The organism is Candidatus Nitrosotenuis chungbukensis, from assembly GCF_000685395.1.
In the GTDB taxonomy this organism is placed as follows: domain Archaea; phylum Thermoproteota; class Nitrososphaeria; order Nitrososphaerales; family Nitrosopumilaceae; genus Nitrosotenuis; species Nitrosotenuis chungbukensis.
Window position 1 is genome coordinate 113,148 of the sequence record NZ_AVSQ01000015.1, and the last position, 91,294, is coordinate 204,441.

A 91,294-nucleotide genomic window follows, 5' to 3' on the forward strand; every position below is an offset into this window, starting at 1 on the left:
ATTGGGACTGGATCTGAACTGCGGCCAAGCGGTGAGCCGAGCCTTGATGCGTTTCCTGTGGACGTGGCGCCTTCTTTGTATGCGTTATGCAAGTCGGAGTATGTTTTTTCAAAAATCCCGTTTCTTATGTAGTGCGTTTTCTTTGTAGGCACTCCCTCATCATCAAACGGTTTGCTTCCAAGACCGTTTGGCATGTGTGGATCGTCGATGAGCTCAAAATTTTCCACCGCAATGCTTTTTCCAATTTTTTCTGAAAAACAACTTCTGTTCTCAGAATATGTTTTCAGAGAAAAGTTTGACGCAAAAACAAACGCAAGTAATTCGCCCACTGCAAGAGGGTCAAAGACTATGCTTGTTGTTCCAGAATCAGCAGTATGTGGGTTTATTGAATTGGCACACATTTCAGACGCGTCTGTGCCAATCTTTTCCGGGTAAAAATCTGACAGCATTCTTGAGCTTGCCTGCCCTATGCCGCTTACAGGAAAACTACCAATGTCAGAGTCTGCATTTATTATTCCGGAGACATATGTTGCGACGTCTGCTCTCTGCAGCCCGCTCGTGTTTGCAATCTCGAATTCCTCGCAAACGACATTTAACGAGCCTGAAATGTTTGTTATTTTTCGATTTTGCGCAGAATTGATCATCTCTTGCGCAATGTCTGATATGTCAACCGTAGTCGCCTTCCAAATCTTTGGATCATTTACCTTTTCAAGAGCAACACATGCAGAATCGCCTGGCAGTGTTTTCCAAAACTTTCTCTCTGTGGTGTTCTTGGCAGACTTGAGGGCACTGTCTACAATTTTGCCTGGTTCAAGCGTTGTTGTCTGGGCACAAGATATCCTTTTTTTGTGTATCATGCGTATGCCAAGTGATTTTTCATGGCTTTCCTTTGTCTCGGCAATTTCAGAATCTGTTATTCTAATCGTGATGATTCTTTTTGAACAAAGAATGGACTCGCATTCATCGGCATCTGCTTTTTTTGCATAGGATATGACCTCGCTGCAAACTGACAAGATTAGCTTGACCTTGGGTTCTTGTATCTGAATTTGTCGATTTTCACAAGTTCAAAATATGAGCCAAACCTCGCAGTGTCCTCCACTTTGTCCAGCTCGTCTTCAGAGGATTCAGAGTCGTATTTTTTGATGATATCATACGTGGTGGTTCTCTGCGCTGGGATCCTGCCTATCTCTCTGACGAGGCGACGGATTTCTTTTGGCCTTAGAATCTGGCCGTACTGCGCGCCAGCTGACGTTGAGATGCTTTCGTTGATCAGCGTGCCGCCAAAGTCGTTTGCGCCCCACATTAGCAAAAGCTGCGACATTTTCTGGCCTTCCTTTACCCACGACATCTGGATGTTGTCGATATGGTTGTTGAGCATTATTCTTGCAATGGCGTGTGTCAGCATCACGTCATTTGCGCTAGCGCCGCTTTTGATTCCGTCATGTAGCCCGTGTGTGTACATTGGTGCCTCAGTGTGGATAAAGTTCAGGGGGACAAACTCTGTAAATCCCCCTGTTTCCTTTTGGATGTCTCTTATCTTTGCAATGTGTCTTACCCTGTCTTCTGTGGATTCCACATGGCCAAACATTATGGTGGATGTGGAATTGATTCCCATCCTGTGCGCAGTCTTGATTATCTCAGTCCAGTCAGAAACGCTGATTCTTCCAGGCGATATCTTGTCGCGGATTTTCTGATCTAGTATTTCTGCGGCGGTGCCTGGGATGGTATTGATTCCTGCGTCCTTTAGCCTTGAGAGGTATTCTTTTATCGAAACGTTTGATCTAGTTGCGCCATACAGGACCTCCTCTGGGGAAAATCCATGTATGTGAATGTCTGGAATGTCTGCTTTTATGGCAGCGCATATTTTCTCGTAGAACCCGCCATCCATGTCTGGAGGAAGGCCTGCCTGAATGCAGACTTCGGTCGCCCCAAGACTGTGTGCCTCTTTTGCACGCCTTACTATCTCCTCTATTGGCAAAAAGTATCCTTCCTCCTCTCTAAAGTCCCTGCTGAATGCGCAAAAGCCGCACTGTTTTATGCACACGTTTGTAAAGTTGATGTTTCGATTTACTACAAATGTGACAATGTCTCCGACTCGCCTCTTTCTGAGCTCGTCTGCAACCATGCCGACTAGGTGAAAGTCAATGCCCCTTGCATCATAAAGACGAGTTGCCTCTTTTACAGAAATTTCTTTTTCAGATAGTGCGCTATTTAGCGAATCTGCAACTAGCGGGTCTGCGTTTTTTAGCAGCGAATCAATATTCAAAGTCATTTCCAGTATGCCTCTCTCACCCATCCGTCCTCGTCCATGATTTCTGACATCTTGTCGTGAAGATCAGAATTTACCATGTGCATGAATTCTGGATACACTGGAAATCGTGCCTTTAATTCGTAGCCCGCATTTTCCGTGTTTTCTGCAACGTATTCTATTTTGGGCCAGCTAAATTCGGGGTTGACATAGTCTGGCGTAAGCGGCGATATTCCGCCCCAGTCGTTTATCCCGACCTGAAGAAAGCTTTGATATGAATCCGGTGAGAGGTTTGGCGGAATCTGGATGTTCATTTGCGGCATTATCACTCTTGTTAGCGCCACGATTATTTTGAAATAGTTTTCCTCGGCAGACGCAAAGTCTCCCATCTTGGTGTCGTGCTTTGGTTGGAAGTTTTGCAAAATGACTTCTTGTATGTGCCCGTACCTCTGGTGCAGTTTTTTTATCTCAAATATGGAGTCGATTACCTCGTTTGGGGTCTCTCCTATTCCGACAAGCAGTCCTGTAGTCATTGGCATATTGAGGTCGCCTGCATTTTCCAAGACCTGAAGTCGTGCCCTCGGATTCTTGCTTGGAGCAAGATGGTGCGGCATGTTTTCTTTAGTGAGACGGTCGCTCGAATTCTCAAGCATCAGACCCATACTCACGTTGGTTCTTTTGAGATCGTTTATCTCTGATTTTGTAAGGTTGCCTGCATTTGTATGTGGGAAAAGTCCTTCTGACAGTGCAATTTCTGATGCATGGGTAAGATATTCGGCAGTACTTGAGAATCCATTCTCTTTGAGCCATTCTCTTGCCTCTTGGTATTTCTGCTCTGGCCTTTCACCTGTGACAAAAAGCGCTTCGGTACATCTGTATTTTTTTGCAAGCCTTGCCAAATCTCTGACGTTCTCTTTGCTCATCATTGATGTCTTCTGCTGGTTTGGCTCTGATTTGTACGTGCAGTAATCGCATGTGTCCCTGCAAAGGTTTACGAGATTAAAGAATGATTTTTTTGAAAATGTGGCCGTTCTTTGTTTGTGCGTATTGCGAAGCCTTGTCGCGGTGCTAAATAATTCGGCAGGTTCGTTTTTTGCAATTTCAAAAATCTCACATGCATCTGCTTTTGTGACCTCCTTTCCATCTATTGCATGATTTAGTAATTCACAATCAAACACAAGGTTATTCAACGTAAAAGATAATCTTGAATTCTAGTATTTATTTTTGTGTCGAATTGGTTGTTGTATTGTTTACCAGCACGCTTGCGTTTGGTCTTTCCTCAAGGGTCAGTACTAAGCTGGTGACTCTTCCGTCGCGAAGAATCTGAAGTGCCATTTCGTCCCCGACTGTCTTGTCGCGCTGGAGGTGAATCAAAATATCGTCGATCTTTCTAACTGTAATCCCGTCAACTGCCAGCACTATGTCTCCCCCTACCTGATATGTGACTCCGTCTATCGTGGTTGAATTGGTGGTTCCTCGTAGCCCCGCCTTTTCTGCAGGACTGTCCTTTAGTACATTGATTATCAAAAAGCCGCGGGTATCTTCGATTTTGAGTATCTCTGCAAGGTCAGGATCGATGTCCCTTCCAGAGATTCCGACCCAAGGATGGTGGTATGTGTTTTTCTCAATAAGCGTTGGGATGATCTTTTGCACTGTTCTTGAAGGGATGGCAAACCCTACTCCTGCAAAGTCTCCCGTCTCTGACTGGATTGCCGTGTTTATGCCGACCACTTCGCCTCTCATGTTCAAAAGGGGCCCGCCTGAGTTTCCGGGGTTTATTGCAGCGTCTGTCTGAACTATGTCTGGAATTTGAAACCCTCTGTCCTGCGATGGAAGCAGTCTGCCAATCTGACTTACAATTCCCGAAGTCATGGAGCCTGACAATCCAAATGGATTTCCAATTGCCGCAATCTGTTCTCCGACCTTTAGTTTAGACGAGTTTCCAAGTGTGAGTGGATACAGTGCGTCCTCACTTGCATTTACTTTGAGCACTGCAAGATCTGTGTAAAGATCTTTTCCAACTAGATTTGCTTTAAATGATCTTCCGTCCAAAAATGTAACTGTTATTTTTTCAGCGTTTTCAATGACATGGTCGTTTGTTATTATGTGGCCTTCCCTGTCGTACACAAAGCCTGAGCCCAGCCCGTTTCCTCTCTGATCATTTGGCCTTTTGACGTTTATCTTGACTACTCCCGATTCCGTCTTTTCAAAAATTTCAGTCAGCGTCAAATCCTGCGATGTTTGATCACCTACGACTGTCTTTGTTGCCTTACCGATATCCTCAACTGTTGGCGTTTTCTGTGGGGGATTTAGAATTATGCTGTATGCAACAAGTATTATTACTACGCCTAGCAGGCCGGAAATAATCGCATTTGATCTGTTCACTGATTGGCAGCTGTCTGGGTTGCTCTATAATCTTTACTTAGACGCTGATTGAATTTTGCATATGATCTTTCATGGAATATGCTCTGCCTCTCCACGATACTGACCCGCTTCTCTTAGCTTGTAAAATTCCACTTAGGAATCCGCTCACGATTATCAAACTGCCAAGTGGACTGCACAGTGCGTGCCAAAATCTGATGTGCAACTCTCGTGCGTCAAGCATGCCTGCTGCATAAATCAGGCCTGATGAAACAATCGACACTATGAAAAGGGCAGGAAACGACTCTGAATGCCCTAAGAATACCGACGAATATGCAAGCAGTGGAAAAGGCATGAAAAGCAGGAACAGCACTGCAAAAAATATCCCGACTGCGATTCTGGCGTTTTGTAAGTAAAGCGGTATCATGAGTCGCTTTAACGCGTTCCAGAGTGTGGACCTGTCTCTTGCCCAAACTGCGTTGATCAGGTGATCTCCTCTTACCATCTTCATTTTGAATCCTGATTCCTTTACCTTCTTCCCAAGTGCGCCGTCTTCGATTATCTCCTGTCGCACTCCTTGATGCATCCCTACTTTCTCGTATGTGTTTTTTTTAATTATGAAGAAGCTCCCGAAAAAATACCCTGTCTTTTTTGAAGGATCGTTTACTCTGAGTGCGGAAAACCGCGTGTGCAAAAACGTTGATAGCATTGGCAGTGTGATCCTAGTCCAGTTGTCAAGGCAGACCATTTTTGGAATTGCTGTTAACGCGTCAAGATCATACGACAAAAGATGGGCAACGGCAAGCGAAATTACATTTCTTGAATGTGTTGTGTCAGAATCTGTAAATAACAAAATCTCACCAGTTGCCGCCGCATATCCTTCCATGCATGCCCAGTTCTTTCCCATCCATCCGTCGGGCTTTGGCCTTGCACTAACGTGAATCACTCTGGAATCTTTTGTTGCATAGTTTCTGATTATGCTACCAGTTGAATCTGTAGACGAATCATCAATTGCAATTATCTCGTAGTTTGCATAGTCTTGGTCTAACAGTGAATCAAGACATTTTTCAATAAACCCTTCTTCATTTCTTGCCGGTAGGATGACTGATACTTTGGGTGTTTTGTGATCTTTTTGAGGAAATTTGTCCAAGTACGGCGTGTTTCTAAATGACGATAACATTGATTTTATCAGAAACACCCATGCGCCAGATACGCCAATTAATATTGCGATAAACGCGTAATTTACGATGTCCAGAAAATCCATCTTACTTCTCGATTTCTTGCTTTATTGATTCAAGCGCCTGCTCGGTGCCGCTTTTTACGTGCTTTTTGATCATGCCTGTGAACATTCCCATCATGCCTGAAAGCTTGATGTCCCATGTGGCATCAATCCTGGTGCCTCCCTCGTGAGGCACAAGTCGTATTGTCTTTGTCCCAATTAGAATTCCTTCTGTAAATTCTGCAATGATTTTTTCTTTTGGATAAAATGTCACAGTTTGCATGCACTTTGAATCCTTGAATGCGATTGTGACCTCTCTTGTTACCTTGTTGCCTTCCTTTGAAATATTGCGTACTTGTTTTGTCCCCTTCCAATATTTTGGCTCACTGTCTATGTCTGAAACAAAATCCCAGACTTTGTCAACTGGGGCATTTATCGTAGTGGATGCCTCGATTGTTGCCATACTGCCAAATCATTTAAGCCAAAATATTAGTCTTAATGACTCGACTGACTGTTGGTTTGAGAGCGTCTCGTCTAAGGCGCTTCGTTTGGGTTAAAATCAAAAACCGTTTTCTCAGTTTTCCCGTCTGCAGATGACACTACTGTGTATTTTCCAGCTTTTTCCCATCCGTTTCCGCCTGCAATGACCAAAGTTGAAAACTTGCCGTCTGCCTTTACTTTGACTATCTCAGTCCATACTTTTTGCCCGTCTGGATCATTTATCATAAGTTCTGTGATTGTGGATTCTGCATTTCCTGAAATTGATATGATGTCTCCTTTTGCGTACGATGTCTGATCTGTCTCTATCGCTTTGGCGCTTGGCCCAATTATTGCAATGTTGTCCTGATTCATAGCCACTACGCTGATTATCAAAACGGCAAAAACAACCGAGGCGACGCTGATTACGATGTTTTTTGTCTTTTTCCCGCCCGCTATCCTCTCAATTGGTTTTTCAACTATTACCTTTTGATATTTTGCCTCAGGCACATTGACTGGCGGGGGCGGTGGGGGAACAATGCGTTTTTCAGGAATTTTTACAATTCTCTCTGGTTTTTCATCTTGTGTGGCCGGTTGCAAATATCTGGCAATTAGCCCCTCTACGTATCTCCTGTCGTCTATTGTAACGAGTTTTTTTGTCTCAAAGTCCGCCTTGATCCGTGATAGGCGTCCATAATCACCATGGCCTGATTTTAACAAGGCATCAATATCGTCTGTAAAAAACTGCCCCATACGGCTTTTTCATAGTGTTTTTACATAAATTAATTGTGTTGTTTTGCTATCGTAATATACAAATAATATTTCACAACAGGGTAAGTGATGGTGCAAGATTCTGACTATTTCCTCTTTAGCGTGACTGCAGTCCACAGCCCCGAATCCTGTCCTCTAAACAACAACGATAGCAAGCAGATCTTTTTACATCTGGACTCGAAAATAAAAAAAAATCTGAAAACATTTGACATTAAAAGATTAGTTGAGTTTTACGTCTCAGTCTTGGAGCACCAATGGACACTAATCTTTGAGGCAAAGAATGCTCACGACATAGAAAAACTGTGCATCGAGATAGGCATGTCAAAATATAACACGATCAAAATCGTGCCGCTCAGCAGATTTGACCTTGTGATCAAGAAAATCAGAGCCGAACAAAAACGAGCACTTGCAAGTTAATTCTGGTTCTATGAAAAGGGATTTGACATGACAATAACATATGATGATTTTGCAAAGCTGGAGATACAAGTTGCCAAAATTATCTCAACTGAGAGAATTCCTGGCAAGACAAAGATAATCAAAGGAACCATTGACCTTGGAGGGGAAACACGCAGTTTGATAATAGGGGGCGCGCAGTTTTTTACGCCAGAAGAACTAGTTGGCAAAACGGTGATCGCGATAACGAATCTTGAATCGAAGACTGTTGGCGGTGTTGAGTCAAACGCAATGCTTCTTGCAGCAGACAGCAATGAAAAACCGTTCTGGCTTACCGTTGACGAATCCGTTCCGCTTGGCACAAAAATAAAGTAGCTATCCTATTCCCGGGGCTTCCTTTTTTATCTCAATTGGCTGCTCGGTAATTTTCTGTTCTAGTTCGTCCGTGTTTATCTCAAGTCTCAAAAGTTTTCCAATTGTATTTACAATGTTTTTTGCCGCCTTGTGCTGTGGCAGTTCGGCATCATATATCTCGCCAAAAAGACCAATTCCGTTGATGCCCTTGTTTTTTGCAATTCCAAGAACAAGTCCATTAAACCACGTGATGCTCTTTACATCGTCTCCGAGTAATTTGACATTGTGCGTCTTTAACAATTCTAATGATTCCTGATTGTTGGCAACTCCAAACACATCATTCCCATATCCTTTTTGCAGTGGTATGTATCCGCCAGATGAAATTACGGTCTTGATATTTCCCCATTTTTGTACCATTTCGATTACAAAGTTTACCAATTCAAATACCGTGGCTGGTTCTTGGGGCTGGTTTTCTCCTGTGAAAATAACAAGCGAGTTCTTCTCATCTACTAACAGCTTGTACTCGTCATGCGGCAGTTCGACCAAACCGTCTTTGTGATTTACCCACGGCTTGTCTGCCAAAATTATCTTTGCGGCAACCCTTGCGCCTATCTTTTCTGCAATGTGGTGTGTTACCAAACCTCCCACCTTGCCCATGTCTGGCAGCGACGAAATCAAAGTGATGTTTTTTAGCTTAAAATTTTCGATAGTTTCGACTTGCATTAGATAAATATGGTGTGATAGTATATGCACTTTACTTCTAAATTGTGACCCTGTCTAATCGTAAATCATTAGATCTTTTTCTTCTAGTAGCGAATGTAGGTTGTTTACGGATCTGTACACGTCAGGCTCTTTTTTTGCTCCTGTGCAGACTAGCTTTCCTGATGAGAAAAGCAAGATCACTGTCTTTGGGTCAAGCATTCTGTGAATTAATCCTGGAAACTGTTCTGGCTCGTACATGCTTCTTGGGAGGGTTCTTGCTGCCTGCTCTAGGTGAATCTTGCCTCCCAGGTTAATCGACGCAACTATGTTTTGGATGTCGACTACTGCGTCCTTTTTCACTTTGATTCCTCCCTTTCTTAGCTTTTGGACAACTGATTTTACTGCACTTCTTGCCATTTCTTCTGATTTGGCACCAGTGCATACCATCTTGCCTGATGTGAAAATCAAAGTAGCTGTCTTTGGACTTTTTAGACGAAATACTAATCCTGGAAACTGATCCGGATGATATTCTACATCCGGAAAATTACGGGTAATCTCATTTAGATCCATTTTCTGATCCACCGATGCAGAAGCAACCACATTTTCAATACTTACAATCGGCTTTGTTTGTGGCATACGTTACCACTTGAATTAGCTTGGCTATATAAAGAGCACTTTCTAATTATTTACCCGCCAGACAATTTCTTTGAAATTTTGCTGATTATTACTTTATCATACAAATCATTTAATTTGGTAAATTGGATCGTTTGATTGAATTGAATTTTACTGACATTGATCCTGACAAGCTGTTTAGCTCAACAGACAACTCCAATCCAATAATGTGGCTTGTGTGGATAGTCCCGATTGTAGTTTTCATGTTTTATGGGCAGCGAATTCAACTTCAAATCACATCTGGGGAAATTAGCAAAAACATCGCAAAACTTGTAAAATACAAAGAAGAGTCGAAAAAAGAACTACTTGACTACCTTCAAACAAATCTAAAAGCTACACCTGATGCTGCAAAAAAGATAGACGGGTTCTTGGAATACTTTACCATAATGCCAGTTGATTTTGATCCAAACGGAATAATTCCAAAAATAAAACATCTCCTCAGATCAAGGGAGGACTATACAAGGCAACAAGTAAAATCGCTTTCCCCGAACATGGATGCTCTTGAGGTAAGCAAAGTACAAAACCTGCTTGAGGTGACCACATCACTTCATCTCCTGCATAAGCTAGTCAGACATCTCTTCCTCACTGCAAAAAAGCAGAATAATTTTCCGCTGATCTTGCCGCTCCAAATGATGATCCCGTTTATCATGGAACAGGCAAGCGCCCTGAGGGATGCAGTGTCTGCATTAAAGCAAGGACAGCCAATTGGCGACGGAATAGGCCCCATGGTTGTTGGAAAAATGATGCTCGGGACGGAGAAAAAAACGATTACCTTTGAAACAGTATGCGCAGAAAAAGAATTCGAGCAGCGAAAGCTGTACCTGTTGAAGGCAGAGGGCCCAACTGCGACCGTTGGAAGGCCAGGGGACGCAGTGGAGCTTCTGGTTTTGAAAAACAAGCCTGACATAATTGTGATGATTGACGCTGCGTTGAAGCTTGAGGGCGAGGACTCGGGTTCTGTGGCGCAAGGATTTGGGGCTGCAATTGGAGGAATTGGAACCGATAGATTCCAAATCGAAGAAATTGCAACAAAAAATAACATTCCGATTTATGCAGTTGTAATAAAACAATCCGTCAAAGAGGCAATCACGCTAATGACAAAGCAAATATCTGACAAGGCAGAGTCTGTAGAATCTCAGGTATTTCAGATTATACTTGAAAACACAAAGCCGAATCAAAGCGCTCTAATTGTGGGTGTTGGAAACACCCTGGGAGTGCCACAATGATATTCTCAAAAAAAGAAAAGAAAATAGTTGCATACACTGTGGAAAAGTGTCCGTCGTGCAAAAAAGAATCAAAAAGAAAATTTAAGCAGGGTGACTGCCTTTTTGTTGAATCGTCAAAGTGTCCGTCGTGCAACGTTCCAATGAACATTGCAAAAATTTTTGGCGAACCTACAGCGTAGTTACGATTGCGCCTGTCGGTGTTGGGATGAATGTGTGTTCTGCCTGCGCAACGCGTTGCTCGTTTGCCTCAATTAGCACTGGGTATGCGCGAACAACTTTGTTTTTGATAAGATCCTCAAGCAGTAATCTTGCTTCCTTTTCATCCATCTCCTTTGTAATCCATCTGAGTGCAAATGGGAGCATGTTGAAATTTTCCCAGATGTAATCCAGTAATTTGTTTGCCTTTTCGTTTTTAGTTTTTTTCTTTGACACTAGGCCGAAGATGTTTCTTGTCTTGCCCTCTCTGACAAAGCCTAGGCCCTTTGCCGTTGTAACGAACGGTTCGCAGGCATACGTTTCTTTTACAGATAGGGAAAATGAGCCAATTGACCAAATGTTTGGAATCGATTTTCCAGCATGAATGGTATACTGTTCAAGAGAGTGTCCGCTTAGGTTTGCAATTGGGATTAGTCCGTTTTGTTTTACTGTCTTTTCAATCATCCTTCCGATGTCACTTGACCTTACCCCTTCCTTTACCATCGACATTGCGTTCTTCAGGGATTCCTCTGCAGTTCTCACCAGCATGTCAAACTCTGAATCATAGGAGATGCTTACTGCAGTGTCTGCAATGTATCCGTTTATTTGCACACCCAGATCAATCTTGATGAGGTCTGTGTCTGTTAGGACTTTGGGATCATTTGGCTCTGCGGTGTAATGTGCCGCAAGTTCGTTTAGACTTGTGTTTACTGGAAAAGCGCACTTGCCTCCGCGGGATCTGATTTCGTTTTCTACTGACTCGCAGATTTCGTAGAGTGTCTTTCCTACCCAGTTTTTGGTCCTCGCAAACTCTCTTACCTCTGACGCTATTTTTCCTGCCTTGATATAATCATCAATTTGCAATGGCTGGACTGATTTTGCATATTATTTAAAATCATGTGAAGCTTAAATTGGGGAGAAAAAGCTGCACACACAGCGGGATCGTGGTCTAGCTTGGTATGATTCGGGTTTTGGGTACCTGAGGTCGTCGGTTCAAATCCGGCCGATCCCATTTTATTATTCCAGCATTAACACATGATTTTTTAATCAACACGTCTCAGACAGCCTGATTGGCTTACGATAAACGCGAACTGCTTCTGATTGTGGGTGTCATGTTCTTTATGATAGGACTGCTTGGGGCTGGACTGCCGCTAATTTACTCTGTAATAATAGCAGTCGCAATTTATGTTGGAATCAAGGTATATGTGGGAAAACGAAAGCAATCCATTGCAACGCAACTGGGGCAGGGAATGTGTGCCGACTGTGGCTCAAAAATCGAAGGCGGCAAGTGTCCTAACTGTGATACAAACTGGCGTAATGATAACTGATACGCACCATTTTTTAACCAAAATGACCATTCTAATACAGATGCATCTCACATTAACAACTAGCTCAACTTTTGCTCAAATAAGATCTAAAATGATAATAAAATGGACAGAAAAAGTGTAGGTAAACAAAAAAATGAAGACATTATCAATATTGGCAATATTTCTGATTTTCGCATTTTCAGGAATTGTATATGCGTACGCTCAAGAAACCTCAAACGTTGTAATCAACGAAGTTGATACAAACCCTCCAAACGATGATGCAAAAACCATCTCCGAATGGGTTGAACTGTACAACCCGACAGATCAAAATGTCGACATCGGGGGATGGAAAATCGCATCGACTACTGCAACAAAAAAGACACTAACAATCCCGGCCGGCTCTGTAATAAAACCTGGGCAGTTTCTAGTTTATTCTTATACGAACTTGTGGTTCGTTGATGTCTCAGAAAAAGTTCAGCTAAAGAACAAGTCTGGAGAAATAATTGATGAAACTCTGGTGATGACTGATCAAAAAAATGACTTCTCATCATGGCAGAGAAAATATGACGGACTTGATACTAACACGTCAAACGATTGGATATTCAGAATGTCTTCTGTGGGATCCTCAAATGGATCTCCTGAAACAACATCTGCTGGTAATGGGGATGCGATAGTCTTTGTAAATGTCGACAAGCGCTCATATGTTTTTGACGAAACTGCAATCATAACTGGGAATGTCTCAAAGCGCATATCCCAAGAAAAGCCGTTTTTTTCACAGCAACAGCTGATAATCACAATCGATGGACCGGGCAGCTTTCACAAAACTATTACGATGTATCCTGATCTTAATCTTAAATTCAAAACCTCAATCAAACTGGACAAAGCTCTGGGAGTGACTGAAGGAACCTATGATGTTACAGTATCCTATGGCGCTGGATCTAGCTCTGTACTGTTATCTGTCGGTGACGAAATAGCTGCAAATCCAAATGCCGATATTTCTGAGCTGTCGATAATGGCTGACAAATCTGCATACATTCCAGGTCAGACCGTATTACTTTCAGCGTCAACTACCAAAATATTCTCCTTTGAGGGGCTCAAACTATCTGTGTATGATCCAAAAGGAAACCAAATTTACGCTGGAAGTCTGTACCCAACCGAAGGAAAATTCTTAGCAAACGTGTTCATGACTACCGTAAACCCTGTCTTTGGAACATATCATGTCGTTGCAGACTATGGGACACAGCACTCTGAAACCTCGTTTGAGCTTCTGCAGACTGTGACAAGTACAGAACCAATCGTACTTGTAACTGACAAAAAATACTATGGGCTTGGAGAGCCTGTTGTCATATCTGGACGAAGCAGCAAGCATGTTGTGGCGCTGGACTTGGAGGTGTTGCAAACCGGTGCATCGTCTGGCAAAGAAACAAAGAATGCTTTCAAAATGACTGGACAAATATCACTTAAAGGCGATGACACGTTCGAATTCAAAATTTCCTCGCCTACTATGACCCTTGGCGATTACCGCGTGACAGTTTCAAAAGAATTTGGCAAGTCTGTTGCATACTTTAACATTGTAGAGGATCCGACTGCATACTCTGAAACTGAAAATAAGAACTTTGTATCTACTGAACAGGCAACTTATGATATTGGAGATAAGCTAGTCATTGTGGGACACGTGATCCCAAAAACAAGAAGCAGCTATGAGGCAATTCCTGTCTATGTCACGATATCAACTGAAAATGGCAAACCGCTCACCTTTATCGGGCAAGGCAAAACCGCAGGAAAGCCAAGTACCGATCCGCAAATAAAGTCATACTCGTTTTCGGCAGTGCCTGACATAGCTGGCAATTACAAAATAGACGCGACTGTTACCAAATCCGTATTCTTACCTGGAAACTATGTCATAACTGCGACATACGATGGAAAAGAAACATCGACAATGTTTGCCGTGATAGATTCGCTTGACATAGGCAACAAAAAACTCATCGCCAAGACTGACAAGAGTGTCTACGGGCTGGGAGAAATAGTAAAACTTGATGGGTCGATTACAACCGGACAATCTTCGGTTCAAATCGTACTTACAAAACCCGGTGGCAAAACCGTGAGCGGGGGCAGCAAAGTTGAGAACAACAGGTTCTCTTGGACTTGGCAAATCCCGCAAAAAGAGCTAGACCTTATCACTGATCCGAACTATAGGGGGGAGAGGCCGACTATTTTTGGGACATACAAGATTTCAGTAAAAACCCCGTCTGAAACGTTTGACGTGTTTTTCAAAGTATCAAAAGATCCTGAAAATGACACGCTGAGCATAATTCCACTCGAAGTAACCACTGACAAGCCCGTGTATCGTGCCGGCGAGAAACTTGTCATAAGTGGAAGCGCGATAAAAAGACAACTGACTACCGGTAGTGAAGGCATCACCCTTGACCGCGTAAACGTGAAGGTGAAGACATCTGCCAACAAGCTCATCTATAATTCCGAACTTTACTTTGACACTGGCGGAAACTTCAAGACCACATATGACCTCCCTCTTACGGTATTCAAAGACGGCACTTACAAAGTAACTGCAATATATCAAAGACTGATAATGCAGACAACATTTGAGGTGAAAAATAACACTCCGATAAACACTGACGAAAAATTAACTCTCTCCCTGAACATCGATAAGGAAGAGTACTTGCCTGGCGACACGGTCCACATATCTGGAAGTCTCAATAAGGTGATATTTTTGGATCAACTAAACCTTGTAGTTTTACTTGAGGATGAAAATAAAATTAATTGTGGAACTTTGTACTGCGGATTGGGAGGAAAGCAAATCGACCTGTCCAAGTACTATGATTCGGGTGCGTACAAATATGATTACGTGATCCCACAATCTGCCTCTCTTGGCAACTATGTTGTAAAAGTAGATGCGCAGTTTGGCACCTTTACAAAAGCTTTCAAGGTGGTAGAAAAGAAAATCACACCAATAGAAACCCAACCTAAAAAAATATCAGAGAAGTTCAATAGGATAACTGATTTAAGCATCCAAATACCTCTGGTGGAAAAGACAATACAAGACCAAACTGTGTCTCCTAAGGTGCTCCAAGGATCACTTGTTGTCAAACGTGACGAGGTATCCAAAGTCAACATACGTCTCTTAACCGAAGGTGGCCAATGTATCATAGGCCAGACATCTGACTGCCTTGTATCAAAATCAACTAGGACTTTGGATTCTGATTACAGTATTGTACAAATTGACGGCACTGGCTTTAAAGTGCAGTATTCCGGACCTGGCCCAATATTGGAAAAATTCACAATTATGCCTGAATCTGATTTGAATACAATCCAAGATTCCGTTTGGACAGTAGACCTGGTAAAGGAACAAGACCAGTACTCCAAATTTTATTATACAATAACGTACGTTTCAGCACAATAGAAAAATATTCGATAAAAACACCAACTCGTTGTAATGAACATCCAAGTATTCATGCTAAAGCAAGATGACCCAAAAAAGTGCACTGCGGCAAAGCTGGTGAAATTTGGACTGGCAAGGGGGGTTTCAAAAACGCAAAGCAATACGATAATTTTGGACCCATTTGCACCAAAGACAATCCTCAGACAGGATGCCGCCATCGCAAAATCCATAACTGGAATTGACTGTTCATGGAACTTGGCAGAAAGCGCTTTCACAAGAAGATTTTCTGGAATCCCACGCAAACTTCCGCCGTTATTTGCGGGAAACCCCGTTAACTACTCAAAACTAAACAAATTGACCACCGTCGAGGCGATTGCGGGGGCCGCTTTTATTCTGGGCTATGCGCAACTTGCAATTGACTTGCTTGACAAATTCAATTGGGGTCACACGTTTTACGAACTAAATGAGGATTTGCTAAAAGACTACTCTGAGATCAAGTCGGAAAGAGAAATTGAGCCATTATTGGTTGAATATGGGCTTGTTGATAAGAAATATTGACCGATTTACAAATATCTAGTTTAGCGTAAGGATTTATGCAAATCCCATTTTCAGACGGTAGGTAACATGGCTTCAGAAAGTTCAGACACTGGTTTTGCAAGAAATCTGACATTGCTGGATGTGGTAATGGTTGGAGTCGCGGCAATGATCGGTGGCGCAATATTTGTGCTTGTGGGACCTGGCATGGCAGAAGCGGGGCCTGCCCTTATGATTGCCTTTCTGATAAATGGCGTCATTACACTGTTTACCGCGCTGACCTATGCTGAACTAAGCTCAGTCTTGCCTGACACTGGTGGTGGATATCGCTGGGTACGAGAAGGCCTTCCGCGACCAAACTCGTTTCTAAGCGGGTGGATGTCGTGGTTTGCACATACCATTGCCGGAAGTCTTTATGCTGTTGCATTTGCGGCGTTTTTTGCGCACCTGCTAACTACCACTAATTTGATTCAGCCCTCGCCATTATTTGAAAAGGGACTAGCTGCACTTGCCATCGTGATTTTTACGTTTATCAATGTCAGGGGAACCTCCCCTACTAGCAAAGTTGGAAATGTCATCACAATTACCCAAATCACGATAATTGGCGTGTTAATAGTTGCAGCACTTGTAGCAATGGTCTTTACAAATCCTTCTTGGCCTGATAACTTTACGAATTTCTTCCCAAAGGGAATGTCTGGACTTGTAATAGCGATGGGCTTGACGTTTATTGCGTTTGAAGGATATGAGGTAATTGCACAGACTGGAAACGAACTAAAAAATCCGAAAAAGAACATTCCTCGAGCAATACTGATTTCGCTCTGCGTAGTAATCGCAATTTACATTCTCTTTACCTTCTCTTTCATTGGGGGGCTGTCGTCTGAAACGTATGATCAGCCATCATGGCAATTCATTGGAAGCCATGGCGAAATTGGAATCATTGAGGCTGCAAAAGACTTTCTGCCTTTTGGCGCGTTAATTGTTATTGCGGGAGGGTTGGTATCAACGCTTGCGGCCCTGAACGCAACTACCTATTCCTCAAGCCGAGTCTCATATGCCATGGGGACTCATTACAATCTGCCGCACCTTTTTGGCAGGATACACTCAAAATACAAAACTCCTGCAATCTCGACAATTGCCTCTGGTCTGATTATGTTGTTTATGGCAATAACCCTTGACCTTACAGAGATTGCTTTTGCCGCAAGTGTGATGTTCCTGTTTCTGTTTGCCCAAGTAAACTATGCTGCAATCACAATACGCAGACTGTATGGGAAAAAACTAGACTATAGCTTCAAAACTCCATTCTTCCCACTAATTCCTATACTTGGAGCCCTTTCTGCCGTGGGCCTTTCAGTGTATTTGTTATTTACCCAGCCCCAAAGCTGGGTAATTGCAATTATCTGGATAGTGATTGGCTTTGCAATCTACAAGTTTTACACCTCAAAAAAAGAAATTGAACACTATGCGCCTTTGATCTATAATCAGGGGCCACAAGAAAGAAAAGGCTACCGAATTCTCGTAATTTATCATCCAAAGCACGTTGCAAATCTCTTCAAAATCGCAAGCGCGATAGCCCAAGAAAAGGAAGGAGAAATATCGTTTCTTAACGTTACCCACATTCCGGTTCACCTGCCGCTTGCAGTATCAAACAAATTTGCCGAATCTGAAATCGAGTCCTTTATCAGTCTCAAAAAATCAATACCGCAATCAATACGCCATAGGTATCTTGTGCGCATATCCCATGATGTTACGGAGGCCATTTTGGCAACCGTTGAGGAGCAAGGGATCAACATCGTGCTAGTAGATTTTGCGTTTCTGAGAAACAACCGAAAGCTACTGTCCCTGTCCACCTGTGATTTTGTCGGGGTGCGATTTGGGAAAAACTTTGAGGAAGATCTTGCAAATGTGGTGGTTTCGTATGACAAGTCAAGGCATTCTGATCTGGGCTTGAGAGTCGCAAACGCGATGTCGATTGCATATCATAGCAAAGTTAGGGTCGTGCGAGGTGTAGTCGAGTCGCCACAAACTGAACTTGAAATAATGAATAGAATAAACGAGATGATGTTTGATCTGGAAATGAAAAAAGTTCCATTTGAAAAAGTCTATCCTAAAACGAAGAATGTGTCAATTGGCTTGTTGGAAAACTTTGATAAAATAGAATCCGAAATTATCATACTTGGGGCTGGAAATCAAGCAGACCAAGCCTTTAGCCCAAAAACCCTTGAGATAGTAGACAAGTCTAAAAAATCACTATTCATTGTGCGAGACCATAGGTTCTCAGAATTTCACGCAAGAACATTTTGGAGAATCATGTCGTCACGATTAAAGGAAAATAGGCACGTCTACCGGTTCTATGTGGACTTAGTGCACATTGGGCACCGATTACAGTCAAGACACACCAAGGACAAGTACGACGAGGAATACTTTCACTCCAAGCTTAAGTAATGTTCAAATTAAATTAAAACTGTATAATTTTGCGGGCTGGTGAACGAAACGCTGCGAAAGCAGAGGAAACTCCTCCCTCCATGCAGAAACATGATCTAGAGATAGATAGTCAGAAATGATTGGCAACGGAATAGAAACTATCCTACCTGGAGTACCGTGATGGCAAAACCTGAGATTTCCAGTTAAAGGAATGAAAAATCTGCCCCATGTGGAGCAAAGCCAAACAGAACAAATAGGATCTGCACCTTGTTCAGGTAGGCTGCAAAGCGGAATATCGTGAAAACAGAAGGAGGGTTACGGCCAGCACGCAATTTTTTAGCTTGTAAAAATTATCGCAGTCCTATCCTGATATTCGTCTTTAGAATCTCGGAGGTTCTTGACGGTGAGGTGGTGTCTGTAAATCTTAACTGTGCATCTGCACCGATTTTGAGGCGCTCTCCGTCTATCTCTTTTGGCATCTTTACTGTTACTATGAAGGTGTTTGTGTTCTTGCCTGTTTCTCTCAGTGATGTGGTCCTGGCCTCAAATGCCTCGTTGTTAAGAGTAGCTCTAATTCCGTTTTCTGTACGAAACTCTATCAGTTTTGTCGGTATACTATCGACATTTCTTGAGTCTAAATTAAAGTCCGGATCATAAATTCTCACTTGAAACGTTTGCCCTATTCTGATATTTTTTGCAGATGTGGAAAAATGCGTGTTGTGTTTTGCAACCGCAATTGATTTTGAAACAGTTGTTGGATTCCCAGAATAGTCTGACTCGTCGCTGTATGTTATGACAAGCGTGTCTCCTTGTTGCAGCGGTCTGCCATTTATCGTACTTGGTATGTTGAGGCGACCGACAAAAATTCCAGAATCTTGGCTTGTTTCAGTTATGATTGATGGGCCCTGTATTGGGATGCCGTTTATCGTAAACTCTAACAGCCCAGATGTTGAAACCTGGTTAATTCCGCGGTGACTGGTGTTTAGATCATCGTCATAAACGTAAAAACTCAAAATTCCGCCCGGATTCATGGCTGCGCCAGCTGGAAACGCAATTACAAGGGCAATTCCTAAGAGTGGCAGCATTTTTTCTCATCCATTTAGTATGTCTTGAATACTTTTTCTCAGATCTGGCTTTTCAATATTGCGCATGATAAACTCCAAGTCTGACCTGTTGTCCACATCCCACATTATTCTGCTTATTAGAACAAACGACGTCGAAATCCTGCGGGACTTGCCAGTTGTTAGGTGTATTTTGTAGCTGTCCTCATCGTAATGAGTCTCGATTACGTCTACCGGAGTTCTTACTAACGCATTTGTTCCGTCAAATTTCCTTGATGGTACTACGAGCAACGATGTTTTCATGGTTTGAAATTTTATCAGATTGGTAATGTCTTGTGGCTGCATGAGTGGAATATCTTGTGGAAATACAACCGATGCATCAAACCCGTTTTTTGCAAGATGCCTGTCTGCAAGGGAAACAGCATGGTTTACACCCATTTCACTGTCTTCGAAGATTTGAACCGCGCCAAATCTCTTGCCGATTTGAAATGCACTCTCGTCTTTTGACACCAAAATGGACTTGGTTATTATCTTGGACTGTGATATTGATTCTAAAACCTGCTCTAGCATTATCTTGCACAACTGCGTAGTTTTTTCTTGTGATAACCCAAGTCTTGATTTGGCGTTTGAAAACGTCTTGACAGGAATTATTGCTGCTACTTGCAATCTACACGCGCGCGTTCTTTAGAACAAAAGATGCAAGCGCATCTTCGGAGATTTTGTTTGTCATTTTGATGCTAGTGTCGTATACTTTCATATCGAGATTTTGAATTTTCTTTGTAAGCAGCCTGTCCTTAGAATCAATCACGATGCTTCCGCAAACATCTGAGTACATCTGGGCTATTCCGTAAGGGGATACATCGATTCCTGCAGCTTGCATGTATTCTGCAGCTGGACCGCTAAACGCCTTGGTTCCAAGAATTGGACTCACCGCAACGACCTTTCTTCTGTTTTTTGCCAACTCTTTTCGTATTCCTTTGATTTGTAGCATGGGGCCAATGCTAGTCAGGGGGTTGCCCGGTGCAATTACCACCATCTCAGAATCGTGAATTGCGTTTACTGCCTCTGGATTTGGGCGAGCCTTGTCAGCACCAATGTATTGAATGCCTTCGACTTTGTCCTTTCCTTTGTACTTGACCCAGAATTCTTGAAGGTGCATTTCTCCTTTGTTTGTGGTGATTCGAGTTTCTATCGTGTTATCTGTAACTGGCATTACTTTTGCCTCCACTGCAAATTTTTCACACATCCACTTGGTGATGTCTGCAAGATTTTTTCCGTTCTTTAGCATGTTGGTTCTAATCAAATGCGTTGCCGCGTCCCTGTCGCCTATCCTAAACCATGTTTCTTCGCCAAAAATCTCCATCTGTCTTAGGAATCCAAACGTGTCTTTTCTGATGCCCCATCCTTTCTCATAGTCCAATATGTCTGCAAGACCGTAGATTATGGTGTCAATATCTGGGCAAACATACAAGCCGTACAGCCAGTAGTTATCGCCAACATTACATATTACATTTACATCCCTTGTCTGAGAAATAAGTCCTCTGACGAGTTTTACAGAACCGGTTCCACCAGCTAGTATTGTTATCATAAAAATCTGAAAACTCCTTTTTGATTACATCCCTTGATCAATATTACCTTTTCAATACTGAACCTTTTTTAGTTAGATTTATTAGCGCGTTGGTGACATCGCCCCTCGTGAAAGCCGGCACATTTTTTGCATTAGCAACTTTGGGCATTCTAGTTATCGGAAGCATTTCTCCTGTTTGGGCAGCTCAACTAAATTGGGATGCAAAGACTTTTGATTCTGCAACACAACCGTCATTCAAATTTCAAAGAACCATTTTCATAGAATATCCTAATGGTGGAGAAATAGCCGATGCTCTGAGGGGCAAAACTGACACTATCTATTTTGTTGCAGATTCTAGTACGCCCGGAATTCAGGCAATAATTGACAAAATCAATGAACAATTACAAAGTAAGCAAAGTACCGTTCGGGTAACTGATCTTAAAGTAGAATATGACGCTGAACTTACTGGAAGGGGAGATAATGCGTCTGTAGATTACAAACTGGTTATAACTCCGACAATAAACGGGTTTTTGATTCGTGAATACATGCCAGCTGCTGGCTCGTCTGCTGCATCTCCTGCACTGTTTGATGCCATGTGGAGAGGAATCAAAGTAGACGGTGCGTTCCAAATTACAACTGAGGATTACGGCAATGTGGACATTAATTTGCCAATTTCATTTTTCAAAAAAGAGTTTCCTGATGTTGCTGCCGCAATGGCAGGATCAGAGGCAGAAAATATCTTGTCTATGAGTCTCATTGATGCTTCTGGCATTGGTAGCCAACCCCTTGGAAATTGGCACTTTTTGTTTGACCCAACTGGCATATCTGCTGAGACGAGCAAATTTGGATTCTCTGGCGCAAGAGTTGTCGTATCTTCGTTTACTATGGGTGAAAGCAGCATAAGGGAGGGCCAACAAAGAGAAAAAGAATTCAATGGCCCATTTACCGCTGACGTCACTTACAATGTGAGATCTGTGCAAGCCGCAGACAATGCAAACATCTTCCTTGCAGGATATGCTTCTCCGGATATCTTTGAAGGCCGTGAGGTGTTTGGAGTAAGCGCAACAGCTCCAACTGGTGCAGCCCAAACGTCGACTGGCTCGTTCCCAATTTTCATAATCTATGGAATGGCTGGAATGGCAGCTGCCGGCGCAGTTGGATTCTTTGCTTGGAGTAACAAAAAGGCAAAGAAAGAATCTGAATACATCCAAACTGGAATTGATCCAAAATATCTGAGAGGTGTAACAACAAGTGAGGCATCTGGAGGTTATCACACCAATAGAGGAGAAGCTGAACTTGCAACTGATGATACATCTCACAAGCAACATGAGAGTGTCTATGAGCAGTCTTCGAGAGGATCACTGCCAAAAGGACACGAGCAACCAAAAGAAGAACCAAAGTCCAATCCGTCTAAAGGCTCAATGCCAAAAGGCTGGAAACCATCTTAATCTTATTTCATAAAAACAGGCTTTTTCTGTTCGTAGCATATCGACAAGTTTATTAGAATCTTTAGAGAAAACGTTAAATACGAGAAAAAGGGGGTTTTGTAAAAATGGTAAAAAATAGTAAAAAGGATCGCTGCCCGCGATGTGCTCAGGGCTCAGTTGTCACCGATACAAACACTGGAGAAAATTTTTGCGGAAAATGTGGCTATGTACTCAATGAAGAAAACGTAGAGTCTGGGCCTGAGTGGCGTTCATTTTCAAAAGAGGAGGGAGAAAACCGCACAAGGACTGGGACTCCAACCTCACTGGCAATGCATGACATGGGGCTTGCAACTATAATCGGTCAGGCAGACAAGGATGCCACTGGTAAGCCACTGTCTTCGTCTATGCGAAGCACGATTGAGCGACTCAGAACTTGGGATAGCCGAAGCCAGGTACATGAGCCTGTGGATAGAAATTTTAGACAAGCATTTTCAGAACTGGATAGATTAAAGGATAAACTTGCAGTGGGTGATGCTGTTGTGGAAAAGGCAGCGTACATTTACCGCAAAGCACTTGAAAAAGGTCTGGTCCGAGGACGCTCAATTTCTGCCCTTATTGCATCTGCATTATATGCTGCATGCCGAGACACCGAAACCCCAAGAACGTTAAAGGACATCGGAAGTGCAAGTAATATCAAAAGAAAAGACATTGCACGTTGTTATCGACTGCTACTGAGAGAGTTGGGTTTGAAGATGCCAGTAGTTGATCCGATAAAATGTGTTGCAAGAATAGCAAGCAAGGCAGAGCTGTCTGAAAAGACAAAACGAGAAGCGGCAAAAATTCTCAAGACTGCAGAAGAAAATAAAATTTCTGCAGGGAAGGATCCAATGGGGCTTGCAGCAGCCGCACTTTATGTTGCGTGTGTAACTAATGGTGAAAACAAAACACAGCGCGACGTTGCAGAAGCAGCCGGTGTGACTGAGGTGACAATCAGAAACCGTTACAAGGGACTCAAACTGGCGTTAAACCTCTAACTTTTTCTGCCTGTACTCCATTAACAGCATGAAAATTGATATCGTGCCTGTGATTACGAACAAAATCTCGATTGTTCCAAGTAGCGAATGCGAAAACGCCGTAGACACCGGAATTTCATTGACACTTGATACCAAATACCCGTATGAGTAAATCAGATAGTTTGTGGCCCAATGAATCAGAGTTGACGCCACAAAACCATGCTTGTAGTAAACCCATCCCAATATGATTCCACTAATTGCAGCCTGTGCAAATTTTCCATTACTCCATGACTGATCTGAAACTATGTGGGACAGTCCGAAAAACACCCCTACGAACGCGATGAGAATTATTGCTTTTTTTGGATTCTCTATTGCCAGATTGTTTGGATTCCATAGCGATTTGGCAAATAGTCTAACCGTGCCTTTTTTTGAATACCACAAAAATAGGGGAACCCCAATTAAGATCAGGCGAAATACTGTTTCTTCTAAAATGGGAGCTAGCGTAATCCCCAAGAACTGCAACAAGTCATTCTCAAAAGGCGGTGGCGTGGTCTTTACCCCAAAGCTCTGTTGTGTGAAGTCTATTATCCAAGACAAGACGATCAGCACGGAAAACCACTTGATTGCATGGACCAAATAATTCCCGTTTTGGATTCTGTAGGAGCCTGTCATGATTGTAGATAACACTTTTAGAAAGTTCTTTTTTGGGCCAAGAACTGATATTGTAAATATTATCACAAAAAACACCCATGCTACGATGAACAGATCCGCAATCTCAAAACCTCCGAACTCTCCGAAATCCTTGATGGACTCAAAACCTGGCCACGGATAGCCGTAATCGATGTCTTTGCCTATCTGAGAATTAAAAAAAAGATACGCGCCTATTGGAAATGAAAAAACCATGAGGCCAAAAATTACCGATATTAGCGCAGAATAAGGAATTGCTATGCTTTGTAAAATTTTGTGAGTTTCCAAACTCTAATGGACTTCGATACTCGATTCGGCAAATCCAAGCTTTACCAACGTTTCCTTCATTGTATCGCGATGATCACCTTGTAGAAAGATATAGTCGTCTTTTGCCGTGCCGCCACATGCATACTTTCTTTTCAATTCGCTTAGTGTCCCATGCATGTCGTTAAGCTTTGAATTCAAACCCTCAATCATGGTTCCCTTTTTCTTAAATCGTCTTTCTTCCAGTCTGATAATTATCTTAGTACTTTCTTTGTTGAGATCACCGCAGGCACACAAATCTTCAGGAAGTCCACACGTGTTACAAATTATCGCCATTGGTTACTAAACGTCTTGTCTTCATCGGGACTATTAAGCCTTATTGACTTTAAAAAACTAGGTTTTTACAAAAGGCTTTGCAATACAAATCATGTCTGCAGAGCTAAGGAAAAAGGCTGCAGAAATGTTGCTCAAAGGAGCTACACTTCTTGCAGAACCTTGCCCATATTGTAACGGCGTTAGAATAATGAAGGATGGAAATGCTTTGTGCGTCAACTGTGGAAAAGAACCAGACGCGAGCAAAACCGATCAGGAAATCGTCTCTGAAAACCAGGCCTCTAAAAAACACCCGGCGGTTTTGATCTCACTGAAAAACAAGCTTGAGGAATTGACAACAGAACTGACCTCAGAAAAAGACTCTGAAAAACAGCAACAAATACTAAAATCAATAAATTCCTTGATTGAGACCATAGACAAGCTCGAAAAATGATACAAAAGTTTTTATTTTAATGTCATAGTTTTTTGAATTATGAGCAGTAAGAAAAAAGGCGCACCATTGCCTGCATCGAGCGCCGGCCTTTTGCGTTTCTTTGAGGATGACACCAAAGGATATCGCCTAGATCCAAAAATCGTAGTCTCTATACCTGTTGGATTGATCGTACTGTCCTGGGCACTTGACCTGCTTCTCATAAAATGACCGAATCGTACGACGACGTATCGAAGATCCACAAGCGTTATTCCCTTACTCTAGTTAATCCGTCATCATACTATCATTCACTGATCTTCTCAAATGTATCTGCGGTGATTCTGTCTGCAATCGTAGTCTTTGTCTTTCTTGCCAGGGCAGACGAGGCAGTATTTCGCTTGCCTGCTGTAGTTGCTATATTGCTTCTAACTCAGTATGTGGATTCACGATTCATCAAAAATAAAGAATACTCCAAGTCTTTGCACATGTCTCTGTTTGGGAATCTGGCCTGGATTGGAGTGGTAATTGGAGGTATTATAGCATCCGTTGTTCTCTCAAAAGATCTTTCTGTATTTTACATTGTGGAAGGCATGTTTATTTTTGCAAGCTTTAGGATTGGGATTCTTACTACGACTCTTGGCACGACACTTCGACGAGCATGGCTGCTTTGTTTTCTCCAACCCGTGGCGATGTACCTGGTACTCATTCCGTCATCGATGTGGATACCGTCAATCTTTGATCCTCTGACACTAGCTGTGGGTGGAGTGTTTTTAGTGACCGCAAGCATATGGTCAGTTGTAACTGACAGGGCAGGAAGGCCTGCAATTCACAGCACTCACAAGATGGTACAGGCGTATCTTGCATCGCTGTCAAAAAATAATCCATCCGAAGTTGAATCCATACTTGAATCAATATCGAAGGATACCACCGTTCTTACCACGCAAATACGATTGCAAAACAAGGAAAAAAATAACGATTTCAGATTGGTCCTTCCGGAAATTCATCCAGGACCGTTCCACCCGGTAGGCGGAAGCAATATTCCATATCAGATTTACAAAACCATGAATTCTTCAGCAATGGTCATGCACAGCGTATCTGATCATTCGCTGAACCTTCCGTCAAGAAAAGAAGTTGAAAACTATCTCAATAGTTTATCTGCTAATGTGGTCTCTAATCACGGCCTTGTGTGCACTGAGCCGATTACGGTACAGGTCAACAAATCGCGAGTGGTAGGGTTCCTGTTTGAGAAATCCGCAATCTTGTTCTTGTCCTTGTCTCCTCATGGGATGGAAGACATTCCGATCTATGTGAAAACAGAGATTGAGCAATTTGCAAAGAATCGAAACTTTGAGCGAATTCTAATTGTGGACTGTCATAATGCCATGGGCGAAGAAATCTCAGAGCCTGATTCTGGCGACATGCTAAAGGCAGCCAAGTCTGCGCTTGATACTCTTATTACAAAGGAAAAATATCCTCTGGAGTTTGGATACGGGAATTCTGACCACATGAACTTGAACTCCCCCGACCTTGGGTTGGGAGGTGTTGGGGTGTTGTGCCTTAAAATCAATGGCACGAAATATTTTCTTGGTTGGGCCGATTCTAACAACATGGAAAACGGCGTAAGAGAATACATTGTAAACTATTTTGCAAAAAACAGCCTCAATCTTTTAGAAATCTGCACCTCTGATACCCATTATAGTGCAACCAAGGTTCGAACTCGTCAGGGATACTACCAGTTTGGCAAGATTGCAAAGTCTCAGGATATTGCAGAATGGTACCTAAAAGTTGCGCACGATGCAGAAAAAAACCTGGCTCCCGGCTCATTTGAAATATTGGAGCACAAAGCGGATGTCAAAATAATGGGCTCGACCGTATATGAGGACTATTCTAGGGCAGTTGATAATTCGTTAAAGATAACAAAAGGATTTGCCATTGGCAGCTTTGTCTTTTTTATCGCTACTCTGTTCTTATAGTTTCAATGTCTTCCAAGTTGCCATAAAACTCGTCTACAAATGATGCAAATTGGAATATTGGAACTATTGGAACGTTGTTGATAAAGCTGACCTTGTCCTGGTACAGCGTGACAATGGCGGGAGCTGCAATGGCACCCTTGGTTTTTGCAACATATTGCTTTGTGCGCTCAACTTGTTTTAGTACTGCCTTTTCTAGTGCAGACTGACTGTGGCGTTTCCAGTGCTTGCAGTCAATTAGCATTGCAACTCCGAACTTTATCCCAATAACGTCGATTTCCATGCGGGGGTTTGTAAGAATGAGGTTTCTAATTATTGCAAAATCCTTTATGTCCAAAATCTGCGCTGTCAGACCCTCAAAGTCCTTCCAGTCCAGATGCTCTGCTGCCTCGTCTACTGGGATTCCTTTCTCCAAAGCAAACATTACTGCTTTGATCTTATCGCCATCATCAAACTCCATGACTTCGCCATCAAATCTGCCTATGTGGTTGCGGGCCAGTTCTTCTAGGATCTTTCTTGCAGTGTTTTTGTCAGCGTTTATCACTTTGGAAAAATCCGTTGTTGATACCCCGCCAGGTATTATCCCGTCTAGCCCGTCAAGCCATAATTTTTGATTCAACAGAATTGTTATGATGATTTAGAATTTTAAGTGTTACATACAATTGATATTAATTCCAAGTAAGCTTGGAATAAACCCGACAACAAACCTTAGGAGATTTAAATTAGATTGGTTCCTAAACGACACGTGAAAGTTTTACTGGTTTTGTTTTTGGCGTTTTCGTTTGGAGTCATTTATGCAGAAAAAGGCACACACATAAACGAAATCCAATTCGTCCAGTATCTTGATGAAAGTAATGCGCTAGAAGAAGTAAAAAACGGCAACTTGGACATGTATTATTCTCGAATCCCATCGGAATTATTGGAAACTCCAGAATCCCGTCAAAACCTAGACGTGTTTTATGTTACTGGCGGCTCGTACAGCATTCTTGCAAATCCTGCTGAAGGTGACAAGATAAATCCGTTTTCAAGCCGTGAAGTCCGATTCGCGCTAAACTACCTAGTTGATCGGAGACTCGTGGTGGACGAACTGATGGGGGGATACGGAATTCCAATGGCGTCAAGCTATGGTCCGTACGATCCTGACTATCTGTCCATTCTATCTGAAATGGAAAAATTTCATTTTCGATATAATCCTGAGCATGCAAATGACGTCATAACAAAAGTCCTGGCAGAAAAGGGCGCACAAAAAACTGAGGGAAAATGGTACTATGATGGCAAGCCGATAGAAATCATAATTTTTATTCGAAACGACGATCCCGTGAGAAAGTCGATTGGGGAAATCTTGTCATCTGAGATGGAAAAAATCGGCTTTGTAGTGCGCAAGGATTTTGGAGACTTGAACAAGGCCTACGTTACAGTATATGGCTCAAACCCGTCTGATCTAAAGTGGAACCTGTACACCGAAGGCTGGGCTGGGCGATCTGCATTCGTAAAATATGACTCCCTTGGGCCTGCGCAAATGTATGCACCGTGGTTTTCAAACATGCCTGGGTTTAACAATCCCTCCTACTGGAATTACAAAAATCCTCATCTTGACTATGTGACACAAAAAATCTATTCTGGCAATTTCACTTCCGTGGTGGAAAGAGAAAACCTGATTCGTGACGCCGTTTCGGAAGGAGTCACAGAATCTGTCCGAGTTTTTCTTGCAAGTAAAATAGATCCGTTTGTCACAAACAAACGAGTCAGCGGAGTCATAAACGATTTTGGGGGAGGCATAACAAACCGGCTCACTCCAATCAATGCAAGATCAAGTGACGATAATCTGAAAATTGGCGTAAAGCAAATCTATCAGGGCGCATGGAATCCTATTGGAGGGCTGGCTGATGCCTACAGCAAAAACATCTGGGATCTTCTTTACGATCCTGGCATTTTCAAAAACCCGTACTCTGGAGAGAATTTTTCTGTAAGGGAAAACTGGAAAGTTGAAACCGCTGGGCCTCACGGGCATCTTGATGTGCCACGTGACGCAGTCATCTGGGATCCCGTTTTGCAAAAGTGGGCAAATGTGGGCCTTGGAGTAAATGCCACAAGCAAAGTCACATTTGACCTTACGTTTGGCAACTGGCATAGCGGGCAAGAAATGGACATGAATGACGTGCTATACTCGATGTATTTTTCGTCCGAATGGGGCTCGCCACAAACAGAAAACGACAAGACTTTTGATTCTTCATATTCCCCGCAGGCAAGCCAGTCACAAAAGACACTTGTTGGAATGCGGCCAATTGACAATCACACCGTAGAGGTGTATGTCAATTACTGGCATTTTGATGAATCTGAAATTGCGGGATGGGCAAGTGTTTGGCCTACGGTTCCATGGGAGGTCATTGCGGCAATGGAGAAAATCGTTCTTGATGGCAAGGCGTCGTTCTCAAGGACCGATGCCCAGGCAAAAAACCTGAACTGGCTTTCGCTAATCGTTCCGCGTGACGCATCGCTGGTAAGAGAAACGCTGGGCGAATTTCAAAGAACAAAACACGTGCCAGCGGCGCTTTTATCGTTTGATAATGATGCCAAGTATTATGATTCGAGATACGAGTCTGCAATAAAATGGATAGATCTCAAGAATCATGCCGTGATAAGCAATGGTCCGTTTTACCTTGAATCCTATTCTCCTGAGGCAAGGGCTATGACCGTGCGATCCTTTGATGATCCGTCGTATCCGTTTAAAGCGGGGTATTGGGAAAAATTTGAAAAAGTCAACCTGCCAAAAATCATACAAGTCGACATCCCATCTCAAATCGTCTTGGGGCAACCGCTTGAGATCCCAATTCGCACAAGCGATGCTACACAAATCTATTATTTTGTCAGCACTGGAGCAGGGGACGAGGTGGACATCGGCATACTTGACGTGAACCAAGATGCTGCCAAAATTACACTTTCTGCGGAACGAACACAGAAAATGATTCCTGGTGGAAACGACTTGAAGTTATACGCAATATCTGACTTGGTTCTGAAACCCGATATTTACACAACGAGTGTTTTTGCCACATCTGTTGACTATCAAAACTACACTGAAACCATAACACAAAACTCGTCAAAAACAGAAAACACCGGAAATCTTGGACTTGTGTCTGCAATCCTTGGAATTATGATGATTTGTGTCGTGGCATACGTGAGAAAATCCAAAACCCGTTTGCAAAGGCAACGCTGATGATTCCTATGATCAAATTCTACTCAAGTCTTAAATCTAAAACACTCAGAATCGTAATTGAGAAAAGATGCCTGACGAATCATGCAGAACATGTGGGGGAGAATTGGCAAAATGCACCATTTGTGCAGAATGCCGAAAGCCGGTGAGCATGATTTGTACTCGGTGCGGCACTCGCACAAAGGAGCAGGTACACGGATTTTGCTTTAGTTTTGGATTGGAAGCAGCCAATCAAAATCTGGCCGTTGGAAATGGCATTTTTTTAAAACAGGCACTAGTCGCATGATTCTTGACAAATCCTACCCAACCCTTAAGTAGTCTTTTTTGATCAACTGATCTTTATGCGGCACGTGGCCATTGTACTATTTCTATCTGTGATACTACTTATTCCGTCATACGCATACGGGCAAACATCGACAATTACGCTTCTTGACACATTTGGCGATTACAAAAAAGGTGAGCGGATTTTCATATTTGGCCAAGTAGGCCAAGTCTCCCCTGATCTATCCGTTGTAGTCCAGATCACAAACCCGAACGGGGATCTTTGCCAAATTCAGCAGGTAAGGCCGCTCTCAAATGGGCATTTTATCACTGACACTGCCCCTCTGTCTGGAAGAATCTGCGGCCTGACTGGAAATTACCAAGTCAAAGTCTTCTATGGCGAATTCACAAAAGCGAGCACCTTTCAACTACTAAATGAAAAGTATTCTGAAAAATCCGCACTTGATTATTACGATCAGGGAGCAAATCTGATTGAGACAAAAATAAACTCCATTAAAGAACTAACTAGCCCAAACCAGATCGTCGAGTTTGAAGACAGGCTAAGCCAAACAACGTCTTCCTCAAACGACGCTGTCTTGAAACTAAAGAATGTCTATGCTGATCTCCTGGTGTTGCATTTTGACGAGTCTGACACTTTGGATGTGGGGCCAAAATTTCGACCCGCGGTACAGACTGCACTTGAGAGCACAAATTATCTAGTTGATGTGGGCATCCTTGATACTGCAGAAGCAAAAAAGATCGATAAGCAAATCTTTGATGCCATGTTTTACTCGCAAATAGGTGATGATAAAAACACGATCGGAATTCTAAACGATGTTTACGTGCAAATCATAAATGCAGATCCGCAAAAAATACCTGCACAGCAGTCCCTGACTTATGAGGAATTAAACTCACTCTTGCTTAATCTGATGACAAAATCCAATTCTATTATGAGTCGACCGTTGCAAGAGCAGCTAGGATTTATCTTTGCAAGGGGAACCGGGCCGATTTACTCTGAGGAACTAAATAATCTTGTAGACCTGCTGACAAAGGCACGCACACTTGATGCGACACTTAAGAGTGACGCTAAACTGACTAGCATGATCCGGGCCGAATGGGACGTCCTCCGGGAGTCCCTCCTGGGTAAGGAAAGCTTGGAGAAATTCCTTGAACAAAAAGACAGGGTAGACAATCTGTATGCGGCAACACTGCTTTTGCGCAATCTGGACAAAGTGGGTAGGTTTGTATCATCAGATGATCAGCAGTCAGAACTTGCAACATTGATTGAACCGAGACTAAATGACCTGTTGTCACGTCTTGGGGGTGCTACGTCTCCTGATGATATCATATCTGTAAAACAAGAAATACTTGATATGAAAAACGTAATAGAGATATCGTCTAGAATATCGAGCACAATTGAGTTCTCAAAGAAGAACAACGCCAATCCCCAACTTGTGGACTCGTTTGAGTCCCTGCTTGATCAGATAAAAGGCGCCAATTCCTTAAATGAAATTCTTAGCATTGTTTCAGAATTTGATGGTACGATAAACGAACTAAGGGAAAAGCGCAACCCGTTATCTGTGATGAAGTTTGACTATGAAAAACTAAAGACGAAAGCAGAGCTGCAAGCTGACTATGAGAGTCTTGTTACAATAAACACCGCACTTAAGGCAATAAACACTGCAATTGATCTTGAAAAAGGAAACCCAAGTACAAATAAAATTGATAAAATCGAGGTTTTGCTTTCTTGGGCAAGCGCAAACGAGTCGCAAATACAAGCAAAACTTGATTCTTACACAAAAGATGCATACAAAATACGCGCATCAGACATCTTGCAGAGGGCAAAATCCATTGAAAATCTCGCCGAGCTTGGCACCACGCACAACAGATTCCTTCCAGGATACACTGATTTTACAAGCTCCTTAAAGGAGCGACTTGGCACGGTCCGAAACCTTGTACTCAAAAATGATTTGGATGGTGCCGATAATCTTGTAAGGAAACTATCTGCCGAATGGCAACAGGTGTCAAAAAAATATGCCGATGATCCGTTTGGCTCAGATGTTGGATACACGGTAGATGAGATAAAGCGAATCGAATACAGAGAAAAACTAGCGCAATTATCTGCCTTTGCGACAAGATTTCACAACGCTGATTTTGCAGAACATTCTGCAGAATTTGAGCAACTAATGCAAAATGCGTACGACCTTGTAGATTACGGCAATTTCGTTGACGCTGATGTCAAAATCAAGGCACTGAGGAATTTTCTTAGCGAGAACCTAGTTTTACACAACAAGAAAATAATCTTTGACATTTCTTACGAGCCTGAAAAGGAAATTTGGGTGATGAGTGGGGCACTGGATAAGCAAATCATGGGCGCAAGGCAAAATCTCTATCTGACCGTATATGATATGGATGCAAATGTGCACAGCACTCTGAAATTCAGTGACACCAGACAGGGCGAGCTGTTTACCCAGTGGTATGCTCCGATTGAACCTGGACTGTACGTTGTTACCTTGCAATGGCAAGATGTACAGGCATCGCAGATTGTCGACGTACCAGAAAAGTCATCTGGCGTGTATGATCCTGATGACTTGAAAAACGTGGACATGGCACGAGAGTTTGAGGAACTTCAGTCCTTTATCGACACGTTTGGATCCTCTGGATACGGGGCAAATGCAGCCAAGTTTGATCCTGTCATATCTGAAATTAAGACTGCGCTGCATAACAAGGACTTTTCATCTGCATCTGCAAATCTTTCTGAGTTGCGGGGTCTAATTGAGAGGTATCTGCCAACACGTGCACCAAACGCCGTAATTGAGGCGTATGTTCAAGACGGCAAGCTATACCTTTCTGGCGCGATACAAAAGACAATTGCGTTTAGTGAGGATATTTACGTGGACATTTATGATCAAAAGGGAAACCGTGTGGACGAAATACCTCTAAAAGACAATGCCTCTGGATACTTTAACCAAGTCATAAGCAAGCCGTATCTGGCCGGAACATACGTGGCGCAATTAGAGTATCACGATCTGATCGTCTCTGACTTTTTCCACGTGAACTAGCTTCTTTTTGTAACGCCTCTTACCATGTTGAACAGCTGACGCACTGCAATCTTTGGATGGTGTGTTGCAAGCTTGATTATGCTTGCAAGGCCAAACTCTGCTTTTATGAAGTCGAGAAATTCTGCAACGCTTAACTCCCTTATGATGTCAAGCTCCTTGTCCCATTCTTCGTCTGAAAGGCCAATCCATCTGCTCTGAACCTTTGAGGCAGAGTTAATTTTTGCAAGTATTGCCTTTTTCCATATTTCTTCGTACGGGGCAAGCGCCTTTTCTGACGTGTCGTTTGCAGATATGGCCTTTGAGGCAACTTCTCCGGCAACCCTGCCAAAGCGTATTGCATATCTTATTCCTTCAAGCACAAGTGGGTTTGCCTGCCCTGCGGAGTCTCCAACCAAAATGAGGTTGTCGTAAACTGTTTTTCTTGACAGTCCGTCGTTTGGAATTAACCCGTAATGAAATTCTATTGGAGTTATCTTGCCGAGAGACTTGATGGGTCCTAGCCTTTTTTCGATTATCTCCTTTAGTCTCTCTGTTGGATCTATGTTGGATTCTGGCTTGCCCACACCGACTCCTATTCTTACTGTGTTTTTTCCAAGAGGAAATATCCACGCATATCCTGCAGGAGAGTACTCTTGCCCGACCATTAGCCACCATGTCTTTGAATCGACATTTTCTACAACAGCTTCGTATTCTGCACCTGCCCCAAACCTCTTCCACTGTGATACGAGTCCTAGTGATTTTGCGACAACTGATTGAAACCCGCTTGCGTCTATTACTATTTTTGAATTAAATTTGATTTCTTCTTTTCCAGACGTTGCCATTACTCCAAGTATTTTTCCGTCTGAGCCTTTGACGGTGTCAGTAACAGACGTGTTGAGAAACAACTGCGCCCCCTGTTTTTGCGCCTCGTCTGCCAGCCACCTGTATGTTTTTCTCACATCCAGTACTGCTGCCATTGATTCACTGTTGCTTATTCTGACTTCGTTATTTGGCGAGCAAAACGCGTAGTTTTTGATTGGATTGTAGCAATCATCTGGGATGCTAAATTCTCTGATTGCATCAATCCACGTGACCCCGCTCGTTCTCACTGTTTGTGCAACGGTATCTTCTTTTTCTAGTAATGCCACCTTTGCACCGTTTTTCGCAGCCGAATAAGCGGCAGACGAGCCAGCAGGGCCTGCCCCAACTATGACAATGTCGAAACTAAACTCTTTTGCCATCTGACATGGTGATTTTTTTTGAATATTATAATCTGTAGTTTTTGGAATTGGTACACTTTATGCATTTTTCTCACAGGGTGATTTTTTTGAATTCATTGTTTGTTTTAACATGTTCAAAATCTACGTCAAACTTTGCCTTGTATTTGAAAGAGTGATCAATTTTAATCGTGTGCCTCAGGATCTCAAAACTGCTCTCTGCCTTCCCCTGTTTTACTAGGCTTGAGGCCTTGTTGTACAACGCAGTCGTATTGTCTGGTCTTATTTTTAGAACCTTGTCAAAACACGTAATCGCCTCATCATACTGCGCCAAGTAATGCAGCGCAAGTCCCTTGTTTATTAGCGCCAGAACATTCTGCGGTTCTATTTTTATTACCTCGTCATAAACTGAAATCGCGTCGGAATATCTCCCAAACTTGCCAAATATGTTCCCTTTTTTAATTAGCGCATCGATGTGGTTTGGAATTAATTCCAAGACTTTGTTAAATAAGATCAGTGCTTTTTTTGAATTGCCAAGATTTAGCTCTGTTATTCCGCGATTGAAAATCTCAGTAGAACTCATTACTTGATAATGGGTTTGCCACTTGCGTCGTTTTTTCGCTCAGGGTCAAAGGTTGCCATGTGATCCAAGTCACGGTGCATGTAGCTGTATGCCTCGCTTGGTTTTTTCCTACAGAATTTCTTGTGAACGGATTCCTCGATTTTGAGAGTTGCTTCGTTTTCATGAAACATCTTTTTTCCGCAGTCTTCACAAATGATCTCAGCCATACGTATAGTCAAATATCAAATGTATTTATTTTATACTCAATCATTCACGCAGTATATGGCGGAAATACAGATCGTGCCTCTTATTAGCTGGTCTGTAGTGACTGCAGTCTTGTTTGTAGTCGTTGGGCTTGCTTACCGAACCTATGCGAGGAAAAAGAGAAACACTGCTGACTTAGGCTAGGTTTGACTTTGCGATTTCTTTGATGTATGCCAGAATTCCTGTGTAGTCAAGGTCGCCAAATCCTTTTTCCACCGCATCTTGGTATACTTGGTTTGCCTTTTTTGCCATGGGCAGCTCCAGCCCAAAATCATGGGCGGCCTGATTTATCGTATCTAGGTCTTTTTTGAGGTTGCTTAATGTAAAAGTGGGCTCAAACGAATCTCTGATCATCTTGTAGGCTTTGGTCTCACTCATGCCTGTCTTAAAATAAGTGGAATTGAGGATTTGGAGAAAAACCTCTGGCTCAATTGATGCTCCTCTGGCAAGCGTGATTCCTTCTGATAATGCAAGTGAGAGCATGGCAATTTGTAGATTCATTGCAAGCTTTACTGCGTGCGCAGTTCCGTTTTCTCCAAGATAAAACACCTTATTCGCAATGACGTCAAAAATTTTTCTGTGTTTTTCAAACGTTTCCCTGTCTCCTCCGACCATCATTACGAGTTCTCCCTTTATCGCAACATTGGGACCTCCCATGACTGGCGTGTCTAGCATCATTATTCCTTTTTTTGCAAACTCGCCCGCTATTTCCTTTGATGCGATTGGGTTTATGGTGCTCATGTCTGCAACTACCAATCCGTCATGTTTTCCACACGATATGCAACTGTCACCAAAAGACACCTTTCTTACAGCATCTGCGTTTTTTACGACGGTGAAAACAATATCTGAGTTTTCTGCAACCTCTTTTGGGGTATCGACTATTTTTGCCCCTCTTTCTTGTAGCTGTTTTGTCTTGGCCTTTGTCCTGTTAAATGCAGTGAGATCGTACCCTGATTCTAAAATGTGTAGTCCGACAGCATTGCCGAGCAACCCAGTCCCGACTAGTCCTATGCGCATAATTGTTTTTTTTGACTATTGATTATTTGTGTTGTGCTCTAACGCAACTCTTCTTCTGCTACCTGCCACTGTCCGCCGAGCCTTGACGATGTAAATGCGATGTGCCCGATTACCTTGTCTCCTCTTCTCACCATTGCGTAATCCTGCTTGCTGATCTTAAGTATGCGCTCTCTTGTTTTGTATCCTCCCTCTATTACCTTGATTTTAAAGCGCTTACTTGCCTTGACTATTAGCTTTCTCGCAGTCTGTATGTCTCCCATCCATGAAAACATCTCAAACGAGCCAAAATTTTGGGTGGCTACCTCGTAATTGTATGATCTGGCCTCAAAATTCAGATCGTCTTTCCTTGCCTCCTCGTTGATCCACTCTATTACCTCTTTTCCATGGCCGCTTTCAACGCCAAATGTTTCAGAATTGCCTTTCATCACGATCTTTACAACACTGACCTGTCATATTCAGTACGTTTGAAAAAAGTTAAATGCCAAGTCAAAGCATGTTAAACAATGCACAAATTTGCATTATTTTTCATGCTAGCCCTAACTGCGTCCGCGGTCATGGTGCTCTCAGAACACGTCTTTGCTCAAGAAATGACAGATGATGCTGCTTCTGAGGAGACAACTGACGAAATCACTACGACTGAGGATGCAACAGGTGAGGAGACAACTGATGAAACCACAGGTGAGGAAACCGATGATTCTTCAGTTGGTATGGCAGAAACGACAATGTTGGAGACTCGTATTGATTCTCCGCTAAAACAAATGTCGATGGGAGTAGACATCCATCAAATCCAATGCAGTCCTGAATACAAGCTTGTATTCAAGGCAAGTAACTGGAATCCTGCATGTGTAAAAGAGTCAAGCTTCCAAACGCTTTTAGCTTGGGGCTGGATAGCAAATCATGATCCTTCTCACGATGAACTGGCAAAAATGCTGGCGGATCACATGACAAAATATCCTCCTGAAGAAGACACCGAAACAGAACAAGAAAACGAAGCACATATGGAAGAAAACATGGATGTGGAAGATGACGCATCTAACATGAATGGCACCGACACAGAGCAACCAGAACCAAAATCTCACTCAATTAATCTGACTGAGAGCATGGACATGGGTGCTCAATAACCAAACAAACAATTCGACAAATCTGTACACAATTTTTTAATTCATTGTAGATTAGTGTGGTGCATGTTCATATTCTAGAATGGAATCAATAAACAAAAAATGGCTAGGCTTTATTCTGCCAATCAACATTGCAGCCGAAGGACTGCACACCGTAATTCCATTGTTTGTCTTATCGCTTGGAGGCGGCATAGGCGAAGTTTCAGTCATAATTGCAATTCATTATGGCGCAGCCGCCCTTGGCTCTATCTTCTGGGGTAAGATACTTGACAAATATCATGTAAAAAAAGCAGTTTTGCTGGTGACGTTTTCAATGATTCTGATTTGTTGCCTGTGGCTGTATTATACGACAAACATTGAACCAATCTATGTAATATCTCCTCTGTCTGGATTTTTCCTTACTGCTCGAGGCCCGGTAACGCAGATGCTTGTCATGGAAACAAGTCCGAACAATCAGTGGGGCAAATTCTTTGCCAGGGCCTCAATACTGTCTACTCTTGGAAGTCTTGCGGCAATGCTAATTGGCGCTGTCTGGAGCTTTTACTTTGATATCAGACAATATTTTATGATCTGCGCGATAGCTACCGCAATATCAATTGCAATTAGCCTGCAAATATCAAAAACCCACTTTCATATTGAGAGAAACACACTTGTGCAATCCATCCACGGAATACAACACATTTTTAGTCATTTTCGTATGCACAATCATTTTTTCTTTCCAAAGGTTCCAGAGTTGTATGACTTTAAACACATCATAATTCTCTTTAAAGGAAAGATATCGCACGAAATTGGATTCTTGTTCTTGACAAACTTTTTGTTTTACTTTGGAAGTAACATTTACTTTACGGCACTGACTCCGTTTTTGAAAAGCTTTGGACTTTCTGACTCGACTGTCTTCTCATTGTATCTTGTGCATTCTGGGACAATGGTCGGGTTTTTCTTTTTGGCCCCGAAAATAATTACGAGGGTTGGAGAAGAACGATCTACTATGATGGCATACGTGCCGAGAGTCATCGGAGTTCTAATTGCTGGGTTTGTGGTTACTTTGTTTATTGGATCAGGATTGCTAGCAGCTGCAATTGCCTCCATGTGCTTGATGGTGGTGGGATTTTCAATCTACAGTACGTCAAACTCCTTGCTGTTGTTTAAGGCAATTCCAAAGGGGTTTGAAGGTACGTACCTTGGCGTTAATAGCTCTATGGTTGGTATGGGTGTGTTTGGAGGTGCGCTCACCGCGGGGTTTGTGACAAAGACCTTCAACTATCCTGCCACGTTTTTGGTCTCCGTGCTAGTTTTGATTGGTTCGGCCGTTCTCTTTAGGATGTATTTACATCACAAACTGTCTGGCAGAATTCTATAAGATCACAAAAAATGGGAAAACTAGTCTGTCCGTGGAATCTTGCCCTTTAAATCAAAGATCTTCTGTATCGCTGCATCCGCATTGGCGTACTTTACGTTAAAGTCTTTGTTAAGGGATATCATCTGGACTCGACTTGTTGCCGAATTTTTGTAGTATGCATCCCAAGCATCTTTTGCCTTGCCGCCTCCCGAGAGGATGTGGTCTCTGGCGCTTTGTGCAGATTTTATCTTGTCTTGTTGGTAACTGAACATTGACAGGTAGATGCCTTGTATTTCGATTGGCTTTTTTGAAACAAATTTTGCAAATGCGCTTTGGGAGGTAAACGGCTCATTGTCTTTATTCATCCTGCCGATTTCCTCATTTAGCCTTGCATTGGCAATGTTTCTTGCCTCTTGTATTGCCTTGTTTTGTTGGGACTGAATTTTTTTCCCTTCCTGCATCTCTGCAAGGATTTTCTTTGATTGCTCTATTTTTTTGAGGATTTGCATCATCACTGGATTGTTTTTTATCTTTTCAGTCGCCTTGATCTCTTCGCTTTCAATCGCAAAGATTTGCGTGGTGTTTAGTATTGCGAAAAGACTGAGGATCATTCCACAGAAAACAAATTTGCTAGTCATTGGCTCAATCAAACAAATTTTTGTATTTAGCGTTTTGACAGGAGTTCTCAGCAATGCTTAAGTTCTGGACTTGGACACAAACACAATTAAAAGTACCAACTGATCGAAAACTCACGTGATTACGATAGACTGTAGGGAAATAGAGTCTTACAAGCATGAATTGGCAGTATTTGTGGCCGACTGGATTGGCGCAATACCTACAATGAAACTGCATGAATTTGTGCTGTCTCCTATAGAAAACGAGCACCTTGATACGGAAAAGATTGTCAAGGGGATACGGGAATTCCTTGCATCCCTTGGGGAAACTGCAAACTTTGCAGTGCTACCAAAAGACCAAATCATACTGGTAAAATCTTTATCCGATGCCCCACTTGTAAGGGAAAAGCAACCCGAATCCATGTTTACGTGCACTCATTGCGGCTATATCACGCAGTACGAGGGCTTGTTACAAACACACATGAAACTGCACTATTTGTGATGATTGTTCAAAGCAAATTTTCCTTTATTTGTCTCCATTGTCTCAAGCCCTCATGGGCACACGTTGCGGTATTTTGAGGCTCGTGTTGTTTGTCTGTTTGTTGGAAAATGTACTCAAACACGAATTTCTTATATCTGACGAACGACATTATGTATTGTGGGAGAAACAAAAAAAGACTCCAATGTCTCTTGCGAAACATGTCCGTTGGACATTGTGGCACAAAAGATTGCCAAAATATTCAGGCGCAAGTAACTTTCATAACAATATTTTTAACTCAAATGGGATCTCTGCAATAAATTGGCATCTGCTATAGGGCTGGTCTTTTCAAATTATTCGTATGTGTCGTTATCTGCTGCAATATTTACCGGACTGCTGATGCTTTTATCCTCGCTCTCAGAGTATGTGTTTTTTACGCCTTCTTTTGTGTTCTATGTCCCATATGACAGATTAGTCGGATTTGTTTTGATCTTGGCAGTCTCCTTTCTATCTGGGCTGGTGATCCCGATGAATGTGTATAGGATCATAACTCTGCAAAACAAGCCCGGGCGAATCGGTGGCAGCTTTATAGGCTCAATCATAGGTGCATCTGCTGGCGCCTGTAGTTGCGGCCCTGTTGGATTTGCAATAATTTCGACATTTGGCACAGTCGGCGGTGTGGCCACGTCGCTTCTTAGCACATACGAGATTCCATTGAGAATACTGTCGTCTGGAATCTTGGTCTATGTGTATTACACCACTACCAAATCCCTATCGATTAACTGCAAAATTGGCTAAAATAGAAAGATTGCCTGAATCATTAGAAGACAAGAAGCCACGAGATAGGACTGGGGAAAATGATTCAGGCATTCATTAACATCTAGTCGTTAATCTTGAATATCAGACAATGTGTGTTGAATTTGGACAAACTTCAGGTTAATATTCAGACGTTAAATTTTTCAAAAAGTAGTTTGAAGGTTAAATTTCTGGACTTGGTTCCCTTGTTGACTGGAAATTACAAGAAAAGTGAACTTTTTCAAACCTGAAAATCTATGAAGGGCTAACTGACTGCTAATTTCATGACGATAATGTTTGTTCCTGCAAGACCAAGTAAGCGAACCCTTGAGGCCGATGATGACGCTGATGAGAATAATTAGAACTTTAGTCGTCTAAAGGAATTTTCTGGAGTTTTGATGTCTGAGAATTCCTGCGGATGGATTATTTTTGCCAGGATTTCGATTCCCGTTATGGTTCTGATGCTTGGCTTTGAAAAATAAGAGTTTGCGTCAACTGCAAAGACTTGGCTGTTTTCTATCGCCCGTAATTTTTTCCATCTTTGGTTGTTTTGCAGGACTTCGGTGCATTCCGACTCCGTTCTTTTTGTGTCAAAACCGCACGGCATCATGACTATGATGTCGGGGTCTGCCTTTTCTACTTCATCTATTGTCATGCGCCTGGAGTGCTCCCCTGTGGCACTTATTGAATTGACGCCGCCTGCAATTTCTATCATTTGAGGAACCCAATGACCTGATGTAAAGAATGGATCAATCCATTCTATGCACAACACCTTTTTACTTTTGACGTCTTTGGATTTGATAAAATCAATTCTTTTTTTTAGGGATTCTACAAGTTTTTCTCCCTCTTTCTCCTTTCCAATTTTTTGCGCGATTTCTATGACAGTGCCTAGGATCTCTTCGATGGTGTGTGGATCAAGAACCAGCACTTGGGGCCTTTTCTGCAGGATCTGAAGTGCCTTGTTTACTTCATTGGTGTATGCAGAACAAACTGCACACGTCCCCTGTGCAATTATGAGATCTGGGTCTGCTTCTTTGAGGTTTGCCTCGTTTACTGTGAAGATGTCTCTTCCCTCCCTTGCCAGCTCTGAAACTTTGTCGTCGATTTGTTTTGAGGTCATCTTCTCTGGGTCGAAAATAGAATTGATTATTCGTAATTTTGTTTTTGCTTGTTGTGGATAAAGGCACTCATGGGTTACGCCAACTATGTTTTCTTCAGCCCCAAGCTCGTACATTAATTCTGTCGCACTTGGAAGAAACGAAACAATTCTTCTTGCGTGCATGAAGTTGATTCAAAATAGTGAGATTTTAACTAATTTTTGATCGGTGCCGGTGTTTTTACAACTGGTTGATTTGTGCCGTTTAAACGAGTTTTATTCAATATTTGACGCATTTTAAGAGAACATTTGATCACACAAAAGCGAATTGAATTTAACCTCCCTATTTACTATCTTCTTTTTCACTACAACAGCATTGATGTCTCAAAGATATCGTCAAAAAATACATTATCGAGTTAAAGTAATCCCAATTAAGAGAATTCATGTATGGGATGAGGCTCAGGCACGCTCCCTTGACAGGGATGGCATACGTGAGCTCGCAAAATCCATTAAAAACGAGGGATTGCAGAATCCGCCAATGGTCCAAAAGGACGGACGTGGTCGCTTTCTCCTAATGTCTGGTCAAAGAAGACTTGCCGCCTTGAAGCTTCTAAGGGCAAAAAAAATTCCGGTTTTGGTATTGACAAAGGGATATGATCTTGAAAATGCAAAGGCTGCATCTGTGATTGAAAACCTGCATCGTAAAAACATGGCACCAAAAGACATGGCAAGCTCGTGTCGTTTTCTTGCCGAGAAAATGGGCGTGACTGGCGGTGCTCACTCGCTTGGAATCTCACGTAAAACTTTTAAAAAATATGTTGGTTTTGCAGCACTTCCTGAAAAAATAAAGAACTTGGTTCCAGGCACCATATCTAGCAGCGTGGCAATCAGTCTTAATCAAATTATTCCAAATGTGAATAAAGCAGTACTTGTTGCAGAAAGGATTTCAGTGTTAGATGCACGTACACAAAAAAATTATCTTAGATTGCTCGCAAAGCATCCTTCTGCAAACCACCGCAAATTGCTCAAAAAAGCACGGATCCTTGCAGTTAGACGAACAGTTCCACTTACACTGTCGTCGTCATATGCAAAAAAACTCGAAAAAGAATCCCAGTATCGGGAAGAAGACCCAGAAAAATTAGCACGACAAATAGTGGTATCTTGGCTTTCAAAAAGAAGCCACAAGCGATAATTTCTATTTTTACGAATCCGAAAAATCTATCTTTGCACAAACCTTGAAAGCAAGTCAGCTGTCAATCAATCATTCAAACTAAATACCTGAGACCTCACTTGTCAACTGTTGAGCCCAAACGCGCAGGACATAAGAAAGTCAATTGAGCAGAACTGGAAAGAATATCTGTCAAGGTATGGGAATCTATTTTCGTCTGATTCGATTAGCGGATCTAGTCCGCCATCTGTCTTTGTGGGCTCGTATGGCTACCCTAAAGTCGGCGTGGGGCCGATGGTCCCGCCAATCCACGGTGACACTAGTCTTTTAGATCTGCCTGAAAAATGGTCTGGGAAAACACTGGAAGATATTGTAAATTTCAGGCTAAAACTAGTTCGAGGGGTGCAAAATGTTTCAGTTGCACATCCGCAGGGACGTTACATTGAAAGCCTTCAAGAACTTGCAATGTCGTCAAATACACCTGACTCTGACATTGTATTTGAAAAACACACATCTCCAATCACGACAATAGATGGCGAATCTGCGCCGTTTGGACCAATTGGTGAAGTAAAGACTGCCAAATTTTCCGGCATGTCTACAAACCAAACCATTGAAAAAACGTACTATGACAAGGATCTAAAAGCAGAAGATGCTGTGGTGTCGCTATATGAGAGCGGAATTGAAATTTCAAAAATCCAAAAATGTTTTAGCATTGGAATGTTTGGAAAAGAACGAAAACTCGTACCTACACGATGGAGCATTACTGCGACAGATGACATCATATCGAAAAGTCTTGTTGCGGAAATTTTGGACTATCAAACAATCGACAGCTATCAAGTCTTTACACATGAGCACCTGGGAAATATTTTCTCAGTTTTCCTATTTCCGCACAGGTGGATTTTTGAAATGGAGGAGGCATGGTACACGGAAAAAGGAGAAATTGGCTTTGGCGCGGACGCCGAGGATGCAAACGGAATTGATCACTATCCGAGCATAGCTGGGGCGTATTTTGCAGCAAAGCTTGGAGTCGCAGAACATCTAAAAAGAAAACAAAGACAGGCAGGTGTTTTAGTTCTGCGCGAAATAAGGCCAGAATATGCAGTGCCAGTCGGAGTGTGGCAAGTAAGGGAGGCAATTAGGGCAGCAATGTCAAAAATTCCAGTTTTGGCAGAAACAATAGATGACGGACTGAGCTTGGCCTGCAAACATATGAGCATTAGTAAAAGCGAATGGCTCACAAAAGGAACCACGCTGAAAATGCTAAAACAAAAGTCAATTGCAGACTATTTCTGACAAATTGTCGATTCCAACTAGTATGAATTCTTCTTAAGTCTTAAATGCAAAACCGTCATAGTACATTTATGATTTGGACAACTGTCTACAACGATCAAGCAGAAACTTTACTTTCTTACACTGATTGGTTAAAGTCCAAACTGTCCGTGGTATAATTATGTCACAAGGTACAGCACCACTCCCACCTGCACCGGTACTGATGACATGTTTTGGTCACTGTGGGATAGGCCTTGGAGCAGAATCCTATCGTAGGCTGTTGCTAGATGTAGGTGCAGACCCGCTAAAACCGGTTTTAAAAGACAGCAAGGATGAATCTAGAATTCTTAAAAGATATGGAAGTACGATTTTGCGTTTCCCTGGCACTTACACCGGGGGAGAGACACCCTTAATCCCAAGGGCGCTGCTAGTTGACCTTGACCCAAGAGCTGCTAATCTTATTTTACAGTCATATCCTGATCTTTTTGCACTGCGTGACAAGCACGTAATTCACGGAGCGGGCGGCGCTGCAAGAAACTGGGCGGAAGGACGCTATAGATTCAAAAACGAGATAACCCAAAAATGGGATTTTGCCAAACAACTATCTGCCCTGTCGCCAGAACCTGTCCGGGGATATGTGGTGCCATTTGCGATGGGTGGCGGAACTGGAAGCTCATTTGCATGCTCATTTATCGAGTTTATTCGAAGCAACACAAAAGAACATGCGACAATTGCAACACTGGGACTCCTTCCTGAATTTGGCTGGGACCCCGTGATCTTAGAAGCGGCCGCAATTAACATTGTAATGAACCTTGAATACCAAATCAAGTTCAGCGACTGCTCAATACTGTTTTCAAATAAACGATTGAGAGAAATTTCACACAAGTTTGAAAAACGCGTGGATAAAATTCCATCAATCATCGACGATCTACCAAAAGAACATGAAGTCGGGTGGAAGGACTACAAGGGAATGAATCTGATTGCGGCAAATGCCATTTCCATGTACGTGTCATCATTTGCGAGAGAAACGGAATGGGACATGTCCAACTATAGGACGTGGCTTGCAACAAAACGCCCCAAGTTTGCAATCCCGTGGGCAATACCTGTCTTGCCTGATGAGGATCAGTGGAGCCTAGACCAGTTGACTGGCAACAAGCACAACACAATGGATTCTATCATTGACAACATTAGCAAAAAACAAGACGCATTGCTGTTTGACATTGATGAAACCGATGTTCGAAATTACGGCGGACCGAAGGACTCGTGCTGTGCACTAGTCAAGGTAAAGGGGGAATTTGACATCAAAGAAAGAGAAGTTCTCAAACGAGTAATCAAGGACAAATTCAACATCGAGGATTCAAGAATGATATTTGTCAAGATTCCAATTCTAGATAAAGAACAGGCAAATGTCACAATACTTGTCAACACAAAGGCAATAGGTCCTAAGATTTTGGACATCGCGCGCGAGGCAGAAGAATCCTGGGATGCCTACAAGGACGAGTACGGCAAATGGGGACTGACCACCGAGGACTTTAAGCAAAGCTTGATGGACGTAGTACACCAGTTTAGCTGAGACAGGTTTCATAATTATGGCTGATTTCAATTTTTTAGAAGATTTGGCAAAAAAGGTCAAGTCTGAGCGAATTAACCTGCATCAAATAGATGAGGAACTAAAGTCGGTAAACATGCGGCTCCACGAGCTGCCGCTAAAAAAACCGACAGAATCAACATTTGCAAAAATGATTGGAATCCAATACGAGGACCAAATGGAGCAATTAGAAAAAATGAAACTCAATCTTGAATCGCAGAAGGATCAGATCACATCCTCAATTAAAAAAGACACTGACACGTTCATTACCGAGATGAGCTCCCCAGAACTGATAATCCCACTTGATCCAAAACCTGTATTCCGAGATGGAAATGTCTTGTTCCATTACCGCGACTCTGCAAAATTTCAGAACTTGTTTGACTTTCTGGGTGAATTGCTTGGCTTGAGCATTCCACTAGTTGTAAAAGACGTGCTGCTCTCTTCATCTGAAATAATAGTGAAGGTCTCAAACGAATATGACGCAAAACAAAAGTTCATCAGCGGCATAAATGAGATACAAAAGACCCTGACCATAAAGAGAAAACAGTAGCGAGAGAACTGCCGTGACGATTGCTTAGTTTTTATTCGTTTGAGATTTACAGCTTGTATTGCAAAATAAAACCCTCCTTCTTGCAATTATAATAATTATCAGTCCTGTCTTGTTTGCACTTGTAGTATATCCTGACACGTTTAGCCTAAGCTGGAACCAGGGGCGCGGAGGATTTCTTTTTGCAATGGCATTCATCGTGGCAGAGATAATTGGAGTTAAACTTCACGTGTCTAAAAAAAGAATACTTGCAACCATCCCCCTAGCTGGTGCAGCCATCGCATATCTTGTAATACGTGAACACGGTCTGAAGGACTATCTTGTAGGTGTTGCCCCTCAGTTTAATGTCAACCTTGTGGACTCGTGGACATGGATGTGGGATTTTATTATAATGGGGGCATTTTTGATTGCCGCTGTCAGCATACTGTTTGGGAAAAGGTGGATACGTATTGCTCCTGCAGGCCCAATCTTTCTTTGTGGCAGCGCCGCAATTCTGTCCCTTGACGCCTTTTTTCCATACGACACACTTGGACCACTCCAATACGTGGTGCCGTATCTGGTAAAGGCAAATGTTTGGATCATTAACAGTTTTGATCTTGGCACTGCGATTGCTAAAGAAAACCTGATGTTACTGCGAGGAGAACACGGGCCAATGGCCCTACAGGTATTTTGGCCGTCTGCTGGAGTACACAGCATCATAATTTACTCGCTTGTCATGATGGCATTTTTGCTAAAGATGAACATAGAGCGAAAACGCAAAGCGGTGTACTTTGTTATTGGAATACTTGGAACGATTGGCATAAACATGATTAGGATATTTTCTCTATCCGTATTCGTACTCAAGGTTTCGACTGATCCTACCAAGTTTGAAGAATTTCACGGTATTGCAGGAGAAATAATGTTCCTTCCTTGGATTTTCATATTCCTGCTCATCGTAACGTCGATTGAAACAAAACGAATGAAACGGCTTGTGTCCTAAAAAAAGTTAGTAAGCGAACTTTGTCCCTGCAAGTCTGATAGTTCTGAAATCTTTACTCCGAGTCTTCTAATGCCTAGTGTCTGATCAATTAGCGCTTCTTCCAGTAGCTGATGCGCGGTTTTTCTTAATTCCTCGAGATTAAGCGTTGGGTTTTTGAGCATTTTTGATTTCGTCTTGCCTGTTAAGTCTGATTGTATGAATTGGATTCCAACTGACTTGAACATTTTTTTGTTCTTAACTGCAGTTTCGTACACATCGGCACATATCTCTTCAAGACTGCTTGCAAGGAAATCCAATTCCGTTGAGTCTTTTTTTAATGTGACAATTCTGCTGTACTGTATGGTTGGCTGTCTTTCCGCCACCGGCTCCTCGTCTATACCCCTTGCAGCATTGTAAATGTAAAGTGAAATCTTCCTACCAAACATTTTGTTTAGGGTAAAAATGTCAACTTTGCGCAACTCTTCTATCGTATTCAGATTTATTTCACGAAGCTTTTCCTCAGTAACCTTTCCTATCCCCGGAATGTCGCTTACTTTGAGTGGCGCCAAAAACGATTCTGTGTTCTGCGGCTCTATCATGGTCAACCCGTCCGGTTTCTTATGGCTTGATGCAATTTTTGAGACAAGCTTGTTGGCTGATACGCCAACTGAGCACGTCATTTTGATTTTGTTTCTTATCTGATTTTTGATCTGCTGGGCAAGATGGCCTGCATTTTTGAAATTGTTCTGCGTTCTTCTTGTCACGTCAAGATAGACCTCATCACGCCCAACATATTCAAAAATGTCTGCATGATTTTTCATTATTTCCATTGCTTTTTCGGAAATGTCTGAATAATATGGAAAATCAGCTGGCAAAAAAACAGCATCTGAAATTTGCTTTAATCGTGATTTTGCAAATTTAATCGGCATGCCTGACTTTACACCGTATTTTCTTGCGATATAGTTTGCAGTTGCTATTGCGCCACTATCGCCGCCTCTGTCAGAAAATATGCATACTGAGACTGGCTTTGTTCTTAGATTGGGGTTTCTGATCTCCTCGCATTGGGCGTAAAAATAATCAAAATCGACATGGAGCACAATCCTATCTGACATGTGTATGGTATGGAAAAAAATCCTTATTACAATATCGAATCATTCTAAGAATCTAAATATCGATGCACTCATTGCTAGTTGTGTCTTATCCATTATCTGTTGACGAAAACGGTGTTAAAATGAAGCCAGAAAACATGGAAAAAGAAAAAATGTATTACTGCCTTCACAACGAGAAGCTGATTCTTGTCTACAAAGATGATCAGGAATTCCTAAACTGTTACGAGATTGAAGAAAAAGATTTGGTTGACTCTGTAAAAACCTGTTCTAATCCTGACGACATTGAAAAAATTATAGAAGGCTATATTCAAAAAGAAAATATCAAACATTAAATAAACACCGAGGAACAGGAACAACCTAAGGCCAAAATAAAATGAGCGAAGACACCCCTACTGAAGCCCAAGAAATATTTATCGAATCGCAAAAACTCAAAGATAACGCTGCGGTAGACGAGGTAAAATCTACGGACGAAGAAGACTCGAGAAAGACACGCGATGTGATTTTTGTTGGAACAAAACCAATAATGACTTATGTCACTGCAACATTGACGCAGCTCTCAAACCAATCGTTTGTGACCATAAAGGCACGGGGACAGAGGATCACACAGGCAGTCGATGTGTCTCAAATGATTGTAAAACGAATGAACACTGTGGGATATAAAATCAAAGATGTCCGTATTTCATCTGATTCACTTTTATCGCAAGATGGAAAAACAAGAAATGTTTCCACAATAGAAATTGATATTACGAAAGAATAGGAACTTTGTCATTCTAATTGGCGTCTCTGTAATTGCAGGACTTGTTTTAATTCAAGCGTTTAACTCGTGCTCATTAAAGCAGCTCTCAATAATTTCCGAAATTGAGGAATACAAGAATCTGTACGATCCTCAACAATGTGTGGTTTTGGTGGATAAAATCATGAACCTGAACAACGAATGCAAAACAGAATTTGACATCCTTGACTGCGGCTAAATTTTTGCTTGTAGGATAAACGTTATGCCGAAATAAATCAAGACGGCGTTAATTCCAATCATGCCTATTTTGTACCTCTTGTTTGAAAGAAACACTTTTCCCCTTGAAGAAAGAAACGAAACTAAAACAAGCCATGCATAATCCATCCAGATGTGCAACGCGAACATTATAAAAATCCCCCATATCGACCACAACAAGAGTGCATCCGAAATAAGCTTAAACCCAATCGTAAACCACCATATGAGAAAAAACGGATTCAGTCCCGTCAGAAGTATGCCTGTAAGAAACGAACCGTATTTTGATTTGTATTGCATGGGATCTTTTCTTAGTATTGATATTATTTGCAATCCAGCAAATCCAAAAATACTCAGTGCTCCCAAAATTCCAATTGAAACCCTGAACTGCGGCATTGCATCAAGTGACAGAATTCCAAGTCCAATTGAGACGACCAGCGGCAATTCTACTAATGTATGCCCGAGTGCTATCCTAAATCCTGCTCTTGCACCCTGCCTTATGCCGTTTGCGATTGTTGCTACAAACAATGGCCCCGGCGACATCACTCCGGACGCTGAAATTATCACTACTGCGATACCGAACTGGAAAAAGTCTTGCATGTGCTAGCCATACATTGATTTTTTAATGGCGCTTGTTTCTTTTTCTCTTTCCCTGATTTCCTTTTCCACCATTTCTGTCTGCTTTTGCATTAATCCAAGATCGCATGAAACCCCTGGCAAAAGTTTTGACATTGCCATACACAGGTTCACACTGGACTTGAAATCCGGACCCGATGCGTCTACGTCTACTAGAATAACTACCACGTTTTGGCCGTTTAACATCCCCTCATTAAGCAATGCTCCTGGAACTCCTGGAATGGTGCCGTTTTGCAATACTGTCATTCCTGCCTGCTTGATCTTTTCTCTTGCCTCGTCGGTACTGCCTGCTGCAATTACCTGATTTGTGTTCTCTGTTGGCATTCTCATTGGTGCGCTGCTGACAATCAGTGAACATTTGTGTTTTTTTGCCCACTTTAACATCAATCTTGCAATCGTTCTGTGGTGTGGCTCGCTGATTGTCAAATACGAAGTAAAAACTCCTACCTTGAGGTCCTTGTTTACAAAAATACGCGTTGCATAGTTAGGTACCCCATCTTTAATTATGGAGACGGTTGGGAAGTCAAACGAATCGATAAATCCGACAAGTTCATACGGCGCTGAATGCATTAGCGATTCACTGGCAATCGCACTTGTGAATCCAATCGAGGGAAATCCATCAATAAGATACCCGCCTTCCAGGTCTATTGGCTTGATCTCCTTGATCCAAAGTCTTGGAAACACAGTAAATGTTCTAAATTAATGCTGATATACTTTTACCGGAATCCTTCGAACTCTAGGTGAATTTTCGGTGGTCAGAAAATCTCCCTTTGCGGCTTTTTTCATATTTTGACAGGTCGAATTCTAATGACTTTGCAGATTCTCCCTTTAGGGTCAGTGTGCTTGGTATCATTACCCTGTCCTGCTCATGCATGCTTACAATGATGCTGTTTCCGCCAAAGCGACTATTTTGCACGTTTGCAGCCAATACTGGGACGCGGTTTTCTAGTGCTCTTACTTGCACATACAGATGCCATGGAACGATTCCCCTTTTGACTATCCTTGAGGGGGAAAACAACACTTGGGCGCCTTTCTTTACCAGAGTTTCCGCCACGTCTGAAAACACCATGTCGTAGCAAATTATTATGCCAAACTTGCAAGCAGTCTTGAACACCTTTGCCTTGGTGCCTGGTCTGACCAGATCTTTCTCATAGTCAAATGGGTGGATCTTTTCCTGCGCTCCGATGATTTCACCAGTCGAGTCTATTATCGGAGCCGAAATCACGTTGCCGTTTTTTCTTTTCTCATAAAACGCGCCTGGAATAACAGTCATGGAGTATTCTTTTGCGATTTTTTTGAATCTTGAAAACTCGGTGTCACAATCGACAATCTTGTTTTCCTTTAGCCACTGTTCTGGGAGGCAGACGATGTCTGTTTCCTGCTTTCCGAGTTTTTCCACCAGTTTGGAAATGATGTCAATTCCACTCTCATTGGAGCCATACGTGCGAGCCTGAACCACGCCTAGTTTTATCAATCGCACTTGTTTCATTCTGGCCTAATTATACATAAATGAACCTCGTTTATGCGATAAAGAGCAATTCCTGCTCCTTGAGCATCAAGATGTAGCAAAATGACACGCAGTGATGCCCTACAACATTTTTCGTATCGTATCAAAAAAATCCGTTTCAAACTAAACAAAACAGCATAATTTAGTCAACTAAACTTGTCAGTATTTGATTAACAAACCAGTTTCTGAAATATACTCATTGGTCCATATCAAAAAGGTTGACATTTTCGGCTTCAAATCGTTCGGGTTCACAAACAGTACTGTAAACTTTGAGCCTGGGCTTGTGTCGATCTCAGGCCCAAACGGATCTGGCAAGAGCAACATACTTGATGCGATAATTTTTGCGCTTGGTGAAAACAGGCCAAAGATAATGAGGGTGGACAAACTCCGATCCCTGATCCATGATATTGAAGGAGCCCGGCGTGGGCCAAAGATGGCGCGGGTAAGCCTCCAGTTTGATAATTCTGACAGAAAGATCCCAGTTGACTCCAACTCTGTTGTCATAACCAGAGAAATGGACGAGCATGGGGAAAATACCTATTATCTAAATCAAAAACAAACAAACCGTAACCAGATCCTTGATCTTTTAGAGGTTGCAAATGCTAGCCTGAATCAGCTTAATGCCGTACAGCAGGGAACAGTTACGCGAATTTCTGAATTTACTGCAGAGGAGAAAAGAACCGTAATTGAAGACCTGATTGGCTTATCATATTTTGATGAAAAAAAGTCCGAGTCCATCAAACAACTTGAGGATGCCGACAGGCGCTTAGAGGTTGCTTTGGCAAGGATGGACGAAATCAAAAAGAGGATTGACGAGCTGGAAGTTGAGAGAAACCTAAAGCTAAGATACGAGCTGATAAACCGTGAGCTTGGACGATTGCATGCGATTTCAGCATCAAACAAAATGAAGGTGATTCAGACTGAGAAGCTGTCAAAAGAACGTAGCATGCACTCCCTCGTATCTGAGACAAAGAAACTTGATGAAGAACGAACTGCAATCAAAAAGGAAATCTCAGAACTAGAGGCTCAAAAGTCCTCGTTTATGGCCGAAGCAAATGCCTACAATCACGCAAAGGCGGCAATTGACTCTGAGCTTAGCGCTGCGATGCAATTGTATGAAAGTGCCAATACTGAAACCCTGACAAAAACACGAAGGATGAATCAAATTCAGATGCGCCTTCCGGAAATTGCAGCTGAATTAGAATCCCTGCATCAGGCAAGGCTTGCAATAGAGTCACAAATCACGGAACAAAAAACATCTCTTGCACAAATTAGGGAGGAGAAGAACCATGTCTACCAGGAAGTAAAATCAATCGAGTCGGAAAGCTCCCAAGTGTACAGGCAGCAAGCACAAGTTGCTGCACAAAGAAAAGAGGTTGACACAAAAATCCAAAACCTCACAACAAAGCTAAACCAAGCTAAAGTGACATTTGGAAAAATAAATTCCGATATTCAAGACATCAAAACAAAGATTGAAGGTAATCGGCAAAGACATACAGACATAATAGAAGAGTCAAAAAAACTTGAATTACTAAAAACGAGATTGGAATCAATTAGGACAAATCACAAGGACACTGTAACTGAATTAAAATCGAGAATCTCTGCTCAAACAGCAAAGCACGCAAGAATCGAAAGCGATATTGATGAAATTTCAACTATTCTTGAGAAGGCAAGCCGGGCGGCAGCACAGTATGATGCAAAAATCAAGGTGGTCAAGGGAATAATGCATGAGGATTATACAATTGCCAACCTCAAAGAACATAGCGCAGAACTTGGAATAGAGGGACTTGTCTATGAAATGATCTCTTGGGACCGACAATACGAACGGGCCGTTCTGGCCGGAGCATCTGATTGGATAAAGTCTTTTGTGGTTAAGGATTTTTCAACACTTTTGAGCCTAGCTGAGGTTGCACGAACAAGAAAACTTCCAAAGCTAAAGATAATACCTCTGGAAGCAATTCCGAATTTCCGTCTGACGCTTCCAAGAGATTCCTCCGTTGTGGGAGTGCTGTCTGATTTTGTAAAATGCGATGAAAAATATGCACCGCTTAAGACATTCTTGTTCGGAAATGTTGTCCTAGTTGACTCTAGGGATGCTGCAATTCGTATATCAAGGTCCGGCTACAAGACTGTGACTCTGGAAGGCGAATTCTTTGAAGCAAAGGCAAGTGCCGTGATCATTGACATCAACTCCAAGATTTCAAAGCTCACGAAAATCATCTCCATGAGCACCTCAGTTGACGGTCTTATCCAATCGATTAATTTGCTCAAAAAATACATTCAAAAGAAAAGATTTTCGCTAAAAAAAGTAGAGGGCATAATACAAAACTATCAGAGCAGGCTATCCATTTCTGAAACCGGGCTCTCAAATGCCGACATGAGCTATTCTGACCTAAAATTCAAGATAACGTCAATTGACAAGATGAAATCTCAGCTTGAGGCAAGAATATCTCAACTTGAGAGGCATGAGGAAAAACTACGCATGGATCTTGCAAAAGAAGAGTCATACCTTGCATCCCTTGAGGAACGAATCTCACTTGTGCATGATAACTATGCTGATGGGGAAAACAATCGTATTGCAAACGAGCTTAACAGACTAAATGAAAAGCGCACCTCTGTCATGGCAAGACAGTCTTCGATAATCAACGAACTTCGGGAAAAAGAATCACAGGTTGCCACCCTGTCTGCGCAAGAACTTGGTGAAAAAACAAAGATGCGAAACCTGCACGAGGAACAGTCATCACTTAATCACGAAAAACACGAAATCGAATCGCGACTAAATGTATTGGTAAAAGAAAAAGAAACTGCAAACGAAAACCTTGTAAAACTAAGGGAGAAAGAACAATCTCTGATCTCGACGTCAGGTACATCCATCTCAAAACTACAGGAATTTGACGAATTGTTGGGCAAGCTAAACGAGCGGGAGAGGTTCTTTATACGTGAAATCAGCTCGCGCGAAAGGCAGTCTGATTCTCTCTCAAGGGACATACGTGATATATCTGAAAATGAGGCAAAAATCCAAAAAATTCTTGAAAAATATGGCTATGAGGAAATTACCGAAACATTTGAAGTTGATCTGATGTTACACTCGCTTGAATCAGAGATGAATTCTCTTGCATCAAAGCTTAATGCAAGTGCACCTGAAACCTATCTTGAGATATCGCACGGATACCGCTCAATGTCTGATAGAAAGAACGAGCTAGAAGAAGAGAGAAATGCCATTGTCAAGTTTATTGAAGAAATCGACAAAGACAAGCGCCAGACATTCCTTGACGCATTTGACAAAGTGGATAAGGAAATCCGCGAGGCGTTTAACACCATGACTGGTGGGCAGGCTTGGCTTGAACTTCAAAATGAGGACGATATTTTCAATTCCGGCATATCGTATTTGATCCAGTTCCCAAACAAACCAAAAAGAGAGTCAACATCAATTTCTGGTGGTGAAAAAACACTTGCCGCAATCGTGTTTGTTTTGGCTCTGCAAAAGCTCAAACCTTCTGTGTTTTACCTGTTTGACGAAGTTGACGCGCACTTGGATGCGCCAAACGCTGAAAAACTGGCCAAAATAATCGAGCAGCGCTCAAACGGAAGCCAGTTCATCATGGTGTCGCTCAAGGACTCCGTGGTGCAAAAAGCCAAACTCATCTACGGAGTTTATCCGAAAAACGGCGTGTCACACGTTGTCACGTACAAGGACAAACGAATACCATCAATTACTAGCTGATCAATACTGCACCTGGCAAAAATACAAAAAATAAGAAAAATGATTCTATTTTAGATCCAGCGGAATTGTAGCCGTTCCCCAAGACTCCTTCACGTTGAAGGTATATTGTTTTGCGGGGTCGTACTTGAATGGTACGTAGCTTCCATATCCTATTGCTGGTCCAAACATGATGTTCATTTCTTTTGACATCCCGGGTCTTAGCACTATTTGGCCGCTTGTGAAATCGTTTGCCGCATATTTGTACGTGGTTTTACCATCTGAAATATCGTAGTTGCATGCTGCTGGTCCCGTGCAATACAACGCAACATTGTCCTTTGATCCTGTATTCTCGACTAGGAACTTTAGATTGAGTATGTGCACGTTGCCGCTTTTTTCTACTTTAGCTCCGGGATAGTAAAATGTCACTGGTCCAACGACATGTTTTTTTGATTTTTGTTTGAAATCATCGGACGACTGTGCTGATCTTAGGGCCTTCTCGCACTCGTACTGCTCTCGCTCCGTTTCTTTTTGTTTACATGCTGATTTTTGTGCTTCAAGTGGATCGATGGCGGGTTTTGCTTGTTGTGCTGTGATGTTTGTTGCATCTGTTTGTGGTTTCTTTGCTGTTGGCTGCTTTGCTGTCTTTTTTATTTTTTCTTGAATGGTTTTCTTTACGCTTTCTTTTTTGTCAGTTGATTTTGCTTTGGTTTTTTCATTACTTGTGTTTTCTCCAAATGCCGAAGTTGCAGCGACGCTAGATAACAATAAAAACGCGGCAGCTATTGCAATTATCTTTATGGCGGCGCTATTTGCCATATTTTGCTGAATTATTGTGCTCATTACCATGTTTTGGGCGATTTGTCATATAAACTAGTGATAAGATTTAATTCTAGTGCCTAAAATGTTTTGATTGCTTTTGGGAGTTCGTTTAGGCTGATATTTCTTAAAATTTTGGCTTCAAATTTTGACTCTTGGTCATTGTTGACTGCCTGGCCTCCGACAAATATTGGGATTTTGGATTTTTCGCGAATTTTTTTAACTAGTCTCTGACCTGGCTTTATGTTATCTGCAAGGGTTATGGAAAGAAATACCATGTCTGGCTTGACCTTTTCAATAAAATTTACAACTGAGTCGTGCGGCTCAGAAGGGGAAATATTGTATATCTTGAATCCCTTGCAGAGCATGTGTGATTCAAGAATGTTTACTCCCAAATTGTGTTGTTCGCCGTCTGGGGTACAAATCACGATTTTCTTTTTTGATGGGCGTGTCATGTTTTTGTCCGAAATGATTTTCACGAGACTATTTGCTACGTTGCTACAAACATGTTCGTCTGCAACGCTGATCTTATTTGATGCCCATTGTTTTCCTACGTCGTACATGACTGGGGTGAGAATTTTTTCATAAAAGCTCGTCGTTCCAGACGACGGCCTGTATCTCTCATAGAGTTTTAGCGCGCCTTCTACATCTCCATTAATAAAAAAGCCAAACAACTGCTCTCTTATTTTTGATAGTGCTTCTTCTTTTTTCTGCCCATCTGCGAATTCATCTGATGCTAAAAACGAAATTATTTTTGGGTCGTTTTGATGCTCTGGTGGGATGTCTTCTTTTGTTACATTTGATGCTTTTCCGAGATACTTGATGGTCTCCTGCCTTGAAGTGTTGTTCTTTGAATCCCAGACACTGCGAACCAAATAGAGATATTTTTCACCCTTTACTGCTTTTGATCGGATGTAAACCATTGAGACACTTGTTTACTCTTAAATTAATAAATAATGCTAATCTTATTCTCTAGTGCTAACTTTGACAAATCACAAATCAGATGATATCGCTAGTCTAATTTAGCAAAACACGCAACTTTTCTGTTGTTCCCGACGTCTTCTAGGTTGGGCTCAATCTTGCACTTTTCAAAGGCATATGGGCATCTTGCTTGAAATCTGCAACCGTGATATGCATCAATATCAAGCGGCTCTCTTACTCTGACTATCTTTTCCTTGTAGATGTTGTTTGGGTCTGGCTCTGATATTGCGTCAAGCAGTGCCTGCGTATACGGGTGTTTGGGATGAAGTAAGATGTCATTGATTGGACCCATCTCGACTATTTTTCCAAGGTATACGATCGCAATGGTGTGACCAAAATATTTGGCAGTTGCCAAATCATGTGTGATGTACACAAAAGAAATGTTGTATTTTTGTCGCAAATTTTCCATCAGTTCAAGAATTTCAGCTCTCACTGACACGTCAAGCATTGATACTGGCTCGTCTGCAATGATCATCTTTGGCTTCATCACGAGCGCCCTTGCAAGCACTACCCTTTGTCTTTGCCCCCCCGATAGCGCCCCTGGATATTTTTCCATGATCTCGTCTGCCGGCTCTAATCTTACTTCGTGTAGTGCCTCTCTGACCAGATCTTCCCGTTGTTTTGCGTTTCCGATTTTGTGAATTTCAATTGGCTCAGAAACTATGTCCTTTACTTTCATTCTTGGGTTTATGGAGTCGTACGGATCCTGGTAGACCATCTGGCAGCCCATTCTGATTCTTTTCAGGGATTCTTTTTTGTCGGAAATTTCGTCTCCGTCGAAGATTATTTTTCCTGCGTCTGAGTCAATTGACTTTAAAATTAGTTTTGCAATGGTTGACTTGCCTGAGCCTGACTCTCCTGCCAAAACAAAGATTTCTCCACGTCTCACCGAAAATGATATCCCGTCAACTGCCTTCACAAGCGAGGATTGCTTCCCTAGCCAGTTTGTCTTGATAAAATATTTCTGCAAATTTTCAATAATTAGAATTTCATCCAATGTATCTGAATTATGTTGTATCCTATATCAAGAATTGGAGATCAATACGCTCGAGCAAATGTGGCACTTGTGACGCTTTTTCCACCACAGTATATGCACTTTCCCTCAGTGTTGCCGCTTTCAAATGGGATTACTCGAATATCTGCCATGGTTTCCTCTTTGATCTTTTCCTCACACCTTGTCTCCCCACACCAATGTGCACTGATGAACGAGCCGTTCTCGACTTCGGATTTGAACTGGTTGTAATCTGTTACTTTTACTGTTCGATCCTCAAGGATCTTCTTTGCCGCCGTAAACATCTCATCTTGAATTTGTTGTAGTATGGACTCGATATCCGATTCTATTTTGTCAAGCGGGAGGTCTGATTTTTGCCTGTTGTGGCGCCTGGCTACTGTAACTTTGCTTTTGTCCAGATCCTTTGGGCCAATCTCAATTCGTAATGGGACTCCTTTTAGTTCCCAGTCGTTGAACTTGAAGCCTGGTGTAAGCTCATCCCTTCTGTCCACATGGGTGCGCAAACCCTTGTCTTGCAGTATTTTTTCAACTTCGTTTGCTTTTACCTGAACTCTGTCTGCATCTTTTTCTGAATAATAAATTGGAACGATGACTATCTGAATCGGCGCCACTCTTGGTGGTAATACAAGTCCCTTGTCGTCGCCATGGACCATTACCATTGCTCCGATCAATCTCCATGACACGCCCCATGATGTTTGCCATGCAAAAGTTTCTACGTTGTTTTTATCTAGGAATTTGACTTCAAATGGTTTTGAAAAGTTCTGCCCAAGAAAATGTGAGGTTCCCATCTGCAATGCCTTGCCGTCTGGCATCATGGATTCGATAGCTGTGGTGTATACTGCCCCAACAAATTTTTCTTTCTCGCTTTTCTTGCCTGTGATTACGGGAATCGCAAGGGTTTGTTCGACTGTATTTTTATAAATCTCTAAAATGTCAAAAACCTCCTTTTCGGCATCTTCTCGTGTTGCGTGCACTGTGTGCCCTTCCTGCCACAAAAATTCAGACGTCCTAAGAAATGGTTTTGTTGCCTTGATTTCTGCACGTAATGCCGTGTTCCAAAAATTAATCTTCAGGGGCAAGTCCCTCCAGCTGTGAATCCATTTGGCATACATTGAATATGCAAGCGTCTCAGACGTGGGGCGTAGAGCTAATCTGTCGCCAATTTCGGTGTCTCCTGAATGTGTTACCCAAAAAACTTCCGGATTGAATCCTGCAAAGTGGTCTTTTTCTTTTGTAAGCAATGATTCTGGAATCAGGACTGGCAGAAAGCCGTTTCTGTGTCCTGTTTTTTTGAGTTTCTCATCAAGCGTTTCCCTGATTGACTCCCAAATTGCGTATCCGTCAGGTCGCAGAACAATGAGGCCCTTTACTGGGGCATAGTCTGCGAGCTGCGCCTTTAGGACAACTTGGGTGTACCATTCACTAAAATCCGCATTTTTTGAAACTGTAATTCCAACACTTTCTTTACTCAATGTATATGTGACAAAAATTTTGACTAATGAGCTTTTCTTAGTATGGGGGATTTGGCACAATTGATAATCGATACTTGTGGCGTTTTGAATAAATTCAATCTGGGATGTAACTTACTCTTCTTAAAATTTTGAATCTAGGTCGTATCTATTTTTTAAGAGAATCCCCTTTGCAAAGCACTTTTCCCATTACTCTGCTTTGGAAATTGGGGCACACAAAACACTGGACAAATTGGATGTCTTGTTTTAAAACGGGGCAATCGACATACTCTTGCTTCATTTTCTTTAGCATTTTTGGGCTAACGCCTTTGAGTTTGAGTTTTCCCTTGTCGTCCATCATCCCTGACGCTTTTAATTCGTCTTTGACCTCGTCTGGAAGTTTTTGCAGTTTTTCTGATGTCTTTACTTCGACTTCGTACTTGTGCTCAAGCTCGCCCATGTTTTGACAATTTTCCTACCGTGATTTATTACTATGGGTATGCGATCTAAAAACGAACTTCAACTTTTATATTGATAGATTTTTTCCAAAAATTGGAAACAATTGCTTGCAATTTTTGATGTGGAAGGAGTCCTCTTTGATGCAGAATATCTGCCGATTCTCGCGGAAAAGGTAAACAAAGAAAAAGAAATCTGGGAAATCACAAGAAAGGGAATTCAAGGACTGATAAACTGGGAAGATGGACTTAGAACACGTGTCCACGCTTTACGGGGATTAAGCTATGATACTTGTAAACAGGTAGCCGATGATCTGCCGATAATGACTGGCGCAAAGGAAACATGCCGCGTACTAAAGGCCGCCGGCTGGAAACTGCTTGCCGTCTCTGGAGGATTTACAATTATGACTGATAGGCTAAAAGAAGAACTGGGTCTTGACTATGTGTATTCTAACGAACTTGTCTTCAAGGACGGAAAACTCGATGACGTGCAAATCCACGTCACGTCAGACAAGGCAAAATCTGCACGAGTAAAAATAGCAGAATGGCAGGAAAGTAAGGAAGACATCATAGTTACAGTTGACGGCGCAAACGACCTGACTCTTTTTGACATCTGTGGACTCGGAATTGCATTTAGGGCTCAAGATGTCGTAAAGGAAAGGGCAAATGTGATAATTGAAGAAAAAAATCTCTCAAACCTCATTGGCATAATAAACAAACACTACAAGACGAACCTACAGCTTCAAACTGTTGCCTAGATCTTACTAGATTTTAATAAAAGGCGATCCGCATAACACTGATGTCACTTGAAATAATTCCAGTTATCACAAATAAGGAAATTAAGAAAGGCGACGATCTGGTAAAAATTTTCACGTCATCCTACAAGGGCTTGTCAGATGGTGACGTTATCGTGGTGTCGCAAAAAGTGGTATCAAAACAAGAAGGGCAATTAGTTGAATTGTCCGGCGTAATCCCGTCTCTTCTTGCCGTTGGGATTGCAGCCGAGTATGAGAAGGATCCAAGGCTGATCGAAGTTATCCTCCACGAAACAAAAAGACTAGTTCGGATGGAAAACCGTATACTGATCACAGAAACAAGGCACGGCTTTATCTGTGCAAATGCCGGGGTTGATGAAAGTAATCTTCCGCAGGGATTTGCAGCAATGCTTCCTGAAAACCCCGACAAGTCTGCATCCGACTTGCGCGTTAAACTGCAAGATGCAACTGGAAAAAAAATTGCGGTTTTGATAGCTGACACATTTGGCAGGCCGTTCCGTGAAGGCCAAACAAACTGCGCAATCGGCGTATCTGGAATGAGACCGATTCATGATTATGCAGGAACAAAGGACACGTTTGGGAGGGTGTTGCGTATCACTGCCATTGCAGAAGCGGATGAACTCTGCAGTGCGGCAGAACTTGTAATGAAGAAGACTAAGAATTGTCCATTTGTAATAGTTCGAAACTTTGATTTTAGCCCGTCTGACGATACGGTAAGGCCGTTAATTAGATCAGAAAAGACTGATCTCTTCAGGTAACATAGAAAAAGGATTATAATAATAACAAAAAAAATTTCCAATTGATTGAACTATCTAAAGACTGAACTGCACTGTCATAACAATTTCTCAAACTTTCATGTGGGCGAAGACGAGGCACCATATGACTGTGACATAACAATATCTGAGCAGCTAGAAAGATCGCATGCCCTTGGGCTTGATGCGCTTTTTGTAACAAACCACAACACTTTGAATGGCTATAGGCAAATTCTCGAATACAAAAATAACCATGCAAAATACAAAAAGATCCAAATTTTGCCAGCAGAAGAAATCACGACTGACACCGGTGCACATGTGATAGCATATGGGATCTCAAGGGAAATCAGGGCAGGCCTTACGTTAGAAGAGATAATCGATGAAATCAGCAAACAAGACGCGGTGTCTTGTGCCCCGCACCCGTTTAGCCTGCTTGATGCTCTGAGAGAAAAGGCAAAGATGTGTGATCTAGTTGAGATTTTCAATAGCAATAACGTTGACGTGATATCAAATGCACGAGCAACCAAGTTTTCGCTTGACAATAACAAAATTGGCATCTCTGGAAGTGACTCGCACGTTCTTTCGACACTTGGAAGATGTGTAAATCTCGTCGAATCCGAAAACACGCTAGATGATGTACTGTATGCGATGAGGCATGGAAGAATAACCATACAGAACACCGGCTATGCGCACGAAAAGGAAACACTAGAGCACATCAAGTACAAGATCAACAATTCAAAGGACTATCTTGCAGAATACATTCGAGAACATTATCCAAATTCACAATGGATGTTTTCATTGTTGCTCAAAATGTATTCCCTGAATCAAAACAGCTATCTCTGGTCGCTAATATACAAACTGTCTGTGTATCTGATGAAGCGAATATCAAAGAAAATCAATCTGCTTGATTATGATGCGTCTCCATTAAAGAATAGAAATATTGCCGATATGCTAAGGATGGCAATCTGACTGTCTACACAACAACCTGATCTGGAATGCGTCTTCGTCATGCAATGCCAACTGTTTTAAAAACTTAATCTAAGCTAATTCTGTTAATGTTTCGTTACTACATAAAATAGATTTTAATATGACAAACAAGCCTTTGACAAATATCGATGAGTGCAACGACTAAAAAACTAGATGCGCGTGGATTGTTCTGCCCGGAACCTGTATTTAGAACAAAGATTGAGGTTGAGAAAATGCAAGTAGGTGAAACACTGACTGTTCTTGCAGATGATCCAAACGCTGAGGAAGACATATCACGGTGGGTCAAGCGAACCGGACACGAACTCCTGTCTCTTCAAAAAAGAGATACCGAATTAGAATTTTCAATTAAAAAGGTGAAATAGTTAGTGGCAACCAAAGTTCTGACTGATGCAGACATCCTAAACAGAATTGGGAATACTCCGCTTGTAAAGCTAGAATCGTTATCAACTGGCAAAGTAAATTATTATGCAAAACTGGAAAGCCACAATCCGTTTGGCTCCGTAAAGGATAGGGCGGCATATTGGATGATTAAGGATGCCGAAGAAAAAGGCAGGCTAAAACGAGGCGAGACAATAATCATAGAGCCAACATCTGGAAACACGGGCATAGCCCTTACTGGAATTGCAAGCATCCTTGGATACAAAGTTGAAATAGTTATTCCAGAAAAAGCAAGCGAAGAAACAAAAAAGATAATCTCAGACCTTGGTGCCACAATCCACCAAACAAGTGATGATCTGTGTCCAAAGGTCGGCGCTGGAACTGATCAAAGCATTGCACTCGCTACGTCAATTGCATCCTCACGACCTGACAAGTATTTCTCACCAAACCAGTATTCAAATGAGGCAAATTACATGGGCCATTACAAGGGAACAGGACCCGAAATCTGGAAGCAGACGGAAGGGCGGATAACTCATTTTTTCACAGGAGTCGGGACGGGAGGGACCGTCACTGGAATATCCGCTTTTCTCAAAGAGCAAAACCCCAAAGTTAAAACAATAGCGGTTCAACCACAACAAAACCACCTGATTCAGGGATTGCGCAACTTTGAAGAGTCTGCAAAGCCTGATCTGTTCCTAAGGCGAGAAAACGTTGTTGATGATTGGATAACAATAACAAACGAACAAGCATTTGCAGCTGTCAAAGAAATATTCCAAAAAGAAAGACTGCTTGTTAGCCCATCGTCCGCCGCGGTTTATGCTGGAATGAAGAACTATCCTATCGACGAAGGACACGTGGTTGGAATTTTTGCAGATGATGGAAGAAAATTCAAGAGCCTATATGCACAACAAAAGATTTTCACAGAAGGTGATTTCGATCTTGCCCTTAAGGAAGCAAAGCATCTTTCAAATATTGTCTATCTGTAACCTACGCCTGAATTTTACCTATCATTGTGTTTAGTGAAAATGGTTTTTCAAGAATTTCGACAGATTCTGGTACTGTTCCTGGTGCTTTAAGCAGGGAATTGATGTCGTAGGCAGAGGCAAAAATGATTCTCTGATTTGGCCTTTTGTCTAGAATTTCCTTCGCCACTTCAACTCCGCTTTTTTTAGGCATGTTGTTGTCTAGCAAGACCACGTCAAAGGGGTTTTTGTCTAGCGATTCAAATTCTGTTTTTGCAAGTTCCTGCGTATATTTTTCCAGACACTCTTGGCCGTCTCTTGCAACAGTTACACTGTGGCCGTTTTTTTCAAGTATTTTTGTGTACTGGGTAATAGTAAACGCATTGTCTTCTGCAACCAATATGTTTAGAGTCATTTTTAATTTTTCATTCGCGGATTCATACATTAAGTTGAGTCTGTCTAAACTAGACGAACAATGCATTAATTGGTCAACGGATTGATGGTTTTTCTCTGTGCTAGCGGTATTGAAAACTCAAATGTTGCTCCACCATCTTTGTTGTTTCGTGCAGTGATTCTGCCCCCATGCGCGGAAATTATTCCCTTGCACAAAAATAGCCCAAGGCCGTTGCCTCCCTGATTTTCGCTCTCATGACCCTTTGTCACAAACTTGCCAAAAATATTTGGCAAAACCTCCTCTGGTATGCCAAGGCCAGTATCGCTTACCGTGATAAGAAATTCGTTTGAACTCTTGCTAATCTCAGTCTTTATTCTAATTGTACCGTTTTCCGTAAATTTGATTGAATTGTTGATGATATTTCGAAGTACTTGTTCAATTCGTGTCCTGTCCAGTGTTATTTCGATATCGCCGTCTAGCTCTTCTACAATTCTGACGTTTTTGTTTAGTCCCGTCTTTAACATCCTAGTTGTCTCTAAAATTAATTCGTTAATCCTGCATTTTTCTTGATATAATGTTAGACGATTACTTTCAATCCTAGTTACGTCAAGCACATCGTTTGCCAGGTTTTGTAGTTTTTTTGCAAGTGTCGTTACTCCGTCCCACGCCTCTTTCTGGTCGATGTCTCCTGACTGTGCAAGCTCTGCAAAGCCGAAGATTGGCTGAATGGGGCTTTTTAGTTCGTGAGACGCTATGCTTATGAAATCGTCTTTTAACTTGTCAAGATCACGAAGTTTTTTGTTTGCCTCCTGTAATTCTATGGTTTTTGATTCTATCTCTTTTTTTAGCTCAGCATTATTTTCATGCATGAAATGTCTAAGTGAAATTGCAATTATCCCTACAACTATCATGATTCCGATTTGTACTATGAGCCATCCGCGTTCATGACCCTCGATTGCATTAATCGATTGCTCGTTGAGTTTTTTAATCTCATTTGACGTGTTGTCTATTTTCTCCTTGAACTGGGTTTCCTTTAATGCAATTTGTTTTAGTAGAAAATCACTTTGAGTGGAACTTAGCGAATCCTTTGCCATGTATTCAAACTCATTATGTGTTTGCTCAACGTCTAAGAACATTTTGTGAATCTGTTTAAAGTCATTGCCGTCTGCATCTGTCGGTGCCATATTGTATCCTGTCTCAGCTAGCTTTTTTCCTTGTGCTATGTTTGATTTTATGATGGTGTTGCTTGACCAAAATTCTTCTTTTGCAATGTCAGAATCCGTCTCTGATAGCTGTCCAGTTTTGATCTTTTCAAAATTTGCAACCTGATTTGCTTGGTGGTACTTGATTTCGCCAAGAGTGTTTTGTAATGGCTCATATTCTTGTGATATGTTTATGATTTCATTACTGACTTTGGACATTTGATACGTGCCAAACAGGATGGTAATTCCTAACAGTAGGATGATTATTCCGACCATGCCGCTGATCTTAAAGCTAGTCTTTCCGGCAAACATGCTATCGCCCTGAAAAACTGTTCATGCTTTTAGTTATTTTCTGGATTCTTTCTGTGAATGTTTGTTCGAGCTGAACAGACTTACTATGCTTTGTTTTCAGTTAGGTATCTGTCAACATCAATTGCGGCCATGCATCCGTAGCCTGCCGCCGTAATTGCTTGTCTGTACCTGTGATCGTGGACGTCTCCTGCAGCAAACACTCCTTCAACGTTTGTCTTGGTGTGGTCTTTTAGAACGATGTATCCTTGGGAATCAAGATCTACCTGGTTTTCAAAAATCTTGGTGTTTGGAGTGTGACCTATTGCGACAAATATGCCGCCAGCTGTTAGCGTTGTAATCTCTCCAGTCTTTATGTTTTTTAATATCGCCTTTTGGACTTTTTGATCTCCTTGTATGTCTGTGATTTCGCTGTTCCAATGGAACTGTATCTTTGGGTTGGCCATGGCTCTTTCTTGCATTACCTTGCTTGCTCTGAGCTGATCCCTTCTGTGTATCATGTGGACCCTGCTGCCAAATTTTGTCAAAAACATGCCCTCCTCAATAGCGGAATCTCCTCCACCGACTACCACTATTTCCTGATTTCTAAAAAATGGCCCATCACACGTGGCGCAATACGATACCCCCTTACCCCCAAAGGTGGTCTCTCCAGGCAATCCCAATTTTTTTGGCGACGCACCGGTTGCAATAATTACTGCCCTGCACTCGTATTCCTCTGATGCGGTCAATATCTTAAACGGTTTGTGTCTAAAGTCTACGTCGATAACCTCGTCATCGATTATCGCAGTTCCCATTCTTTCTGTTTGTTTTCTCATCGTTATCATAAGATCAGGGCCCATTATGCCGTCTGCGAACCCTGGATAGTTCTCAACATCTGTCGTGTTCATTAGCTGGCCGCCGGGCAAAATTCCTGATATTATCAAAGTATCGTATCGTGCACGAGAGCAGTAAATTCCAGCCGTGTATCCTGCAGGGCCTGCGCCGATTATGATCACGTCGTACTTTGTTTTCTTTTTTTCTGGCTTACTTGGACTGTCTCTTTCAATTAATACTGAGGAGCCAGCATCTGACATCATGAATATGAGTAAAAAATATCAACAATTTAAGTCATTCAAGGTGCGACGTCCAATTTTTTAGAATATCCGAATGTTTGCTGCAGAGTTTTCCAAATTCAATCTGTGAATACAAAAGATCACGCTGCCAATGAGCATTGTTTAATCTACAGTCTAAAAGATCACAAAACGATTCGCCCGTGATGTAATAGAATAATGCCTGTAGGCAGTACCCCTCAACTATTTTTCCAAGCCGCGAGTCATGATATTCCAAATACGTGCCTTGGTGCTTTTTTTTAATGGATTCGATGTTTAGGCCTTGTCCGTAATTTGTCATCAAATCCATATAGTATTGGCGCGGTTTTGCGGGCGCCTCGATTATCCCAGTAGTTGAAATGATGGATGGGTTTGCGCCAATTAGCGCTCTCCCATGGTATCTGTAATCGCCGGAATCAAAAGTACAGGTAAGCTTGTTTGTGAAAATAAAATGAAAGTCTTCCGTGGTTAACTCGTCACTTGGTATCAAACTTGAGACTATTCTCTGAAATTCAAACCCGTCATAAAGCACGATGTTTTCAACCTTGGACGTGTTCTGGAACGTCTGTTTTTCAAATTCCACCTCTTCATTGGCAGGTATATGCCTTTGAAACGGTTGGCGCACGTTGAAAATTCTGGATGATGCAAGATCATATGCCGTTGCCTCTGTTGCGCTTTTGAAAATATTTTCTCGCCTTACCGTCTTGACGTGAAAAGTTTTTTGTAAAAAATCTGCCAGGTTGCTGATGGCTATTTCTGGGACGGAAGGTTCGTCGTATAGAAAAAGTCTAGATATTCTCACGTGATTATTAGCTTCTGTTGAGTTCTTTTAGTTTTGCAGCCGTGATTTCAGCTGCCCTTTTTCCAGAAAACAACATCGAGCCAAACGTTGGTCCCATTCTTGGAAGACCGTGTGTTTCGGTAACTGACATTCCTGCAATTACTAGTCCTGGGTAGATCTCGCCCGTATATTCTACAACTTTGTCCTCGCCGTCTTCGACCCACATTGGATTCATTCCCTTCCATTCTACAAGCTTCCTATCGACTAGTCTTTTTACCGCGACAGAGTCGTGGCCTGACGCATCAATTACCATTTTTGATTCAAGTGCTACTGGGTCTACGCACGTGATGTTCCTTGGTAGGGCAGAGACTGGCATCCAGTTGACAACTAGTCCTGACACTCTGCCGTATTTTAGGACGAGATCATCAAATTTAGTCAGATTGAGGAATTTTACTCCTGCATCACACGTGGCTGCTATTAGCTTTGATACTGCGTGAGGACCAGCTGTAATGTATAGTCCGTCTGAGACTTTTTTGTATGGGACTCCTAGCTCATCCCACACCTTTTGCGCCGGTGCACGTACTGTTACTGGGTTCATCATGTATCCTCCAAGCCAGTATCCTCCGCCTAGGTAGTTGTTCTGTTCTATGATCAGAACCTTGTAGCCCATGAGCGAAAGCTCGCGTCCAGCTGTGAGGCCTGCCGGACCCGCGCCTATGATTATTACATCTGATGTAATGTGATCTGTAAACACTGAGAAGAATTCGTCTGCAATTGCCCTTGTTATCTGAGCTTCACTGACGTCTGTGAAAATTTTTGTCTTTTCTGTAACTGACGTACTTTGCATGAATTTAGACCTGTTAGAACCAATTAATAGTTTATTGTCAAAAACACGATTTCAGTATATGGTGAGTGAACCCACCATATACTGCCGGTATGGTTACTTTGCTATGAATTCGGTTGAAAATTCCGAGAAAAAAAGCTTTTGCAGATCTGATTAGGCGGCACTAATCTCAATAAATCCAATAAAGTGGAAAATTATGACTGTCATCTCATGTATGGTGACGAAAATACCTTCTTTCAAAAATTTATATCTAAATTTAAAAAAGCTTATGTGAATTTGAGCAGTACTGTAGTAAAACCGGCAAAGGACAGCAAAGCGCCCAAAATCAACTGGGCAAGGGTAGAGGAGGCTGAAAATTTCGCAAAAACCGTCAAACTCTTCAGGCAAGGCAAAATCGATTCTGACTCCTTTAGGAGATTCCGTTTACAACATGGCGCATATGGCACTAGGATGACTGACGATTATGCGATGGTTAGAATTAAACTCCCTGCAGGAGAGATTTATCCAAACCAGTTAGAAAAACTGGCGCACCTCAGTGAGGCATTTTCAATAGGAAGCGCGCATGTCTCGACAAGGCAAAACATCCAGCTTCATTGGGTGATCTTAGAGGATGTGTCTGAAATAATGCGCGGCCTAACCGATGTTGGTCTTACGTCAAGGGAGGCATGTGGAAACGCAGTTCGAAACGTAATGTGTAGCCCGCTTGCAGGAGTTTGTGGTGCAGAAGAGTTTGATGCGACTCCTTATGCCATTGCAACTGCAAAGTTTTTCCTGAGAAACCCGCTGAATCAGGCGCTGCCGAGAAAATTCAAATTCAATTTTACGTGCTGTGAGAAACACGGAATGGTGAGAATGACCGATGTTGGACTAATTCCGCAATTAAGATCAGTTGACGGAAGGCCTCAGCGCGGATTTAAGATTTTTCTTGGAGGTGGTCTTGGTAACAAGTCATTTGTCGGACACCAGCTTGAAGACTTTACACCGGAAGAAGATTTGCTGTACACATCGATTGCGGTGCTCAGAATATTTGACAGACTTGGTGATAGGAAGAACACCGCCCGAAACAGAATGAGATACCTCGTTGATCAAATGGGATGGGAAAACTTCCAAAACTTGGTCCTAAAGGAAAGGGCAGTTGTTAGGGCAACCCAGTCTGTAGTGGTCACTCTGGACATCGATGATGCTCCTGCAAAAATTTCAAACCCTATTAGAATTTCTGGCTCTGATGGAAAATCCATTCCAGACGGTTTTTCGCGATGGCGAAAAAACAACACATATGAACAAAAGCAAAAGGGCTATCATTCTGTGTCGTTAACGCTTGAGGCCGGTGACATCACTGCAAATCAACTCAAGGCCCTAGCTGACATCTGCAGAGAGTTTTCAGCGGAAGGCTATGGAAGAACTGGATTTAATCAAGACGTGCTCATCAGATGGGTGCAAGAATCTGACTTGGCACAACTGTACTCGCGACTATTGGAAATAGGACTGGCAAATCCCGGCTCGCTCACAATGGCACATCCTGTTGGCTGCTCTGGCACGACATCGTGCAATCTGGCCCTGACAAATTCACATAGATTGGCAAAAGAAATCCAAAGAAAGTTCATTGATTTGAAACTTGATGAGGATGACGACCTTAGGGATTCTAATATCAAAATAAGCGGATGCCCAAACTCGTGTGGGCAGCACGAAATTGCGACAATTGGATTCTTTGGCGGCGGCGGACGAAACGAAGCCAAAGACATGTATCCTGTTTACCAGCTCTCGCTTGGCGGCAGATCCGACGGCGAGACGATGCTTGGAGTCAACGTGCTTAGGATTCCTGCAAAAAGGGTAATTCCTGCAATTTTGAAAATCATAGAAACGTTCAAGGCAGATAAAAAATCAAATGACACTCTCAAGTCCTGGGTTCACAAAATTGTCACTGGCCACAGTGACTCTAATGCGAAATCCATCGCTGACATTAAAAAAATACTCCTGCCGCTTACTGAGGTGCCGTCCATTGCTGATGACAAGGACTTTTACGCCGACTATGGAAGCGATTCAAGCTATCACACTAGAACTGGCAAGGGTGAATGTGCTGCTTGATTGGCAAGCCGATAATAGATGCCGACTCGCTGCGTTCACTGATCCGAGACAATAGTGTCAGAGTAATTGATGTAAGACGCAAAGAAGATTACAAAAAAGATCACATTCCAAAATCAGTAAATCTTCCGCTAGCTGATCTGCTGTCAGACGATAGTCCGGAGCGCATTCTCAAGATGGCGCAATCTCTTGGAATCGATGATCAAACTCCTGTTGTCACATATGATGATACCTTCGGCGCTCTTGCTTCGAGGGTAGCATGGACACTTCAATATCTGGGCCATGGGGACGTATCATTACTTGAAATGACATATGGCCAGTGGAAATCGCTTGGTCTTGAAACTGATGCAAACGAGCCAATCGTTGGGGCAAAGATGCATTCTATGACTCTCAAACCTGAGATCATGGCAACCGCAGACTACCTTGAGAGGGCAAAAGAAAACAAAAACGTAATCGTGCTTGATAATCGTGAGCGCCTAAACTATCTGGAGCAGCACATTCCTGGCGCCATTAACATTCCATATAGGACGCTTGCATCAGAAGACAAAATTCTGCGTCCAAAAGATGAGCTGAAAAGACTGCTCCAAAACAGGGGCATCTCAGATGACGCCGAAGTAATAACATATTGTGGAAGCGTCGGCACCCTGTCCGGACTTGCATACTATGCGCTAAAGTCAGTTGATCATCCAAACGTCAAGTTGTATGTTCGCTCCTTTAAGGAATGGAAAAACCTCAACAAGCCAATTGTAAAGCAGGAAAACGCTGACTATTGGGACCTGTCTGCAGAATAGATTAAAAAATTATCCGCGCAGCTTTTGCGTCACTGTGATTTCAAGATTGTCGAAAAGCTTGAGGATTTTTTCTTTGTTTTCTTTTAGGTATTCTTTTCCTTTTTCGTCAATTCTGACTTTGAGCAATCTGATTTCTCGGTGCTCTTCTAGAAATTGATCAATCATCAGACCTCCAAGTTTGGCAGGATCAATAAACGAGTCAAAAGTCTTGGTTAGCTTTTCAGTATCTTCTTCCTCAATTACCATCTTTGTTGTCTGGATTGCCTGGCTTACTTCTTTTAGATTTTTGATGGTACTTGGCAGCCTTCTTGTTGATCCAAGGAGGCTTTTCTTTTCGGTTCCAACTTTGTTTGCTAGTTCCGGCACCAAGTCATAGGTATCGATTTTGTTCAGTCCCTGCCTTTTCTCACTTCTGATGATCATCCCCTTTTCTAATAATTTTTTTAATGCTTCCTCCGTTTCGATTTTGCTGATAAACGTGGTCCATACTATTGCTCCGACTGTGTGATAGCCCTGCCTGATTGATTCTAAAACGACAACCTCTACAATTCTTTTGAATCCGTCCTCGATTCTTACATTTGTAAAGTCCTTGTCTCTTACTGCCCGTTTTGCATTCTTTACGTCGATTTCAATTGAGCGTTTTAACGATTCCAGGGCATGTGGAACCTCGTTTAACAATGAAAGATAACATGCCTTGTTGTACCATGCCATGCCGTATGTTGGGTCTGACTCTATTGCCTTTTCTACGCAATCAAGGGCCTTTCCGTAATTTTTTTGTTCATAATTGACAAGTGACTTTAGGTTCCACGCCTCGCTATTTGCAACGTCGATATCCAGTACTTTGTCATAGGCCTGCAATGCCCCTGCATAGTCATCTAGATGAAACTTGGAGTATCCTAATTTTAAGAGCGTATCCGTATCTGTGGCATCGAGCCTCAATATTTGCTCAAAGACCTTGACTGCATCCTCTAGTTTTTCATCTGCCATGAGGTGAATTCCTTTCTTAAAGAGCTTATTTTTTTGATAATCTGGATTTACGATGCTTGTTTCTTTCTTATCTGTAACTTCTGGAAGGTTTTTGGCCGGATCGTCCATTTACCGTTAATGGTATGTCTTTTGAATAAATACTATTCCTGATTTACTCGTCATAAAACAGACAAATGATAGAAAATACAAAAATAGTTCCACATTAATGGTTGTATATTGCCTAGCGACATGAAAAAATTAGAAATTCAAGGCGCGGCACCGTTTAAACAATCCGGCGTATACGAGGTTCAAATTTCAGTTTGCGGTGCGCAACCGTCTATGGACGAAATTAAAGGTAAGCGATTTAGCGCTTTATGGCAAGATATCTTCCACTTACATGTAAAAGACAACACGTTTTCCCAAATTTTAGGAAGCGATAGTAATCCAATCCCCGCATCTGTCTTTGATCTATCCTCAGTTTGGATAGTCGTACGTGACCAATTCTCATCATTATACTCTGTATTTGAAGTGCAAATTAGGCAGCCTGAAGATACCACTCCCCCAAAGCAAAGAAAAAGAGAGCCCGCGCCAGAGCCTACAGAACCTATCTCATTTCATGATGATAAAAGATACAGCGTGAGAGAAGAACGCGGTCCTCCTGGACTTAGGGGTCCAACTGGCGACAAAGGTCCGACAGGTTCGCCTGGCGACAAGGGTGACAAAGGCCCATCTGGAGAAAAAGGTGACAAGGGCGACAGGGGATTAACTGGCGACAAGGGCGACAAGGGTGACAAAGGCTCAACTGGCCCACTTGGCGACAAGGGCGACAAAGGTCCACTGGGTCCTGCCGGCGACAAAGGAGTTACCGGTCCTATTGGTCTTCAAGGCGACAAAGGAGTTGCTGGTCCACCCGGGCCTCAGGGCGACAAAGGAGTTACCGGTCCTATTGGTCTTCAGGGCGACAAAGGTCCAACAGGCTCATCTGGCCCACCTGGTGATAAAGGAATACCTGGCAGACCTGGCGAACTTGGTCCACGCGGCCCACAGGGTCCTGCCGGCGACAAGGGACCTCAGGGTCCACTAGGCCCTCCTGGCGACAAAGGACTACGCGGCCCACAAGGAGAAGTCGGCGACAAGGGACCTCAGGGCCCTCAAGGTCCTGCCGGAGAAAAAGGATTGACTGGAGTTCCGGGACCGCAAGGTGAACGCGGTCCGAGGGGATCACAGGGTCCTGCCGGAGAAAAAGGATTGACTGGCCCGCAAGGACAACAAGGCGACAAGGGCCCGACCGGACCACACGGTCCGCAAGGTGAGATAGGTCCACAGGGACTGTCTGGAGAAAAAGGCCCGCAAGGCCCGCAAGGAATTCAAGGCCCGCAAGGTGAACGTGGCCCACCTGGTCCTAGAGGTCCATCGGGCGACAAGGGTCCAATAGGCCCGCAAGGTCCATCCGGCGACAAGGGCCCAAGAGGTCCACCAGGTCCACCAGGTCCGACTGGACAAGCTGGCATGTCTGATGAACAAAAAGCATTGTTTAGAGAATTACTTGAGATTCTTACTGCAAAGAACATGATTACAACTGAAGAACAGATAAAATTAATGAGCTATCTCTACTAGATGCATTGTGATGGTGCTAAAAAATTGAGCGAAACAAAATCTAAAATTGAATTTAAGATGCTGGATTATGAAAGAGTGGGAAATGATTTTGTCGCATTCAAGCTGGAAGATGGAACGCTTGTTAAAGTTAAGGTTGATCTAGACCGCGTTGGCATCGCAACAAATCACAAAAATCCTGATGGGACTCCGCACTATGCTGTTAACACCTCGATAAAGATAACCGTGATTCCAAGTGAACGAACGTTCTCAGTTGAGAAAAACATTAACGATAAAAACACGCCGCCGCCTGGGCAAATGTTTAGTTGAGAAAAATTTCATAAAAATAGTAAATTTACGTCAATTGTGATTGACGAAATTTTTTTTTGCGTTGACGAATCTATCGTCGTCGCTTTTTAGCTGCAGTTTTCTTTGCGGCTTTTCGCTTTGGAGCTGCCTTGCGTTTTGGAGCTGCTTTTCTTTTTGGAGCTGCCTTTCGCTTTGGTGCTGCACGTTTAGCTTTTGACTTACGTTTAGTAGCCATTACGTAAAATAGTGTTTACTATCTTTTCTATAGCTAAACTAAACAAAATTACACAAAGTGATTACAAATAGTAAACGATTTTTTGCAAAAATATTTTTTTCAGATCGCAATTTTTTCAATAAACGCTTTCAGCTGACGGTCTTTTTCCTTGTAACCAACTTGTGTGGTTACAAATTGTGCATTTGTACTGCCTTCTACGTTTGTATGTTGCATTCTGAGGAAGAAAAACAATCTCCTGTTTTGTTTTTGTCATACAAAATTTGCACCATCTGTTTTCAGTTTCGTGATCCATACTGATCGCATTTTTCTAACGTGATTTTATTATTGTCAAGACATCTTCGTCTTCTAAAACATGATGAATGCTAACCCTCTGACCTGCAAACTTGACGCTCTTGCCCCAAACTAATCCATAACGAAATTCTTTTTTCATGCTTCGGTGCAGCTTATTGCAAACATCTTCTATTGTGGAATTTCTCCTGATGATCAATGGTTCCTTAAAGTCAGTTTCTCCGCCCTTTGGCCTCATGTATATTCTAATAAAGTCTAGTTTCTCGTAAATTTTTTCTTTTAGCAAGTCGACGTTTATGCCAGAGTCTGCAGAAACTGGAACCACTTCGGATTTTATTTTTGTCATTACATTTTTTAGGAATTTCTCATCGACTAGATCAATCTTGTTGAGTACTGTGATTGACTGTGCATAATTTTTGTCGCCTGTAATGTGGTCGACTAGCTGCTCCGCAGTGATGTCTTCTCGTATGAGTACTCTTGCACTCGTGATTCCATAAACATGAAGAATTTCTTTGAGAAGTTTTTCTGATAATTTTGTAAGCTTTACTTGCTGTGCTATTGAAATTCCCCCGATTGCAGCTTTTTCTATAACTATGTTTGGGGGTTTTTGGTCGAGCCTTATCCCTATGTTGTTGAGCTCAGTTCTGAGTACATTTTCATGATACGGCTGAAAAACATCAAGTATGAGCAAAACCAAATCTGCATTTCGGGCAACTGACAGTATTCTTTTTCCTAAGCCCTTTCCCTTTGATGCGCCTTCTATGATTCCAGGCAAGTCCAGCACCTGGATTCTTGCTCCCCGATAGTCTAGAATTCCTGGAACTACTGTTAGTGTTGTGAACTGGTATGCTGCCACTGCCGACCTTGATCCTGTCAGCTTGTTGAGAAGTGTTGATTTGCCTACACTTGGCAGTCCGATGAACACAACTGTCGCATCTCCTGTCCGCCTAACATCGAATCCGTCTGAACTGATACCACTTTTTTTAGTTTGAACTTTTTCTTGCTCTCTTCTTAGCTTTGCGATTTTTGCCTTGAGTAAACCTACGTGGTGCTCAGTTGCCTTGTTTAACTGAGTTTTTAATATCTCGTCTTGAATTGCTTTTATTTTTTCTGGAATTCCCATTTTTAATTACCAAATTTTACTTTTCTTAATAAAATCTTATTTTTCCTTGATTGATTATTATCTGGGAGTATGCAAATGACTCTGTGAAACGCAAGACGTTTGCAGTCGATATTGATGGAACCATAACAGAAAATGGGGGTGGCAGAATAAATCTTGATGCATTGAACTCACTGCGTTACATCCGAAAACTGGGCCATAATGTGATTTTTGTCTCCGGACGCTCGTCAGTTGAGGGGTATCTTCTTGCCGTATATGGGGGATTAAACACAATCGCAGTCGGCGAAAATGGGGGCTGTATCACATACGGTGCAAATGACCACCTTCTTCTTGGAAACAAGGTAAAATGCGTCGATGCACTACAAGTTATCCGCTCACAATTGAGCGACATTGTGGAAAAGCCCGTATTCCCACGAATGACCGAAGTTGTACTTGAGAGAACATTTGACATCGAAAAGGCAAAACAGGTTGTAGAGCACAGCAAACTAGACGTGGTGTTGTCCGACAGTCAGTATGCAATTCACATAAATTCTGCTGGAATCAACAAGGCACGGGGTTTTGAAGAGGTTATGAAAAGACTCAATGTGTCACGCGAAGATGTAATCTCAATAGGTGACAGCGATACTGACATTCCGTTGTTTAATGTATCAAAAATTAGCATTGCCGTTGGCAATGCGTCAGACAAAGTAAAATCGCACGCAACAATGTCTGTTTCTGCACATGCCGGAGACGGCGTAATTGAGGCCCTTGATAAAATTGCTCCCAGTCTTTTGGAGATATAACAATGAGCTTTCGCATTCTGCTTGATGAGATACGATCAAATCTCCTGCAAATCGTAAAAAGACTGCAAATTCCGGAAATCCCTTTCACCTTGGAGCCTGCAAAATCCGGATTTGGTGATGTCACATGCAACATTGCGTTTTTGGCCTCCAAGCATTTGAAGAAAAGCCCTTATGACATTGCAAAACTGATCTCTGATGAATACCAAAAAAATCTGGGCAAACTTGTTTCAAAAGTGGAGCCACACCAATCTGGATATCTGAACTTTTATGCAAACAACGCTCCGCTAAATAGGCTCATAATAACTGCGGCCAAAGACGACAATTACGGAGCAATCGACATCGGAAAAAAATCCAAGGTGATAGTGGAGCACACCAGTGTAAATCCTAACAAGGCGCTGCATATTGGCCATGTTCGTAATGTTGTCATTGGCGATACAGTTGCGCGCATTCTGGCAAAGGCAAACCACTACGTCGTGGTGCTCAACTACGTGGATGATTCCGGCCTTCAGGTGGCAGACATTATAGTTGGCTTCAAACACTTGGGATTTTCAGAAACACCTCCTGGGGGGCAAAAATTTGATCATTATTGCGGGGATGAGGTTTATGTCAAGACAACTGAGCAATATGCCCAGGACAAAAGTCTTGAGGAGACCAGAAATAACATCCTAAAAGAATTAGAGGACGGCAGCTCTGAGATTGCAAAGTTTGGCAAGAGCATAACAAATCGAGTTCTCGCCGAACAACTAAAGACGTGCTGGCGATTGGGCGCGTACTATGACTGTCTGAACTTTGAATCTGAAATAGTGCGTTCTCACCTTTGGCCGGAAATCTTTGAAAAACTAAAGCAAATGAATCTCATAAAATATGAGACGGAGGGAAAAAACGCCGGATGCTGGGTAATATTATCGAAGGATGAAGACAAGGTGCTGGTGCGAAGTAACGGTACTGCAACATACATTGCAAAAGACATCCCGTATGCCGCATGGAAGCTCGGGCTGGTGGATGATCCATTTTACTACAAAAAATACACCGTTCAGAAAAACCACAAGGTTTTGTGGCAAACGACGCTGGAGAAAAACAATGACCCAAAGCAGCACTTTAGAAGTAATATGGTGGTGACAGTTATTGACTCAAGGCAAGCCAGGCTCCAAAACATAATCACTGATCTGATCTCAAAGTTTGACTCCTCGCAAAAATCATACCTGCACCTAGGATACGAGTCTGTAACGCTTAGTGCGGACACTGCAAACGCGCTTGGCATTGACACAAAGGGCAAGAACACTCAGATGTCTGGTCGAAAGGGTTTGTACATAAATGCCGACTCGGTACTTGACATGCTGGAACAAAAGACAATGGATGAAACAAGGAAACGAAACCCAAGTCTTTCCGATGAACACCTGCATGATATTGCAAACAAGGTTGCAGTGGCAACACTGAGATATGAAATGATAAAACAGGATCTTGACAAAATTATAACATTTGATTATTCCAAGTCCCTTAGTTTGGAGGGTGACACGGCACCGTACATCCAATACGCATATGCCAGAGCCGTAAGAATCCTCGAAAAGGCACAAACAAAACCTGACTTTGACGCATCATACGAATTACTTGATGGCGAATACGAGACAAATCTTGTAAAATTGATCGGGAGATTTGATCTAAACATCCAGGACGCGGCAAACAATCTGTCCCCAAAGGTGATTGCAAAATACTGCTATTCTCTGGCAGTTACATTTAACGCGTTTTACGAACATGTTAAGGTCTTGGATTCTGAGAATACAAATACCATTAATGCAAGACTCTGCCTAGTCCATTCCTTCAAGTCTTGTCTTGAGGGTGCCTTGGACTTGCTTGGCATAGAAACCCCGGCTAGAATGTAGTTGCACGTATGTTTACTTTAAACAAACTAGGGAATAATATCGATTAATCTTAAAAATTGTATATCATGACCCAGTTACACGTACCTAAATTGTGTAATGTCTGCGGATTTTGCAGCCATTTTGTTCCTGTTGCAGATGGAACTGTCCTGTATGATGGAAAATGGTATCACGAAAAATGCTGGGATGATTTAACAAAAGATAATGGTGGTTATTGTGGTAAAGGTAATCGTAATAGATGATGACGTGGATACCGTAGAGGTATTCTGTGAGTATTTGGAAATTAAGGACATCAATGTCGTAGGGCGAGGCCATAGCGGCAAAAAAGCAGTCGAACTGTATGAAAGTCTACGACCTGATATTGTTTTGCTTGATGTGATGATGCCCGAATATGACGGGTTTTATGGCTTGGAAAACATCAAAAAAATCAACCCCGCGGCCAAAGTAATAATGGTTACAGCTGATCTTACCTATGATACTGAGAAAAAACTAAAGGAATTCAATGCATCTGCGGTGATCTACAAGCCGTACGAAATTGACAGCGTCATTGAAACGATACACAAGGTCAATAACGGCATAGTTACAATCCTGCAATAACTGGCAAACCCTATATGTGCGAAAGCCCGTTACACCAAATATGAAAATACTGCTAGCCGATGATGAGCCGGACCTGCTTGCTCAGTACACGACCATGCTTGAGGATCGGGGCCACTCTGTTGTAACTGCGTCTGACGGAGAATTGTGTGTAACTGCATACGCAAAAGAGTATGCCATAAGCCAGGAAAATCCATTCGGTGCAGTGGTCTTAGACTATTCCATGCCAAACATGAACGGCCTTGACGCAGCAAAAGAAATACTTGCAATCAATCCTTCTCAGAGAATAATATTTGCATCCGCATATGTGCAGGAGACTTTGGTTGACTCGATTAAGAACCTCAAACAAATCGTGGAACTGTTGCAAAAACCCTTCAGCCTTCAAGATTTGATTGATACCATCGAGGACAAGAACATATACGACGAGCTTACGAAACTAAACGTCGACGTGCAAAATCTCAAAGATCTCAATCCGACACATGCACAAATACGCGACTATCTTGACGCGTTAAGAAAAATCCAAAAGGCCAAAACCTTCTAAAAACTATCATTAGTTAGATTCTTATCTAAAAAATTTTTCACAAAGTCATGAATAAGATAAAAACCAACTCGTACGTTCTGTTCTTTTACAATGATTCTAAAAAATGGCTAAACAAAATCTCAAAGGAGCAGGTCTTGCACACACATGTTGGGGTTATCAGGCACAGCGACGCAATTGGCAAGGAATACGGCTCAAGACTGCGAACAAACAAGGACAAGTACGTCTACCTTCTCAAACCTACAATCCACGACTTTGTGATGAAAAGCCAGCATGGAACGCAGATAGTGTACCCAAAGGACCTGGGATATATCATGGCAAGGGCTGGAATCCAAAGCGGTCAAACCATACTTGAAATTGGAACCGGGAGCGGCGCCCTGACAACCTTTCTGGCAAGCATTGTAAAGCCGCGAGGACACGTGCACACGTTTGATGTGGAACCTCAATTCATGGAGATTGCCAAGAAAAACATCACCAAGGCAGGGATGATAAAATACGTGACGATGAACGAGCTTGATATCAAGACTGCCAAGAAAATGCCGCTATCTGACGCAGATGTGGCCGTAGTCGACCTTGGGGACCCCTGGGTTGTTCTACCGCAGGTGCGCAAGATGCTCAAAGGAAGCGGCGCGTTTATTGCTATTTGCCCTACCATGAACCAACTTGAAAAGCTGACCATGGGCTTGGTGGAAAATGAGTTTACTGACATTGAATGCACGGAACACATTTTGAGAACTATCGACGCAAGGGAGGGAAAGACACGCCACTCTTTTAGGGGAATAGGGCATACAACATATCTTGCGTTTGCAAGAAAGGCATTCTACGACAGAAAAGAGAAAAAAGAAGCCCCGACCGAGTAATACTCGCTGTTTGGATATATCGCACAAACACGATCTAATAGTCTTTTTATCTGTTGTACTTTTGATGTGCTTTGCCCTCGGAATCTAAAAAGTCCAACAACGTCCTTTCTCAGGTAAACAAGGCAAAACAAAATCTGAACAATTTTGGAATGATCAATCCTGAGAACCAGGTGACAAAAGAGGATCTGCAAAAGCTTAGCTTTGCAGGAGACATCGGCAAACTAAAGTCAATCAAAAAGGAAAAGATGCTAGAAGACCTATCATGTCTTCTTAACGGCAAGATACGTGATCTGGAACGCCAAGAGCAAGAAGAAAAATGGAAAGAAACAATGCTGCAGGAACTTAATCTGGCATTGAATGAAAAAATAACCCAGCTGGAGCAGGCAAACGCTCAACTGGCAGAAGAAAAGAAGCGCTCCGACGCTCTAAATGGCCAGCTCCAGGAAGCTCTGCAGAAACTGCGCCACTCCGAAGAACAACTTACCTTGGAAAGGGACTGGCTTGTTGAGCAGGTGGAGATAAAGTCACTGGAGGTCATTGAGACAATCCGGCAAATGATCAATACTGAAGGCAAGGAAAAATCCCCGTCCAAATAGAAGAAAATTTATCCGTACTAGTTTCAACTTCAAGTGTGGCAACACGACTGCAGCCTGCAATAATTAGGAAATTCATTCCCCCAAGAAAGCGAGATTCTCGCAAGGGGGACAACGGAAAGGTACTCGTTGTCGGGGGGAGCTACATGTATCATGGCGCACCAATTTTAGCGTCACTTGCGGCACTACGGTCCGGCACTGATCTGGTGTATACTTGCGTTCCAAAAATTATCACTTCGTCTGTTCGCGCAATATCGCCAAATCTTATTGTTATCCCAATGGTGGATGCCAAGCTTACGCGCGGGGCTGCAAACAAACTACTTGGGCAGACTCCAAGCGACTTGGACTCTGCTACCATAGGAATGGGTCTTTCAATACCTGACGAGGAGGCACTAAAGCTGCTCGTCAAGTCGCTCGCCTCCCAAGACGTGAGGATATCACTTGATGCAAGTGCCATTGTAAGCTACATTTTGCCGCACCTTCCGCAAAAAAACATTGTGCTGACACCGCACGCAGGCGAATTTAAGAGAATGTCTGGAATCATGCCTCCATCGTCAATAAAAGAAAGGACTAGTGTAGTCGAGAAGTTTGCAAAAGAACACTCTGTGACAATACTTCTCAAAGGCAGCACAGATGTAATATCAAATGGAAATCAAACCTATGTTAATCCAAAGAACCTCGCATCTATGACAGTTGGAGGGACAGGAGACGTGCTGTCTGGAATAGTTGCAGGACTGCTTGCGCGGAATCGCAATCCTCTGGAATCTGCAGCGGCTGCATCTTACATCAATGGGATGGCAGGCAAGATGGCACAAAAAAAGAACGGACTGCACATTGTTGCAACCGACCTGATAGATAACATACCTGCAGCGATGAAACCCTTTGACAGGATTACAAAATGAACCAAACACTGAGACACGTTGACAAAAACATTAACCATTTGATTCGGGACCTCCAAACCCTAATACGGCAGCCAAGTGTCTCTGCAAAAAATCAGGGAATTGAAGAATGCGCAAAACTTGTAAGCAACATGTTGAAAAAATCCGGAGTTTCATCTGAAACACTTCGCCTAAAAAAGGGAGTTGCACCAATCGTTTTTGGAGAGGTAAAGTCAAAGAAAAATCCGAACAAAACGCTGCTGTTTTACAATCATTATGACGTCCAGCCCGTGGAGCCACTTGATCTGTGGGACGATGATCCGTTTAGCGGCAAGGTAAAGGGGAACAAAATTTTTGGCCGCGGTTCGGCTGACGACAAGGGTGAACTCATAACGAGAATAAAGGCAGTGGAATCGTTTTTGGAAACAACCGGTGACGTCCCATGCAACATCAAATTTGTAATAGAAGGCGAGGAGGAGACTGGCAGCGCAAACATTGAGGCGTATCTGAAACGATTCAGACAAAAATTCTCATGCGATGGAGTGATCTGGGAATTTGGCTATGTGGATTCCAAAGGCCGACCAATCATTGGGCTTGGCATGAAGGGATTGCTATACGTGGAACTATCCGTAAGGGAATCGGTCCGGGACGCACACTCTAGTCTTGCAGTGATTATGAAAAACCCTGCATGGCGACTGGTCGATGCATTAAAAACACTGCGGGATACATCTGGAAAAATCCTCATCAAGGACTGGTATCGGGAGGTAGTGCCATTTAGTAAAAGCGACTTGAAACTACTAGGCAAAGAGCCGTTTGATGAGCATTCTTTCAAAAACGAGTACGGCGTCAAAGGGTTCGTGAATGGCAAAAGCGGACTTGAAATCAAAAAAGCACTTGCAGGAGATCCGACATGCAACATAGCTGGACTTGTATCTGGGTATACTCTGGAGGGCGCAAAAACAGTCCTTCCGTCATCAGCACTTGTCAAAATTGATTTCAGGCTTGTCCCAAAAATGGATCCGAAAAAACAGTTTGCCAGGCTTCAAAAACACCTAAGGCAAAATGGATTCTCTGATGTCAAAATCAAAATGTATCATGGCGAGGCTGCAGCAAGAACAAACCCTTCAGATCCGTTTGTTACGCAAATTAAAGAGGCCGCAAAAAAGTCGTTTGGGGACTTTGTAGTGAATGTGTCAAATGCCGGAACCGGCCCGATGCATTCATTTGTAAATGTGCTCGGGGCGCCATGCGTTTCGATTGGATCGACATACATGTTTTCAAGAATTCACTCGCCAAACGAATTTGCAAGAATTGATCTTTTGAGGAAAACCACAAAATGCATGTGCCTGATCATGGATGGGTTTTCAAAACACAACTAATCGATCATGCGTAATTGCCCCGAAAAGACTTTAATGTGCAATAGAGGGGGTTGAAAACATGACTGCAATGTACATGCCTGGCGCAACAGCCGTGGGAATCACATTCAATGACGGCGTGGTAATTGCAAGCGAAAAAAGAATCGCATATGGAAACTTTCTAGTCAGCAAAACAACCAAAAAGACATTCCCGCTTACAGACAAGGTAGGGGCAGCGTGCGCAGGACTGGTGGCAGACATGCAAATTCTCGCTTTACAGATAAAGGCACTTACAAAAATTAGAAAAATGGAGCTAAAGCGCGACGTTCCGCCAAACTCCGTCGCAAAAATGATATCTAATCTGATGTATGAACGCAGATACTTCCCACTTCTTACACAGGTAATAGTAGGCGGAATAGTTGACAAGCCGGCAATCTATACGCTTGATCCGCTGGGATCTGTATTGCCTGATGAATATGCCGCAGTGGGCACAGGTGCAGAAATGGCACTTGGTGTCTTGGATCCGCAGTTCAAGGAAGGAATGTCAGAAAAAGATGCAGTTGACCTTGCAATAAGATCAATCAAGGCTGCAACAATGAGGGACTCTTTTAGCGGTGATGGAATCGACATCCTTGTGATCACAAAACAAGGCATAAAAGAATTCACGGAAAAATTATAGGCCGAACTGAGTCACTGGCATATTGATATGATGGTTTTTTATATGTCAGAAGATCATATTTCATAGTTGAAAATTAGATTACTCTTAACATCTGTTTTGATTAGCGCTGTCATGGTGTTTGGCTCTGCCAGCTTGTCTGTGGCTGACATTACGGTTCTTGGAAATGGGCATGCCCCAATTTATGTATCTGACAAGAATGTAGGTGATTTTGACTTTAACAATGACAATCTGATAGATTATTACGTTAGGGCTCATTACACAGGAAACTCTAACCAAGTTTACAAAGTTGATTACAAAATAATAGATGAATGTGTGGATGGAAGTACGTATAACGACGCAAAACTAAAACTGGGATTCTCTACAACTGATTTTTTTTATTTTGACAGAACATGGTTTACTGACTTTGATGTATGGACACAGTGGTTCAAGTCCGGCTCAAATGACGATAACAAAAGAATTGATCTTATTTCCTTATCTCATGGGATGCTTCCGATTCCGTTTCCTCTGAGTGGAGATGATGTGATACAAAACAAGGACAAGAAAAAAGGCTCGTTTGTCCATAAGAATGGCATTCCAGAGCTTGACGGTCAGACAGGTTGGGAAGGCTCTGTCTTTTTCCGTGGCTCTCCTGGCCAATATTACCTTTGGACTGTTCATCCATCTGGAGGAATAGATGGCTGTGATCGTTTTGCAGCAATTGGAATTCCGATAATCATTAACTAATTTAGAATGCCGATTTTAATGCGCGTCAGCTTTAACCTATGCGCAATCGCAGAAATGCTTTAGTCTTTTATTGATTTTTTAATTTCCCAATACGTATCAGAAATATAGTGCATATTTTCAACAACCTGTCCTTTTACCATCGTCGGTAACTCGTTACTAGACACCAGTGCACGTCCGACGGCAAGAACCTTTTTTTGTGATTCCTCAACTATGCACACAATTTGGCCCTTTTCAAATTCTGTAAATGCCTTCACGCCGGGCCTCATGACGTTTGCGCCATTGCACATGAATTTCACTGCCCCCATGTCTACTGTGACACTTGGGAATTTCTCCAGTATTTTTGCGTCTGTGAGAAATGGCAGATAGTTCTCACCGATTTTTATCGCAGTCATACCCTCACCAATTATTATTCTTGCGCCCTCGTCTAATTCGTAAATTTTTAGGTTTTTTATTTTTGGCAGCTCAATTTTCCATTGCGAACTGATCTCCTTTAGAACATCGGCGGTCTCAGTTTTTGAAATAAGATTTGATTTCAATCTCTAGATATTTCCTTGCGAATGTCCAAAAGATCTCTGAGTATGGAACTTGCAGTCTCAGTACCTCCTGCTCCTTTGCCGATGATTGTCTGTGTACCAGAATGCTCAGATGTAAATGATATTGCGTTCAGTGTGCCGTTGACGCAAAGTGGGTCGTCTGTGGATATCTCGCGTGGGCTGACAACTAGTTCCTTGTCACAGGATGCAATTAACTTGACTGCGCAGTTTTTCTTTGCTGCGTCCTTGATGTCTTTCGTAGTCACATTTCGTATGCCTGTTCTTTTTATGTCTGGCATTGTCACCTTCATTCCCATTATCCAGTTTGCCAAAATCACAAGCTTTGCAGCCGCATCAAAACCGTCCAAATCAAGTGATTCGTCTGCCTCTACATACCCTTTTGATTTTGCGTCCTTTAACGCCTCGCCAAAGCTCATGCCGTGCTCCATGTTAGTCAAAATGTAGTTTGTAGTACCGTTTAGAATTCCTGCAAAGGACGTTATCTGCTCTCCTCGTAAACTGTTTTTTGCGTAATCCAAAATTGGCGTTCCACCGCCTACTGTCCCGCTGAACTTTAACAACACCTGATTGTATGTTGCAAGCTCCATAAGTGACGGAAACGCCAGTGCAAGCGGCCCTTTGTTGACAGATATTACATGCATTCCGTTTTTCATTGCAGATATGATGTGAGACATGCCTGGCTCTGCATCCCGGTAGTTGCTTGCAGTAGTTTCGATCAGCACATCTGCTTCTACATTATTTATGATGTCTAGTCCTGACCAGTTTTTCTTTGTCTTGTCATAATTTTTTATTGTGCCAAATTTTTTTTTGACCTCGACTAGTCTGTTGAGATCAAGTCCTGATGGATCCACTACTCCCCCCTTGCTGTCAAAGGCCCCGACTATTCTTGGCTTTAGACCGTACTTTGCATACAGGTCGTCTGTTCTTGAAACCAACAGTTTTGCCAAGCTTTGTGCGACTGTACCAAACCCGCAAATGATTATGCGCAAATCTGTCTACTCCACAAATAAACCAAAAGACATCTCATTTCCAACCGTCTTATCTTATAGCTATTTTATTAATCGTATTGGTGTCACGTTTGGTTAGTTTTACCGTCAGTTGTTTTTTCCAGTTTCAGCGAGATTGAGTTTATGCAATATCTGGCAAACGTGGGCTTTGGCCCGTCGTCAAAAACATGTCCCAAATGTGAGCCACATTTTGCACACATTACCTCCGTTCTAGTCATGCCATAAGCAGTATCTGTTTCATACTTTACGCTGTTTTCCTTTAGGGGCTCAAAGAAGCTAGGCCAACCAGTGCCAGAGTCAAACTTGGTGTCTGAGCTAAACAGCTCATTTCCGCAACAAGTGCACCTGTAAATCCCGTCTTCCTTGCTGTAGGTGTATTTGCCTGTGAATGGTGCCTCTGTCTCTTTTTTCCTGCAGACGCCAAATTCCTCCGGTGTGAGGATCTGCCTCCATTCTTGGTCTGACTTTGAAATCTCATCCATGAAACCCATGCCAATGCAAAGTATTAGAGGGTTATTCTGGTTTTATTTGTGGTTTTTTCTTTTTTCTTCAATTCGTTTTTCTGATTCAAATCGTTCAAGGTCGTACGTGTTGAGATCGACAAACTTGATGATCTTTGATAGATTTGGGTGTGCCTTCTTTACTGCCAAAAACATTTTTTGCGCCACCTGCCTGTAGTCTATGTGTCCTTGAGGGATTGTTCTCAGCTCGATTAGATGGGTTGCCTCACGCAAGTTTAATCTCATAAAAAACGGATAGTTGTATGCAAAATTCACTACATACTGCGCTTGATTCGGATACTTTGCCCGCAATGAATCAAAGACTTGCTTTGAAGTGTTCATGCATTCTTTGTATTCTTTTTCGATTCCTAACTCGCTAATTTCTTTTGGAATGACATGACCGTGATCTGTTGTCAAAAGCTGTCTTTCGAGTGTGAGAATTCTATGTCTGTGCAAATCCCGGAACATTCCAAAATTGCCGATGATGTCAAACGTGTACTGTGTCATCTCAAAGGCGCGTGGCAGTCTTTGCCTTCTGTTCTGCCTTAGTTTTACAAACGTGTTTATGATTTTGATTTTTTCTAAGGATTTCATCTTTTTTACAGATGATAAAATGTCTTGGTATGACGAACCTTGTGACTGCTCGTACATTGCAGCTGCGACTATTTTGTTTATTGCGTCTGACTCTGACTCTGATTCTGCCAAATGCACTAGCGGCCCTGGTGCCTTTACTTGCACTTTCTTTGCTAGGCTGAGGCCCGTCTTGTGCAGATTTTTGAGGTATTCCTGCATGGCTATCCCGTACTTGTCGTCTGAGCGTCTGACAAACGACTTGATTGTAGTATCAAGCTCATGCTTGATTTTCTGAGCAAGTGTTCTTTCTTCCTCAAGACTGGATCCGAACAAAATTGTAAGCAGGTATTCAAAGGCGCGACCGTTCCCAGTCACGCCAACATTGGTAAGAGTTGCAGCCGGAAGCAATCCTCTCAAAATGTCAAGTGCCTTTGCTTTAGTTGATGCGTTGTAAATGAAAGTGGCAGATTTTATGTCTGATTCGTTTTTTAGCTTTGTGAAAACTGTTTCGTCCCCCGAAGTAGAATCCTTGAATTTAAAATTGGCAATTGGTTCTTTTCCCCTGATGTGATCAATCATCGGCTGTATGTTTTTTGAATAGACATCAAAATCCAAGTTGCATGATTCCACATATCTGTCGGCGAATTTTGAATTCATTATTGCGGGATCCCTGTAAAACTTGTACTCGTTGTTGATTTTTTTATCCCATGCTACATAGCGTGATGATTTTTCCAAATACGACATGCCGATTCGCCTGTCTTCGATTTTTTTTACTGCGATGTTTGATATTCCCTCAATTGCGATCTGTGCAATTCCAAGCTCTGCAACAGAGTCATCGCCATATTCTATTAGGACCTTGTTGTAGAATTCCTCTCCGCGATTTTTGTTTATCAAAAACTCGTCTAAGAATATGCGCCTCATGCTTTTGTCAGTCCTGCTGTATCGTGACATGAGTGCGCCGCGATCCACCTGCTGTGGTGTGATTATTGCAAACACCGAATCATCGGCATTTGAGAAATGTTCCAAAAGAATTTTTTCCTCCGATGCACTAAATTCTCCTGTCAACAGATCCCAGATTTCCTGATTCTAAATAAACTATTTCCGGTTTATCTGAATCAGATCCGGCCCTTTGGTCTTTGCCTTGGATTGCCATCTTAGCAACACTTCTTTCATCGCGTTTGCATCACTCTCGTTTTCTGTATACATTAGAGTTGTAATCCAGCGGCCTTTTCCAGCTTGGCCTCCGACTGAATTCATCCAAAAGTCTGTTGGCAGGTTTTTCATTGCTTCGCTGTTTGGATCCTTGCTCAACTCTATCCAGCGCTTTGCGACAAAGTGAAGAATTTGGTCCAATCCGTCTTTTTCTATCATGGAGTGTGTTTTTTCGACTTTGCATTTTAAAATTGCGAAAACTGGTTTGTTAAATTGTTCTTACCAAAACTAGAAAGCTTGTTAACACTTCCTAGGTTATATGAAACGCTCAAGTTTTACCAATGAACAAGGACGAAATAGAGATTATCGGCAAGCAAGTCAAAGACATGTACGGTACCCACATGGGTAAAGTTATTGGAACAATAACTGACATTGATGGCTCCGTACAGACTGTGGGAATTGATTGTGGCCTAGAAGGGCTGCGACAAGTACCATTTGAACAACTCGTAGTTCAGGGCGAAGTCGTGATCTTTATCCCAAAATGGAGACTCGATTCACAACGATTCCTGCGTGAGAAAGGACTCACACTAAGGCGTCTTAAGGCATTAATCGACATCGTTTCAGAAAACGATGACATGCGAGACGATGCAGAAATCATCCATGAAAAGTACAAGTCAAAACTGCTGACACTGGAGGAAGCCGAAAAACAAATCACGCACAAACTAACAGAGCGACTAGAAGAACTAAACGGCCAACTAAAATCAGTCAAGATTTTGCTATTTGACGCAAAGGTTCAATTCAAGAGCAACGAAATCTCTGAATCCAAATATGACCTCATAAAGACCAACACTGGTGAAATAATAGAGCATATTGATCATGAAAAGGCAGAGATTGTCAACATCCAAAGAAGAATGACTGACATGTCAATCGATGGAGCTCAAACGCAGATAAACCAAAAAGAGCAAATAGAACAATCCGCAGTTTCGTATCTTGTAACCAACGATGGAAAGCAAGTCGAATCTCATCCCACGCCTTCATACCACGCAAACGAAGTAAAAACTGAAGCACCAAGTCCTGATCAGACAAACGTGCAAGTAAGTCAAGCTTCGGGACAACATCATGTGGAACCACTTGGCGCATCTGACAGCATTTCTTCTCCGGCCGAATCAATTAGAGAGGAACGCTGGCGCTCGCCTGTAGGTCAAAACACTGATGATCCTTCCGCACCCATAAAACCAAATCCTGACAAGAGCAGGACTGACTGGTTTGCGGGTATGGAAACTGCATAACACTCAAAGGCACTACTCTTTTTTCTAATTTTTAACATTTACAAATGACTAATCAAAACAGGAATCGTGGAATCTGAAAAGTTTTCCATCGGTCTTGGAAACAATGATGCCAAAACAAGAACTGATGCGTCTGGCAACTATGTTGCGTTTTGGGCAAGTCAGGCAAAGAACCTGGCGTGGTTTGAGCCGTGGGACAAAACCTTGGAATGGAACCTGCCTTTTGCGCGCTGGTTTGTTGGCGGAAAGATAAATGCCTCGTATAACGCACTTGATATTCACCAAAATCAAAAGGACAAGCCTGCCATTTTATGGGAGGGGGAAAACGAGGAGAGGCGCGTAATCACGTATGGGGACATGTACTCTGAGGTTCAAAAAGTATCAAATGGGCTAAAATCGCTTGGCGTAACAAAGGGCGATAGGGTGACAATCTACCTTCCAATGGTGCCAGAGCTAATGGTGGCAATGCTTGCATGCGCAAGGATTGGCGCAATACACACTGTAATATTTTCCGGTTTTAGTGCGGCATCCATCCGGGATCGGGTTTTGGACTCGAAATCAAAAATAATCATCACTGCCGATGGAGGGTACAGGCGAGGAACAGTTGTAAGATTAAAAGATGTAGTTGACGCTGCAGTCGAAAACTTGGACTTTGTGAAAAATGTAATTGTGCTAAACCGAGCAAAAATCCCAATAACTCAAAACAAAAAAGACATACTGTGGGAGGATATTGTAAAAAGATCCTCCGCAACATGCGATGCGGAATCTTTGGAAAGCACACACCCACTGTACATTCTGTATACTTCTGGAACTACCGGAAAGCCCAAAGGCGTACTACATGATACTGGTGGATATTTGACACATCTTCATTCCACCTTTAGGTGGGCATTTGACATAAAAGACTCCGATGTATATTTTTGCACTGCTGATATTGGTTGGGTTACAGGACACAGCTATGTGGCGTATGGTCCGCTGTTGTGTGGTGCAACGCAGGTGATGTATGAGGGTGCACCTGACTATCCATCCCCGTCTAGAATGTGGGATATCATACAAAGATACAAGGTTACAATTTTTTACACCACTCCTACGGCACTCCGAATGTTTATGAAGTACGGTGACTCTATTCCAAATTCGTTTGACTTGTCCTCACTTCGATTGTTGGGGACTGTTGGGGAGCCGATAAACCCAGAGGTGTGGAAATGGTATTTTAAAATGATAGGAAAGAACAATTGCCCGATAATTGATACTTGGTGGCAAACTGAAACTGGCGGCATGATGCTATC

Annotated in this window: 94 protein-coding genes, 1 tRNA gene and 1 other RNA gene (1 of these 96 running past the window's edge); 51 read left to right on the forward strand and 45 right to left on the reverse strand. The window is 42.4% G+C overall.

The window, feature by feature from the left end:
• The 7 genes from NKMY2_RS05515 to NKMY2_RS10260 all read right to left on the reverse strand — a co-directional run.
• A protein-coding gene (locus tag NKMY2_RS05515; protein WP_042685665.1) for a TldD/PmbA family protein crosses the window boundary here: on the reverse strand, positions 1–1,013 show its 5' portion. The gene continues 340 nt to the left of window position 1, outside the view; the window shows 1,013 of its 1,353 coding nt (coding positions 1–1,013); its start codon is at positions 1,011–1,013; the stop codon falls past the left edge of the window.
• 2 nt (positions 1,014–1,015) lie between these two features.
• Positions 1,016–2,272, reverse strand: a complete 1,257-nt coding sequence (cofH, locus tag NKMY2_RS05520) for a 5-amino-6-(D-ribitylamino)uracil--L-tyrosine 4-hydroxyphenyl transferase CofH (protein ID WP_042685927.1) — start codon at positions 2,270–2,272, stop codon at positions 1,016–1,018.
• A complete protein-coding gene (gene cofG, locus NKMY2_RS05525) occupies positions 2,269–3,426 on the reverse strand; it encodes a 7,8-didemethyl-8-hydroxy-5-deazariboflavin synthase subunit CofG (protein ID WP_238549778.1) in 1,158 nt (385 codons plus the stop codon). The genes cofH and cofG overlap by 4 nt, the downstream gene beginning before the upstream one ends.
• Before the next feature lie 40 nt (positions 3,427–3,466).
• On the reverse strand, positions 3,467–4,633 hold the full coding sequence (locus tag NKMY2_RS05530; RefSeq protein WP_052347535.1) for a S1C family serine protease: 1,167 nt from the start codon (positions 4,631–4,633) through the stop codon (positions 3,467–3,469).
• 37 nt (positions 4,634–4,670) lie between these two features.
• Positions 4,671–5,873 (reverse strand): glycosyltransferase family 2 protein, encoded by a 1,203-nt coding sequence (locus NKMY2_RS05535; protein ID WP_042685671.1) that lies wholly within the window; start codon positions 5,871–5,873, stop codon positions 4,671–4,673.
• A 1-nt stretch (position 5,874) separates the two neighbouring features.
• Positions 5,875–6,291 carry a type II toxin-antitoxin system RatA family toxin gene (locus NKMY2_RS05540; RefSeq protein ID WP_042685673.1) on the reverse strand — a complete coding sequence of 139 codons (417 nt, stop codon included), beginning with the start codon at positions 6,289–6,291 and terminating at the stop codon, positions 5,875–5,877.
• A gap of 71 nt (positions 6,292–6,362) precedes the next feature.
• Positions 6,363–7,058: a hypothetical protein gene (locus NKMY2_RS10260; protein ID WP_052347536.1), complete on the reverse strand. Its 696-nt coding sequence runs from the start codon at positions 7,056–7,058 to the stop codon at positions 6,363–6,365.
• 87 nt (positions 7,059–7,145) lie between these two features.
• On the opposite strand from NKMY2_RS10260, the gene NKMY2_RS05550 reads away from it, so the two are divergent.
• Positions 7,146–7,493, forward strand: a complete 348-nt coding sequence (locus NKMY2_RS05550; RefSeq protein ID WP_042685676.1) for a hypothetical protein — start codon at positions 7,146–7,148, stop codon at positions 7,491–7,493.
• A gap of 27 nt (positions 7,494–7,520) precedes the next feature.
• Entirely contained in the window at positions 7,521–7,844 is a 324-nt protein-coding gene (locus NKMY2_RS05555) for a tRNA-binding protein (RefSeq protein ID WP_042685678.1), read from the forward strand.
• Here NKMY2_RS05555 and NKMY2_RS05560 read toward each other — a convergent pair whose 3' ends face one another.
• Positions 7,845–8,546 carry a PAC2 family protein gene (locus tag NKMY2_RS05560; RefSeq protein WP_042685680.1) on the reverse strand — a complete coding sequence of 234 codons (702 nt, stop codon included), beginning with the start codon at positions 8,544–8,546 and terminating at the stop codon, positions 7,845–7,847.
• Positions 8,547–8,600: 54 nt separating this feature from the next.
• On the reverse strand, positions 8,601–9,161 hold the full coding sequence (locus tag NKMY2_RS05565) for a TATA-box-binding protein (protein WP_042685681.1): 561 nt from the start codon (positions 9,159–9,161) through the stop codon (positions 8,601–8,603).
• A gap of 140 nt (positions 9,162–9,301) precedes the next feature.
• On the opposite strand from NKMY2_RS05565, the gene NKMY2_RS05570 reads away from it, so the two are divergent.
• Positions 9,302–10,423, forward strand: coding sequence for a DUF1512 domain-containing protein (locus tag NKMY2_RS05570; RefSeq protein ID WP_238549779.1), 1,122 nt, complete (start codon positions 9,302–9,304; stop codon positions 10,421–10,423).
• Positions 10,420–10,602: a hypothetical protein gene (locus tag NKMY2_RS05575; RefSeq protein WP_042685687.1), complete on the forward strand. Its 183-nt coding sequence runs from the start codon at positions 10,420–10,422 to the stop codon at positions 10,600–10,602. Before NKMY2_RS05570 ends, NKMY2_RS05575 begins: the two co-directional genes overlap by 4 nt.
• Here NKMY2_RS05575 and map read toward each other — a convergent pair.
• On the reverse strand, positions 10,592–11,482 hold the full coding sequence (gene map / locus NKMY2_RS05580; RefSeq protein ID WP_042685689.1) for a type II methionyl aminopeptidase: 891 nt from the start codon (positions 11,480–11,482) through the stop codon (positions 10,592–10,594). The two genes, NKMY2_RS05575 and map, sit on opposite strands and share 11 nt — an antisense overlap.
• Before the next feature lie 74 nt (positions 11,483–11,556).
• Between map and NKMY2_RS05585 the strand changes: the two genes are divergently transcribed.
• The 6 genes from NKMY2_RS05585 (at position 11,557) to rnpB (ending at position 18,607) form a co-directional block, all read left to right on the forward strand.
• Positions 11,557–11,630: transfer RNA gene (locus tag NKMY2_RS05585), tRNA-Pro, on the forward strand.
• Positions 11,631–11,688: 58 nt separating this feature from the next.
• Entirely contained in the window at positions 11,689–11,946 is a 258-nt protein-coding gene (locus NKMY2_RS05590) for a hypothetical protein (RefSeq protein ID WP_238549780.1), read from the forward strand.
• A 133-nt stretch (positions 11,947–12,079) separates the two neighbouring features.
• Complete coding sequence (locus NKMY2_RS05595; protein ID WP_052347537.1) at positions 12,080–15,343, forward strand: lamin tail domain-containing protein; 3,264 nt, start codon at positions 12,080–12,082, stop codon at positions 15,341–15,343.
• A gap of 33 nt (positions 15,344–15,376) precedes the next feature.
• The gene (locus NKMY2_RS05600) at positions 15,377–15,880 is read left to right on the forward strand and encodes a DUF367 family protein (protein ID WP_042685692.1); all 504 of its coding nucleotides are present in this window, start codon (positions 15,377–15,379) and stop codon (positions 15,878–15,880) included.
• Between the two features lie 66 nt (positions 15,881–15,946).
• The gene (locus tag NKMY2_RS05605; RefSeq protein ID WP_042685695.1) at positions 15,947–18,298 is read left to right on the forward strand and encodes an amino acid permease; all 2,352 of its coding nucleotides are present in this window, start codon (positions 15,947–15,949) and stop codon (positions 18,296–18,298) included.
• 31 nt (positions 18,299–18,329) lie between these two features.
• Positions 18,330–18,607: RNase P RNA component (gene rnpB, locus NKMY2_RS10275), an RNA gene on the forward strand.
• Positions 18,608–18,627: 20 nt separating this feature from the next.
• Here the strand turns inward: rnpB and NKMY2_RS05610 are convergent.
• Genes NKMY2_RS05610 through cofD form a run of 3 tightly spaced genes read right to left on the reverse strand, consistent with a single transcriptional unit; the run spans position 18,628 to position 20,926 of the window.
• Complete coding sequence (locus NKMY2_RS05610) at positions 18,628–19,362, reverse strand: hypothetical protein (RefSeq protein WP_052347538.1); 735 nt, start codon at positions 19,360–19,362, stop codon at positions 18,628–18,630.
• Positions 19,363–19,368: 6 nt separating this feature from the next.
• Positions 19,369–20,004 (reverse strand): 2-phospho-L-lactate guanylyltransferase, encoded by a 636-nt coding sequence (gene cofC / locus NKMY2_RS05615; RefSeq protein WP_042685698.1) that lies wholly within the window; start codon positions 20,002–20,004, stop codon positions 19,369–19,371.
• A gap of 1 nt (position 20,005) precedes the next feature.
• Positions 20,006–20,926, reverse strand: coding sequence for a 2-phospho-L-lactate transferase (cofD, locus tag NKMY2_RS05620; RefSeq protein WP_042685703.1), 921 nt, complete (start codon positions 20,924–20,926; stop codon positions 20,006–20,008).
• 107 nt (positions 20,927–21,033) lie between these two features.
• Here cofD and NKMY2_RS05625 point away from each other — a divergent pair, with 107 nt between their 5' ends.
• Together NKMY2_RS05625 and NKMY2_RS05630 are read left to right on the forward strand one after the other, a co-directional pair.
• A complete protein-coding gene (locus NKMY2_RS05625) occupies positions 21,034–22,353 on the forward strand; it encodes a hypothetical protein (RefSeq protein WP_052347539.1) in 1,320 nt (439 codons plus the stop codon).
• 104 nt (positions 22,354–22,457) lie between these two features.
• The gene (locus NKMY2_RS05630; protein WP_042685704.1) at positions 22,458–23,366 is read left to right on the forward strand and encodes a transcription initiation factor IIB; all 909 of its coding nucleotides are present in this window, start codon (positions 22,458–22,460) and stop codon (positions 23,364–23,366) included.
• Here NKMY2_RS05630 and NKMY2_RS05635 read toward each other — a convergent pair.
• Both NKMY2_RS05635 and yciH read right to left on the reverse strand, forming a co-directional pair.
• Positions 23,355–24,320 carry a CPBP family intramembrane glutamic endopeptidase gene (locus NKMY2_RS05635; RefSeq protein WP_042685706.1) on the reverse strand — a complete coding sequence of 322 codons (966 nt, stop codon included), beginning with the start codon at positions 24,318–24,320 and terminating at the stop codon, positions 23,355–23,357. The genes NKMY2_RS05630 and NKMY2_RS05635 overlap by 12 nt on opposite strands.
• Positions 24,321–24,323: 3 nt before the next feature.
• Positions 24,324–24,632: a stress response translation initiation inhibitor YciH gene (gene yciH / locus NKMY2_RS05640; RefSeq protein WP_042685708.1), complete on the reverse strand. Its 309-nt coding sequence runs from the start codon at positions 24,630–24,632 to the stop codon at positions 24,324–24,326.
• Positions 24,633–24,723: 91 nt separating this feature from the next.
• Here yciH and NKMY2_RS05645 point away from each other — a divergent pair, with 91 nt between their 5' ends.
• Genes NKMY2_RS05645 through NKMY2_RS05650 form a run of 3 tightly spaced genes read left to right on the forward strand, consistent with a single transcriptional unit; the run spans position 24,724 to position 27,011 of the window.
• Positions 24,724–25,062, forward strand: coding sequence for an Sjogren's syndrome/scleroderma autoantigen 1 family protein (locus NKMY2_RS05645; protein WP_042685709.1), 339 nt, complete (start codon positions 24,724–24,726; stop codon positions 25,060–25,062).
• A gap of 39 nt (positions 25,063–25,101) precedes the next feature.
• Positions 25,102–25,269, forward strand: a complete 168-nt coding sequence (locus tag NKMY2_RS10520) for a preprotein translocase subunit Sec61beta (protein WP_076613394.1) — start codon at positions 25,102–25,104, stop codon at positions 25,267–25,269.
• Positions 25,266–27,011: a DUF2070 family protein gene (locus tag NKMY2_RS05650; RefSeq protein WP_042685711.1), complete on the forward strand. Its 1,746-nt coding sequence runs from the start codon at positions 25,266–25,268 to the stop codon at positions 27,009–27,011. Before NKMY2_RS10520 ends, NKMY2_RS05650 begins: the two co-directional genes overlap by 4 nt.
• On the opposite strand, the gene NKMY2_RS05655 is transcribed toward NKMY2_RS05650, so the two are convergent.
• The gene (locus NKMY2_RS05655) at positions 26,995–27,627 is read right to left on the reverse strand and encodes a hypothetical protein (protein WP_320408958.1); all 633 of its coding nucleotides are present in this window, start codon (positions 27,625–27,627) and stop codon (positions 26,995–26,997) included. The two genes, NKMY2_RS05650 and NKMY2_RS05655, sit on opposite strands and share 17 nt — an antisense overlap.
• A 126-nt stretch (positions 27,628–27,753) precedes the next feature.
• Between NKMY2_RS05655 and NKMY2_RS05660 the strand changes: the two genes are divergently transcribed.
• Together NKMY2_RS05660 and NKMY2_RS05670 are read left to right on the forward strand one after the other, a co-directional pair.
• On the forward strand, positions 27,754–30,222 hold the full coding sequence (locus tag NKMY2_RS05660; protein WP_042685716.1) for an ABC transporter substrate-binding protein: 2,469 nt from the start codon (positions 27,754–27,756) through the stop codon (positions 30,220–30,222).
• Positions 30,223–30,569: 347 nt separating this feature from the next.
• Positions 30,570–33,542, forward strand: coding sequence for a hypothetical protein (locus tag NKMY2_RS05670; RefSeq protein ID WP_157832461.1), 2,973 nt, complete (start codon positions 30,570–30,572; stop codon positions 33,540–33,542).
• On the opposite strand, the gene NKMY2_RS05675 is transcribed toward NKMY2_RS05670, so the two are convergent.
• From NKMY2_RS05675 to NKMY2_RS05695, 5 genes are all read right to left on the reverse strand, one after another.
• Positions 33,539–34,762: an NAD(P)/FAD-dependent oxidoreductase gene (locus NKMY2_RS05675; protein WP_042685721.1), complete on the reverse strand. Its 1,224-nt coding sequence runs from the start codon at positions 34,760–34,762 to the stop codon at positions 33,539–33,541. The two genes, NKMY2_RS05670 and NKMY2_RS05675, sit on opposite strands and share 4 nt — an antisense overlap.
• A 70-nt stretch (positions 34,763–34,832) precedes the next feature.
• The gene (locus tag NKMY2_RS05680) at positions 34,833–35,321 is read right to left on the reverse strand and encodes a tetratricopeptide repeat protein (RefSeq protein ID WP_042685723.1); all 489 of its coding nucleotides are present in this window, start codon (positions 35,319–35,321) and stop codon (positions 34,833–34,835) included.
• On the reverse strand, positions 35,321–35,527 hold the full coding sequence (locus tag NKMY2_RS05685; protein ID WP_042685726.1) for a hypothetical protein: 207 nt from the start codon (positions 35,525–35,527) through the stop codon (positions 35,321–35,323). The genes NKMY2_RS05680 and NKMY2_RS05685 overlap by 1 nt, the downstream gene beginning before the upstream one ends.
• A gap of 172 nt (positions 35,528–35,699) precedes the next feature.
• A complete protein-coding gene (locus NKMY2_RS05690; protein ID WP_042685729.1) occupies positions 35,700–36,584 on the reverse strand; it encodes an NAD(P)-dependent oxidoreductase in 885 nt (294 codons plus the stop codon).
• 35 nt (positions 36,585–36,619) lie between these two features.
• Complete coding sequence (locus NKMY2_RS05695; protein ID WP_042685731.1) at positions 36,620–37,006, reverse strand: hypothetical protein; 387 nt, start codon at positions 37,004–37,006, stop codon at positions 36,620–36,622.
• A 78-nt stretch (positions 37,007–37,084) separates the two neighbouring features.
• Between NKMY2_RS05695 and NKMY2_RS05700 the strand changes: the two genes are divergently transcribed.
• Together NKMY2_RS05700 and NKMY2_RS05705 are read left to right on the forward strand one after the other, a co-directional pair.
• Positions 37,085–37,702: a hypothetical protein gene (locus NKMY2_RS05700; protein ID WP_157832462.1), complete on the forward strand. Its 618-nt coding sequence runs from the start codon at positions 37,085–37,087 to the stop codon at positions 37,700–37,702.
• A 79-nt stretch (positions 37,703–37,781) separates the two neighbouring features.
• The gene (locus tag NKMY2_RS05705; protein WP_042685738.1) at positions 37,782–39,059 is read left to right on the forward strand and encodes an MFS transporter; all 1,278 of its coding nucleotides are present in this window, start codon (positions 37,782–37,784) and stop codon (positions 39,057–39,059) included.
• A 20-nt stretch (positions 39,060–39,079) separates the two neighbouring features.
• Here the strand turns inward: NKMY2_RS05705 and NKMY2_RS05710 are convergent, their stop codons facing one another.
• A complete protein-coding gene (locus NKMY2_RS05710; protein ID WP_157832463.1) occupies positions 39,080–39,676 on the reverse strand; it encodes a hypothetical protein in 597 nt (198 codons plus the stop codon).
• Positions 39,677–39,791: 115 nt separating this feature from the next.
• Here NKMY2_RS05710 and NKMY2_RS05715 point away from each other — a divergent pair, with 115 nt between their 5' ends.
• Together NKMY2_RS05715 and NKMY2_RS05725 are read left to right on the forward strand one after the other, a co-directional pair.
• Positions 39,792–40,154, forward strand: coding sequence for a hypothetical protein (locus NKMY2_RS05715; RefSeq protein WP_042685741.1), 363 nt, complete (start codon positions 39,792–39,794; stop codon positions 40,152–40,154).
• A gap of 297 nt (positions 40,155–40,451) precedes the next feature.
• Positions 40,452–40,928 (forward strand): hypothetical protein, encoded by a 477-nt coding sequence (locus NKMY2_RS05725; protein ID WP_042685745.1) that lies wholly within the window; start codon positions 40,452–40,454, stop codon positions 40,926–40,928.
• Positions 40,929–41,283: 355 nt separating this feature from the next.
• On the opposite strand, the gene NKMY2_RS05730 is transcribed toward NKMY2_RS05725, so the two are convergent.
• The gene (locus NKMY2_RS05730) at positions 41,284–42,207 is read right to left on the reverse strand and encodes a cobalamin-binding protein (protein ID WP_042685747.1); all 924 of its coding nucleotides are present in this window, start codon (positions 42,205–42,207) and stop codon (positions 41,284–41,286) included.
• A 193-nt stretch (positions 42,208–42,400) separates the two neighbouring features.
• On the opposite strand from NKMY2_RS05730, the gene NKMY2_RS05735 reads away from it, so the two are divergent.
• From NKMY2_RS05735 to artG, 5 genes are all read left to right on the forward strand, one after another.
• Positions 42,401–43,213 (forward strand): ParB/RepB/Spo0J family partition protein, encoded by an 813-nt coding sequence (locus NKMY2_RS05735; RefSeq protein WP_042685749.1) that lies wholly within the window; start codon positions 42,401–42,403, stop codon positions 43,211–43,213.
• Between the two features lie 108 nt (positions 43,214–43,321).
• Entirely contained in the window at positions 43,322–44,482 is a 1,161-nt protein-coding gene (locus NKMY2_RS05740; RefSeq protein WP_042685752.1) for an Nre family DNA repair protein, read from the forward strand.
• 157 nt (positions 44,483–44,639) lie between these two features.
• On the forward strand, positions 44,640–46,031 hold the full coding sequence (locus NKMY2_RS05745) for an FtsZ/tubulin family protein (RefSeq protein WP_042685755.1): 1,392 nt from the start codon (positions 44,640–44,642) through the stop codon (positions 46,029–46,031).
• Between the two features lie 16 nt (positions 46,032–46,047).
• Positions 46,048–46,596, forward strand: a complete 549-nt coding sequence (locus tag NKMY2_RS05750; protein ID WP_042685758.1) for a hypothetical protein — start codon at positions 46,048–46,050, stop codon at positions 46,594–46,596.
• 58 nt (positions 46,597–46,654) lie between these two features.
• Entirely contained in the window at positions 46,655–47,572 is a 918-nt protein-coding gene (gene artG / locus NKMY2_RS05755; protein ID WP_042685761.1) for a thaumarchaeosortase, read from the forward strand.
• On the opposite strand, the gene dinB is transcribed toward artG, so the two are convergent.
• Positions 47,569–48,663, reverse strand: a complete 1,095-nt coding sequence (gene dinB / locus NKMY2_RS05760; RefSeq protein WP_042685763.1) for a DNA polymerase IV — start codon at positions 48,661–48,663, stop codon at positions 47,569–47,571. The two genes, artG and dinB, sit on opposite strands and share 4 nt — an antisense overlap.
• 80 nt (positions 48,664–48,743) lie before the next feature.
• On the opposite strand from dinB, the gene NKMY2_RS05765 reads away from it, so the two are divergent.
• The 3 genes from NKMY2_RS05765 (at position 48,744) to NKMY2_RS05775 (ending at position 49,631) form a co-directional block, all read left to right on the forward strand.
• Positions 48,744–48,992: a hypothetical protein gene (locus NKMY2_RS05765; protein WP_042685950.1), complete on the forward strand. Its 249-nt coding sequence runs from the start codon at positions 48,744–48,746 to the stop codon at positions 48,990–48,992.
• Positions 48,993–49,156: 164 nt separating this feature from the next.
• Positions 49,157–49,417 carry a DNA-binding protein gene (locus tag NKMY2_RS05770; protein ID WP_338140611.1) on the forward strand — a complete coding sequence of 87 codons (261 nt, stop codon included), beginning with the start codon at positions 49,157–49,159 and terminating at the stop codon, positions 49,415–49,417.
• A complete protein-coding gene (locus NKMY2_RS05775; protein WP_042685766.1) occupies positions 49,398–49,631 on the forward strand; it encodes a hypothetical protein in 234 nt (77 codons plus the stop codon). Before NKMY2_RS05770 ends, NKMY2_RS05775 begins: the two co-directional genes overlap by 20 nt.
• Here NKMY2_RS05775 and NKMY2_RS05780 read toward each other — a convergent pair.
• Genes NKMY2_RS05780 through NKMY2_RS05790 form a run of 3 tightly spaced genes read right to left on the reverse strand, consistent with a single transcriptional unit; the run spans position 49,628 to position 51,755 of the window.
• A complete protein-coding gene (locus tag NKMY2_RS05780; RefSeq protein WP_042685770.1) occupies positions 49,628–50,245 on the reverse strand; it encodes a LysE family transporter in 618 nt (205 codons plus the stop codon). The two genes, NKMY2_RS05775 and NKMY2_RS05780, sit on opposite strands and share 4 nt — an antisense overlap.
• A gap of 3 nt (positions 50,246–50,248) precedes the next feature.
• A complete protein-coding gene (locus NKMY2_RS05785; protein ID WP_042685775.1) occupies positions 50,249–50,965 on the reverse strand; it encodes a proteasome assembly chaperone family protein in 717 nt (238 codons plus the stop codon).
• A gap of 52 nt (positions 50,966–51,017) precedes the next feature.
• Positions 51,018–51,755 carry a carbon-nitrogen hydrolase family protein gene (locus NKMY2_RS05790; protein ID WP_042685953.1) on the reverse strand — a complete coding sequence of 246 codons (738 nt, stop codon included), beginning with the start codon at positions 51,753–51,755 and terminating at the stop codon, positions 51,018–51,020.
• 232 nt (positions 51,756–51,987) lie between these two features.
• Here NKMY2_RS05790 and NKMY2_RS05795 point away from each other — a divergent pair, with 232 nt between their 5' ends.
• Entirely contained in the window at positions 51,988–55,512 is a 3,525-nt protein-coding gene (locus NKMY2_RS05795) for a chromosome segregation SMC family protein (protein WP_042685956.1), read from the forward strand.
• Positions 55,513–55,557: 45 nt separating this feature from the next.
• Here NKMY2_RS05795 and NKMY2_RS10265 read toward each other — a convergent pair whose 3' ends face one another.
• From NKMY2_RS10265 to NKMY2_RS05820, 5 genes are all read right to left on the reverse strand, one after another.
• Complete coding sequence (locus NKMY2_RS10265) at positions 55,558–56,331, reverse strand: hypothetical protein (RefSeq protein ID WP_157832464.1); 774 nt, start codon at positions 56,329–56,331, stop codon at positions 55,558–55,560.
• Positions 56,332–56,387: 56 nt separating this feature from the next.
• A complete protein-coding gene (locus tag NKMY2_RS05805; RefSeq protein WP_042685778.1) occupies positions 56,388–57,230 on the reverse strand; it encodes a cobalamin B12-binding domain-containing protein in 843 nt (280 codons plus the stop codon).
• 89 nt (positions 57,231–57,319) lie between these two features.
• Positions 57,320–58,285, reverse strand: coding sequence for an oligopeptide/dipeptide ABC transporter ATP-binding protein (locus NKMY2_RS05810; protein ID WP_042685781.1), 966 nt, complete (start codon positions 58,283–58,285; stop codon positions 57,320–57,322).
• A 41-nt stretch (positions 58,286–58,326) separates the two neighbouring features.
• A complete protein-coding gene (gene proS, locus NKMY2_RS05815) occupies positions 58,327–59,772 on the reverse strand; it encodes a proline--tRNA ligase (RefSeq protein ID WP_042685782.1) in 1,446 nt (481 codons plus the stop codon).
• 145 nt (positions 59,773–59,917) lie between these two features.
• On the reverse strand, positions 59,918–60,208 hold the full coding sequence (locus NKMY2_RS05820) for a hypothetical protein (RefSeq protein ID WP_042685784.1): 291 nt from the start codon (positions 60,206–60,208) through the stop codon (positions 59,918–59,920).
• A 102-nt stretch (positions 60,209–60,310) separates the two neighbouring features.
• On the opposite strand from NKMY2_RS05820, the gene serB reads away from it, so the two are divergent.
• From serB to NKMY2_RS05845, 5 genes are all read left to right on the forward strand, one after another.
• Positions 60,311–60,961: a phosphoserine phosphatase SerB gene (gene serB, locus NKMY2_RS05825; RefSeq protein ID WP_042685786.1), complete on the forward strand. Its 651-nt coding sequence runs from the start codon at positions 60,311–60,313 to the stop codon at positions 60,959–60,961.
• Between the two features lie 41 nt (positions 60,962–61,002).
• Positions 61,003–61,737: a coenzyme F420-0:L-glutamate ligase gene (gene cofE, locus NKMY2_RS05830; RefSeq protein ID WP_042685789.1), complete on the forward strand. Its 735-nt coding sequence runs from the start codon at positions 61,003–61,005 to the stop codon at positions 61,735–61,737.
• A gap of 45 nt (positions 61,738–61,782) precedes the next feature.
• Positions 61,783–62,700 (forward strand): PHP-associated domain-containing protein, encoded by a 918-nt coding sequence (locus NKMY2_RS05835; RefSeq protein ID WP_042685791.1) that lies wholly within the window; start codon positions 61,783–61,785, stop codon positions 62,698–62,700.
• Positions 62,701–62,846: 146 nt separating this feature from the next.
• A complete protein-coding gene (locus tag NKMY2_RS05840; RefSeq protein ID WP_042685793.1) occupies positions 62,847–63,080 on the forward strand; it encodes a sulfurtransferase TusA family protein in 234 nt (77 codons plus the stop codon).
• A 3-nt stretch (positions 63,081–63,083) separates the two neighbouring features.
• Positions 63,084–64,082: a PLP-dependent cysteine synthase family protein gene (locus tag NKMY2_RS05845; RefSeq protein ID WP_042685795.1), complete on the forward strand. Its 999-nt coding sequence runs from the start codon at positions 63,084–63,086 to the stop codon at positions 64,080–64,082.
• A 1-nt stretch (position 64,083) separates the two neighbouring features.
• On the opposite strand, the gene NKMY2_RS05850 is transcribed toward NKMY2_RS05845, so the two are convergent.
• The 5 genes from NKMY2_RS05850 to NKMY2_RS05870 form a co-directional block, all read right to left on the reverse strand.
• Positions 64,084–64,473 (reverse strand): response regulator, encoded by a 390-nt coding sequence (locus NKMY2_RS05850; protein WP_042685964.1) that lies wholly within the window; start codon positions 64,471–64,473, stop codon positions 64,084–64,086.
• Positions 64,474–64,538: 65 nt separating this feature from the next.
• The gene (locus tag NKMY2_RS10270) at positions 64,539–65,966 is read right to left on the reverse strand and encodes a sensor histidine kinase (RefSeq protein ID WP_052347545.1); all 1,428 of its coding nucleotides are present in this window, start codon (positions 65,964–65,966) and stop codon (positions 64,539–64,541) included.
• Between the two features lie 83 nt (positions 65,967–66,049).
• Positions 66,050–67,039, reverse strand: coding sequence for a thioredoxin-disulfide reductase (gene trxB, locus NKMY2_RS05860; RefSeq protein ID WP_042685796.1), 990 nt, complete (start codon positions 67,037–67,039; stop codon positions 66,050–66,052).
• 31 nt (positions 67,040–67,070) lie between these two features.
• Positions 67,071–67,853: a DUF6775 family putative metallopeptidase gene (locus NKMY2_RS05865; protein ID WP_042685799.1), complete on the reverse strand. Its 783-nt coding sequence runs from the start codon at positions 67,851–67,853 to the stop codon at positions 67,071–67,073.
• 7 nt (positions 67,854–67,860) lie between these two features.
• Positions 67,861–68,679: a sulfide-dependent adenosine diphosphate thiazole synthase gene (locus NKMY2_RS05870; RefSeq protein WP_042685801.1), complete on the reverse strand. Its 819-nt coding sequence runs from the start codon at positions 68,677–68,679 to the stop codon at positions 67,861–67,863.
• Positions 68,680–68,952: 273 nt separating this feature from the next.
• Here NKMY2_RS05870 and NKMY2_RS05875 point away from each other — a divergent pair, with 273 nt between their 5' ends.
• Both NKMY2_RS05875 and NKMY2_RS05880 read left to right on the forward strand, forming a co-directional pair.
• Positions 68,953–70,761: a nitrite/sulfite reductase gene (locus NKMY2_RS05875; RefSeq protein WP_042685803.1), complete on the forward strand. Its 1,809-nt coding sequence runs from the start codon at positions 68,953–68,955 to the stop codon at positions 70,759–70,761.
• Positions 70,758–71,549: a sulfurtransferase gene (locus NKMY2_RS05880; protein WP_238549782.1), complete on the forward strand. Its 792-nt coding sequence runs from the start codon at positions 70,758–70,760 to the stop codon at positions 71,547–71,549. Before NKMY2_RS05875 ends, NKMY2_RS05880 begins: the two co-directional genes overlap by 4 nt.
• Positions 71,550–71,558: 9 nt before the next feature.
• On the opposite strand, the gene NKMY2_RS05885 is transcribed toward NKMY2_RS05880, so the two are convergent.
• On the reverse strand, positions 71,559–72,644 hold the full coding sequence (locus tag NKMY2_RS05885; protein ID WP_042685808.1) for a tetratricopeptide repeat protein: 1,086 nt from the start codon (positions 72,642–72,644) through the stop codon (positions 71,559–71,561).
• Positions 72,645–72,764: 120 nt separating this feature from the next.
• Here NKMY2_RS05885 and NKMY2_RS05890 point away from each other — a divergent pair, with 120 nt between their 5' ends.
• Both NKMY2_RS05890 and NKMY2_RS05895 read left to right on the forward strand, forming a co-directional pair.
• Positions 72,765–74,132, forward strand: a complete 1,368-nt coding sequence (locus NKMY2_RS05890) for a collagen-like domain-containing protein (RefSeq protein ID WP_042685810.1) — start codon at positions 72,765–72,767, stop codon at positions 74,130–74,132.
• A gap of 24 nt (positions 74,133–74,156) precedes the next feature.
• Positions 74,157–74,438, forward strand: coding sequence for a hypothetical protein (locus NKMY2_RS05895; protein ID WP_042685971.1), 282 nt, complete (start codon positions 74,157–74,159; stop codon positions 74,436–74,438).
• A 70-nt stretch (positions 74,439–74,508) separates the two neighbouring features.
• Here the strand turns inward: NKMY2_RS05895 and NKMY2_RS10890 are convergent, their stop codons facing one another.
• Together NKMY2_RS10890 and NKMY2_RS05900 are read right to left on the reverse strand one after the other, a co-directional pair.
• On the reverse strand, positions 74,509–74,652 hold the full coding sequence (locus NKMY2_RS10890; RefSeq protein ID WP_177316519.1) for a hypothetical protein: 144 nt from the start codon (positions 74,650–74,652) through the stop codon (positions 74,509–74,511).
• 307 nt (positions 74,653–74,959) lie between these two features.
• Complete coding sequence (locus NKMY2_RS05900; RefSeq protein ID WP_042685813.1) at positions 74,960–76,063, reverse strand: OBG GTPase family GTP-binding protein; 1,104 nt, start codon at positions 76,061–76,063, stop codon at positions 74,960–74,962.
• Between the two features lie 83 nt (positions 76,064–76,146).
• Here NKMY2_RS05900 and NKMY2_RS05905 point away from each other — a divergent pair, with 83 nt between their 5' ends.
• The 10 genes from NKMY2_RS05905 (at position 76,147) to NKMY2_RS05950 (ending at position 84,939) form a co-directional block, all read left to right on the forward strand.
• Positions 76,147–76,842 carry a phosphoglycolate phosphatase gene (locus tag NKMY2_RS05905; protein ID WP_042685974.1) on the forward strand — a complete coding sequence of 232 codons (696 nt, stop codon included), beginning with the start codon at positions 76,147–76,149 and terminating at the stop codon, positions 76,840–76,842.
• A gap of 2 nt (positions 76,843–76,844) precedes the next feature.
• Positions 76,845–78,722, forward strand: a complete 1,878-nt coding sequence (locus NKMY2_RS05910) for an arginine--tRNA ligase (RefSeq protein ID WP_042685816.1) — start codon at positions 76,845–76,847, stop codon at positions 78,720–78,722.
• Positions 78,723–78,935: 213 nt separating this feature from the next.
• Entirely contained in the window at positions 78,936–79,316 is a 381-nt protein-coding gene (locus NKMY2_RS05915; protein ID WP_052347550.1) for a response regulator, read from the forward strand.
• A 40-nt stretch (positions 79,317–79,356) separates the two neighbouring features.
• Positions 79,357–79,854, forward strand: coding sequence for a response regulator (locus NKMY2_RS05920; protein ID WP_042685818.1), 498 nt, complete (start codon positions 79,357–79,359; stop codon positions 79,852–79,854).
• Between the two features lie 47 nt (positions 79,855–79,901).
• Entirely contained in the window at positions 79,902–80,711 is an 810-nt protein-coding gene (locus NKMY2_RS05925; protein WP_042685820.1) for a tRNA (adenine-N1)-methyltransferase, read from the forward strand.
• A 71-nt stretch (positions 80,712–80,782) separates the two neighbouring features.
• A complete protein-coding gene (locus NKMY2_RS05930) occupies positions 80,783–81,307 on the forward strand; it encodes a hypothetical protein (protein WP_042685822.1) in 525 nt (174 codons plus the stop codon).
• Between the two features lie 35 nt (positions 81,308–81,342).
• Positions 81,343–82,206: an NAD(P)H-hydrate dehydratase gene (locus NKMY2_RS05935; protein ID WP_238549783.1), complete on the forward strand. Its 864-nt coding sequence runs from the start codon at positions 81,343–81,345 to the stop codon at positions 82,204–82,206.
• On the forward strand, positions 82,203–83,561 hold the full coding sequence (locus NKMY2_RS05940) for a M20/M25/M40 family metallo-hydrolase (protein WP_042685824.1): 1,359 nt from the start codon (positions 82,203–82,205) through the stop codon (positions 83,559–83,561). Before NKMY2_RS05935 ends, NKMY2_RS05940 begins: the two co-directional genes overlap by 4 nt.
• Before the next feature lie 73 nt (positions 83,562–83,634).
• Entirely contained in the window at positions 83,635–84,216 is a 582-nt protein-coding gene (locus NKMY2_RS05945; RefSeq protein ID WP_042685980.1) for an Ntn hydrolase family protein, read from the forward strand.
• A gap of 66 nt (positions 84,217–84,282) precedes the next feature.
• On the forward strand, positions 84,283–84,939 hold the full coding sequence (locus tag NKMY2_RS05950; RefSeq protein WP_238549784.1) for a hypothetical protein: 657 nt from the start codon (positions 84,283–84,285) through the stop codon (positions 84,937–84,939).
• Between the two features lie 59 nt (positions 84,940–84,998).
• Here the strand turns inward: NKMY2_RS05950 and NKMY2_RS05955 are convergent, their stop codons facing one another.
• The 5 genes from NKMY2_RS05955 to NKMY2_RS05975 all read right to left on the reverse strand — a co-directional run bounded on the left by NKMY2_RS05955 (position 84,999) and on the right by NKMY2_RS05975 (position 88,944).
• Positions 84,999–85,475 carry a PUA domain-containing protein gene (locus NKMY2_RS05955; protein ID WP_042685831.1) on the reverse strand — a complete coding sequence of 159 codons (477 nt, stop codon included), beginning with the start codon at positions 85,473–85,475 and terminating at the stop codon, positions 84,999–85,001.
• The gene (locus tag NKMY2_RS05960) at positions 85,472–86,482 is read right to left on the reverse strand and encodes a homoserine dehydrogenase (RefSeq protein ID WP_042685834.1); all 1,011 of its coding nucleotides are present in this window, start codon (positions 86,480–86,482) and stop codon (positions 85,472–85,474) included. The genes NKMY2_RS05955 and NKMY2_RS05960 overlap by 4 nt, the downstream gene beginning before the upstream one ends.
• Before the next feature lie 83 nt (positions 86,483–86,565).
• Entirely contained in the window at positions 86,566–86,982 is a 417-nt protein-coding gene (gene msrB / locus NKMY2_RS05965; protein WP_042685838.1) for a peptide-methionine (R)-S-oxide reductase MsrB, read from the reverse strand.
• A gap of 42 nt (positions 86,983–87,024) precedes the next feature.
• Positions 87,025–88,638, reverse strand: coding sequence for an FAD-dependent thymidylate synthase (locus NKMY2_RS05970; protein WP_042685841.1), 1,614 nt, complete (start codon positions 88,636–88,638; stop codon positions 87,025–87,027).
• Between the two features lie 30 nt (positions 88,639–88,668).
• Positions 88,669–88,944, reverse strand: coding sequence for a hypothetical protein (locus NKMY2_RS05975; protein ID WP_042685844.1), 276 nt, complete (start codon positions 88,942–88,944; stop codon positions 88,669–88,671).
• 122 nt (positions 88,945–89,066) lie between these two features.
• Here NKMY2_RS05975 and NKMY2_RS05980 point away from each other — a divergent pair, with 122 nt between their 5' ends.
• Positions 89,067–90,014: a CdvA-like protein gene (locus NKMY2_RS05980; protein WP_076613395.1), complete on the forward strand. Its 948-nt coding sequence runs from the start codon at positions 89,067–89,069 to the stop codon at positions 90,012–90,014.
• A 66-nt stretch (positions 90,015–90,080) separates the two neighbouring features.
• The coding region (locus NKMY2_RS05985) for an AMP-binding protein (RefSeq protein WP_042685849.1) at positions 90,081–91,294 on the forward strand (1,214 nt) is incomplete at its 3' end.

Bases quoted from the DNA above. Each gene is read 5' to 3' on its own strand.
- yciH (WP_042685708.1), bottom strand. From the start codon at position 24,632: ATGGCGATAATTTGTAACACGTGTGGACTTCCTGAAGATTTGTGTGCC.
- NKMY2_RS05900 (WP_042685813.1), bottom strand. From the start codon at position 76,063: ATGGGAATTCCAGAAAAAATAAAAGCAATTCAAGACGAGATATTAAAA.
- NKMY2_RS05735 (WP_042685749.1), top strand. From the start codon at position 42,401: ATGTCTCAAAGATATCGTCAAAAAATACATTATCGAGTTAAAGTAATC.
- NKMY2_RS05535 (WP_042685671.1), bottom strand. From the start codon at position 5,873: ATGGATTTTCTGGACATCGTAAATTACGCGTTTATCGCAATATTAATT.
- NKMY2_RS05910 (WP_042685816.1), top strand. From the start codon at position 76,845: ATGAGCTTTCGCATTCTGCTTGATGAGATACGATCAAATCTCCTGCAA.
- NKMY2_RS05750 (WP_042685758.1), top strand. From the start codon at position 46,048: ATGGCTGATTTCAATTTTTTAGAAGATTTGGCAAAAAAGGTCAAGTCT.
- NKMY2_RS05945 (WP_042685980.1), top strand. From the start codon at position 83,635: ATGCCTGGCGCAACAGCCGTGGGAATCACATTCAATGACGGCGTGGTA.
- NKMY2_RS10260 (WP_052347536.1), bottom strand. From the start codon at position 7,058: ATGGGGCAGTTTTTTACAGACGATATTGATGCCTTGTTAAAATCAGGC.
- NKMY2_RS05565 (WP_042685681.1), bottom strand. From the start codon at position 9,161: ATGCCACAAACAAAGCCGATTGTAAGTATTGAAAATGTGGTTGCTTCT.
- NKMY2_RS05575 (WP_042685687.1), top strand. From the start codon at position 10,420: ATGATATTCTCAAAAAAAGAAAAGAAAATAGTTGCATACACTGTGGAA.
- NKMY2_RS05805 (WP_042685778.1), bottom strand. From the start codon at position 57,230: ATGGTTTACATCCGATCAAAAGCAGTAAAGGGTGAAAAATATCTCTAT.
- cofE (WP_042685789.1), top strand. From the start codon at position 61,003: ATGTCACTTGAAATAATTCCAGTTATCACAAATAAGGAAATTAAGAAA.
- NKMY2_RS10890 (WP_177316519.1), bottom strand. From the start codon at position 74,652: ATGGCTACTAAACGTAAGTCAAAAGCTAAACGTGCAGCACCAAAGCGA.
- NKMY2_RS05645 (WP_042685709.1), top strand. From the start codon at position 24,724: ATGTCTGCAGAGCTAAGGAAAAAGGCTGCAGAAATGTTGCTCAAAGGA.
- NKMY2_RS05560 (WP_042685680.1), bottom strand. From the start codon at position 8,546: ATGCAAGTCGAAACTATCGAAAATTTTAAGCTAAAAAACATCACTTTG.
- NKMY2_RS05840 (WP_042685793.1), top strand. From the start codon at position 62,847: ATGAGTGCAACGACTAAAAAACTAGATGCGCGTGGATTGTTCTGCCCG.
- NKMY2_RS05710 (WP_157832463.1), bottom strand. From the start codon at position 39,676: ATGACTAGCAAATTTGTTTTCTGTGGAATGATCCTCAGTCTTTTCGCA.
- NKMY2_RS05885 (WP_042685808.1), bottom strand. From the start codon at position 72,644: ATGGACGATCCGGCCAAAAACCTTCCAGAAGTTACAGATAAGAAAGAA.
- cofD (WP_042685703.1), bottom strand. From the start codon at position 20,926: ATGATAACAATACTAGCTGGTGGAACCGGTTCTGTAAAACTCGTCAGA.
- NKMY2_RS05675 (WP_042685721.1), bottom strand. From the start codon at position 34,762: ATGGCAAAAGAGTTTAGTTTCGACATTGTCATAGTTGGGGCAGGCCCT.
- NKMY2_RS05610 (WP_052347538.1), bottom strand. From the start codon at position 19,362: ATGCTGCCACTCTTAGGAATTGCCCTTGTAATTGCGTTTCCAGCTGGC.
- NKMY2_RS10270 (WP_052347545.1), bottom strand. From the start codon at position 65,966: ATGTTTGCCGGAAAGACTAGCTTTAAGATCAGCGGCATGGTCGGAATA.
- dinB (WP_042685763.1), bottom strand. From the start codon at position 48,663: ATGTCAGATAGGATTGTGCTCCATGTCGATTTTGATTATTTTTACGCC.
- NKMY2_RS05630 (WP_042685704.1), top strand. From the start codon at position 22,458: ATGGTAAAAAATAGTAAAAAGGATCGCTGCCCGCGATGTGCTCAGGGC.
- NKMY2_RS05555 (WP_042685678.1), top strand. From the start codon at position 7,521: ATGACAATAACATATGATGATTTTGCAAAGCTGGAGATACAAGTTGCC.
- NKMY2_RS05705 (WP_042685738.1), top strand. From the start codon at position 37,782: ATGGAATCAATAAACAAAAAATGGCTAGGCTTTATTCTGCCAATCAAC.
- NKMY2_RS05820 (WP_042685784.1), bottom strand. From the start codon at position 60,208: ATGGGCGAGCTTGAGCACAAGTACGAAGTCGAAGTAAAGACATCAGAA.
- NKMY2_RS05540 (WP_042685673.1), bottom strand. From the start codon at position 6,291: ATGGCAACAATCGAGGCATCCACTACGATAAATGCCCCAGTTGACAAA.
- NKMY2_RS05975 (WP_042685844.1), bottom strand. From the start codon at position 88,944: ATGATAGAAAAAGACGGATTGGACCAAATTCTTCACTTTGTCGCAAAG.
- NKMY2_RS05600 (WP_042685692.1), top strand. From the start codon at position 15,377: ATGAACATCCAAGTATTCATGCTAAAGCAAGATGACCCAAAAAAGTGC.
- NKMY2_RS05925 (WP_042685820.1), top strand. From the start codon at position 79,902: ATGAATAAGATAAAAACCAACTCGTACGTTCTGTTCTTTTACAATGAT.
- NKMY2_RS05870 (WP_042685801.1), bottom strand. From the start codon at position 68,679: ATGCAAAGTACGTCAGTTACAGAAAAGACAAAAATTTTCACAGACGTC.
- cofH (WP_042685927.1), bottom strand. From the start codon at position 2,272: ATGACTTTGAATATTGATTCGCTGCTAAAAAACGCAGACCCGCTAGTT.
- NKMY2_RS05695 (WP_042685731.1), bottom strand. From the start codon at position 37,006: ATGAAAGGCAATTCTGAAACATTTGGCGTTGAAAGCGGCCATGGAAAA.
- NKMY2_RS10265 (WP_157832464.1), bottom strand. From the start codon at position 56,331: ATGAGCACAATAATTCAGCAAAATATGGCAAATAGCGCCGCCATAAAG.
- NKMY2_RS05890 (WP_042685810.1), top strand. From the start codon at position 72,765: ATGAAAAAATTAGAAATTCAAGGCGCGGCACCGTTTAAACAATCCGGC.
- NKMY2_RS05685 (WP_042685726.1), bottom strand. From the start codon at position 35,527: ATGGCTGAGATCATTTGTGAAGACTGCGGAAAAAAGATGTTTCATGAA.
- NKMY2_RS05745 (WP_042685755.1), top strand. From the start codon at position 44,640: ATGTCACAAGGTACAGCACCACTCCCACCTGCACCGGTACTGATGACA.
- NKMY2_RS05940 (WP_042685824.1), top strand. From the start codon at position 82,203: ATGAACCAAACACTGAGACACGTTGACAAAAACATTAACCATTTGATT.
- NKMY2_RS05605 (WP_042685695.1), top strand. From the start codon at position 15,947: ATGGCTTCAGAAAGTTCAGACACTGGTTTTGCAAGAAATCTGACATTG.
- NKMY2_RS05680 (WP_042685723.1), bottom strand. From the start codon at position 35,321: ATGAGTTCTACTGAGATTTTCAATCGCGGAATAACAGAGCTAAATCTT.
- NKMY2_RS05700 (WP_157832462.1), top strand. From the start codon at position 37,085: ATGCACAAATTTGCATTATTTTTCATGCTAGCCCTAACTGCGTCCGCG.
- NKMY2_RS05730 (WP_042685747.1), bottom strand. From the start codon at position 42,207: ATGCACGCAAGAAGAATTGTTTCGTTTCTTCCAAGTGCGACAGAATTA.
- NKMY2_RS05650 (WP_042685711.1), top strand. From the start codon at position 25,266: ATGACCGAATCGTACGACGACGTATCGAAGATCCACAAGCGTTATTCC.
- NKMY2_RS10520 (WP_076613394.1), top strand. From the start codon at position 25,102: ATGAGCAGTAAGAAAAAAGGCGCACCATTGCCTGCATCGAGCGCCGGC.
- NKMY2_RS05550 (WP_042685676.1), top strand. From the start codon at position 7,146: ATGGTGCAAGATTCTGACTATTTCCTCTTTAGCGTGACTGCAGTCCAC.
- NKMY2_RS05780 (WP_042685770.1), bottom strand. From the start codon at position 50,245: ATGCAAGACTTTTTCCAGTTCGGTATCGCAGTAGTGATAATTTCAGCG.
- trxB (WP_042685796.1), bottom strand. From the start codon at position 67,039: ATGATGTCAGATGCTGGCTCCTCAGTATTAATTGAAAGAGACAGTCCA.
- NKMY2_RS05850 (WP_042685964.1), bottom strand. From the start codon at position 64,473: ATGACTCTAAACATATTGGTTGCAGAAGACAATGCGTTTACTATTACC.
- NKMY2_RS05920 (WP_042685818.1), top strand. From the start codon at position 79,357: ATGAAAATACTGCTAGCCGATGATGAGCCGGACCTGCTTGCTCAGTAC.
- msrB (WP_042685838.1), bottom strand. From the start codon at position 86,982: ATGGATGAGATTTCAAAGTCAGACCAAGAATGGAGGCAGATCCTCACA.
- NKMY2_RS05980 (WP_076613395.1), top strand. From the start codon at position 89,067: ATGAACAAGGACGAAATAGAGATTATCGGCAAGCAAGTCAAAGACATG.
- NKMY2_RS05595 (WP_052347537.1), top strand. From the start codon at position 12,080: ATGAAGACATTATCAATATTGGCAATATTTCTGATTTTCGCATTTTCA.